The sequence below is a fragment of the Aminobacter ciceronei genome, assembly GCF_014138625.1.
GTDB classification, from domain to species: Bacteria; Pseudomonadota; Alphaproteobacteria; order Rhizobiales; family Rhizobiaceae; genus Aminobacter; species Aminobacter ciceronei.
In genome coordinates this window covers 1-115,343 of sequence record NZ_JACJHY010000001.1, presented here as the reverse complement: position 1 = coordinate 115,343, position 115,343 = coordinate 1, and the positions used below count along the sequence as shown (strand labels likewise).

Here is a 115,343-nt window from a genome sequence, read left to right as displayed (position 1 = left end):
TCAGCGCGGCTAGGCAGCGCTCGATCGATGCCCGTTCGATGCCGGCATAATGCTCGAACTCGTTGAGGACGGCGGCCCCCAGGGCTTTTTCGAACAGGCGCTGGTTGGGGCTGGCGGTGAACTCCTGCACAGCGTCGTCACCCAGGTTGGACTGGAAGATGCCGGCGGCCGAGACCGGCAGGAAGTCCTCGTAGACAATTGCGTCGAAACGCACCGCACCGGCGGCGATCAGGCTTTCGATGTCGCTGCCGCGCGCACCGGCGACTGCGTCGTCGACGGTGTAGAGGAAATAGCCGAGGCCGGCCCTGCGGATGGCGTTCCAGTCGTCAGGGAATTCGGCAAAGCTCCGAGTGAGTGCTACGCGATAGGCGTCTGCATTCGAACCGTCCGGGGCAGGGCGTACCGCGGCGCGAGCCTGGTTCAAAAGTTTGTCGTAAAGGGTTCGACCCTTGGGCGTGAGCGCTATGCCGCGCTGCTCGATCTCGCCGAAGCGCGCGGTGTGCGAGCCTGTCTGGAGCTTGCCGTTTTCGTCGGGAAACGACACGCGCTCCTCGACGGCCTTGAACGACGTCTGGCGCAGCAGGATGGGGCAAGCGCGGCTGGGCGGCCCCTCGACGACGGCCTTGGGAACGATGCCGCGCGATGGCATCTGGTCCTGCACGGCGTCGATATCAAGCGTGCGCGGCGTCAGATGGTTGATGTGCGGACCCTTGAACGAGACCACGTCGGCGATCAGCCGGTGTGCATCGTGCAGCCTGGCATAGAGCGCCCGGTCGACGCTTGCCTCGCTGTGCCAGCGGAACGTGTCGAGCACTTCAGTGACGAACAGTCCGGCGTCCTCCTGCGACAGGCCACCGTCACGTTCAGCCTTGTCGACGAGTGCCACGGCCGCGTCGGAAAAGATCTGCCGGCGGGCCAAGGTCTGTTCGGCGGTGGCGCGCAGGCCTTCGTCGGCGATCAGGTCGAGCCGCAGCAGCGAGGTGAACACCCGGAACGGGTTGAAGTTGAGCGCGGTCTCGCCGACCGGCCGGAAGGCGGTGGAGTGCACCGGCACGCCGGCTTCGCTGAGATCGTAATAGCCGACCGGGAGCATGCCCATGACGGCGAAGACACGCCGCATCATGGCGAGCTCGGCTTCGGTTCCGAGGCGGATGGCGCCGTGGCGCTCCTCGCTGATGCGGGCGAGCGTCTCTGTCGCTTCCAGGCTGGCGCGTAGCGCCGGCTGGCTGGCGAGGGTGGCTTCGTTGACGTCGGCGACCAGGGCCATCAGCGTGCCATAGGCGGGCACTTCATCGCGGTACATCGCCGACATGGCGGCCGAGAAGGCGGCGCGGATGGCATCGGGCGACAAGAAGGGAGACGGAGACATTCGAACCCTCTGTTTCACGTTCGGCATGGGCGACTTCATGCTTGAACAATGCTATATACGGTTCTGTCGGCGCAGAATTGCGCTGAATCCATCTAGGTTGATGCGGAAACCGAATGACTGCTGCGCGCACGCTCCTTCCCGACCTGGGCAAGCTGCAGGCCTTCGAGGCCGCTGCCCGCCATGGCAACGTCACGCTGGCAGGGCGCGAGCTCAACCTCTCGCAAAGCGCTGTCAGCCGGCAAATCCGCGATCTCGAGGCCCAGCTCGGCCTGCTGCTGTTCGAGCGGGTGCGCCAGCGCGTGGTGCTGTCGGCGGCCGGTCAGAAATTCCTGCCCGACGCGCGCAAGCTGCTTGAGCAGGGCGAGGCGGCGATGCTGAGGGCGATGGCCAGTTCGGGCGTATCGCTGCTCAGCCTCGCCACCTTGCCGACCTTCGGCAGCCGCTGGCTGGTGCCGCGGCTGCCGGGCTTCCTGAAAACCCATCCCGGCATCGCGCTCAACGTGGTGTCGCGCGCCGAGCAGTTCGACTTGGAGGAACAGGGGTTTGACGCAGCGATCCATTACGGCCAGCCGGTCTGGGCCAATGCCGTGTGCCGCTATATCTGCCGCGAAGTGATCGTGCCGGCAGCCAGTCCGGAGTTTCTCGCAGGCCGCGACATCGGCTCGCCCGAAGCGCTGGCGCATGCGCCGCTGCTCAACATGGCGACGCGACCAAAGGCCTGGGCCAACTGGTTCCAGGCCGCCGGCGTCGAGGCGCAAGGCGCCTATCAGGGCCATCGCTTCGACCAGTTCACCATGTTGATCGAGGCGGCGGTTGCCGGCCTGGGGGTGGCGCTGCTGCCGCGCTATCTCGTCGAAAGCGAGCTGCGCGACGGCAAGCTGCAGGTCGTTCTCGATATGCCGCTGCAGACCGAAAAGAGCTACTACTTCGTGGTTCCCGAACGAAAGGCGGCGGGCCAGCTGACCAATCAGCTGTTCGACTGGATCCTGGGGCAGGTGACGCCAGAGGATTGAAGCAACAAGGCTTGGGCACTTCGGCTAGTCGCCGACATAGCCGGTGATCTTGCCGTGCAGTTCCGAGACCTTGTTCATGCGACCTTCGATCGCGACGCCGAGTTCGTTGAAGATGCCGTTGATCAAGAGGTTGCCGAGGCTGGCCATCTGCGCTGTCGATTCCCAGAACATGCCGAATTCGGTGGGCACGACGAACATTTCGTCGGCAAGGTCGCGGCCCCAGTCGCAGAAGGCGTCGGTGACCAGCGTGATCGGGATCTTCGCCTTTTTGGCTTCCTGCGCCAGCAGGAGGTTCAGGCGCGAATAGCGGCGGGCCTCGAAAATCACCAGGCATGTCGATTTGGATGGGCTCAGCAAGATCTCCGAAAAGTTGCCGCCGGCAATGTCGGCGAGCTGGACGCCTGGGCGGAGATACTGCAGCTGGTTGGCGAAGTACTGGGCGATGCCGCGCTCCGTCTGGAAGCCGGCGACGAAAAGCTGCGGCGAGGTGGCCAGGCGCTTGACGGCGCGGGCCCATTCCTTGGTGTTGGCGAGCTCGTAGATCCTCAGCAACGCCGCGATCTCCAGCTCCAGACTGCGGGCGAGGGCATCGCCGTTCTGGCTGCGGTCGCGGAACTCCTTCAGGCGGTCGCCGGCCAGCCAGGGCTGAGCGCCAATGTTGTCGCGGAGATCCTCCTTGAGGTCCTTGAAGCGGGCGTAACCCAGCGTCCGGCAGAAGCGCCCGACAGTCGGCTCGCTGACGCCGACTTTGGCGGCCAAGGTTGCCGAGGTCTCGAACGGCACGCCGTTGAGGTTTGCCAACATGTAGTTGGCAAGCGCCTTCTCGGCATTGGTGGCGGTAGCCAGGCTTTCGACCAGCCTGCGGCGAACCGATTCCGTCATTTTGCTCTCCCTGTGCGGGGCGGGATTTCTTGTAAGAATTCTATCACAGAATCGATTGACGTTTGTTTTTTTTCAAAATAGCTTGAACGCACCCTCGTTGAGGAGCGGGGAAGAAAAATGTTGCTGAGCCGCTGGATATTGCCAGTAACGCTCAGCAACCGGGAGGAAACGACGCGCATCTGGCTCAGGTCATATGACCATGCCACATCGCGAATTCTTGTCTGTTGTCGAGAAAATGCTGCTTCCGCGGCATGGCTGGCTTTTGCCGATTTTCCAAGGGGAGGTTGAACATGAATCGACGTGGGTTTCTTGCTTCGGTATCGGTGGTCACGCTGGCCGCGGGCCTCGGCCTGGCTGGGGGATATTCGGCGCGAGCATCAGAACCGGAGGCCGTGTTTGCTCTCGGCAGTGCCGAAATCGGCGCCCCTCATCACGATCCAATTCGCGCCACCTTGCTCAGCACCGTCGCGACCCTGATCTACGACCGGCTGATCGAGCAGGATGTCGACCAGAGCTATCATCCCCACCTCGCCGAATCCTGGGAGAACAGTCCCGACGGTATGAACTGGACCTTCAAGTTGCGGCAAGGCGTTCGCTTTCATGATGGTGAACCGTTCAATGCCGCGACCATAGCGTGGTGGATCCCCAAGTTCAAAGGCAGCCCGAACGAGTACCTTGTCGACGCCGTCGACCGTGTCGAGGTCGTCGACGACTATACTGTTCGCTTCGTCATGAAGCGGGCGGAGCCAAATCTGATCTACAATCTGGCATCGTCCTTCATGGGCATCCCGTCTCCTAAGGCCTACGACGCGGCCGGCGACAATTTTGGCGTGACCGAGGCCGTCGGAACCGGACCCTTCATGTTCGAGAGCTTTGCCGTCGGACAGGAAACCGTGCTGGTCGCCAACGAGGACTACAGCTGGGGCAGCGACCTCTCGAACAACAAGGGAGCCCCGCACGTCAAGCGGCTGACCCTGCGCGAAATTCCCGACGCCTCGACGGCCTTCCTCGAACTGAAGACAGGCGGCGTCGGCTTGCTGCTCGGCGTGCCGGACCAGTTCCTGCCGCAACTTCAGGCAGAAGAGATGTTGGACTTCCGGAGCCTGCCTGGCTTCGGGATCACGTATCTCGCGTTCAACACCCGAGCCGAGCCGTTCGGCGACGCCGCCGTGCGCCAGGCAACCGCATTGGCGGTCGATCAGGGCGCGATCCTCAAGAGCGTCTTCAACGGCATAGGCCTCGAAGCGCATCAGTTCCTCATCAGCACGCTGGTGGAATCGAAGATCGATCCCAAGCTGGAAATCCACCACGACCTGGCCAAGGCCAACGAGCTTCTGGACAAGGCCGGCTGGCAGCGAGGTGATGACGGCATCCGGGTCAAGGACGGCAAGCCGCTGAAGATCAAGCTGACGGCGCAGTCGGAGACGGCGATCAAACGTACTGCCGAGATCGTCCAGGCGCAGCTCAAGGCAATCGGCATGGTTGTCGAGATCGACATCTTCGACAGCACGACGGTCGTCGACCAGCTCAAGAAGGGCCAGCATCAGCTCGCGGTGCGTCAGTATGGCTGGAACAACGCCGACATTCTCGATTGGTTCTTCAGCACCACCAACATTCCCTATCCGAACTCCTCCGGGTGGCAGGACGAGAAATCGCAGGAGCTTCGCAACGTCGCCATGCAGCAGTCGAAGACGCAGGACGAGCGGGTGGCCAATTTCAGGAAGTATCAGGAGAACCTGATCGGCAACTTCCTGTTTGTACCGATCCACGAGCCGGTTCAGAACTACGCGTTCAACAAGACCATGCTCGATGTGCCGGCAAAGCTGCGTGGCACGCAGCTGGTGCAGGCAACGGCCGTCGACATCAAGGTCATTGGCTGAGCGGGTCGGCAGAACGTCATGATCGGCTTCACCTTGAGGCGGCTCGTCCTGCTGCTGCCTGTCTTCTTTGTCGTCTCACTGGTGGTGTTCTTCATCATCCATCTGGTGCCGGGTGACCCCATCGACAATCTCATGCGCGCCGGTTCGACGCCGGAGCAGCGCCTGCAGATTGCGGCGAAGTACGGTCTCGACCGCAGCCTGGTCGAGCAATATGTCACCTGGATGGGGCGGCTGCTGACCGGCGACCTGGGCACCTCGATCATCCAGGGGCGCCCGGTCAGCGCCCTGATCGCCCGGAACCTGCCCTACAGCCTCGAGCTGGGCATCGCAGCACTACTGTTTTCTACGCTGACCGGCATCGCCGCCGGCGTGATCGCGGCGAGCTATCAGGGCACCCGCGTCGACGACTCGATCACCGGCTTTATTCTGCTCGGCTCGACGGTGCCAAGCTTCTGGCTCGGCCTGCTGCTGATCCTTGTCTTCGCGGTCTGGCTCGGCTGGGTCCCGGTGTCGGGCGCGCGCGGCTGGAGTTCGCTCATCCTGCCGACCATCGCCGCCGGCCTCGGCGGTATCGCACTCGTGGCCCGCGTTACGCGGATCGCCATGATCGAGACCTCCAGGCAGGATTTCGTGACACTGCTGCACGCCAAGGGGCTGCCGCCCTTCATCATCCAGCTGCGGCATGTGCTGCGCCACGCCATGGTTCCGGTCGTCACCATCCTCAGCCTGCGCATCGGCTGGGTTTTGGGAGGCGCCGTGACGATCGAATATGTCTTCGCCCGTCCCGGCCTCGGCTCGCTGCTGATCCGGGCGCTCAATCAGCGAGACTACCCGCTGGTTCAGGGCTGTCTTCTCATGCTGGCCATGGCCGTCATCATCGGCGCCCTGATCGGCGACATCGTCCAGGCGGCGATGGATCCACGCCAGCGCGAGGCACGGGCATGATCAGACATCGTGCATTGGCAATGCTCAAGGCCGTCTCGACCTTCAAGGGCGGCATATCGGGAGCGTTTCTGCTGCTTCTGGTCATCGGCGCGCTGTTTGCGCCGTGGCTGTCGCCATATCCCTACGACCAGCAGGACCTGGGCATCATGAACCAGGCGCCGTCGCTGACGCATCTGTTCGGCACCGACGAGTTCGGACGCGATGTGCTGTCGCGGATGATCACCGGGGCCCGCACCTCGCTCTCGGTCAGCATCACAGCGATCGGCATCTCCGTGGCGCTCGGCCTCGTCCTCGGCGCCACCTGCGGCTATTTCGGCGGCACCTTCGACCGCATCGTCATGACGGTGATCGACCTGACATGGTCGTTCCCAGAAATCCTGATCGCGCTGATGCTGGTGGCGATCATCGGGCCCGGGCTGGAAGGCGTGGTGATCGCCATCGCCATCGCCTACCTCGCGCAGTTCACCCGACTGACGCGAACCCAGATCATGTCGCTGAAGAGCGAAACCTACGTCGAGGCGACAATCAGTCTGGGCGCCGGCCACGCCCACGTCCTGTTCTCGCATCTCCTGCCCAACGCGCTGGCGCCGGTGCTGGTGGCGGCGATGCTGGCAACCGGCGATGCGATCATTCTCGAGGCAACTCTCGGCTTCTTCGGTCTGGGCGCCCAGCCGCCGACACCGAGCTGGGGCGCAATGATGAGTTCCGGCACGGCCCAGCTGTTCATTGCGCCCTGGGTGATTCTGCTTCCCGGTCTCGCCGTGGCGCTGACGGTCGTCTTCATCAACCTGTTCGGCGACGCGGTGATCGCTGCGCTCGATGTCCGCGCCAAGTTCAGGGAAGCGTAACGATGCTGCTGGATCTGGAAATGCTGCGCATCAGCTTTGGTGCCTTCGCGCCGGTCGACCAAGTCACGCTCAGCGTCGACCGTGGCGAAATCCTCGGCATCGTCGGTGAATCCGGTTCGGGCAAGTCGCTGACGGCAACCGCGATCATGGGATTGTTGCCGCGCATCGGCGGCCAGGTCGCTGCCGGCACCATCCGCTTTGACGGCACCAATCTCGTCGGGCTGCCGGAGCGGCAGATGCGGAGGCTGCGCGGCGGGCGCATCGCGCTGATTACGCAGAACCCGATGACTTCGCTCGATTCGATGATGCGGATCGGGCCGCAGATCGATCAGGCCGCACGCCTGCATCTCGGCCTTGGCCGGAGTGCGGCGCGGGCAAAAAGCCTGGAATTGATGGCCGACCTGCGCATTCCCGATCCCGCCTCGGTCTACGACCTGTTTCCGCACCAGCTCTCCGGCGGCATGAAACAGCGTATCGTCATTGCCATGGCGCTTGCCGGCGACCCGGAGCTTCTGATCGCCGACGAGCCGACCACCGCCCTCGACGTCACGGTGCAGGCGCAGATCGTTCAGATCCTCGTCGACCTGGTGCGGCAGCGCGGCCTCGGCCTGATCCTGATCACCCACGACATGGGCGTCGTCGCCCAGGCTTGCGACCGGGTGGCCGTGATGTATTGCGGCCGCGTGGTCGAGCTGGCCGAGGTCGACGCACTCTTCGCGCAACCGCGTCATCCCTACACACAGGCGCTGATCCGCTGCATCCCCAGGCACGATATGGCGCGCGGCACGATGAGCGCCATCCCAGGCGTGGTCCCGAGTGCCGCAGCACAGCCGCCGGGCTGCAGGTTCAATCCGCGCTGCGCCCGTGTCGCCGACCGCTGCCGCATCGAGATCCCCGAGCTGCGCATAGGCGTCAGCGGCAATGGCGTGGCCTGCCACGTGGCGGAGGCAGCATGAGCGATCTTCTCACCGTCAACGGGCTCAGCCGCCGTTTCAGTGATGGCGGGCTGTTGCGCAAGCGCAAGACGTTCCATGCCGTCAGCAACGTTTCTTTCGCGTTGAAGAAAGGTCAGATCCTCGGAGTCGTCGGCGAGTCCGGCTGCGGCAAGTCAACGCTGGCGCGGCTGGTGCTGCGCCTGATCACGCCAAGCGAGGGGCAGGTCACGTTCGACGGTGTCGACATGGCATCGCTGTCGCGGCAAGACATGCGTCGCCTGCGCCAGCGCATGCAACTGGTGTTCCAGGATCCCTATTCGGCGATCGATCCGCGCTACTCGATCCGGGACGCGCTGCTCGAACCGTTCCGCGTCCAGGGCGCAATGCCAAGATCCGCCGATGAGACCGTCGCATCGCTGCTCGACATGGTCGGTCTGAACAGCGCGCTGGCGGCAAGCTATCCACATCAGTTGTCGGGCGGCCAGAAGCAGCGTATCGGCATCGCACGTGCCCTGGCGCTCAACCCGTCGCTGGTGGTGCTCGACGAGCCGACGGCTTCACTTGACGTTTCGGTGCAGGCGCAGATCGTGTCGCTCTTGGAGCGGCTGCGCCAGGATCTCGGGCTGACCTATCTGTTCATCTCCCACGATCTCGGACTGGTGCGCTATTTCTGCGACCAGATCCTGGTCATGTATCTCGGCCGCATCGTCGAAGTGCTGCCGAGCACCGCGGCGCCCAAGCATCCCTACACAAGAGCGCTGCTCGACAGCACCTTCGAACCCGATCCGAAGCGGCGCCGTACGGTGACGCGGCTCGCCGGTGAGATCCCCAGCGGCTACGACCTGCCGACCGGCTGCGCCTTCGCCAACCGTTGCCCGCGCGTCACCGATCTCTGCCGCCGCGAGCTGTCGACGCTTTGGTCACAAGGCGGTGCGCATCAGGTCGCCTGTCACCATCCGCTCACCGCCGCGCCCGACGCGATTATCGACGAGAGGTCGGTCGCATGAACGCCAATCACCGAGACGCTTCAGGCGCTTCGCATCGTTTGCAGATGACTTTGAAGACCAGGAAATCAGCATGAGCTACACCGGAGAACTCGACCGCTACCTGCAGTCGGAAATCGACAACAGCCAGGTTCCCGGACTCGGCGTCGCCATCGTCCATGATGGCGAGATCGTGCATCTCGGAGGTTATGGCCTTGCCAATGTCGAGAACCAGGTGCCGGTGACGCCCGATACCGTTTTCCATTCCGGCTCGACCGGCAAGATGTTCACCGCGGCGGCGGTGATGTTTTTGCTTCAGGACGACCACATCAAGCTCGACGACCCGTTGATCCGCTATATTCCGGAAGGGCCCGAAAGCTGGTCCGGCATTACCATCCGCAACCTGCTGTCGATGATGGCCGGCTTCGGCAATTTCGACATCGCCTTCTCGGCGGGCGAAGGCGGGGAGGGTGGCGCCGTGCCGCTCAACCTGTGGCAGGACCATAGCGACGAGCAACTGATCGACCTCGCCCGACGTTCGCCGTTCATGTACCGACCGGGCGAGGGCTATCAGTACAGCAATACCGGCTACATCCTGGCCGGGCTGGTTGTCGCCCGTGTTTCGAACAAGCCATATTACGAGCTCCTGCGCGAACGGCTGTTCGAGCCGATCGGCATGGCGACGGCGCGCGAGGCCTCGTGGTTCGACATCGTGCCGAACCGCGCCGCCGGCCACTGTATCCGCGACGGCAAGTTGGAAAACCGCTACTGGGCGGCGCCGACACTGCAGCGCACCGGCGATGGCGGGCTCTATTTTTCGCCGCGCGACATCGCCCATTGGCTGCTTGAGCTCGACAATCCCACGGTGCTGAGCCCTGAAAGCATCGCACTGGTGTCCGAGCCGGTGCTGATGAAGAACGGCCAGCCGTCGTTCAACAATTATGCGCTGGGCTGGCAGAATTCCACGATACGCGGTCATCGCAAGATCCGGCATGGCGGCACCTGGGACGGGTTCCGCGCCGAGATCGCTCGCTTCCCGGCGCGCAAGTTGTCGGTCTGCGTGCTCGGCAACACTGACGAGGCCCAGGTCGCCCGGATAGGCCAGAAGATCGCCGGCATCGTCGATCCGGCGCTCGCACCCTACGAACCGATCGCCGACGGCAACGAAGCTCTGACTAGGCGCGACCACGAGCTGCTGCAGGCCATCGTCGAGCGCCGTGCGCCGCGCGAGAGCTTTGGCGAAGAGGCCTGGCGCCTGTGGAGCAACGGCTGGTTCGAGCAGATCGCGGCAAGCGGCGTTGCGGTGGCTGGAGTGCCGCTCGAGCTCACCCATCAGGAAGGCGACGGCGGCCGACGCTACCGGCTGGAGATGGGCGGCTATCACCTGCACTGGACGATCAGCCGCGACAGCGAGGACCGGGTGAGCGAAATGCGCTTCCACATGGAGTAGCCGCAACGGTGGCCGCGGCCCAGCCGGCGAGGCCACCGTTGCTGACACGTCAAACCAACTGCTGAGCCTGATCAGGCGCTGCGTATCCCTCGGCGAGGGACGCAACGGACAAGTGCGCCTGTTCGATTCGAAATGCCTGAACGACCAGATGGAGACCGATAATGAGCTTTCGTGTTCTGACCGCAGAATTCGCCCATGAGACCAACACGTTCAGCGTCCGCAAGACCGGCTATGACGCGTTTACCGTCGAAGGCGTGTTGTTCGGCGACGACGCCGTTCGTGCCAGGGGCGACGCGAACACCGAGATTGCCGGCTTCCTCGATATCGGCCGCAAATATGGCTGGGCCGTCGAGCATGTTCTGAGCACCGCGGCCGAACCGGCAGGACCGGTGACGCGCGATGCCTTCGACCGGATCGGCGGCGCCATCGTCAAGGCGGCTGCCGACAACAAGGGCAAGATCGACGGCATCCTGCTTGGCCTGCACGGAGCAATGGTCACCGACTTCTCGCCTGATGGCGAAGGTGAACTGCTGGAGCGGCTGCGCGCCGTCGTCGGGCCGGACCTGCCGATCGCTGTCACGCTCGACCCGCATGCCAATGTCACGGCCAAAATGTGCGAGCTCGCCGACATACTGATCTCGTTCAAGACCTATCCGCACATCGACATGCGGGCGATCGCTCACCACGCTGGCGAGCTGCTGCAGCGCACGATGGCCGGCGAGATCCGTCCGAAGACGCTGTTGGTCCGCCGGCCAATGCTGGAGGAGGCCAATGCCGGTCGTACAGATATCGGGCCGATGGTCGAGTGGATCGCCAGAGCCCGCGCCTATGAAGAGACGCCTGGTGCGCTGGCCGTCAGCATCAATGGCGCATTTCCCAACGCCGACATTCCCGAGGTTGGGCCGACCGTGCTTGTCACCTATGACGGCGACCCGGCGCGGCACCGCACCTTCGCCGAAGGCATCGCCGACGAGATCTGGGACAACCGCTTCAATGTGCTGAACACCTTCTACACGGTGATGCAGGCTGCAGAGATCGCGCATGACTATCGCGGCGACCGTCCGCTGATCATTGCCGACTATGCCGACAATCCCGGCGCCGGCGGCTATGGCGATGCCACCGCCTTGCTTGGAGCGCTGCTCCATGTCGGCGTAGATGATGCGTGCTTCGGCCCGATCGTCGATCCGGAGACGGCCAACCAACTGCACCGCGCCACGGTCGGCGACACCGTCAAGCTCAGGCTCGGCGGCAAGACCGATCCGCGCTTCGGCGGCGATCCGCTCGAAGTGACCGGCAAGCTGCTCGTCATCAGCGACGGCAAGCTGATCGGCGACGGAGAACAGCTGGGCGGGCTGGAGTTCTCGTTTGGCCCGACGGCCGTGGTGCAGATCGACGGCATCGCCGTGCTGGTCGTTACCGAGCCGTCGCAGATGCGCGACCTCCAGCAGTTCCGGGCCTTCGGAATCGATCCGGCGCGGCATCGCGTGGTCGGGCTCAAGTCGATGCAGCATTTCCGCGCTGCCTTCGAACCTATCGCCGGCAAAGTCATCGTCTGCGACAGCGGCGCACTCTGCACCATGGACTATTCCAGGATGCCCTATCGCAATGTCGCACGACCGATCTTCCCGCTCGACCGCGACATGACCCTTTGAGTGTATGGCAATGACAGCAAGGAAACCGATGGCGCAGTCACATATCCAGCAGGCCGACGTCATCGTGCTCGGTGCCGGGATCATCGGCGTTTCGGTCGCACTGCAGCTGCAGCGGCGCGGCCGTTCCGTCATCCTCGTCGACCGCCGCGACGCCGGCGAGGAAACGAGCTACGGCAATGCCGGGCTGATCGAACGCTCCAGCGTCGTGCCTTATGGTGCGCCGCGCGAGCTTTCGAAGCTGATGCGCTATGCGTTCAATCTGTCGACTGAGGTGCGTTTCGACTGGCGGCAGATGCCGCGCATCGCACCGTGGCTGTGGCAGTTCTGGCGCGAGTCGGCGCCCAAACCGTTGGCTCGCGCCGCAGCCGACATGCAGCCGCTGATCGAGCGTTCGGTGAGCGAGCACGAGGCGCTGATGTCGGAGGCCGGCGCATTGCCACAACTGCGCCGGGCCGGCTGGCTCGAGGTCTATCGAAATGAAAAGACCTTCGAGCAGGCGCGGGGAGCCGCCACCGCCCTTCACCCATTCGGGTTGAACTACGAAGTCCTCGACCGTAAGGCGCTGCAACAGCGCGAACCGCATCTCACCAATGCCGTGGTTGGCGCCGTGCACTGGCTCGATCCGGCCACCGTTGCCGATCCGGGCGCACTGGTGAAGGCCTATGCCCGTCATTTTGTCGAACGGGGTGGGGTGTTCCTGCGCGGCGATGCGCTTCATCTGCAACGGGAGGAAACAGGGTGGAGCATCGCTGCCGGCAGCGCTCGGCTCGAGGCGCCGGAAGCGGTCGTGGCACTTGGGCCCTGGACGGACAAGATCTCGCGTTCGCTTGGCTACAAGGTCCCGCTGGTGATGAAGCGCGGTTACCACGTGCATTTCGAAGCCGAGGGCGACGCCTTGCTCAATCATCCCGTCGTCGATGCCGATGGCGGATTCGTGCTGGCGCCGATGGCCCAGGGCGTCAGGCTGACCACCGGCGTCGAATTCGCCTCGCGCGGCAGCAGGCCCAGCCCGGTCCAACTCGACAGGACAGAACCTCTGGCGCGCCAGATCTTCCCGCTCAGGCAGCGTATCGAGCCAAATCCCTGGATGGGATCGCGCCCGTGCTTGCCCGACATGAGGCCGGTGATCGGCCGGGGCTTCAGGCACAAGGGGCTGTGGTTCGCCTTCGGCCACAACCACCACGGCCTGACGCTCGGCCCGATCACCGGACGCCTGCTCGCCGAAATGATGACGGGCGAAAAGGCATTCACCGATCCTGCGCCTTACGCAATGGAGCGCTTTGGCTGACACGTATCTCTGCCGTGTCGCCTACTCGAAGGCCCAGCGAAACAAACAATTAACAAAGCCAGTCAGGCTGGTCTTTACCAATTGCTGCTAATCCCAAGCCGCAACAGGGAGGGCGGCCAGGGAATGGTTGGGGCAAGTCGCATCGCTGAACGGTTCAACGGCCTGTCGGTGCTGGGGCAGTCCTGCGTGATCGTGGCCACCGCGACGCTCGGTGCCGACCTTTTGACGCTGATCTTCTACTCGATCTTCTTCTCGGACCGGCTGCTGCTCGACCTCGTGCTGACAAGCCTGATCGTTGTCGCCGTGGCGGGGCCGTTGTCCTATTTCTTCATGGGCCGCAGCGCCAGGCTGGTCGAGCTTGCGGCCGAGCTCGACCGGGCCAATCGCCTCGATGACCTGACCGGCCTGCTGAACAGGCGAACCTTCCTGCTTCAATCCAGGCAGATCGTCAGTGACCACGCAGATGGCAAGGGCGCCGGAATGCTGCTCTTTATCGATGCCGATCATTTCAAGGCGATCAACGACCGCGAGGGTCACGCCATGGGCGATGCCGTGCTGCAGGAAATCGGCGCGGCGCTGGCTTCGAGCATTGGCGCTGGGGATATTGCCGGGCGGCTGGGCGGTGAAGAATTCGTCGTGCTGCTGGTGGGTGCCGGCGAGGACACGGCAACGCTGGTGTGCGAACGCCTGCGGCGCAAGGTCAAGGCGATATCAGCCATCGTCGGCATGAGCGGCCGCGAGGTCACTGTCAGCATCGGCGTATCGAAACACCAGCGGGGCCAAAGCCTCGATGCGCTTCTCCTGGCCGCCGACAGGAACCTCTATCTCGCCAAAGCCAATGGTCGCGACCGTATCGTCAAAGCCGATGGCAAGCTGGCTGCCGCCTGAACAGCCTTGTCGCTCCGATTGCTCTGCAACTCGATCCTAGCTGCCGGCATGCGCCATATGCTGGAAGCGGCGAACCATGCGCCAGCCAGAAGCCACCAGCCGGTCGGCCGGCGGCGCCACCGGCAGCACCGGCTGGGTTAGCATACGGCGCAATTCGGCTGGCCCGATCTCGCTGGTCATGACGATGCGCGACAAGGTGTACGGGTCTTCCGTCGTCGTCGTCATCGCATGCCTGACCCGGCACGCCGAGGTGAAGCCGGCGCCGCGCACCAGCGCGCGCGTGGTGCGACTCGAATAACCATGCGGGTAGGCGAAGCTGTGCACCGGCCGCTTCAGGCCGTGTTCGAGGGCGAGCTTGCTGTCATGTATCTCGCGTGCGGCATCGCTGGCCGACAGGATGTCCAACTGCGGATGGCTGACTGTATGGGCGCCGATTTCGATGCCTTCGCAGGCCAGCGCGCGCAGATCACCCCACCCGAGCATCGGCCGGTCGCCTTCGCCAGATGAAGCAAGCCACTGGCTGGTCTTGCCGACCAAGCCAGAGACGACATAGAGCGTCGCGGCAAAACCGTGGCGTTCCAGAATGGGCATGGCGCCGATGAGAAAATCCTGCAGCCCGTCGTCGAAGGTGATGCAGACGGTGCGCGGCGGCAAAGGCCGCTTTTCCCTGAAGATCGTCGCCAGCGCCGAGATCGTCACCGGGCGGAAGCCGCCTTCGGCCAGCACCTGCATGTGGCGCTCGAACTCGTCGGGCAGCATCATCCAGCGCCGGTAGGGCGCAGCACAGCTGGTGTCGATGCTGTGATAAACAAGGATAGGCACGGATGGGCGCATAGCTGTCGATCCTCCCTTGAAGGCGACCTCGTGCCCGTTTGCCGAAGGAGCGATGCCGGATGACGGGCTGCGTGTTGCGGCATAGCGGCTGCGCAGATAGCCCGGCACGCCAGCAGCGATGCCGAGCCTCTCGCGCCAGACCAGATTGCTCGGATAATCGCCCGGCAGGCGCTGGTTCTTGGGCGATGTCGGGCCGGCCATGTGGGCGATGCCGGCAGGCATGGCGCGCGCCAGCCGCAAGGCTGCCGCCGGTTCGTCGATGACGACCTTGGTGAGATAGGCGCCGAGGCCCATTCCATAGCCGAAGGCTTGGCGGCGCATGCCGTCCTCGCCGCGGCGATGATGGTGCCAAAGCAGCGCACGCGGGTCGTAAACAAGCTGGAAGCCGGCCTGGACCACGGCGTAGAAGGAGGCGAGATCGTCGCCGCCGCGCGCCAGCGTGCCGGCGCCCAGCGCTGAATCGAAGCCGCCAATCTGGCGCAGCGCCTCGGTCCTGAACGCCATGTTGGCGCCCGAGCCGAACTGTCCGGCGGTGAAGGGAAAAAGCGACCCCGCCGGCCTGTTGCCGGCGAGATCGAAGACCTTACGCGCAAAGCCCTTGCCGAAGCCGCCATGGCGCTCGGTCCAGAATTGCGCGCGTGTGTCGAGCTCTGCCGGCAGGATCAGGCCGGTGACGCAGCCGACCCGGCCGTCGCGGTCGAAATTTGCGGCCATCGCCGCCACCCAGTTGGGGTCGACGACGACATCGTCGTCGGTGAACAGCGCCAGCTCGGACGACAGGTTGGCAAGCCCGGCATTGTGGGCGCGGCCAAGGCCCGGCACGTCTTCCCTGACATAACGCACCGCGCGCGCACCGCCGTAACGCCGGGCGATCAGATCAGCAGTCTGCGAGGAGGACGGCGCATTGTCGACGACGACGATCTCGAAGGGCTGATAGGTCTGGAGCAGCAGTGAATCGAGGCATCGCGCCAGGCTTTCGGCGCGATCGCGCGTGGCGATGACGACGCTGGCGAACGGCCCGTCCTTCCTGGGCAGCGGCGCGTCGTGCTGGAACGTGCTGTCCTGCACCGCCTGGTTCTCGCTGATGCGGCGGCGCAGCTCGAACGTCGTCAGCACGTCCTCGTCGAAATCGAACTCCATGATCGTCACCGGACGGCCTTGACGGCGAATGAGACAGAAGACGCCGCCGTAGCGCTGGTCGGTTGCCGCGTCGAACATCGGCACATCGTTCATCGGCCGGCAGACGTCGACGTCGAGGATCTTGATCGGGTGAAACTCGGGCACGCTCATGCTTGCCTCCGTGGGCGGCTCAAGCGGGCGCCGACATAACCCATCGTCGTGTAGCCAAGGCCGAAGAAGATGCCGGCCGCGCGGGCAAGCCCCCACATGTCGAACTTCAGCATCGCATCGCCAAGCCCACGCAGAACGCCTGCCGGCAGGACGCGCATGACATAGCGCTGTTCGCTGGACAATCCGTCCAGCGCGCCCACGGCGTTGACGACCTGCGTCTTGGAACGACCTTCGGCGAGGCAGCGCTTGCGGAAGTAGCCCCAGGCGGCACGCTCGGCGGTGACCTGGTGGTGCACGCTCATCGCGGGATCGTAGAGGATGAGCGAGCCGGGAATGGCCTGCAGCGCGCGGATGCAGAGCTCCGTCTCCTCGCAGCCGGCAGCATCGGCCGCCGTGCGACCGATGCCTTCGCGGAACCCCCCGGTCAACTCGACGATGCTGCGGCGGAAAGACATGTTGCAGCCTATGGGATTGCGCACCGGCTCGACCTTTTCGGGTTGGCCACGATAGCTGCAGCCGACAACCCATTGGAATTCTTCGGGAAACCAGCGTGGGCGATCGACTTGCCACATCGGCAGCACCTGGCCGCCGAGGCCAATGACCGACGGGTTGCGATAATGCGGCAGCATTTTTTCCAGCCAGTCGGGGGCGGCGACCGCGTCGTCGTCGAGGAATGCCAGGATCTCGCTGCTCGCCCGCCTGACGCCGGTGTTGCGGGCACCCGAAAGGCCGCGCGCGCCTTCGTTGACGATGACGGTAATGGCCGGATAGGTGGCGAAGAAATAGGCCCACAGCGGCATGTTGTGGTCGATGACCACGATGATCTCGGTCGCCTTGGTGCGTTGGGCGAGCACCGAGGCGATGGCGCGCTGAAGCTGTTCGCGACGGTTGTCGGCGTAGGCGCAAATGATGACTGATACCGAAGTCGCCGACGCCGTCATGATCGCTCGCCTAGACGCTGGGTTGGTGTTGTCCGGTCGTGCTGCGGGGAGGGACGGCCGGTCGCGCCGGGCGGGAGACGCCCAGGCGGACGATCGTCTTCAGCACCCGCCAGCCATCGGGGATGGTGCGCAGGTTGCTGACCCCGTGGATGCGCGGGAACTCCTTGCTCGCCACCTCGAACACGTTGAGGTTGGCGCGCAGCGCCTGGACGTTCATCTCGGTTTCTATCTCGAAACCGGTGGCGTCCTCGATGTTGAGATAGGGAAGCACATCGCGCCAGAACGCGTTGTAGCCGTAGCAGAGGTCGGTGAACTTGCCGCCGAAGCGGATGCGCACCAACGTCAAAAGTCCCCAGTTGCCGAGCCGGCGATACCACTCCATGTCGGTGGTGTTGCCGCCTTGCATGAAACGTGAGCCCTTGACGAAATCGGCGCCGGCGAGCAGCGCGCCGACAAAGGCCGGGATTTCGCCGGGATCGGCCGAGCCATCGGCATCGAGCGTGACGATGATGTCGCCCTTGGCGGCGTTGAAGCCGGTGCGCAGGGCGGCACCCTTGCCGCGCCGGTCCTGCTGCAGCACGACGATGTCGGGCAGAAGCGACCTTGCGACCTCTATCGTGTCGTCGGTCGAGTTGCCGTCGACGAGGATGATTTCATCCACCCATGCCGGGATGTGGGGCAGGACGTGAGGAAGGTTCTTGGCCTCGTTCTTGGCCGGGACGACCACGCTGATGCGAGGTGTGCCACTGGTCGCCAAGCCTGCCAGCTTGAAGACCTCCATTGCAGGCCGATGCGGAAATGCTGCCGCCGTCATACTGGTTACTCCAACCCAAAATAGGTGCGGCATATCCAATGACGACGCGAACCAAATGTTACAGACGCAGCACAGCACAGCCTGACGAGCACAACTTCGCAGGGAGGTCGTTACCGATCAAAAATCTGGACGCAAGTGTCTTGTTAGCCCCACTCGCCGATATGAAATTTACCATATATTAAGTTTTTGTAAACCACATGTAGTATTCGTGTGAAGTTTCGGCGCTATTGGTTCTACTGGTAGATGTGGATTTGTATGAACTTTCCACATCGATGTTTATTACTAGAAAAACAGATGTTCATCTGAATTAAACTGGTGCGAACGCGTTGCCGGGCGCTCTGCGACAGGCATACATCAATTCATGCGCGGCGTATTAGGTGGTGCTTTAATATTGAACCCTTTCACTCGAAGTCTCGGCAAAGTCGGGTATTTCCGGGTGAGATGCACTCCACAGTCCCGTGATGGTTGCACGCTGCCATGCCGTGCACGAACCGTTCGCAATATTGTGATCAGCTTGCAGGCGCGATCTCGCCGGCGCCTGGCGCGGATGCGGCGAAAGTGCAACATTCATACATATGTCTGTTAGCAACCGCTGAGATAATGCCTCTGGTTGAATGACGGGCCGGGGCGTTCATGTTAGGTTGGGAGGAAATCAGGAGGCGGGGGCCACCAGCACGATCAGCGGCGTTCGGACACAGCGCCTGTGACATGTTCCGTGCGCCCGATTGTTCGAGGACCAAACTTGCCTAGCCCACAGCGACCCGAAACTCCTCCTGCCCCCGATGCCTTCGACGACTGGGTTCTCCTGACCCGCAAGTGGGACGAGGCCTACAAGGACTACCTGACCGTACGCGAGGCGCGGGCCACAGCTGAGGCGGCCTCGGGCACGCCTGATCCGGAATTGAAGCGCTGGGAGGACGAGGCGCTGGCTACGTTGGCCGAAATCAAGTCCGAGATGGACAAGGTCGTGGCCGAGACGCGGCAACGGCGCCGGCCCCTCGGCGGCTCGATCGTCATTGGCACGATCGGTCGCGATGAATCCGAAACGCCTTCCGGATCCGAGGACAGTTCCGACAAGAAGTAGGCGCGACCGGCGCCGTTTTGGCAGATCCGCTCGCGGTGGCTGCGGCCAGGCCTGCCGGCCTCCGCCGACTTGGACTTGGTGGGCTATTTCCAGCGCGCGCCGTTGCGGTGTATTTAGAGCGGGTGAGAACGCGAGACGCCCAGCGAAGCGCCTGTTTCTTGCCGGCCATTGTGGCGACACTGGCTTGGGCGGCGATGCTGTCGCTTTTTGCCGGTCCGGCTGTTGCTGCGGACTTTCCCGCCATCGAACTCCAGACAACGTCCAATGACGCGCTGGACGGTGTGTTGCGCGCGGCGCTGAACGCTCCCGAGCTTGAACGCGCAGCCGACGGTGCGGCAACTCGGGGCTGGCAGCCTGCGGTCGAAGCCGAACGCCACCGGCTGGAAGAATTGATGCGCGGCCAGGGCTATCTCCATGCGCGGATCGAGATGCCTGATGCCGCTGATGACGCGGGCTCTCCCGACAAGATCGCGCTCAGGCCGATCGCCGGTCCGCTTTTCCGTGTCGGCATGGTTGAGGTCGACGGTCTCGAGGGTGTTGCCACCGATGCGGTGCGCGACGACGTTTCGCTGCAAATGATGGAGGCGGTCGGCAAGCCCGCGCGCGGCGATCTGCTCGCAACCCTCGAAGATGAAGTCCTGTGGCGGCTCCGCACAGCATCCTATCCCTTTGTCCGCGTCACCGGGCGTGCGTTGCAGCCTATCCCGGGGCAGGCGCTGGCTACGGCTCGCATCGTCGTCGAGCCGGGGGCATTGGCGCGCTTTGGCGCTGTTGCCTACAGCGGCCTTGTCGGTCTGAAGCAAGATGAGCTGAGCCGCCTGCAGCCCTTCAAGCAGGGTGATCCCTACGATCCCGATATGCTCGAGCGTTTCCGCGAGGCGCTGCTTGGTCATCCGTCGGTCAAAAATGTCAGGGTTCGGCTGCCGCAGGCCGTGGATGCCGATGGGCTGCTGCAACTGCGCGCCGAAGTCGAGGAACAAAATCTCCGCGCCGACGATGCGACCGGCGGCTACAGGACGGGGCTCGTTGCGGCCGTTTCGGCGCTCGCCGCGTTGGCGATCCGCCAGGTTTCGGTCGCCAGCCTGCGTCCCGGCCGATCGCGCTGGCCGCTTTGGCTCGAAGTGGTGCCGGTGCTGCTGCTCGCTGCCGCATTCTACCTGATCGCCCAACGGATGCTGCTTCTGGCCTTCCCCAGCTGAGCGGCAGGACAGCAGCAATTCCAGGTCCGGAATTGCCCAGCCCTCTAGGTATCCTTGAAGCCGATCGTCCATTTCGCCGCGTGCCGCACGCGGGCGTCGACGGCGGTGATCGGCAGCTTCTCCAGGAAGTATTCGGCGTGCGCGTGCGGTGTCGCGCCAAACCGCTGTTTGTAGTGCGCGAGCGAGGCCGAGGCGCCGGTCTCGCCGAAATGGTAGTAGCGGCAGCCGCTGTGGCAGGCCTCTTCTATGGCAAGTTTCTGGATCAGGTCGTTGGCGCCCGAGCTGCCCAGCGCATGGCGGTCGATCGCGCCGCGGGCGTCGTTGACATTGCCATATTGCAGCACGAACGCCGCCGCCGCCGGCTTGCCATCGACCCAGGCGACCCAGATGCGGCAGGCCTCGCCGAAATGCCGGGCGATCGAGCTGAATTTTGCCATCGGATCGCGCCTGCGCCCCCTTAGATGCGCCAGCATGCGTGGCTCTTGCTGCTTGTCGGCCCAGCGGTCGAAAGACGTGCGTAACAGCTGGTGGAAGACCGGCACCAGCTTTCCGGAGGTGTCACGCTCGACGACGATGCCGCCGCGTTCGGCCTTGCGCACCCGCGTCCGCGTCGTTTTCTTGAAGCGCGTCGACCAGACGGCGTCGAATCCGCCATCGAGGTCAAGGATGTGGGCGAGGCCCGGCACCGAGGTGACATGGGCAGGAGCTGCTGCGGCCCACAGATGGGCATGGCGCGGATTGGGTCTTACCGAAATCCTGAGATAGGGCAGCTTGCCTAGGTCTTCGAAAATCGTGCGGAGATGTTCGACCTTTGGCATCATCGACGAGAGCACGCCGCCACGACCCCAGGCATATGGCATCGACTCGGCAACCGCCAGCCGCGCCGGCAGGTGCCTGTTGCGCACCATCGGCAGCACGTAGTGATGTCCGCCGGCAAAGCGGTAGGCGCGGCTGGCGTCCTGGTATTTGCCGAGGGCGCACAGGCTGTCGAGCCAGGCCGGCGACTGGTAGGGCAGGGCTTCGGGATCGGCGAGCATCAGGCGATGCCAGAGGTCGCGCGGCGCCGGGCTCTGCACGTCGAAAGCCGCCGACGTGCTCGCCATGGCGTGCACGTCCTGTTCGCTCCCGAAATTTGTCGGGTCAGTATCCGTCCGAAGCCTCCCACTTTCCACCCAATGTCGCAGATTTCGTGAGATATCACTACCTTTGCACCTGAGGCGTTGCTTTTCGGATTCGCGTTTGTTCAGAAACGGTTACCGCAGTGCCATAAAGATATTTTGTATCACAATTTTGTTATTTCTTCGTGATAGAGAATTATCTCGAACATGCCAATCAAAGTCAAAACCAATCAAATAAAGCATTCCGGACAGATAGGCGCTATTTCGACAGACAAGTCGATGCGTCGAAAATCCAAAAACATGATCTTGGTTTTGGCCCTGAATGGGTCATGTCATTTACCGAGCGCGGCAAAACAGCTTGACGCAGCGTCGGGTAACCGTCCTAGTTAACAGATCGTAAGCGACAGATTTCCGGGTAACCGGCAAATGCGCGCGAACCGCCTTTTGGCGGGACCACGCAGGCAACGGCCGGCAACCCTCTCTCGCGACGATTGAGTGTGTTCAGGCTTATCGGGTTGGTGCATGGGTAAGGGGTTGTGGGGCGTGGCGCTGGCGGGCGCCTGGTGGTTTGGGCATGCGGGTGCCATGGCCCAAGGCGTCGAGCCGCCACTGATCAAGGGGCAATGGGAGCGGATCTTCACCGAAGAATTCGACCAGCCCAAGCTCGATCGCGACAAGTGGACCCGCTGCTACTGGTGGGACAAGGACGGCTGTACCAATCTCGCCAACAAGGAACTGCAGTGGTACATGCCCGACAATGTCAGCGTTGCCGACGGCGTGCTGCGGCTGACGGCGCGGCCGGAGACGGTGACCGGCCATGAAGGGCGCACCTTCGACTACACGTCGGGCATGGTGACCACGGGGCGTGATTATCTCGAGCGCGCCAAGCCAGACCGTTTCGCCACCACATACGGCTATTTCGAGATCCGCGCCAAGATTCCCAGGGGCAAAGGGCTGTGGCCGGCGATCTGGCTTCTGCCATCGACGCAGGAGCCGCGTCCGGAAATCGACATCCTCGAAGTCCTGGGTCATGCGCCCGACGTCTACGAGATGCACCTGCATTATCTCGACAAGAAGAAGGACTGGAAGAGCGAGGGCAAGAACGCCAAGGTGGTCGACCTTTCGGCCGACTGGCATGCCTATGGCCTGGAATGGCGCAAGGATGCCGTCGTCTGGTATCTCGATGGCAAGGAGATGTGGCGCTACACCAAGCCAGACGGCATCTCGCAGGAACCGATGTACCTGCTCATCAACCTGGCCGTCGGCGGCAACTGGCCGGGGTCGCCTGACGCCAGGACCAAATTCCCGGCCGATTTCCTGATCGACTATGTTCGTGTCTGGCGGCGTGCCGGGTCATGACCGCGCACCCGCCCACCCTGCGGCACCGAGAGCCCACGGCACAGGCGGGCGGCAGTGGTTGGCGATCACTCATCCCGCAGGCGCTGATGGGCTCGTCGCTGATGCGCAACGGCTACGCGCTGATCGCCAACAGCGGCCTGAGTGCGGTGCTGGGGCTGGCGTTCTGGTTCCTGGCGGCGCGTTACTGTTCGCAGGAGGCGATCGGTCTCGGCGGCGCCATCACCGCCACCATCGTCAACCTGTCCAACGCTGCCCAGCTCAATTTTGGCAACCTGCTGGTTCGTTTCGTGCCGACTGTCGGCGGCCGCGCCGGCCGGTTGATCCTGTTCGCCTACGCCACGTCCTTCATCGCCTCGGTCGTCGTCGCTATCGTCTTCCTGCTGGTCGTCGGCGCCTTCATGCCCAAGCTCGACGTGCTGACCGAGAGCGCGGGCGTCATCCTGTGGTTCGTGGCGACCGTCGCCGTCTGGTCGGTGTTCGCGCTGCAGGACAGTGCGCTGTCGGGCCTGCGCCAGTCGATCTGGGTGCCGGTCTCGAAGACAATCTACCAGGTCGTCAAGATCGCCATGCTCATCCCGCTGGCGCTCGCCGGGCTCGGATGGGAGGCCATCGCACTGTCGTGGACCGCACCGGTTCTGGTCTTCGTTCTCGCCGTCAACATGCTGATTTTCAAGCGCCTCGTGCCCAAGGCGCAAGCCGGAACCGGCCATGCCAATCTGATTGACCGCCGCGCCATGGCGCGCTTCTTCGGCTGGGACTACATCGGTTCGGTGTCGATGATGGTGGCCTGGACGGCGACACCGCTGGTCGTGCTCAATTTTGTCGGCGCGGCCGAAAGCGCCAGCTTCTTCGTCGCCTGGACGATCTTCACCTCGCTTTATTATGTCGGCAGCTCGATGGGGCTGTCGCTGCTCGCCGAGGGCGCCAGCGACACCGGCCGGCTGCGCGCGCTGGCGGCGGATGCGGCTGTGATGTCGGTGCTGCCGCTGCTCGGCCTCGTCGCGCTGATGCTGGTGTTCGCCCATCCCATCATGTCGGTGTTCGGTGCGGCCTACGCCACCGAAGGTGCTGCGATCCTCAGGGTGTTCACACTGGCCAGTGTCGTATCGGCCGTGCTCTCGATCTATCTGTCGATCGCCCGCACCAAGGGCTGGATGCGTTCGGTGGCGGCGGCCGAAGTCGCGACGCTGGTCATAGCCCTCGGCGCCGGCGCGCTTCTGGTGCGCAGTGAAGGGCCGATCGGCATGGCGCATGCCTGGCTGCTGGCGATGCTGGTGGTCACATTTGGCGTCGGCGCGCTCGCCCTCGTCACCAGCCGCCGCCACAGCATGCACGACTGGGGTCTGGCGGTTGCCGCTTCGCTGAAGTCCCTCTCGGCCCAGTTCCTGCCTTTCGGCCGCAACAAGGGCATTGCCGTTCCTGGTGACGCCGAGCTCCGGCCGCTCCTGGCAAAGACCGGAAGCTCCGCTGCCTCGGGCTGGCATGCGCTGAAATCCGAGCATGGACCCGAAGGAACTGACATCGTCTACCTCGGGGACCCGGTGCTGGAGGAGGCGGTGCGGCACGCGCCCGTTCGGTCGCAAGGCACTTATGCCGTTCTCCGCAGCGCGCGCAACCCGATCGCCGCCGCCTATCTCGAGCGCCTGGTCGACAATCTCGACCTGCTGCACGCGGATACGCGTCTTCAGCCGCTGTGGCCGATGTTGCCGACGAGGCTGTCAGTCACCCGTATCGGCGGAGCCGTCGATTGCATCGAGGCGATGGCACCTGGGACGGATGGGCGGGTGCTGCTGCGCGACGCGTCCGAGCGGCAGACGGGCCTCGAAGCCGCGGCGAAGGCCGTGGCCATCTTGCACGGCCAGACAGCCGCCATGCGGACCATCGACGACGTCTGGTTCCACGAATGGGTCGAACGTCCGGCGGCAAAGCTTGCGCAGCTCGGCGGATCGACGATGTTGGCAGCAGCACGGCGTCGGGCGATAGAACGTTTCGTTGGCCAGCAGCGGCGCTACTGGCTCGGTCGCCAGGTGCGTCTCGGCTGGTGCCATGGCGATCTTTGGCCGCAAAACCTGAACTTCGCCTCGGGGCAGGGCAGTGCCGCCCGACTTGCCAGCCTGCTGGAATGGGGCAATGCGCGATCCAACGCGCCACGTGGCTTCGACGGCTGCGTTCTGGCTGTCGCCATGCGCATGATGACCAGCAGCGAGCCGCTCGGCGCGGCCGTTGCCGATCTCTTGTGGACGCCGGAGTGGCGCAACGACGAGCGGCAGTGGCTGGGCATCGGCTCGGACGGGGACGATGACTGGAGCGGCGATGGCGCGGCGATCCGTGCCATGGTCGGCCTCGTCTGGCTGCATCAGGTTAGCGAGCGGGCGCGGCGCCCGGCGCATTCGGGCGTCGGCCGGCTTTGGATTGCGTCAAATGTCGATCGTGTTCTTAGGATCGTCTCCACCGATGGAGGCGCAATATGAATGTGATGACGCGGGAATTCAGTCTTGCCATGTCGCCGGCGCTGAAGGCGCCGCCCCTGGCGGATGCTGGCCGTGTCTCGACAGCGCCGTTCAACCTCGCGTCGATCTGTCTTTGCCTGGCCTTTGCTTTATGGCTGGCCGTCCTGTTCGTCACCGATCCTGCCGGTGTCGACGACTATGGCCTGATCTCTGTCCTGCCAGGCATCATCTGGGTGGCCTATGCCGCCGTCGGCCTCGGCTTTGCCTTGAGCCTGAGGCGCGGCGTCTGCGAGACGCCGATGCCGCTGTTGATGATCGTCATGCTGGTGCTGCTGCTTCATGGCACCCCGGCCATCGTCTATGACGAGTTGCGTTACGCCTGGGCCTGGAAACATGTCGGTGTCGTCGACTATGCCCAGCGGCACGGCCAGATCGATCCGAAGGCGCCATTCCTTGCCACCTACGCCAATTGGCCCGGCCTGTTCGTCTTCTGCGCCGCGATCGCCAACCTGTTCGACATCAAACCGATCCAACTGGCTGACATCGCCCGCTTTTCGCCGCCGGCGCTTAACCTGCTCTATGTGTTGGTGCTGCCGCAGATCTATCGCCGCTTCACCGCCGACCCACGGCTGGTGTGGGGCGGGGTCTGGCTGTTCGTCATCGGCAACTGGATCGGCCAGGACTATTTCTCGCCGCAGGGCGTCGCCTTTCTGTTCTATCTCTTGCTGGTCGCGCTTTGTGTCGGCCCGCTGCGGATCGTGCCCGGCTGGGCCGACCCGAACGGGCGTGGCTTTTCCAAGTTTTGCGGCCGTTATTTCGCCTTCGTCTCGCGTGGCCAGCCGCCGGTGACGCTGGCCGTCCCGCCAAAACTGCGTGCCGTAGCCTCACTGGCGGCCATGGCGCTGATCGTGATGATCACGGCGACCCACCCGCTCACGCCGATAGTCGTGCTCATGGCCCTTGGCGGCCTCTGGGTCATCGGACAATTGAGCCTTGGCTACCTCGTCTTTGCCGGCCTCGTCGAAGTCACATGGCTGCTGTTCTACGCCGACGGCTACATGTCCTCGGTCCTGCCCGAGCTGGTCCAGCGTTTCGGCGACACCTCGAACGAGATCAGCGAGCGCCTGGTGGATACCTCGATCGTCAGTGAAGGACAGGTGGTGGTGTCCTTGGCGTCGCGAGCGCTGACCGGTGCGATCGCGTTGGCGGCGGTCCTCGGCGGTCTGCGCCGGCTCGTGGCGGGGTTCCGCGACGGTCCGGCCATCGTGCTGACGCTGGCTCCAGCCTTCATGATCGTTGCCACCTCCTATGGCGGCGAGATCGTGTTCCGCGTCTATCTCTTTGCACTGCCTTTCCTGACCTTCTTTGCCGCGGCACTGTTTTTCCCATGGTCCGGCTCCCAGCGCGACGCCATCGCGCGCTACGCCATCGGCACGTTCGGCGCCGTGCTCACGGTCGCTTTCGTCCTCGCCAACAACGGCAAGGACCGCCAGTACACCTTCTCACGGGCCGAAGTGGAGGCGTCGGAATGGCTCTACAACAACGCGCCGGCCGGTTCGGTGCTTGTCGAGGGCGCGCCCAACTATCCCGAGCAGTTCATGAACTACGAGAACTTCACCTATGTGCCGATCTCCAACGAGAGCAAGCAATCCATTTCAGCGGTTCTCGCCGATCCGGCTACCGAGCTCGGGGACTGGTTGCGTGCGGTGCCGGCAGGCTCCGCCTTCATCATCATCACGCGCAGCCAGAAGGCCTACATCGACGATCTCGGCGTGATGCCGAAAGGCTCGCTCGACGCGATCGAAGAAGCCTTGCGCGGCTCGGCGCGCTTCCGCCTGGTGCGCGCTACGGCCGACGCGAGCGTCTTTGCGCCAAACGAACAGGGAATCGGGATGGGCGAGTGGATCAAGTAATGAAGGTGGCGAAGCATGAACATGAAGAAGCGGCCGGTCACATCGGAGGATACGGCTTCGTGAACGGTGCTGCTCAAGAATGCTCTTGCCGGAAAAATGCAATGACTGTTTCATATTAGCTGCGGCGCATCCTGGATGCGCCAGCGCTGTTGGGAGCGTGGGCCCATGCGTATCGGCTGGTTGTTGGTTGCCAGCGTTGTTGTGCCGGGAAGTGCTGAAGCCAGTCCCGCCGGACAGGCTCCAACATTGCCGGCGCTGGGCTTCGCGTCCCCTGATGTACCCCGGGCAATCCAGGCCGCCAAGCCCAGCGAAGAAAGCCGGGATGGCTTTGTGCTGGCGCTTGCGGCGTCCTACATCGCCTTGGGCGACCTCTACCGCGACGGCAAGACCACGGCCGCGGCGGCGGAGGCCGCGCTTGCCTATTATCGCGGCCTCGACAACCCAGGCCGTCCTGCCGCGATCTACGCAGTCATCTCACCGTCCGACCTGATCGGCGTCGTCAAGGACGCGCCGGCCGATCCGTTCGCGGCATCGAAGCTTTACCTGCAGGCGGCGAATATGGGCAGCTCGGAAGCCCTGATGCGGCTCGGCGACCTTTATCGCGAGGGCAGGGTGGTCGCGGCCGACGCCAGGCGCGCCTATCTGTTCTACGACCAGGCCGCCAAGGCCGGCAACGCTGACGGCAAGCTGCGTGTCGGCGAGATGCTCGCGCGCGGGCAAGGTGTTGCGCGCGACACTGGCAAGGGGCTGGCGATGATCGCAGCACTCGCTGATGCCGGCAATCCCGAGGCGTTGGTGCTGCTTGGCGACCTCTATCGCCCCGGCGCCCAGGGCATGGTCGCGATGGAGCCGGACAAGGCGCTGGACTATTACCGCAAGGCCGCCAGCCTTGGCTACGACGTCGGCAAGCTGCGCGTCGGCGAGATGACAGCTACCGGCCAGGGCACGACGCAGGACGTCCAGGCCGGGCTCGCGATGATCGAAGAGGTGGTGGCGCGCACGCGCAACCCGGCAGGGCTCGTCCTGCTCGGCTCACTCTACAGTCGCACCGATGGCGGTGTCATTGCCATCGATCTCGGCAAGGCCTTCGGCTATTTCCGCCGCGCCGCCGACAGCGGCGACGAGACCGGCATCCTGCGCACCGGCGAGATGCTGGCGCGGGGACGCGGCACTGCTCAGTCCTATCAGGCTGGGCGGGCGATGCTGACCGGTCTTGCCGATCATGGCGATACCTTTGCGCTGATCGCGCTCGGCGATTTGCTCAGCGATGCGGCGGTCGCCCCCGTCGACCTTGCCGCTGCCGTCACATCCTATGAAAAGGCGGCGTCGCTCGGCCACAGCGACGCACTTGTCAGGCTCGGTGATCTCTACAGCCGCAACGGCGCGATCGCCTCCGACCCACCCAAGGCATTCGCCTATTATGTCAGGGCGTCGCGGGCCGGCAATCTGGCCGGTAAGCTGCGCGTCGGCGAAATGACGGTTCTCGGACAGGGCACCGACCGCAATGTCGCCGCCGGCCTGGCGCAGATGAACTCGCTCGCCGACGAAGGCGATGCCAATGCGATGAACCTGCTCGGCGGGCTTTACCAGCGCGGCATAGGCGGACTGCTGCCGGCCAATCCGGTGACGGCGTTCGACTATTTCAGCAAGTCTGCCGAGGCCGGCAGCGTGATGGGCGCCGTCCGTGCCGGCGAAATGAAGGTGCGCGGACAAGGGACGTCAAAGGACGTCGTGGGCGGCCTGCAGATGGTCAAGACGGTGGCGGATGCCGGCAATGGCGAGGCGCTGATGTCGCTGGCCGCCCTTCTGGCCGACGGCTCGACCGGCAAGGTCGACGCGACGGAAGCCGTGCTGGCCTATGAGAAGGCAGCGGCGCTGGGGCGTCCTGATGCGCTGGTGCGCATCGGCGACATCTATCGGTTAGGCGGGACGATACCAGCCGATCCGGCCAAGGCGTTCGACTATTACCGCCGCGCCGGCATGGCCGGCGACGAGACCGGCAGGCTGCGTCAGGGCGAGATGACCGCACGCGGCGAAGGCACGCGCCAGGACATTCCGGCCGGTCTCGAGCTGGTCAGGCAGGTCGGCATCGCAGGCGATCCCTACGCCTATGTCGTGCTTGGCGACCTGCATCTGTCTGGCGCGGTCGGGCCGGTCGATGGTGCTGCCGCTGTCGCGGCCTATGAGAATGCGGCCCGGAAGGGACGCGCCGATGCCTTGCTCAGGCTCGGTGACCTCTACCGTGACGGCAAAGGCGTTCCGGCCGACGGTGGCAAGGCGGCCGAATATTATCTGAAGGCAGTCGACGCGGAGAATCCGGCGGCTTCAGCGGGAGATGTGCAGAACTGAGTTTTGCTGGCGCCGCTTGCCAGGCGCCAGTCAGGGAGTTGGCATTGTCGCGTATCTGCCATGTGGCTCTGATGACGGTGTTCGCCGCACTTTCGGCGAGTACCGCCTTGTCGGCGGAAACCGCGCCCGACCCGGGCGCGCCGGCCACGCCAGGCGCTGTTACCCGGGAGCGTGCGGTCAACGCCGACGCCTTGTTGCGGCTCGGCGATCTCTACAGCAATGCCGACAACGCCAACCGCGATCCGGCCAAGGCGTTCGACTATTACCGCCAGGCGGCGGATGCCGGCAGTGCTGCGGCGCGGCTCCGCGTCGGTGAAATGCGCGTGCTGGGCGAAGGCACCGAACGCGACATCAGCGCTGGGCTTTTGGCCATCGAGGAGGTGGCATCGGCCGGCGACGGCGCAGCACTCGCCTCGCTTGGCGGCCTCTACAGCCATGCCGACAACAGGGCGATCCCGCTCGACCTGCCGCGCGCCTATGACTACTACCGCCGTGCCGCCGCGGCCGGCAACGAAACCGGCATCCTGCGCAGCGGCGAGATGCTGGCGCGCGGCCAAGGTATCGCCAGGGACAGCGCAACTGGGCTGGCGCTGGTGCGGTCGCTTGCCGATCGCGGCAACATCTATGCGCTGGTCTCCCAGGGCGACCTGATGAGCGATGCCGATGCCGGCGTGCCCGACATGCCAGGGGCGGAGGCAGCCTATGCCAAGGCAGCCGCACTCGGGCATCCCGACGCATTGCTGCGCCTCGGCGATCTCTTCGGCAGTGGCCGCGCCGGCAAGCCCGACTATGCCAAGGCGTTCGGGTATTACGAAAAGGCTGCCGAGGCCGGTCAGCAGGTCGGCAGGCTGCGCGTCGCCGAACTGACATTCCGTGGTCAGGGCACGCGGCAGGACGTCGAGGGCGGACTGGCGTCGATCAAGGAACTGGCCGATGGCGGCGACGCCGAAGCACTGAGCTTCCTTGGCGATGTCTACAGCGGAGCCACGCCAGCGCCGGTCGCAAAGGATCCTCTTGCGGCTTTCGCCTACTACCAGCGTGCTGCCGACGCCGGCAACACGCGGGCGGCCCTGAGGGTCGGCGAGATGACGGCGCATGGCTTGGGTACGTTGCGCGACGTCTCGGGTGGGCGCGACATGGTTCGCCGGCTCGCCGATGCGGGCAATCCGCTGGCACTGATCAGCCTTGGTGACCTGCTGCGTGAGCCGCAGTCGGGTGCCGTCGATGCAGACGGCGCCGTTGCAGCCTATGAACGTGCGGCGGGTCTGAGCGAACCTGAGGCGCTGGTGCGCCTGGGCGACTTCTACAGCGACGGCATGACCGTTGCCGTGGATCTGCCCAAGGCGCTCGACTATTACAGCAAGGCCGCCGGGCTCGGCGATGTCATTGGGGCCGTCCGCGCCGGCGCCATGTTGGCGCGCGGACAAGGCATAGCCCAGGATGTCGCTGCCGGCCGGGCTATGGTGAAGGCTGCGACCGAGAGCGGCGAAGCCGAGGCGCATATCGTGATGGGCGACCTTTTGAGCCGGGGCGATGGCGGCCCGCCCGATGTCCAGGCAGCAATGCGCTGGTATGCCGAGGCGGCGGCGCTCGGGCGGACGCAAGGGCTGATCAGGCTCGGAGATCTCTATCGCGAAGGCAAGCTGCTGCAGAGCAACGGCAAGAAGGCCGCCGGCTATTATCGCCAGGCGGCCGAGGCAGGCGATGCTTACGGGCTGCTCATCCTCGGCTCGGCGCTGTCGGAAAGCCTGTTGCGCAATGCGGGCAAGCCGGCCGACGGAGTTGCCGCCTTGCGTGAGGCCGAAGCAACGGGTCTGGACGATGCTGCGACCGCGCTCGCCGACGCCATGTTTTACGGCATGGGTACCAAGCGTGACGCCAAGGCAGCCGTAGCCCTGCTTGAACAGGCAGCCGGCACCGGCAACGTCGCGGCGGCGCGTCATCTGATCAGCTACTATCGTGACGGCCGCCGTTATGGCCGCACCACCTTCATCAAGGCCGATGCCAAACGCGCCGAGCAGCTGATGACAGGCGTGTCGCCATGGCTGTCGCGCGGCGATCGCCTCGTCGAGGAGATGCTGTTTGCCGCCGCCGCAAATGACACCAAGGGCTACCAGTCGATCGTGGCGCGCATGCACGAACTTTCTGCCGAGCAGCGCCAGTCGCTGGTCCGCATGATGCGGACGACCCATCCGAACGGCTACATCTATCTGGCGCAGCAGCAACTCAAGCAGGCCGGCTATTACAACGGGCCTGTCAACGGCGTGCTCAGCGGCTCCACGACGCGCGCGGTCAGCCGCTTTTGCGCGGCCAGGTCGCTGCCCAATGCCTGCCGCTTTGGCCCGATGAGCAGCCAGGCCGGGGACGTCCTGTCCTACGCGTTCTAGATTACGTCAGTCGAAACGATCGCCGAAGATGCGGCTCCAATGCTCGCCCACCAGCCCGTTGAAAAAGCCGTTACCAGTCTGGAACTGCCGGACGAGCTCGGGATCACGCGAATGCACCACCGTCGAGTTGACGTTGATGAAGATGATGCGCCGGCCGAGCATCGCTTCCAGCAGGGCTGGCTGGGTCCTGCCTCTGAGACCGGCGAGGCCGACGCCGGCGGCATGGTTGATCAGGCAGTCGATCACGGCACCAGCCTGGCCGGGCAAGGCCAGAACCTGGAGCACATGGCCGATGCCACCGGGCCGGCCGAAATAGACAAAGGCACCGATCACGGCACCTGTGCGCGCCGCAACCGTACAGCGGCAGATGTCGCCGAAATCCGTCTTGGCCGAGGCATCCGACATGATGCGCGACAGTGCGTTTTCGTTCCAATCCGGATGAATGGCGAAGCGCGAGGTGAATTTGCCGAGCAGTACGGCGAAGCCGTCGGCATCGATGCTTGCCACTGTGTAGCGGCCTTGCGAGGCCGCCGCGTCGCCGGCGCCGAACCAGCGCGAAAACTCGCCGCTGCGGCGAAGGCCGAGACAGGCATCGACGGCGCGGGCCAGCGGCGCGCCGAGGCGTGCGATGGGCAGGCGCTGTCTGGCACCGGCAACGGCGAAGGCTGCCGGTCTGAATACCTTGATCCAGTCGAGGCTGTAGTCAGGCAGGATCGAGCCGCGCAGCGTCGTCCACATATTGGCGGTAACGTCGCTTGCCGTCTCGCTGAACGACAGGTCCTGCGGACCGGCGAGAAATGCCTTGAGCAGCCTTGCGCCGGACAGGTCGTTGCGCTGGTCCTCGTCGACCATCAGCGAACCGCAGATCGAAGCGTTCAGCTTCCTGTCACCAAACCGCATGGGCAGTGACGTCACGCCGATGAAGCCCGAAATGCTGCCGTCGTCGGCGACATTGACCAGGGATGGCGACCCCGCCGTAGCGTCGGTGGAACTGAGATAGAGGCGCTGGAGATAGGCGGGCAGCGAGGCGGGCGTGGGCGTGCGCCGCTTGCGCAGCACGCGCTGGAACATGTCTGCGACGACCGCCATATCAGCGGCCTGCAATGGACGAATTTCAGGCATCGGGCGAAGCCTCGGTCATGTCACGGCAGCAATGGCTTAGGCGGGAAACATCTAGGAAGGGTGAAGGTCGGGCTCCCGGTCACGCGGGATCGAGCTTGCGGACGATCGCCGCGCGCGGTGTCTTGGCGACGTCGGACACGAATTCCACCGGTGCATAGACGCGCGCCCGGGCAAGCAGGGCTGCCACCTGGCGGTCCTGGCCGACGCCGAATTCGAAGGCGAGCCAGCCGCCGGGCTTGAGGAAGGTCACCGCATCGCGGATCAACCGCTGGTGGAACGACAGACCGTAGGGGCCGCCGTCGAAGGCTTCCCTCGGTTCGGAGGCCAGCAATTCGCTGCGATCGCCTTCGAGGCGTGCAGACGAGATGTAGGGCGGATTGCAGACGACAAGGTCGATGGACCCGGCTAGGTCCATCCCGTCGAAGGCGCCGAACAGGTCGCCCTGGGCAATGGTCACCCGGTCGGCCAGACCGAGACGGTCGGCATTTCGACGGGCGGTGGCGACGGTGCTGTCGGTCAGGTCGGCGCTCCAGACGCGCGCGCCCGGCATCTTGGCGGCGATCGCCAGGCCGAGATTGCCGGAGCCGCAGCACATGTCGATTACCCTGGCGTCGGCGCCGCGGCCGTAGAGCAGGCCGAGCGCTGCACGGCCGAGGATTTCGGTTTCCTCGCGCGGCACGAGCACGTCGCTCCCGAGCTCGAGCTCGATGTCCATGAATTTGTGCAGCCTGATGCCAGACTTGTCGCCGTTGTTCTCAACGATATGCATGGTTGCCCTCGCCAAGTCCTTTGCCCGCTCCATGACAACCCCAGCGCCCCGGATCGTCAACCGATCAATGCTTCTCCCGGGTGCGATTGTCATCAACATGACTTGTTCATACAATTCGTTACACAAAGAACCTTCTATCAATATCTACTATCGTATCGACGGTTGCGAAACCGAGACTATCGGCTTTGTGATGTGTTTTGATATCGGAAGTGTGCTTTCCTGCCATTGGTTAACTTGCGCTAAACACGTGCGCTTGTCGCACTAGCGAAACAGAGTCCGGCGTATGTGTGGATTTGTCGGGTATCTCGGGAATGTCGAGCCAGCAACGGCTGACGGGCTGCTGCGGCGCATGACCGGCAGCATCGCCCATCGGGGTCCCGACGAGCAGGGCGTGTTCGTCTGTCCTTCGGCCGGCCTTGGCCATGCCCGCCTGTCGGTCGTCGGCCTTGGCGACGGCCAGCAGCCGATGGCCAGCGCTTCGGGCGACCTCCACATCGCCTTCAACGGCGAGATCTTCAACTATGTCGAACTGCGCGACGAGCTGAAGGCGCGCGGCCGCCGGTTTCGCACAGGCAGTGACACCGAAGTGATCCTGCATCTCTATGAGGAGATGGGCCCCGACTGCGTCGACCTGATGAATGGCGACTTTGCTTTCGCCGTCTGGGACGCGCCGCGGCAGCGCATGTTCTTCGCCCGGGACCGGATGGGGGTGCGACCGCTGTTCTACACCGAAGTCGGCGGCACTTTGTATTTCGCTTCAGAGGTCAAGGCCTTTGCCAGGGTGCCCGATTTCACCGCCGAACTCGACGAAATCGCGCTCGACCAGATCTTCACCTTGTGGGCGCCGATCGCGCCGCGCACCGCTTTCAAGAATGTCTACGAGCTCGAACCCGGGCACATCATGATCGCCGACAAGGGCGGGCTGGTGACGCGTCCCTATTGGCAGCTTGATTTCCCCGATGCCGAAGCATCCCGGGCGCCGCGCGACGAGAGGCAGGCGGCGGAGGAACTCCGGGAGCTTCTGACCGACGCGACCCGCATCCGCATGCGCGCCGACGTCACCGTCGGCTCCTACCTCTCGGGCGGTCTCGATTCCTCCATCGTCTCGGCGTTGGCAGCACCGATGGCGACCGGGGGCTTGCGCACCTTCTCGGTGACCTTCGACAGTGCCGAGCATGACGAAAGCGAGTTCCAGGAAGAGATGGCGCTGGCCATCGGATCGCACCACAGCGCGGTCAATGTCGGGCCCGGCGACATCGCCTCGATCTTCCCGGAGGTGATCAATGCCACGGAGCGGCCGGTCATCCGCACGGCACCGGCGCCGCTCTATCAGCTCTCCGGGCTGGTGCGCGCCAAGGGCATCAAGGTGGTGCTGACGGGCGAGGGCGCCGACGAGGTCTTCGCCGGCTACGACATCTTCAAGGAGACGCTGGTGCGGCGCTTCTGCGACCGCCAGCCCGGTTCGGCCAGCCGGCCGCATCTGTTCCGCAAGCTCTACCCCTATCTGCCGGGGTTGCAGAAGCAGTCGGCGTCCTATCTCGCCGCCTTCTTCGGCGCCGGCAAGGACAGCCTCGACGATCCGCTCTATTCGCACCGTCCGCGCATGCGCAACACGGCTGCTGCCAAGCTGTTCTTCTCCGGCGACCTGCGCGCCAAACTCGCATCCTATGACGCGGCAGCCGAGCTCGCCTCGCAACTGCCGGAGCGTTTCGCCCGCTGGCATCCGCTGCACCAGGCGCAATATCTCGAAAGCCGCTACCTGTTGCCGGGCTACATCCTGTCGAGCCAGGGTGACCGCATGTCGATGGCGCATGGCATCGAGGGCCGCTTCCCGTTCCTAGATCATCGCCTTGTCGAGTTCGCCAGCTGGCTGCCGCCCGGCATGAAGCTCAAGGGGCTGGTCGAAAAGCACATCTTGCGCGAGGCGACCAAGGACCTGTTGCCGCCGTCGATCGGCCAACGCACGAAGCAGCCCTACCGCGCTCCGGATTCGCAATCTTTCGTCGGCGCTGGCGAGCAGCCGTGGCTGCGTGATGCGATGAGTTCCGAGGCGATCGCCGATTCAGGATTCTTCGACGTTTCGACGGTAAGGAAGCTGACCGAAAAGTGCCGGCAGCAGGCGGTGACGGGCTTCCGGGACAACGCTGCCTTTGTCGGCATCCTGTCGACGCAGCTGTGGCACCGGTCGTTCGCCGGATCCAGATCCGATGTCACCGAGGCCGCCTGACGATGAAACAAAAGGAGAGAGCATGACGCAGCAGATCAAGGACACGGTCAAAGCCTTCATCATCGACAACTTCCTGTTCGGGGACACGTCCTACGCGCTCGCCGATGACGTTTCGCTGATCGAAAGCGGCGTGATCGACTCCACCGGCGTGCTGGAACTGGTGACCTATATCGAGGACCAGTTCGGGCTCGAAATGGCGGATTCCGACATCGTTCCGGCCAATCTCGACTCGCTGGTGCGGATCGCGGCTTTCATCGAGGCGAAGCAGGCAGCAGCGCAACCCGTAAAACAGGCAGCTGGCGCCGCCTGAGGCGCTTGGGAGGGGCAATGCGACTGGAGCAGTTCTTACGCGACAGTGCGCGGTTGCGGGGCGACAAGACCGCGCTGATTGCCCGCGACATGCGCCTGACCTACGCCGAACTCGACAGCATGTCGGACCGGCTGGCAGCAAGGCTCGGCGATCTTGGCGTCGGCCGTGGCGATCGCGTGTTGGTCTTCATGGACAATTGCTGGGAAGCCGCGGTGTCGGTGTTCGCCATTGCCAAGGCCGGTGCCGTCTTCAGTCCGATCAACCCGTCGACCAAAGCCGACAAGCTCGATTTCATCATCGGCAACTGCCGCGCGCGCGCCGTGCTGACCCAGGCCCGGCTGCTGCCGGTCGTCACCGAGGCGAATGACGGCGGCGAACTGATCGTCGTGTCAACGGCTGCCGGCGGCAAGGCACCGGAAGGTGCGGTCTCATTCGAAGAATGCCTGCAAGGCAGTGCCGCAATGCCCCTTCATGGCGGCATCGACGTCGACCTTGCCATGCTGATCTACACCTCGGGCTCGACCGGCCGGCCCAAAGGCGTGATGATGACCCATCGCAACATCGAGGCGGCGGCCGGTTCGATCACCACCTATCTCGAGAACACACCAGACGACATCATCCTCAACGTCCTGCCGCTGGCCTTCGATTACGGGCTCTACCAGCTGATCATGTCGATCAAGATGGGCGCGACGCTGGTGCTGGAGAAGTCGTTCTCCTTCCCGCAGGCGATCTTCGACGTCATCCGCGCCGAGAACGTCACCGGCTTCCCGCTGGTGCCGACAATGGCGGCGCTGATCCTGCAGATGCGCGACATCAAACCGGGCTTCCTGCCCAGCCTGCGCTACGTCACCAACACCGCCGCCGCCCTGCCGCCGGCCCATATCGCACGGCTGCGCGAGCTGTTCCCCGGCGCCCGGCTCTATTCCATGTATGGCCTGACCGAGTGCAAGCGTTGCACCTACCTGCCGCCGGCGGAGCTCGACCGGCGCCCCGGATCGGTCGGCATCGCCATTCCCAACACCGAAGCCTTCGTCGTCGACGATCTCGGCCAGCCGGTGCCGCCTGATACACCGGGCGAGTTGGTCATCCGCGGGCCGCATGTCATGCAGGGCTACTGGGAGAATTCGGAAGCGACCAACCGCATGCTGCGCCCGGGCTTCAACCCGTGGGAAAAGCTGCTCTACACCGGCGACCTGTTCCGCCGCGACGCCGAAGGTTTCCTCTATTTCGTCGGGCGCAAGGACGACATCATCAAGACGCGTGGTGAAAAGGTGGCGCCCAAGGAGGTCGAGGCCGTTCTTCACGCCTGTCCCGGTGTCGCCGAGGCGGTGGTGATCGGCATACCCGACCCTATCCTCGGACACGCCATCGGCGCGCTGATCGTGCTCTCCGATCCCAACCTGACCCAGCGTGAAATCCTGCGCCACTGCCAAGCCAATCTCGAGGATTTCATGGTGCCCAAAATCATCGAGTTCCGATCCGAATTGCCCCGGACCGACACCGGCAAGGTCAGCCGGCGTCTCGCCGCCGAATCCATGGAGCCGACGCAATGAACATGCCATTGGCGCAAACCGGCAGTTTCGGCGCGGCGACGCTGACCATCGATCCCGAAGCCGAAGCGACGAGAATATCAGCCGCCTTGCGCAGCCAACTGACCGGCACGCTCCGCCGGCGCGGGCTTGTGCTCGGCCTGTCGGGCGGCGTCGATTCGAGCGTCAGTGCTGCCCTCGCGGTGCGCGCCGTCGGCGCCAAGAACGTCTTTGCTCTGTTCATGCCGGAGGACGATTCCGATCCCGAAAGCCTGCGTCTCGGACGCCTCGTCGCCGAAACCTTCGGGATATCCGCGGTCGTCGAGAACATCGGCCCGACGCTCAAGGCGATGGGCTGCTACGAGCGCCGCGACGCCTTCATCCGTGAACTGGTGCCCGAATACGGCGCCGGCTGGGCGTGCAAGATCGTCATCGCCAATGCGCTGACCAACGAAGGCTACAACATTTCGTCGCTGGTGGTGCAGGATCCCGAGGGCAAGCAGACCAAGCTGCGCATGCCGCCGCATGTCTATCTCGGCATCGTCGCCTCGACCAACATGAAGCAGCGGACGCGCAAGCAGGTCGAATATTTCCACGCCGACCGACTCAACTACGCCGTCATCGGCACACCGAACCGGCTGGAATACGACCAAGGCTTCTTCGTCAAGAACGGCGACGGTGCCGCTGACGTCAAGCCGATCGCCCATCTCTACAAGTCGCAGGTCTACCAGTTGGCCGCCCATCTCGGCGTGCCGGAGGAAATCCGCCGGCGGCCGCCGACCACCGACACCTATTCGCTGCAGCAGACGCAGGAGGAGTTCTATTTCTCCTTGCCATATGATCGCATGGACCTGTGCCTCTACGGGCTCAACAACGGCATTGCGGCGGAAGAAGTCGGCCGTGCTGCCGGGCTGACCGCCGAGCAGGTTGGCCGCGTCTGGACCGACATCGCCTCCAAGCGCAAGACGACGCGTTACCTGCACAGCGGCCCGCTTCTCGTCGATCCCGTGCCGGAGATCTGAGGCGCCTGATGGAGGCCACCGTTTCGCCGGTGGCCCTTTCCGCGACTGATCTTATTCCGGGCGCAGGAAGCGGCCGTTAACCCAGCCTTCCTGGCCGCGATAGCGCACCTTGCACCAGCTCTGGCGATCCTGGCAGCCGAGATTGCGCAGGCCGCTGGCATCAAACGGGATTTCGGCGATCAAGAAACCGCGCGGCGAAGGCGTCGAGCGCATGTTGAGCACGTCGTTGGGCGTCACGCCGACGACACGCCAGGAGCGCGGATCGGGCCCGGGGCCAGGACCCGGGTTCGGGCCCGGGCCGGGCTCGCCACCGCGGCCGAAGATCGAGACGCTGAGCGAGAAGGGGGCGGGCCGATTGCGCCGCGCTTCGGCACGCACCAAATAGATCTGGATGGTGTAGAGGCCGGAGGCGGGCAGGCGTCCGTCCCACCGCGTCTGCTCACGCGCTATGGCGCGGCCGCGCGGGTCGAGCACGTTGAAATAGAGGAAGGTGTTGCGCGAATTGAGGTCGAGGCTCATGCGCTGGCCGGCTCGCGCCTCGAGCCGGTAGGAGGCGCTGATCGGGCCGAAGACAATGCCGCGCACCGTCGTCTGCGTAGCACCAGGGCGCATGCGCAGCGTTTCCATGCGCTCCTGGGCTGCCACGACCTGCGGCACGGCAGGCGCAAAGGTCAGCATCACTGCAAAGAGAAGACCGAGTTTCCGCATCTGGTATCCCCGCTGGATCAATAGCTTGGGGATGTTAGCCGATGTGCCGGCACAGAGTAATCCAATTTCGACGGAAGCCCTAATCGCCGCTGATCGCCGTCAATACGAAGACTTCGACACCGGGCTTGAGCCTGGTTGTCAGCGTGGCGCGTTCGCCTTCGACAAAGACGTTCATATGCTTGCGGATCGCCGGGCGGCTGTCGCAGATGCGGTCGCGCATACCGGGCCAACGGCTGTCGAGCTCGTCGACCATATCGCGGACGGTTTCAGCCGGAACTTCGACGCGCCTCGAAGCACCCGGAAACAGATCGACCAGCACTCCGGGCAGGCGCACCACGACGGTGGCGAGCGCTGCTTTTCGGCTTTCCGGGGCAGGGCTGTTGTCCACGGCCGCCGCTCAGTCTACGACCAGCGTTTCGACCGACAGGATTGCCGGCAGGTGCTGGGTGACGTTGACCCAACTCTCACCTTCGTCGGCACTGGCAAACAGCGCGCCCGAACTGGTGCCGAAATAGACGCCGGCGGGGTCGAGCCTGTCGGTTGCCATCGCCTGGCGCAACACGCCGATATAGGCGTTTTCCTGCGGCAGGCCGTTGCGCATCGCCTGCCACTCTCGGCCGCCGTTGCGCGTCCGCCAGACGGCGGCCTTGGCGTCGGGCACGTAGCGGCCGGCGCTGTCGCCGTTGAGCGGCACGAGATAGAGCGTTTCGGGATCGCGCGGGTGCGCCGCGGCCGGAAAGCCGAAGGTCGAGGGCAGGCCTTTTTCGATGCTCACCCAGCGCTTGCCGCCATCGTCTGACCGGTACATGCCGCAATGGTTCTGCTGGTAGAGCCGGTCGGGCATGCCCGGCGCCATCACCAGATTGTGCACGCACTGGCCGAATTCTGGGTAGTTTTCGCCCTCGGGCATGAAATCGGCGCGGGTGCCGAGATTGCGCGGCTCCCAGGTCGCGCCGCCATCGCCAGTGTAGAACACGCCGGCCGCCGAAATGCCGATCCAGATGCGGTCCTGGTCGTCGGGATCGAGTACCAGCGAATGCAGGATGAGGCCGGCGCCGCCGGGGTTCCAATGTGGCCGGGACGGGTGTTGCTGCAAGCCGTCTATGTGCTGCCAGCTCTGGCCGGAATCGTCGCTGCGGAACAGGCCGGCCGGCTGCACGCCGGCATAAAGGCTGCCATTACCCTTGGCGAGGCTCCACACCGCCTTGATCGGCTCTTCGCCCTCGGCATATGCGAGCCCCTCCGACGAATGCGTCCAGGTCTCGCCGAGATCGGTCGACTTCCACACCGCCGGCCCAAACCACTCATTGCCGCCGGCGCCCCAGATGGTGCCGGTCGACTGGTCGGCGACGACATGGTTCATCGGCCAGGTCTCGCAGAACGGTCCGCGCAGTTTCCAGCTCTGCCGTGCCGCATTGCTTTCGGCGATGAAGGCACCTTTCTTGGTGCCGAGCAGGACAAGCACTTTCTCTGCCATGTTCTCCTCCCGCAGTGCCGATCTTCAGGGATCGATTCCGGATCGGCTGCTATCGCATTTCAAACACTGGCTTTTCCCGGCAATGCCGGCTCGGGATCCCGGCTCCTCCCGGGGATGATCCAGATGCTGACAAAGACAGCCGACCATAGCGGCAAAGCGGCAGGCAGGCCAGATTGAGCTGCCATGCTCCTGACAAACGGCAGCCCAGACTGTGCCGGCGACATTCGAGTTGACAGGGCGCCATAATTCAATACCCGTCGCGCTTTAGGTTGGACATATCAGCGTGCTCGGGAGGAACCATCGGATGACCATCAACGTAGCCCCTGTCGGCTTGGCGCGGGATCTTGCCGAGCGTGGCAAGTCCGGCAAGCCGATCCGCATTGGCCTGATCGGCTCGGGCGAGATGGGCACCGACATCGTCGCCCGGGTGGCGCACATGCCCGGCATCGAGGTCGGCGCGATCTCCGAGCTCAACCTGCCCAACGCGCATCGCGCCGTCGACATCGCCTATCAGGAGAAGGGTCACGCCCGCGAAGTTGCCTCCGGTTCGGCGCTGAACGAAGCCATCGAGGCCGGCAAGGTCGCGGTCACCAACGATGCCGACCTGATCCTCAACAGCGGCCTGATCGACGTCGTCATCGATGCGACGGGCGTTCCTGCCGTCGGCGCCGAGATCGGCCTGCGCGCCATGGAGCATGGCAAGCATCTGGTGATGATGAATGTCGAGGCCGACGTCACCATCGGTGCCTATCTAAAGTCAGAGGCCGACAGGCTTGGCGTCACCTATTCGCTCGGCGCCGGCGACGAGCCGTCGTCCTGCATGGAGCTGATCGAGTTCGTCTCGGCGATGGGCCACACCATCGTCGCTGCCGGCAAGGGCAAGAACAACCCGCTCAACATCGACGCGGTGCCGCACGACTATGCCGAGGAAGCGGCCCGCCGCAACATGAACGTGCGTATGCTTGTCGAGTTCGTCGACGGCTCCAAGACCATGGTCGAGATGGCGGCGATCGCCAATGCCACCGGTCTGGTGCCGGACAAGGCCGGCATGCACGGCCCGGCCGCGACCTTGCCGGAGCTCAACAAGGTGCTGGTCCCGGAGAAGGACGGCGGTGTTCTCTCCAAGGTCGGCGTCGTCGACTATTCGATCGGCAAGGGGGTTGCCCCCGGCGTGTTCGTCATCGCCGACATGTCGCATCCGCGGATCCGCGAGCGCATGGAAGATTTGAAGATGGGCCATGGCCCGTATTTCACCTTCCACCGGCCCTATCACCTGACCTCGCTCGAGGTGCCGCTGACCTGTGCCCGCGTGGTGCTTTACGGCAAGGCCGACATGGTGCCGCTGGCCAAGCCGGTGGCCGACGTCTGTGCGGTGGCCAAGAAGGATCTTGCGCCCGGCGACGCGCTCGATGCCATCGGCGAATACACCTACCGCGCCTGGATCATGACGGCGGGCGAGGCCCGTGCGGCCAAAGCCATCCCCTGCGGCCTGCTGCAGGGCGGCACGGTGACGGCCCCGATCAAGAAGGGCGAGCTGATCACCACTGCCAATGCATCAGTCGCGCCAGGCTCCAAGATCGCCGAGCTGCGCGCGAGGCAGGACAGGCTGGTTTACGGGGCATAAGGCAACGAGCTGGCCGGCAGGCGAGCGAAGCTCGCGATCTGGGCGTTGGCGGACGCCCAGATCGCGGACGACGATCATGGAAATGAGGAGATGACCATGGACAGCAACTCGGGCGCGACGCCCTCGCAACTGATCGATGCACGGATCAAGGACCTGGGCGACTGGCGCGGCGAGGCGCTTGCCCACGTCCGCGCCTTGATCAAACAGGCCGCCCCCGAAGTGGTCGAGGAGTGGAAGTGGCGGGGCGTTCCCGTCTGGGAGCACGCCGGTATCATCTGCACCGGCGAGACCTACAAGAGCGTGGTCAAGCTGACCTTTGCCAAGGGCGCGTCGCTCGAGGACCCGTCAGGCCTGTTCAACTCCAGCCTCGATGGCAACACCCGCCGCGCCATCGACATCCATGAGGGCGACACGCTCGATGAAACGGCACTGAAGGCGCTGGTTCAGGCAGCGGTGGCGCTGAACATGTCGGTCAAGGCCGCCCGTGCGCCGAAGAAGGCAAAGAGCGGCTGAGGCGCCCGCTTCGGCGGGCTGGGCTCCTTGGTCCGCTGCCTGCTTGCATTTCGGCTCGCCAGCTTAGGTTACGCCTCCAGCGCGCCTGTTCGCGCATCGCTGCTGGGGGCCACTCCGACCAGTTTGACGAGGTCGTCGCCGGCGCGCGTGGCGCGGTGCGAGCGGCGGGTGAGGATGAATCCGTCCTGCGGTGCCAGCACCTCGACCCTGCCGCCGTCCTCACCGGCCGCGCGCACGATCGTCGCGATATGGGCTCCCGCCTTGACGGTGTCGCCCGGATTGACGTGGTAGAGGATGGCACCGGCGCAAGGAGCGGGCACCATCTCGATATGGTCGATCGGCGCGACCACCCCGGCGAACGTCTTTTGGGTCTCGATCCAGGTGTCCTCGATCACGCCGCGCGCCACAAGCAGGCGATAAAGGCCTTGTGCGTCGGCTTCGGCAACGGTGGCATAGACATCGGAGACGCCGCGATACTCGACTGTCGTGACGACGCGGCTTTCGAGCCGTGCTTCCTTGCGCGGCATCTTGAGATAGGGGTGCAGCGAGGCCTCGTCGAACGACGAGCCCGATTGGCCGCTCCACAGGATGACAGCGTCGACGCCCATATTCGCGGCGCAATCGGCCATCGCCGGCCACAGTTCGTCGGGCACGTAGAGATAGGCGACACCCTCGTCATCGCAATGCAGGTCGAGCACGATGTCGTGGCCAAGCGACAGCTTGAGCAGGCGCGCCTTCAGCCGCCGGTCCGACGACATTGGTACCTCGTCACCCGGCAACAGCGCGGTGTCGGGCCTGTCGAGCAACGGGAAATCGCGATTGTAGTTGACGCGTGTGCCGAGGTCGAAGCGGCCTTGCGACGCCCCGAACAGCAACTGATTGGCGCCGATCGGGTTGGCGCGCGGCACGATTGTGACGTTGCCACGCACGCGGCCTTCGTTTTCCGCCTTGCGCAGTTTTGGCATCAGCGCGTCGATGGCGACGACGCCGGGGAGTTCGTCGCCATGCAGGGCCGCCTGGATGTAGGCTGAGGGCGCTTCGGACGAGGTGCCCGAAATGCGGTAGAGCGCAAATTCGTAGGCGATGCCCTCGCTGTCGCCCCTGATCGTCTCGACCGATTTTTCCATGCCATGTCCCTCGATGCTTCGACTGCTGCCTAACCGCTCGGCTGGTGATTCACCAGAGCCGTGGTGGTGAGTCATGGTCCAGCGCGCCGCAGCCGCAGCTCCAGACGTGTCGCCACTCCTCAGGCCGCCGAGCCCCATTGCTTCATCAGCGCCGCCGAGCGGGCCAACTGCGGGGCAGGATGGAACTCGTGGCCGAGCCTGGCTGCGGCACGCCACGGCCAGCGCGGATCGGCGAGCAATGCGCGGCCCAGCGCCACCATGTCGGCCTGGCCCTCGCGGATTATGGCATCGGCCTGCTCAGGCTGGTCGATCATGCCGACGGCGCGGACCGGGATGCCCGTCGCCTTCTTCACCGCCTCGGCGAGGTGGACCTGGTAGCCGGGGCCGGTACGCAGGCTCTGGTGTGGGGAATTACCGCCGCTCGAACAGCATAGGTAAGCGACGCCCGCCTCACGACAGGCCTTGGCGACTTCGATCGCCTCCTCGAGGGTGAAGCCGCCATCGACCCAGTCGGTCAAAGACATGCGGGCGCCGAGCATCAGGCTTGGCACCGCTTCCTTGACGCGGCGGGCGATCGTCATGGCAAAGCGCATGCGGTTTTCGAGCGAACCGCCCCAGCGGTCGCTGCGGTGGTTGGACAGCGGCGACAGGAACTGGTGCAGCAGATAGCCATGCGCCGAATGCAGCTCGATGAAGTCGAAGCCGGCGCGTTCGGCCCGCTGCGCCGCCTGGACGAAATGGCCGATGGTCTGCTCGATCTCGTCTTCATCAAGCGCATGCGGCACCTGCCAGCCATCGGCATAGGCAAGCGCCGAGCATGACACCACAGGCCATGCATCCTCTTCCGGCTTGAGCGGGCCCGAGCCGTCCCATGGCCTGTGATTGGAGGCCTTGCGGCCGGCGTGCGCAAGCTGCACGCCGAACTTCGCACCTGGCGTCGCCACCCGCCGCGCTGCGTCGAGGGCGCGTTTCGCAGCCGCTTCGTTGGCATCGGAATAGAGCCCCATGCAGCCATGGCTGATGCGGCCGCGCCGTTCGACATCAGTCATCTCGACGGTGACCATGCCTGCGCCGGACATGGCGAGGTTCATCCAGTGCTGCAGGTGCCAGTCGGTCGCGGAGCCGTCGTCGGCGGAATACTGGCACATCGGCGCAACCGCGATGCGGTTGGGGAAATCGAGCGTGCCGAGCTTGATCGGCGAAAACAGATGGGCGGTCATGACGGCTCCTGGGCTTGGTAAGGCGACTGTAAGATGTTTGACGGGGCGGGCAACCGTGTTGCATGGGGCCAGACCGTGCTAACAGTCGCGACCCTGCCGCGGCCCAACGGCGGCAATGGCGAATCGGAGGGGTGGATGACCACGACCAGGGACCGGCTGGAGGCGATCCTTTCGCGGCTTGCTGCGCGCGCTGGTGAAGAACGCGTCTTCATGAAGCTCTATGCCGATGTGTCGCGCGCCGCCGCCGATGCCGCTGATGCGCGCCGCCGGGCAGGGCTGATGCTCGGGCCACTGGATGGCACAATCGTCTCGATCAAGGACCTGTTCGACGTCACTGGTGAGCCGACGCTGGCCGGTTCGGTGCTGCGGCGCGATGCCGAATCGGCACGGGACGACGCGCTGGTGGTCAAGCGCTTGCGCCGCGCCGGTGCTGTCATCATCGGCAAGACCCATATGACCGAGTTCGCCTTCACCGCGCTCGGCATCAATCCGCATTACGGCACGCCGGGCAACGCCGCCGATTCCAGGCTGATCCCGGGCGGCTCGTCCTCGGGCGCCGCAGTCTCGGTCGCCGAAGGCAGCTCCGACATTTCGATCGGCTCGGACACCGGCGGCTCGGTCAGGGTGCCCGCCGCCCTCAACGGTGTCGTCGGCTTCAAGCCGACGGCACGGCGCATTCCGCTTGATGGCGCGTTCCCGCTGTCGCCGTCGCTCGATTCCATCGGCCCGCTCGCCAACACAGTGGCGCAATGCATCGCCACCGATGCGGTCATGTCAGGCAAGGAGCATTTTTCGCTGCCACCGCTGTCGCTCGCCGGCCTGCGCCTCGCCATCCCGCGTGGCCGCCTGCTCGACGAGATGGCGCCCGGCCTGGCGGCCAGCTTCGAGCGCGCGCTGCACCTGCTTTCGGCTGCCGGTGCGGTGATCGGCGACTGCCAGATCGACGACCTGTTGGCCGATTTCCGCGCCGCGACGCGGACAGGCACCATCGCTGCGATCGAGGGGGCCTCGATCCACGCCGACTGGCTGGCCAATGGTGCGTCTGTGCCCATCGACCCCAATGTCAGCGGCGCGCTTGGCCGCGCCATGCAGGTTCCGGCGGTCAGCTACATCAGGACGATGAACCGCCGCGTCGAGCTTGCCGCCGCCATGGACGCGCGGCTGTCTGCGCATGATCTCGTCGTGCTGCCGACGACGCCCGTGCCGGCACAGCCGATGTCAGACATGCTGGCCGACCTTGCGCACGCCAACCGCATCGAGGGGCTGTTGTTGCGCAATACCCAGGTCGCCAACCAGTTCGACCTCTGCGCCCTGTCGCTGCCGATGGCCGGTACGGCGCTGCCGTCCGGCCTGATGCTGATGGCGCGCCATGGCCACGACCGCCGACTGCTTTCCGCTGGCCTTGCCGTCGAGGCACTGCTTAGGGATAGGCCATGACCGGTTTGATCACCGACGACGGCGTCGTCACGCGCTGGCCGGCCAAGGCCGCCGACCGGCTGGTGGTGCTCGATTTCCTCGTCGCAAAATTCGAGACCGGACGCGACTACAGCGAGCGCGAGGTCAACGACGTCCTCAAGCGCTACCACAGCTTCGGCGACGGGGCCCTTTTGAGGCGCGAATTGTTCGAGAGCGGGCGCTTTTCGCGCAACCCTGTCACCGCCATCTATCGCCGTGCCGATGCCCGTTAAGTCGGGGGTTTGCTGGCCTCTTGCGGAGCTGGCCTGAATAATGGTCATCTGGCCGCTACAACGTTGCAGGCCGGAATCGGACGAGGAGTTTGCCATGCCATCGACAATGAAGGGTCCCGCGATCTTCCTCGCCCAGTTCGCCGGCGACGCTGCGCCGTTCAATTCATTGAAATCGATTACATCGTGGGCAGGTGGTCTCGGCTACAAGGGGGTGCAGATCCCGACGCCCGACGCGCGCCTGTTCGATCTTCAGAAGGCTGCGACGTCGAAAACCTATTGCGACGAGATCAAGGGCATCTGCGCCGATGCGGGTGTCGAGATCACCGAATTGTCGACCCATCTGCAGGGGCAACTGGTGGCGGTGCACCCGGCCTATGACGCGCAGTTCGACGGCTTTGCGCCCGATGCGGTCCGCGGCAATGCCAAGGCGCGCCAGCAATGGGCGGGCGAGCAGATGAAGCTCGCAGCCAAAGCATCGCAGAATCTCGGGCTCACGGCCTGCGTCTCCTTCACCGGCGCGCTGGCGTTTCCCTATCTCTACCCTTGGCCGCAGCGGCCCGCCGGCCTGATCGAAGAGGCCTTCGCCGAGCTCGGCAAGCGCTGGACGCCCATTCTCGACGCCTATGACGAGGCTGGCGTCGACCTCTGCTTCGAGCTGCATCCGGGCGAGGACGCCTTCGATGGCGCCACCTTCGAGATGTTCCTCGACGCCGTCGGCGGCCACAAGCGTTGCAACATCAACTACGACCCGTCGCATTTCCTGTTGCAGCAGCTGGACTATCTCGCCTTCATCGACATCTACCACGAGCGCATCAAGGCGTTTCACGTCAAGGACGCCGAGTTCAATCCCGACGGCCGCCAGGGCGTTTACTCCGGCTACCAGGGCTGGCTCGGCCGCGCCGGGCGCTTCCGCTCGCTGGGCGACGGCCAGGTCGATTTCACCGGCATTTTCTCCAGGCTCGCGCAGTATGGCTACGACAGCTGGGCGGTGCTCGAATGGGAATGCTGCCTCAAGCATCCGGAAGACGGCGCTGCCGAAGGGGCGCCATTCATCGAAAGCCACATCATCCGCGTCACCGACAAGGCGTTCGACGATTTCGCCGGCGGGACGAGCGACCCGGCGACGCTGCGGAAGATGATGGGGATCGAGTAAGCGGACACCGGAGGTGCCGAGGGACAGCACCTCCTCTGTCCGGCCGGACAGAGAGGGCGTGGAGCGCAGTCGGGGAACAACCAGGAGGAAAGCATGACAATCGAAGGACGCGGTGACAAGTCGGCCGGCCCGATCCGCTACGGCATGGTCGGTGGCGGGCAGGGCGCCTTCATCGGTGCAGTCCACCGCATCGCCGCCCGCATGGACGGCGATTTCCAGCTTGTCGCAGGCGCGCTGTCGTCCAATCCGGAGCGCGCCAAGGCCTCCGCCGCCGAGATCGGCCTCGATCCCGAGCGCAGCTACACCTCCTATGCCGAGATGGCCAAGGCCGAGGCGAAACGGCCCGACGGCATCGAGGCGGTGGCCATCGTCACGCCGAACAACGTACACTATCCCGCCGCCAAAGCCTTCCTCGAAGCCGGCATCCACGTCATCTGCGACAAGCCGCTGACGGCGACGCTTGCCGAGGCGAAGAAGCTCGCGGCACTCGTCGAGAAGACCGGCAAGGTCTTCGTTCTTACCCACAACTACACCGGCTATCCGATGATCCGGCAGGCGCGCGAGATGGTCGCCAAGGGCCAGCTCGGCGACATCAGGGTCGTCCAGGCCGAATACCCACAGGACTGGCTGACCGAAGATCTCGCCGCGACCGGCCAGAAGCAGGCCTCCTGGCGCGCCGATCCGAAACAGTCGGGCGTCGGCGGCGCCACCGGCGACATCGGCACCCATGCCTACAATCTCGCCCGCTTCGTCTCCGGCCTGGAGCTCGACAGCCTGTCGGCCGATCTCGACGCCTTCGTGTCGGGCCGGCTGCTTGACGACAACGTCAACGTCATGCTGCGCTTCAAGGGCGGCGCCAAGGGCATGATCTGGGCAAGCCAGGTGGCGCCGGGCCACGAGAACGGGCTCAAGCTGCGTGTCTATGGCTCCAAGGGCGGCATCGAATGGGTGCAGGCCGATCCGAACTACCTCTGGTACACGCCCTTCGGTCAGCCCAAGCAGCTGATCACCCGCGGCGGCGTTGGCGCTGGCCTCGCCGCAGCCCGCGTCACCCGCGTGCCGTCCGGCCACCCGGAAGGCTATCTCGAAGGTTTCGCCAACATCTACCAGGAAGCCGCCCGTGCCATCCGCGCCGCGCGCAAGAAACGCGGCAAGCCGGCCAAGGACGTCATCTACCCGACGGTGCAGGATGGGGTTGAGGGCGTGGCATTCGTCGAAGCCTGCGTGCGCTCGTCGAAGAAGAACGCCGCGTGGACGAAGCTTTAGGGACAGGCTCTGGTCAATCTGGGGACATTGCCGACCCAACCGGCTGGCAATGCTCCCGAACCAACTTTGGTACCATCTTTCCAACCGGCTAGCCGCGCTCTGCGGCGCGTGGCAACCAGCAGTTCCTTGCATCTGCTGGACAGCCATTCATGCATTCGAGATGGGCCCTTTCCGCGTCCCTGTTGGCGATCTGCGCCGTTTCATCAGCTCACGCGGAAGACCTCCTGGCCAAGCGCTGGGGCCCGTGGGTCGAAACCGGCGGGCAGTTCGGCAAGGGCCGTTCACTCGGTGAGATGAACCTGTTCGTTCCGCTGCTCCAGAACAGCGACACGCTTGTCTTCACCGATCTGCGCGGCAAGTTCGACAACAACGATTCCGTCGAGGGCAACTTCGGCCTCGGCATCAGGCACATGCTGCCGTCCGGCTGGAACCTGGGAGCCTATGGCTATTACGACATCCGCCGCTCGCCCTATGGCAACAATTTCCATCAGCTGACGCTCGGCGCTGAGGCCCTGGGCGAGGTCTTCGATCTGCGCGCCAACGCCTACCTGCCGGTCGGCGAGACCGAGCGGCGAATGGACCTCGGCGCGACCGCGACAGTTGGTCCCTGGAGCAGCCAGGCCGTGCTGACCGGCACGTCGCTGGCGATCCAACACCAGGCGGTGCAGACGACAACCACCAGCTACAGGGTCGAGAAGGCGCTGGCCGGCGCCGACGCCGAGATCGGCATCAGGCTGCCGGTGTTCGAGCCGGATTCGGGCTTCGACATGCGCGCCTTCGTCGGCGGCTATTATTTCGGCGGCTCCGACGTGGAGGCGATTGCCGGCCCACGCGCGCGGCTCGAATTCACCGCCGCAGACTTCATCGATCTTCCCGGCGTGAAGCTGACCGCCGGGCTGACCTTCCAGCATGACGATGTCCGCGGCGAGCAGTGGATCACCCAGGCGCGGCTGCGCATTCCCCTGCAGGCAGCCTCATCCGCCGGGCGCGAGCCGCTTTCCTACATGGAACGGCGCATGACCGACACGGTGGTGCGCGACGTCGATATCGTCTCGACCACCCGCAACGGAACCAGGTCGAAGTACGATACGCTCACCTCGTCCGAAGATGCGGTCAACGCGTGGAACGGCAAGACCATAACCTCGGTCGTGCGGATCGACGGCACGACCCAGGATCAGACCGCCCTCCAGGCCGCGCTCGACAGCGTCGGGGCCCAAGGCATCGTGCTCTTGAACGGCAACCTCGCTGCGACGGGCGCCATTTCCCTCAACGACAAGCAGTTGCTCGTCGGCGGCGGCACCGTCCTCAAGCTCAAGGGCGCGACCAGCGGCGTTGCCGTCGACTATGCAGCAGCGGGCAGTGCGGGCCGCATTTCCGGTGCGGCCACCGACACCCTGGTCAGGATGGCCACGGACAGCGCCATGCGCGGGATCTCCGTCGAGAACACCTCGTCGAATGCCAACTCCTGGGCCATATCAGGTGCCAGCGGCGCCAGCCTGCGCGACGTTGCCGTCGTTTCGGCAGCCAACGGGGTGAGGGTCGACGGCACAGCGAACTTCACCCTTCAGGGCGGCAGCATCACTGCCGCGACAGGCAGCGCCATCGCCATCACCGACAGCACCGGGGTCAGCATCGGCGGCGCCACCATCATCCAGAGTGGCACCAGCGGCATCGGCATCGTCGTCGACAATGTCGCAGGCCGTATCGAGGGCAACACCATCACCACCAATGGCAATGGCAGCGGCTACAACGACGCCCATTCGTTGGCGCGCCCGGCCCATGGCCTGTCGGTCAGCAACAGCGGCGGCCTGACGATCGCCAACAACACCATCACCATCAATGGCGAACTGGCCAACGGCATCAACGTCACTGGTAGCGCCGGTATCGCAATTTCCGGCAACAGGGTGACCACCAACAATTACATGAGCCGCGGGATACGCCTTGTCGACAGCGACGGCGCCACCATTGCCGGCAACACCGTGGCCACCAACACAACGAACGATACCTACCTGTCGCTCAACACGGCGGCCTTCGGCATCATGACCGAAGGAAGCGACAACCTGACGGTGAGCGGCAATTCTGTGACGACGCGCGCGCGCGGCGCTACCGGCATCCTTCTGCGCTACGGCGCCAACAGCACCATATCAGGAAACACAGTGACGACCAACGGCGAGAACGCAACGACCGTCGCCGTGGTGGGGTCAGCCTCCAACACTGTCATCGGCAACACCCTGACGACCACGAACCCGAACAATTCGCATGGCGTATCCATAGGCTTCAACAGCCACAACGGGGTGGTGGAAAACAACACCGTGACTTCAGCTGGTCCGCATGGCGTTTATGTCTGGTCCTCCGGCGTGGCCGTACGCGACAATCGCCTCGTCGGGCGAGGCAACAGCGGTGTTCTGACAACGGCAGGCGACACCATCGTCAGTGGAAACACGCCGTAAGGAGGCCTTCGTCGAAGGCTACACGCGCTCGCCTCGGAAAGAGCGCGGCCCGGAGCAGACTTTGGTCATGCGACCTGCACCGCTATTTGACCTATGTCAAAACCGAAACGGCTGTGAGTGCTACACCTTGTCTCGAAGGCATCGAGAAAGGGGAATTGCATGTACAGCCACATTCTTGTTGCGACTGATGGATCGATCATCTCACAAAAGGGTGTCGAGCACGGCCTCAAGCTGGCCAAGAGCATCGGAAGCAAGGCCACTGTCGTCATCGTGACAAAGCCATTTCCGCTGCAGGGCACGACGGTGACGGGCTGGGTTGCAGGGGACAATGACATTCGACGCTACGACGCCAGCCAGAAGGAATTTGCCGAGACAATCCTGGGATCGGCCAGACAAGTCGCCGACGAAATCGGCATCGCCCCCGACCTTGTTCAGGTTACTGCCGATTCTGCCGCGGAAGCGATCGTGGAGAAAGCTCAGAAGCTTGGATGCGACCTGATCGTCATGGCCTCTCATGGTCGTCGCGGGGTGGGCCGCCTGCTGCTGGGCAGCCAGACGGCCAAAGTTGTCCAATACGCCCATACGCCGGTGCTTGTCGTTCGCTAGGCGACATTCGTTGCCGCGCTCCGCTGGTCTGGCGGAGCGCAATCCACATACATGAATAATTGTATACATATTGGCCAACATTAGCCTTCCAAATCGTACACAATCTATGCATACATAGCCCCGCGACCGACCGGGGCGGCGCCCATGCCGGGGGAGACGTGGCATGGCGGCCTGCGGTCACATCAAGGGAGGGAAAGCATGAAACGTAAATTCCTGGCGCTCTGCGCTGCAACGGCTGCACTCATGGTGGGCGCGACCGCGGCGCAGTCCGCCACCACGCTCGAAACCGTCAAGGCGCGCGGCAAGTTGATCTGCGGCGTCTCGCTCAGCACGCCGGGCTTTGCAGCTGCCGACGACAAGGGCCGCATGCAGGGTTTTGACGCCGACATCTGCCGCGCGATCGCGGCTGCCGTGTTCGGCGACGCCGACAAGGTCGACTTCGTCCTGACCAACATCAACACGCGCTTCCAGGCGCTGCAGTCGGGCGAGATCGACGTGCTGTCGCGCCAGACGACGGCGACCTTCTCGCGCGAAGCCTCGCTCGGCATCGATTTCGGCCCGACCGTGTTTTATGACGGCCAGGGCCTCCTGGTGCCCAAGTCGCTCGGCGTCGCCTCTGCCAAGGAGCTGACCGACGCTGCGATCTGCACGCTGCCCGGCACCACCACCTCGCAGAACCTGACCGACTTCTTCCGCACTGTAGGCGGCAAGTTCGAGCTGGTGGTGTTAGAGAGCCCCGACGAGAATCGCGCCGCGTTCTATTCCGGCCGCTGCGAGGCAATCTCGTCTGACCGCTCCGACCTCGCCTCGATCCGCGCCGTCGCCAACAATCCCGACGACTACGTGCTGCTGCCCGAAACCATCTCCAAGGAGCCGCTGGCGCCCGCCGTGCGCCAGAACGATTCCAACTGGCGCGACATCGTTTCGTGGTCGGTCTACATGCTGATGGCCGCCGAGGAGAAGGGCATCACCCAGGCCAATGTCGACGAGATGGCGAAACGCGAGGATCCCGAGATCCAGCGCATGCTGGGCGGCGCCGACGAACTCGGCAAGATGCTCGGCCTCGACAGCAAGTGGGGCTACAACATCATCAAGGGCGTCGGCAACTATGCCGAGGTGTTTGACCGCAATCTCGGTGAAAAGACCAAGCTCGGCATGACGCGTGGTCCCAACACGCAGTGGAATGCCGGGGGCCTGCTCTACGCACCGCCGGTCCGCTAAGAAGTGCAAGGTCCGCGCCTTCAGCCGGCGCGGACCTTGTTCTTGTTCCCCTGGCTCCAGCAATCTGACATCGGCTTTCGGACATCGGCGCGCCCATGCTGTTTTTGAACGACGCGCGGTTTCGTGCGGTCTTCTACCAATTTCTGGCCATTTCGCTGGTGCTGCTCGCCGCCTCGGCGATGTACGCGACCGCGAGCGCGAACCTGGCCAAGCAGGACATCGCCACCGGCTTCGACTTCCTCTCCAGACAGGCCGGCATCGCCATCAGCGAAAGTTCGATCGCCTACGGGCCGACCGATACAGTGGCCCGCGCCATCCTCGTCGGGCTGATCAACACCATCAAGGTATCGCTCCTCGCGGCATTGTTCGGCACCTTCATCGGCGTGCTCGTCGGCATCGGACGCATGTCGACGAACCCGCTGCTCAGCCGGCTGATGCTTGCCTATGTCGAACTGCTGCGCAACGTGCCGCTGCTGCTCTATCTGTTCCTGTGGTATTTCCTGATCATCCTGGTGTTCCCGCCGGTACGCCAGGCGATCCAGCTGTTTCCCGGCTTCTTCCTCTCCAACAGCGGCCTCGCCATGCCTGCGGTCGAATGGCAGAGCGGTTTCGGGCTGACCTTCGCGGCGCTGGCGTTCGGCGTCGTTGCGGCACTCGTCGTGCGCGCTGTCAGCCAGCGCCGGCGCATCCAAAGCGGCAAGGCCAATGCCGGCTGGATTTTTGCGCTCGTCCTGCTCGTGCTGCCGGTGCTCGCCGTCTGGGCCAGCGGTGCGATCTCGCTGAGCTGGAGCGCACCCGAAGCCGGGCGCTTCCGCCTCACCGGTGGGCTGCAGATCCGTCCGGAGTTCGTGGCACTGCTCATTGGCCTGATGCTCAACCTTTCTGCCAGCGTCGCCGAGATCGTGCGTGCGGGCATCCAGGCGGTCAGCAAGGGCCAGTGGGAAGCCGCCCAGGCGCTCGGCCTGCCGCGCTCGCGCACGCTCCGCCTCGTCGTGCTGCCGCAGGCGCTCAGGGTCATCATCCCGCCTTTGACCAACACCTATCTCACCGTTTTCAAGAACAGCTCGCTGGCGATCGCCATCGGCTATCCCGACCTCGTCATGGTCTCCAACACCATCATGAACCAGACCGGCCAGGCGATGGAGACCATCGCCATTTTCATGGGCATCTATCTCGGCCTGTCGGTGGCGATCTCGCTGTTCATGAACTGGTACAATGCGCGTGTCGCGCTGAAGGCGCGCTGACATGAGCGACACCCAGGTCATTCCCGCAGCCATGGAAGCCGTCGCCCGCCCTGCGCGGCGCTCCGAGTGGCGCAGCGCCTATTTAGGTACGCCGGGCAATGCGCTCGTCACGCTCGTCTGCGGCGCGCTCATCCTGCTGCTTGCCAAGGCGGCATTTGGCTGGCTGTTTTTGAACGCCGTCTTCGACGGTGGCTCGGACGCCTGCAAGCAAAGCTCCGGCGCATGCTGGCCGTTCCTCACCGACAAGCTGCGCTACATGCTGTTCGGCTTCTACCCGTTCGAGGAGCAATGGCGCCCGCTGGTGGCACTTGTCCTGTTCCTCGGCGCCTGCGGGGTATCGATGGTGCCGCGCGTCTGGGGCAGGGGCCTGCTGATCGCCTGGGCGGTCGTCATCCTGCCCGGTCTCTATGTGCTGATGGCCGGCGGCATCTTAGGCCTTACAGCGGTGCCAACCTCGAAATGGGGCGGCCTGCCGCTGTCCTTCATGCTGTCTTTCGTCGGTCTTGCCTTCGCGCTTCCGCTCGGCATCGGCCTCGCGCTGGCGCGCGCCTCACATCTGCCGGCCATCCGCGTGCTTGGCATAGGTTTCATCGAGCTTGTGCGCGGCGTGCCGCTGATCAGCATCCTGTTCATGGCCGCCGTCATGCTGCCGCTGTTCATGCCCGACGGCGTCACCATCGACAAGCTGTTGCGCGCGCAGGTGGCGATCATCCTGTTTGCCGCCGCCTACATCGCCGAGATCGTGCGCGGCGGCCTGCAGGACGTGCCATCGGGCCAGTTCGAAGCCGGCCGCGCGCTTGGGCTGCATTACTGGCAGGTGATGTTCAAGATCATATTGCCGCAGGCGCTGAAGAAGGTCATCCCGGCGCTGGTCAGCCTGTTCATCGCCTTCTTCCAGGACACCACGCTGGTCACCATCATCGGCCTGCTCGACTTCCTCGACACAGTTCGCACCGCGCTCCGCGACCCCGACTGGCAAGGCATCGCCGTGCTTGAGGGGTATGTCTTTGCCGCAGCGGTCTATTTTCTGTTCAGCGCGCTGATGGGAGTTTACAGCCGGTTCCTCGAGCGGCATTTCAACACGTCGTATCGGTAAAAGCCTGCGAATACACCGGGACAGCGTGAAGTCGTCCCGGCAGGAATATTGTGGCTTCGACAAGCTTTGCCCAAAGTGGTCGGCAACCAACTGCTGACTGCCGGTGGGATCATGGACAACGAACAATGGCGCGGGCGCATCAACAACGTCATCGAGACGCTGCACGGATTGGACACAGAGCTTCTATGACGAGCGGGACTACAGCTATCACCCGATCTACGGCGAGATCGAGCAACTCGCGACAGCCTTCGAGATCAATCGTGATGCGCTTTCAGAGGTGCTGACGACGACACGGTTGCCATGCCCTGCATCACGGCGCCGATCTTTCAGACCTGATACCAGCTTTTCGAATGTCCAATCACGCCCGACGCCCGCCAACTCATCCAAGCTGCGGCGGCGTCGCCGCACAAATCACGGAACCGTTTCGCTCCCCACCGGTTGTTAATCCATCAACCGAGGAGGATAGTGGTATGACTTTCCGAAGCACACTTGCTGTAACCATGCTGCTCGCCAGCACCGCGTTCGCCGCTGCCCAGACTGTTGTCATTACTCCCGAAGAACAAGTGATCGTCCGCGAGTATGTGAAGACCAATCCAGTGATCGTTGAACGTCCGTCCAACTTCGAACTGGTCGTTGGTGCGATCATTCCGGACATTCTGAAGCCAGGCGCACTTGCCGACAACAAGTATCAGTATGTCGTGATGGACGGCCGTACTGTTCTCATCGATCCGCAGACGCGCAAGGTCGTCTACATCATGGACTGACGGCCTTGATGCACAAGTTGGTCGGGCGATTTCAGTTCTCCCTATCTTGTGATCACCGAGGTGTCGCCGCCGGGCGGTGACACCTCGTATTTCATTACCCTGCGGGTGAGACCTATGAAGGCAGGGCCAGGGACAGCAGCCCGTTGCTCAACCCTCGACGGCCTTGGGAAACACCTTCCAGCGCTTCGGCCTGAACGCCACGCGGCTCTTCTGTGCCGCAGGGTGCCCGACCGGCAGCTCGATCTCGATGCGCTCGCGGCTGCCGCCGATTTCGAGTTCGACTCGTCGGGTGCCGGCGACGCGCCGGCTGGCTGCCACCGTGCCGGCGATGCAGCCATTGCACTCCTCCAGCAGCTCGATGTCGTGCGGGCGGAAATAGAGGATGGCCTCGCCATCGGCGAGCTCGGGCGTCGCCAGCCCGATCGGGCGGTCCGAAATCCACACCTGGCCGTCCTCGACCTTGACCGGCAGCGAACTCGACTCGCCGATGAAGCCGTAGACGAAGGGCGAGTTCGGCGTGTCGTAGACCTCGTCGGCGGTGCCGATCTGCTCGATGCGGCCCTGGCTCATCACCACAACGCGGTCGGCGAGTTCGAGCGCCTCTTCCTGGTCGTGCGTGACGAAGATGGTGGTGTGGCCGGTGGCGTCGTGGATCTCGCGCAGCCAGCGCCGAAGTTCGCGCCGGACCTGGGCGTCGAGCGCGCCGAACGGCTCGTCGAGCAACAGCACCTTGGGCTCGATCGCCATGGCGCGGGCAAGGGCGACGCGCTGGCGCTGGCCGCCCGAAAGCTGGGCCGGGTAGCGCTTTTCCAACCCGCCGAGCTGCACCAGATCGAGCAGTTCCGAGGCGCGGCGGCGGATCTCCGCTCTGGTCGGGCGTTTGGCCGAGGGTCTGACCTTAAGGCCGAAGCCGATATTGTCGGCCACCGTCATGTGGCGGAACAGGGCGTAGTGCTGGAACACGAAGCCGACATTGCGCTCCTGGATCGTTCGGTTCGAGGCATCCTCGTCGCCGAAGAAGATTGTGCCGCGCGTCGGCCGCTCGAGGCCGGCGATGAGGCGCAGAAGCGTGGTCTTGCCCGAACCGGAGGGGCCAAGCAGCGCAATCAGCTCACCCGACCTGATGTCGAGCGAGACGTCGCGCAGCGCCGGAAACCGGTCGAATTCCTTGCGCACATTTGAAACGCGAACTTCCATCGATCGACCTCTGTCAGTGTCCGCGCGTGGCGGCAATCTCGGCACCGTAGCGGAGCTCGAGAAGGGTTTTGAGCACAAGCGTCACAAGCGCGAGGCCGGCGAGCACGGACGCCACGGCAAAGGCGCCGACGGCATTGTATTCGTTGTAAAGGATCTCGACATGCAGCGGCATGGTGTTGGTCAGGCCCCTGATGTGGCCCGAGACCACCGACACCGCACCGAACTCGCCCATGGCACGGGCGTTGCACAGCAAGACACCATAGAGCAGGCCCCATTTGATGTTGGGCAGCGTCACATGCCAGAAGGTCTGCCAGCCATTGGCGCCGAGCGACAGGGCTGCCTCCTCGTCGCCGGTGCCTTGTTCCTGCATCAGCGGGATCAATTCGCGGGCAACGAAGGGGAAGGTGACAAAGACAGTCGCCAGCACGATGCCCGGCACGGCAAACAGGATGACGATGCCGTGCAGCTTGAGCCAGGGCCCGAGCAGGCTCGATGCGCCGAACAACAGCACATAGACCAGGCCCGAAATGACAGGCGAGACCGAGAAGGGCAGGTCGATCAGGGTGATCAGGAAAGCCTTGCCCTTGAACTCGAACTTGGCGATCGCCCAGGCGGCGGCGACGCCGAACACCAGGTTGAGCGGCACCGAAATGACGGCAACCAGAAGTGTCAGCTTGATCGCGGCAATCGTGTCATGCTCGTTGATGGCGCCGAGGAAGGCGCCGATGCCGCGTGAAAACGCCTGCTCGAACACCACCACCAGCGGCAGAAGCAGGAAGATGGCGAGGAAGCCGAAGGCGAGCAGCATCAAGGCCGCGCGCGCCAGCGGGCGTTCGGTGACGGCAAGCGAGGCGTGCTCGTGATGGATGTCGGCGGGGTAAAGCTCTGGATCAGCCATAACGCTTGCGGGTCCACGACTGGATGAGGTTGATGACGAGCAGCATCGCAAACGACAGCGCCAGCATGATCGTGGCGATCGCTGTGGCCGCCGCGTAGTCGTATTCCTCGAGCCGGATGACGATCAGAAGCGGCGCGATTTCCGAGATATAGGGCAGGTTGCCGGCGATGAAGATGACCGAGCCGTATTCGCCGACGCCGCGTGCGAAGGCGAGCGCGAAGCCTGTTACAACGGCGGGCGCCAGCCCCGGAAACAGCACCAGGAAGATGGTCTGGAAGCGGTTGGCACCCAGGGTGGCGGCGGCTTCCTCAACCTCCTTGTCGATCTCCTCGATGATCGGCTGCACCGTGCGCACGACGAAGGGCAAGCCAATGAAGACGAGTGCGATGACGATGCCGAGTGGGGTGTAGGCGACCTTGATGCCGAGCGGCGCCAACAGCGCGCCCATCCAGCCCTTGGGTGAATACAGCGTCGTCAGCGCGATACCCGCCACTGCGGTCGGCAGCGCAAAGGGAAGGTCGACCATCGCGTCGATGACGCGGCGGCCGGGAAAGCGATAGCGCACCAGCACCCACGCGACGATGGTGCCGAACACCACGTTGATGCTTGCTGCAATGAAGGCCGTGCCGAAGCTGATCTCCAGCGCCTTGACGGTGCGGCGGTCAGTGGCGATGGCCCAGAAATCGCTCCAGCCCAGCGATGCCGAACGCCAGACGAGTCCCGAGAGCGGGATGAGGATGATGAGCGTGAGGTAGGCAAGCGAGAAGCCGAGCGTCAATCCGAAACCCGGAATGACGCTCGGCTGTCTGAACCGCCACCCCGCCTTGGCGGGTGCTGTGGTCATATCGTCCTGGTCTTACCTTGGCTTACTGGGCCGGCTTGTAGATCTGGTCGAATATACCACCATCTCCGAAGTGATAGGGCTGTGCTTTCTGCCATCCGCCGAAAATCGGGTCATCGATAGAAACCAGTTTCAGCTCGTGCTGCTTCTGCAGATCGGCCGCAGGCACCAGCTCGGGCTTGGACGGACGGTAGTGATGCTTGGCGGCGATGATCTGGCCTTCTGCCGAATAGAGGTAATTGAGATAAGCCTCAGTGACCTTTCGGGTCCCCTTGGCGTCGACATTGGCGTCGACCACGGCGACCGGCGGCTCGGCCAGGATCGACTGCGGCGGGAAGACGATGTCGAACTTGTCGGCGCCGAATTCGTCTAGGGCGAGATAGGCCTCGTTTTCCCAGGCGAGCAGCACGTCGCCCTGCTCACGCTCGGCAAAAGTCACCGTCGAGCCACGGGCACCGGTGTCGAGGATCGGCACATGGGCGTAGAGGTTGCCGACGAATTCCTTGATCTTGGCTTCGTCGCCATCAAACTGGCCGTTGGCCCAGGCCCAGGCTGCGAGATAGTTCCAGCGTGCGCCACCCGATGTCTTCGGGTTCGGGGTGATCACCTGGACGCCGTCCTTGATCAGGTCGCCCCAGTCGTTGATGCCCTTGGGATTGCCCTTGCGCACCAGGAAGATGATGGTCGAGGTGTAAGGCGAGGCATTGTTGGGCAGCTTCGAGCGCCAGTCGGGGTTGATCTTCTTTGACTTCTCGACGATGGCGTTGATGTCGCTTTCGAGCGCCAGCGTCACCACATCGGCGTCGAGGCCGTCGATCACAGCGCGGGCCTGTTTGCCTGAGCCGCCATGCGACTGCTGGATCGTCACCGTCTCGCCGCTCTCCGCCTTCCAATGCTTGGCGAAGGCCTCGTTGTACTCCTTGTAGAGCTCGCGGGTCGGGTCGTAGGAGACGTTGAGGAGCGTTGTGTCGGCATGGGCAAGGCCCAGGCCGCCGAGCTGGACTGCGCCGGCCAGCATGGCCGAGAGCAGAATGGTTCTGCGTGAAGTCGTCATTTCCGCCTCCGTTCGAATATGGTTCTATTCTATCGAACTGGTAGAAATTAGCTGCGGCGAATGTTCCGAATTTCACGCCGCATGGGCAAATTTCGTGCGACCTGCCGACGTGTCGGATATTTTTTTGCTCGCTTAAGAAGTCCTGCGTCGCCGGGGCGATCGGAACGTTCGACACGAACGATCAGAGGTAGGGGAGTTCAGGAGGGAGGCAAGGGCGGTCAGGCCCTGGTGATTTGCCGCGACCAATACCGTTCAACCTCGATCCATTGCGTCGCGGCGAGCGGGCCCAGCCACTGCTTCAGGTGATCCGGAGATGTGGTCTTGTGAAGGGAGGGGTTTTGCAGGTCTTCCAGAAGCCCGATCGTCGTGGCTTCCCATACCAGCTCGTCGCCATCGGCGAGCCAACGCTCGACGACTGCGAACATTTGCTGAAGTTCGATGACCTTGCCGTCCTCCAGCTTGCCGATCACATGTCGGGCAAGGTCTCCCAAGGCCAGGTAAAGCGGCAGTTCGATCTGGTCGCGCCATTTGTCTGTAAACGCGTCCCAGACCGGCTGGAATGTCGGATCGACTTCCAGAAGCACGTCGAACATGTCCTGCCGCGAGATCATTTCATCTGCTCCACGAAGACCCTGACGCTCGCCGCCCGGCCTGCGGCGCTCCGATGACAGCCATGGAAGCCGGTGCGGCAGGGCTCCGGCCTTCCTACTCCGCGATCTTCGCATAAGCGAGGCTGAAGCCTGCGAGCGAGGCCGGAATCTCTCGCCTCTTGCCGTCCGAGAAAGTTGCTGTGACGAAAAGCTTTGAGCCCCGCTTCATCGTGGCGATCAGGTCGCTGCCGAGTGGCTGCGTCGTGTAGACGCCGTCGGCGTCGCTGACCTGGAACGGCACGCGGAAGCTCTGGCCGCCATCGACGCGAATTTCAGCACCCGGTTGGAGCAGGGTTCCATGCGGCAGGCTGAGCTTGATCAGCGCGTTGTCGTTGCCGATCGTCTTCGGCGGCACGATCTCGACCCGCAGCAGGCGGCGGCTGGTGTCGGCGAGGGTCAGCGCCTGCGACATGACGCAAGCCATCCTGACGCCCGCGGCGTCCGGCTTGCACGAAACGTCCCATGCTGCCTTGGGCTCGGTCACGATCTCGGCCTTCGGCTTGACGTCCTCGGCCTTGCCGGCCGGAGCCGACGGCGCAGGTGCCGCTGTCGCTGGCGTCTCCGCAACCGGCCCCGCCTTTTCCTGTGCTGCCGCCGGCAGCATGGCGCACAGGCCGAGCGAAGCCAAGGTGAGTGTGCGCCAGTGCATGCGAGACAAAGCTACCAGCCGACGCGCACGCCGAGACGTCCGCCGACGGACTGGTTGCCGAAGCCGTAGCCGATGCCGCCGTTCAGCGACCAGCGGTCGTCGAGGCGGGCGCTGCCGAACATGGCGGCGGCGCTGGCGCCGTCGAAATTGCCGTAGTTGAAGTTCAGCGCGTAGTTCTCGTCGGAAGCCAGCCCACCGCCGCCCATGGCAAGTGCCATGGCAACGCCTTCCTTGTTGGTCTGGTTTTCTTCCTGCAGGTTGCCGACGGTCTGTTCCAGCGAGCCGATGCGGGCCGTGTTTGAGGCGATGTTGGCGGTATTGGTGGCGATGTCGGCGGTGTTGATCGCGGTCTGCGGGTCCAGGCCCGCACCGGGCAGGATCGGCGTGCAATCGGTGTCGGCCACCGCGCAGAGGCGAAGCAGGGTCTGGCCCGCGGTTCGGTCAACGATCGAAAAATGCGACCTGCCGCCCGACGCCGAATCGTTGATCTCGATCGCCCAGTCATTCGCCGGAAAGCCGGCCGAGGTGCTGGTGTCGTTGAAGAAGATACGGGTGTTGTTTTCCTTCAGGATGATGGTGTCGAAACCGAAGTTCTCGTTGTTGACGCAATCGAACCCGACGCAGGTGCTGCCCTGGACGATGAGATCGTCCGCAATCACCTGATCCGCATTTGCGTGGATCTGCGACGCCATAAACGCCGCGGCCGCGCCGAATGCGACCTTCAGTACTTTTGCCCTACCCATGGTTCCCCAACCCTGAAACTTAACAGGTGGTTTATGCTGGCAGGCTAATGGACGAGTCAACAACCGAACGGGTGATCAACTTGCTCGGTTGTGGGTTGTGACAATTTGCACACAAACAAAAAAGTCGGCGCCTACTCCACGAACACCCTGACACTCGCCGCGCGGCCTGCCGCGTCGATGACGGTCAGCGTCGAATAGCCGGTGCCGTCGGGCTGCCAGGTCGCCTCGCGGCGGCGGGCGAGGGCGGCAAGCGGCTTGCCGTTGGCGAGCCAGCGGAATGGCGCGCGGCCGCCTTGCAACTTGAGCACCAGCGGCGAGGCGGCTGACGTCGCGGCACCCAGTTCGACGCGGGCGCCGTCGGGCGGAAAGACGATCTGCGGAGCCGGTTCGGTAATGACGGCTGCGACGACCGGCAGTTCGGTGGCGGTCGAGAAACGCTCCAGCGTCACCGGCAGGTCGGCGCGTGCGGTGCGCAGGGTGCCGGCCGGCGGACGTGGCAAAGGCATCGATGGCAGGCTGGAACGGGCAAAGCCCTCGAACAGGATGGGGGCGGCCGAGACGTAGCCCGACAGTCCGGGCACCGCACCAGCGTCGGGACGGCCGGCCCAAACGCCGAGAACGTAGCGACCGTCGTAGCCGATCGACCAGGCGTCGCGGTAGCCGTAGGAGGTGCCGGTCTTGTAGGCGATTGTGCGTTTTGCGGCGCCCTCGGGCGGCTTGACGCCTGCAAGGATGTCGGCGATCTGCCAGGTGGCCTGCTCCTCCAGGATGGTGCCATTGGCAAGCGGGGCAGGGACGGCCGCCTCCGCTCCGTCGCGCAACATCTTGGCGCGGCCGCCATTGGCGAGCCCGGTGTAGAGCTGGACGAGGTCGCGGAGCGTCACACCGACGCCGCCGAGGCCGATGGCGAGGCCGGGCACCTCATTCGGCGGCATTTGCGGGGTGACACCGGCCTGGCGGAAGCGCGCCGTCAGCCGCTGTGGCCCGACCGCGTCGAGCAGCCGTATCGCCGGCACATTGAGCGACAGTTGCAGTGCCTGGCGCACCGACACGTCACCCTGGTAGCTCATGTCGAAATTCTTGGGCCGGTAGCCGCCGAAATCGGCCGGCCGGTCCTCGATCATCGTCTCCTGAGCCACCAGCCCCTGTTCGAAAGCAAGGCCGTAGATGAAGGGCTTCAGCGTCGAGCCGGGCGAGCGCACGGTGCGCGTCATGTCGATCCAGCCAGAGCGCGAGGCGTCGAAGAAGTTGGCCGAGCCGACCTCGCCGAGGATTTCGCCCGTCATCGCGTCGGCCAGAACCATGGCGACCGAGATTTTCGGGCCGAGCCGGGTCGCGGCCTCGCGCGCCACGACCTCCAGCCCTTGCTGCACGTCTCTGCGCAAGGTCAGGCGATGACTGATGAGGCCTGGCTGGCTGCGAAGTGCCGTGTCCGAGGCGTGCGGCGCAAGCTGCGGCAAGGCAAGCCGGGTGGCGGCGACTGCCTCCAAGGATGCCCGCGCCGCCTCGGTCTCGCCGAGCAGGCCTGCCGACACCATGCGGTCGAGCACGCGATCGCGCGCGGCTCGGGCATTTGCGGGGTTGCGGTCGGGCCGGCGGCGCTCGGGCAATTGTGGCAGGGCGACAAGAAGGGCTGCTTCGGAAACTGTCAGCCGCTTCGGCACCTTGCCGAAATAGGCGAGCGCCGCCGCACGCACGCCTTCGAGATTGCCGCCATAAGGCGCCAGCGTCAGGTAGCGCTCGAGGATTTCTTCCTTGGGCAGCCGCCGCTCGATCTGGACGGCGCGGGCCAATTGCTTGAGCTTGGAACTGAGGCTGCGGCTTTCGCGCGGCTCGATCAGGCGTGCCAGTTGCATCGACAGCGTCGAACCACCGGAGACAATGCGGCCGTTGCTCAGGAACTGCCACGCGGCGCGCCCGAGCGCTAGCACGTCTATGCCCTCATGGTCCCAGAAGCGCTTGTCCTCATAGGCGACAAGCATCTTCAGCAACTGCGGGTCGACCTGGTCGAGGTCCGTGCCAAGCCTCCAGTGACCCGACGGTGTCGCATAGGCGCGTAGCAGTTGCCCGTCGCGGTCGAGCACTTCGGCCGAGACAGTCAGTTTTTCGGGCAAGGGCGGCGGAAAGGTGCGGTCGAGCGCGAACAGGCCGCCAAAGGCGAGGGCGGCCAGGCTGGCAGCGCCTATTGCCGAGAGAGCGATCCTGCGCGTGGTCCTTGCGGAGAGCATGGCTCTGCCCCTCACCCTTACCCTCTCGCCGTGAACAACGGGGAGAGGGGGGCGTCGACGTCGCGACCGTCTTCCTTCTCCCCGTCATGACGGGGAGCCGGTGTCGGCAGGCGGATGTGGGGCGGTCCCTCCGCAGAAGTCGCTGCTGGGCTGAAAGCAGGCATGCTATTCTGCCTTCACCTCCATCATGCCGGTCGCCGTTCGTGCCGAATATTGCGGCCGGTACATGTCCTCGACATTGGCCGCCGGATGGGCATAGGTGCCGGGCGTCACGGCGCGCACGACATAGGCCAGCGTGAATTCCTGGTCCGAGCCTTCGCCGCTGTTCATGGCGGCGACGAAGCGATCGTTGCGGAATTCGAGATGGGCGGCTTCCGTCTGTTCCAGCCAGGAGAAGTTCGACAGGTTGGCGCTGTTGACCAGCCCCGGATTGTCGATCTCGAAGCCTGCCGGCAGCATGTCGGCCACCACCACGCGCGAGGGCCAGTCGTTGAGCTCGTTGATCTTGAGCACGACGACGAAGCGCTCGTTCTGCTTGACCTCGGTGACGTTGGCCTCGCTGCCGTCGAGCCGGTAGTAGGTGCGCTCGATGGTGAAGCCGTCGCCGCCGGCGGGCAGCGGCTGGGCTGGTGCGGCGACCGTCGTCACCACGGCCTGCAATGCGTCCTTGCCGGTGTTGGCGATGACGATCGGGTTGGTCAGAAGCTCGGCCCCGTCGACGCGCTCGGAATAGGCGCCGTTATGGGCCGTGCCGTTGACGTCGATCGAGATCGCCTCGTTGCCGGCTTTCAGCGCGCGTGCCGCAAGCAGCATCCAGGCATCATCCTGGGTGCTGGTCCAGCGTGCCGCGGCACGATCCGCCGCCACCATCTGGACCAGTGCCGGCACCACCGAAGGCAACGGCTTGCTTTCGGCGGCCAACGCCAGCATGGCGGCGCCGTCGCGCAGGCGTGAGCCATAGTCGGAGCGGTACCAGTCGTGTTCGGTGGTCGTCCTGGCGATCTGCAGCGCAGCGCCAAACAGGCTTTCCGAACGCTGGGCATCGCCGTAGAGCGCGAGGCTCGCGCCGAGCTGGGCCACTGCCATCGCGCTGGAGAAGGCCTCCAGCTTGGTGTCGGCGAAGTAGCGCAAATCGCCGACCGAGGCTTTCTTGTTTCGCGCCAGCACATAGAGCGCATAGGCGATCTCGGAGCCGCGGTCCTCGACGTCGACGTCATAGCCGATCGCGTTCTGCAGGTTGTTGAGCGCCTGCATCATCGCCTGCTGCGGCACGTCGAAATTCTTCTCGCGTGCCCGGGTCAGGAAGTCGGTGACATAGGCGTCGAGCCACAGATCGCCCGAACCCGGCCCCCACAGGCCGAAGCTGCCCGACGAGGACTGGTAGTTGAGCACGCGGTAGACCGCGCCCTGGATGCGCTCGCGCAGCTCGGGGTCTTCGGCCATGCCGTTTTCGGCGCTGAGCTCGCTGACATAGAGCAGGGGCAGCGCCCGGCTCGTCGTCTGCTCGGCGCAACCATAGGGGTAGCGGTCGAGCGTCATCAAAAGCGACGGTACGTCGAAGGCAGAGGCCAGAGACACACCGACGCTGACATGGGCGTCGTCGAGCAGGCTCGCCGCCAGCAGTTCCTTGTCGACGCGCAGTGAGGTGGCGGGCTTGAGGTCGACGACCATACGAGTGGTCACCGGCAGCTGGCCCGGGCGCACCGGCAGCGACAGCTCCTGCTCGACCTCGAGGCCGTCGCCATTGGCAAGCTTGACGGTCAGCCCGGCGGTGCCGGCGGTGACAGGCATCAGCGGGATCCTGATCGTCTGGCGCTTGCCTGGTTCGAGCGTCAGCTTCTCGGGCAGGGCGGCGTCGCCGGTCGCAAGATCACCAGTCGTTGCGACCGACAGGCTGTAATCGCCCGCCGGCGCGTCGGTGTTGGCGATGTCGAGCGTCATTTCGGCGAAGTCGCCCGGTGCCATGAAGCGTGGCATGCCCGCCGTCAGCACGATCGGATCGCGCACGATGACGTCGCCGGTGGCGTGGCCGACAGCAGTTCTGGTCCAGGCCACGCTCATCACGCGCACCGTGCCGTTGAACTGCGGAATGTCGAAATCGACCGTCGTCTTGCCGTCGGCGTCGAGCTCGACGATACCTGAGAAGAAGGCGACGAGCTTTTCCTTGGGGGGGCTACCTTGCGAGGTCAGTGCCGCACCGTCGCCGCCGGTGCGCAGCTTGCCCATGGCACCTAGCGAGCCGTCGATCAGGCGGCCATAGAGGTCACGCAGTTCAAGCCCCAGCATGCGCTGGCCGAAGTACCAGCCTTCCGGGTCCGGCGCCTTGTAGTTGGTCAGGTTGAGGATGCCGACATCGACGGCCGCGACCGTGACATAGGCCTTTTCGCCTGCTGCGGCGCCGGTCACCGAAACCGGGATCGACAGCGCCTTGCGCGGTTCGGTCTTCTCGGGCAGCGCAAGTGTAACGTTGAGTTTCTTGTCGGCAGGATCAACCGCCAGCCACTTCAGGCCGATGGCACGGGCCGGCATGCGCGATTCCTGCGCGTCGCCGGGCCGGTAGAGCGTTGCGGTCACATAGGCGCCTGCGCCCCAGTCCTCGCCGACAGGGATGTCGACGGTACCGCCTTCCGCCGGGATCGAGGCGGTCACGGTCTTGAGCAGCTTTTCGGCGCCGATGGTCACCAGGAGCTCGCCGGCAAAGCGCGGCGAAACCTGCAGCTTGGCGACTTCACCAGCCACGTACTTTTCTTTGTCGAGTGCGACCTCGAGGCCGTCGGGCGTCTCGGTCGAGGTCGCCGAGACATACCAGCCGGCGTCGAACTCATAGCTTGTCGCCGGGCCGGCCGGATCGGCCGTCTCGACTTCGAGGCGGTAGCGGCCCCAGTCTACGGGCAGCGAAACGGTTGCTTCGGCGCCAGCGGTGAGATCGACCTGGCCTGATGCCACCGACTTGGTGAAGGTCACCGGCTCGTAATTCCACGAATTGCCGGAGCGGTACCACTGGTAGTTCCGCTCGACCTTGACCAGCGACCACTGCGCGCCCTTGAGCTCGGTGCGCTTGCCGCCGGGTTCGGCGGCGATCAGGCTGAACTTGGCGGTGCCACCCTGCGGCACTTCCTCGCCTGAGAAGTCGGGCCGGATGCCGATCATCGTTGCCTGCGGACGGATGCCGATGTCGAGCTTTTCCTCGAAAGCGCGTCCGCCCGTCTCGCGCATGCGCACGCTGAGTGCTGCATTGATCAGGCGCGTCGTCGACGGCAGTTGGTCGACGGAGATGGGGAAGGTCGCTTTGCCGTCATCGCCGACGACAGGCAGGTCGGCCAGCGGAATACGTGTAGCTTCGCCTTCCTGCTCGTCGGCGAGGCCGAAATAGTAGCCCTTGAAGCTGTCCCACTGGCGCTTGGTCGACAGTGTCAGCTCGCCTTCGAGTGCCAGGCCCGCAGCGGGTGCGCCATAGAGGAAGCGGCCGTCGACGGTGGCTTCGGCGGTTTCGCCAGCGGCGATCTCGTTACGGTCGGAAGTTAGAGTGAACTCGATGCGGTCGGGTACGAAATCCTCGACCAGGAACATCTGGCTCGACACCGCCGGCTGCTTCGGGTCGGTGTAGATGGCAAACGTCCAGGTGCCGCGCATGGCGGCTGACGACAGCGGCAGGTCGACGCTGTGGCCGCCTGAATTGCCGCCCTGGCTGACGACGCGCCGGTCCTCGACGCCGTCGGGGCGGGTGAAGATGAAGGTCAGCGGCAGGTTGTCGACGCCATTGGCAGCATCATCGCGGGCAAGGGCTGCCGCATGGACGGTTTCGCCGACGCGGTAGATGCCGCGCTCGGTCCAGGCATAAATGTCGAGCGCAGCCGGTGCGGCGCGTCCGGTGACGCCACGGTCGGACAGGTCGAAGCCTGCGCGGGTCATGTCGAGGAAGACGAAATCGGCGTCGCCTTGCCTCGCCATCAGCACAGCCGGCGCCAGGCCGCCACTGCCGCGGGTCAGGCCCGGATTGAAGGTGGCGCGGCCCTCGGCGTCGGTCTTGCCGGTGCCGAGGATTTCGTTATTGCGGGCAAGCAGCGTCAGTTCCGCGTCGGCGATAGGCTTGGCCGAGGCGAGCGAGCGGGCGAAGACGTTGAGCCCGTCCTGGCCGGTATGGGTCGAAAGCCCGATGTCGGAGACAACGAACCACTGCGTCGCCTTGGTCGCCCAGGTGTCGCTCTTGTCGTCGACAGGCTGGGCGGTCAGCACATAGACGCCGGGTTTGCGGTTGGGCAGTGCCTCGTCGACTGGGAAGGAGGTCGTCACTTCCTTGTTGAGCTCGTTTGTGATCGCCAGCTGGCCTTCCCACACCGGCTCACCCATCTGGTCGGCGATCGAGGACAGGTCATAGCCGTCGAGCTGGCGCAGGAACTGATAGCCGGAAAGCAACTGCGCCAGCGCGCGGTCGCCGATGCGGTAGAGCTTCATGTCGGCAGCTTCCATGTTGACCGTCACGACGGGGATGCCCCGGCGGGCGGTCGACGGCAAAACGAAGCTGTCGCCGGTGAAGCGGGCCGACTGGCCGCGATCCTGGACATAGACAGAGAGCACGACGGGTGCTTCCAGCACCTCGCCGAGCGCTGCCGGCAGGCCGGAGCGGAAGGTCACGCGGTAGTGCTGGCCGTGCTGCAGACCCTCGACGCAGATCTGCTGGTCCTTGGCCTCGACGCTCTTCGGCGCCTGGTCGTCGATCGTGACGAAGGGGGCATAGTCGACGCCCGTCTTGACCAGCGCCTCGGAAAACTGAGCGCAGACGCGCGGCGAGGTCGTGTCGGCGTCGATGGTGTGCTCGACGACGCGGAAGCCTTTTCGTGCCTTGAGGTCTTCGTATTCGGCGCGGATGGAGGCCGAATTGTCGAGTGCGAGACTCGCTTCATAAGCCTGTAGCGAGGGTCGGAACATGTCGCGCTTGTCGAGGCCGCGCGCCAAAAGCGCCAGTGTCTCGGCGCGGTTGGTCGCCGAGCGCGACAAAAGATAGGCGTTGTAGGCGGTCGAGGTCGTGTCGCGCAGCAGCGACGCGGTCTCTTCGCCGTTGATCGGCGACACCATCGGCGTGGCGCGGGCGAGGCGCGTCCAGATCGCGGCGTCGTCGGGCAGGATGATCGCTGCAGCGCGGAACTTCTGCATCGCCGTGCGGCCGTCGCCGCCCAGGAGCGCCTGCTCGCCGGCATCGATCAGCGCGGCGAGGCCGAGCGCCGGATCGACGGTCGCATTGGTGGTCAGCGCACTGCGATACTGGCGCGCCTCGTCCACCATCGACGCCGGGAAGAACGTAAGTTCGGCCGGCGCGCCGATGTCAGGCTCGCCACTGACCGGCACGACCTTGCCGGCAACCGCGCCGGTGAACGACTTGATCGTGGCGAAGTCGGATTTCAGGAAGCACCATTTCGCCTTGGTGTTGTAGGTGAAAGCGCGGCAGGACTGGTCGCCCATGCACGAGGTCTGGCACTGGTCGAGGCTGACATTTTGCTCCGAGCGCAGGTCGAAACCGAAATAGTCGGAGTTGTCGGTCGTCACGACGCGCCGGGCTTCGACCGCCGCAGCCTCGAATGTGTTGGCCAGCCCGAATGCCATGGCCAAAACGAGAAGAACGAATACCGGAAAAGCCCGCAGCGCACGCATCGCCAATTCCCTCCACCACCCTGATCGTCGCTCTAGACGACATGTTAAGCTTGCCACAGTCCAGTCAATACTGCAGCCACGCAGGCACCGCCTGCTACGTTGATACTTGTCTTGGACGCCGTGCATGGTATTGCCCGCCCATGCGGTTCGCTCCGATGACAACACCCGAATCCCTGGCCCGGCTGTCGTTCATTTGCCCAATGAATTCTGACATATCGAATGTGGCTGCTTTACGAAATGCCAGAAACTTCATTCCAATTTTAGGATTGGAGGTTACGGTGCCTTGATGTTTGTGCGGCGTTTGCGTGGATTCGACAGACCAACGATCGCCCGTGCGCTTCCGCGCGCGGCAGTTGCAATGCTGTTGTCTTCAGGCATCCTGGCCGTGGAGACCCAGGGCGCCTCAGCCTTCGAAATCTTCGGGATCAAGCTGTGGGGCTCGTCGAAGGAAGACGACGCCGACGTTGTCGACCCGCTCGACTATGCCGTTACCTTCGAAGTCGACACCACTGACGATGACCTGAAGGAAGCGATCGAGAACGCCTCGCTGCTGAAGGGCGAGGAGGATCGGCCGGTCTCCGGCTCGCTCGGCCTGCTCGCCAAGGCGCGCAACGACCGCGAGCGCCTCGTCGCCGCACTGTTCTCCAAGGCGCACTATGATGGCGTCGTCACCATTTCCATTGCCGGCAAGAATCTCGACGACCTCGCTCCTGACGCCGTCTTCGACGGGCCACAGCCCGTCCCGGTCAGCATTACGGTCCAGCCCGGCTCGATGTTCACGCTCGGCGATATTGTGCTCAAGGGCGATGCCGCCAACATCAGGGGCGCAGATTTCGGCCTGATCGCGGGCGGCAATGCCGCCTCCGACGCCATCCTGAAGGCCGAGGCCGGCATCGTGCGCGCGCTGAAGGAAGAGGGCAGGCCGCTCGCCAAGGTGACCAGCCGGACCATCGTCGCGGATCACGCTACCACCACGCTCGACGTCACCCTCGACGTTGCCGCAGGCCCGATCGCCGGTTACGGCGCAACGACGGTCGAAGGCACCGAGGCGGTCGATCGCGACTTCACCGTTTACATGACGGGGCTGGAACCCGGCCGGAAATACTCGCCCAAGGAAATCGAGGAGGCACGCAACCGCCTCCTGGCGCTCGAAGTGTTCAGCTCGGTGTCGATCAATGAGGCGCTGGCGCTCGATCCGACCGGCAACATCCCGATGGACGTCCGCGTCAGCGAGCGCAAGATGCGCTATTTCGGAGCCGGCGCCACCTATTCCAACACCGAAGGTGCGGGGCTCGAAGGCTACTGGGGCCACCGCAACCTGTTCGGCCGTGCCGAAAAGCTGCGCATCAGCGGTTCGATCGGCCGCATCAGCGACACCACCGAACTCGGCAAGCTCAACTACAATGCCGGCATCATGTTCGAGAAGCCTGGCGTCATCGGGCCTGCCTCGAAGTTCTTCGCCAACCTCAAGGCGTCCTATGAGCACCCCGATGCCTATGACATCTTCTCGGTCAAGGGCAATGCTGGCGTCTCCTACGAGCTGACCAGGCAGCAGACCGTCTCGGCCTCGCTCGCTGTCGACTATTCCGACATCGAGGACGCACTCAATCCGGATGGCAAGCGCTACCTGCTGGTCTCGACACCGCTGCAATATGCCTTCGACAATCGCGACGACAAGCTCAACCCGACACGCGGTTTCCGCGCGCTCGCCTATGTCGAGCCGACCTATGACGCGCTGAACGGCAACGCCTTCGTCAAGCTGAAGGGCGAGGGCTCGGCCTATTACGGCCTTGGCGACCAGAACCGGTTCGTTCTCGCCGGCCGCGTCGCCATGGGTTCGATCCTCGGCGCTGGCCTCGACGACGTGCCGGCCGACCGGCGCTTCTATTCCGGCGGCGGCGGCTCGGTGCGCGGCTACGCCTACCAGGGCATCGGCCCGGAGATCAACGGCAAGCCGACGGGCGGCCTGTCCTATGCCGAGACCTCGGTCGAGATCCGCTACAATTACAACGACAAGATCGGCATCGTGCCGTTCATCGACGCCGGCACGGTTTCCGCCAGGCAGTTCCCCGATTTCGGAACCGTCAAGGTCGGCGCCGGCATCGGCGTCCGCTATCTCACGCCATTCGGCCCGCTGCGTGTCGACGTCGCCGTGCCGCTCAATCCGGGGCCGGGCGACCCCAGCTATGGCTTCTACGCCGGCGTCGGCCAGGCGTTCTGACCGCGATGGTTATGCTGAAGAAAATCCTGCGCATCCTCCGCATCGCGGTTCTTGTCGTGCTGGCCTTCGTCATTGGCGCCACCGCCGTCTTCACGCTGACCTCGAAGGGCCGCGAAAACCTCGCTGGGTTGATCTCCAGCGTCGCCTCGACGCCCGACCAAAAGATCAGGCTGAGCGGACTAAACGGCATCTGGTCGGGCAATCTCCGGCTCGACAACGTGGTCATCGAAGACGCCCAGGGCGCATGGCTCGCTCTGCGCGGCGTCTCTGTGGACTGGTCGCCGCTGGCGCTTCTGTCGCGCACCTTCCGCGCCGGCAGGATCGCCGCCGACCGCATCGAGCTTGCCCGCCTGCCGCAGGGCGGCACGAAGAAGGATAGCAGCGGTGGCGGCCTGTCGTTGCCGGTTTCCGTCGACATCAAGGCGATCGAGTTGCCCGAGATCGCGCTCGGCGAAGCGCTGGCTGGAACCGGCATCGCCGAGCTTGCCGCCAAGGGCATGCTGCGCGCCGACCGTTCGCCGCTGGGCATCGAGACCAAGCTCAACGTTTCGCGCAGCGACGGGAAGCAGGGCGTCGTCGACGCCGACATCGCCTTTGCGCCCGCCGACAACCGCATCGCGCTCAACATCCGCGCCTCTGAGCCTGCTGGCGGCATCATCGCCAATATCCTAAAGCTGCCCAACCAGCCGGCGGTCGAACTCGTCGTTGCGGGTGAGGGGCCTGCTGCCAACTGGAGCGGCAACGGCACCTTCGCCGTCGATGGCAAGGTCGTCACCCGGATTTCCGGCACCCATCAGCTGACCGACAACGGCAACGTCATCTCGGCCAAGGGCGACGGCGCCTTCGAGGATTTCCTGCCCGCAGCGCTCAAGCCGCTGCTCGCCGGCAACACCACTTTCGACGTCGCCGGCACGCGCACGACGACGGGCGGCCTCGACATCGAACGCGCCACCGTCGCCAGCAGCGCGCTGACGGCCACAGCAGCCGGTTCGCTCGATCCGGAAGGTGCCACTGACCTGTCGCTCGACGTCAAGGCCAATGAGGGGCCGATCGTGCTCAGCCTCGGCAGCGATGCCCAGCCGGTCACCGTTGCCATCAACGCCGCCAGCCTGCGCGCCTTCGGCGACGGCAAGGAGCCGGGGGTCGATTTCAGCGCCTCGTTGCTGTCGGTCATCGCCGGCAATACCGAGCTGCGCGACATCGCCGCCGCCGCCCATTCCGAAGGCTTCGACATTGCCAACCGCAGCGGCCCGCTGTCGATCAAGCTCGGCGTCGCCGAACTCAAGACCGATGTCGCCACGCTTGCACCATTGGTCGCCGGCCGTGTCGCGGTCGACATGGCGGGCTCCATCAGCAAGGATCAGGTCGCCGTCGACGAAGGCACGATCCGCAGCGACACGCTCAACGGCGCGCTGAACGCCAAGCTCAACCTGGCTGACCTGTCGCTCGAACTCGGCGTCAGGGCCGACGTAGCTTCCAGCGCGCTGCCGGCAGGCGTCCGTATTGCGCTCGCCGAGCGCACGCAGTTTTCGGCCACCGCGAGCCGCGATGCCGAAGGCAGCTTCGCCGCCAACGCCATCGAATTCACCTCGGGCGCGCTCACCGCCAGCGGCACGGCCCGCATGAAAGGCACCGATGTCGATGCCGACCTCGAGGGTTCCTTCGCCGACATCTCGCTTCTGTCCAAGGATGCCAAGGGTGCGGTGGATTTCGCCCTGACCGCCAAGGGCGCGCGCACCGCCCCCGACATCTCACTGACCGTCACCAGCGACCGCATCGAAGCGGCGGCGCGCGAAATCACCGGGCTCAGCCTGAAGGCAACAGGCAAGGTCGACCCGGCCAACCCGGCCGCCAATGTGGCACTTTCGGGCAACGTCGCCGGTCAACCGCTCCAGGGCAGTGCCGTGCTCGCCACATCAGACGGCAAGCGCGAGATCAAGGGCCTGTCGCTGTCGCTGGGCGAGAACAAGCTGTCGGGCGACCTGGTCCTCGACCAGGATTTCGCGCCGCTCGGCACGGTCACCATCAACATGCCCGATATCGGCCCACTTGCAGCACTTGCGCTCGAAAAGGCCGAAGGCGATCTGCGCGGCAAGATCGACTTCACGCGTTCAGGCGATGTCCCGCAGGCGCGCCTTGAACTGGGCACCGCTTCGCTCAAGCGTGGCGATCTCGCCGCCAATGGCGTTTCCATCAACGCCGACATCCTCAACTACCTCAAGGCGCCGGCGATCTCTGGTACGATCAAGGCCAAGTCGGTGACCTCGGGCAAGACGGTCATTTCCGGCATCGATGTCGACCTCAAGCGTGATGGCGAATGGACCGGCTTCTCCGGTGGCGCCACCGTTGCCGACATTCCGGCCAAGGCCGCCGGTCGCGTCAAGCTCGCTGGCGGCACCACCACCATCGAGCTCGCCTCGGGCGAAGCCGTCATGCGTGGCATCAAGGCCGCCATCGCGCGGCCGACGACGGTTTCGATATCAGGCGGTACGACGAGCCTCGACAAGCTTGCGCTCAATCTCGGCGGCGGCACGGCGACTGTCTCCGGCACGGCGGGCTCGGCGCTCAACCTCAACGCCACGCTGGCCAATGTGCCGGCTTCGCTTGCCAATTCCTTCGCGCCTGGTCTTGGTGCCGCCGGTTCGATCTCGGGTACGGTCAAGGTCTCGGGCGCTGCCGCCAATCCGACAGTCGGCTACGACCTCAAGGTCGCGGGTGCCGCGACCGCACAGACAACGGGGGCCGGCTTCGGCGCCATGAACATCGGCTCGACCGGCACTTTCGCCGGTGGCAAGCTCACCTTCCAGTCGACGATCAGCGAAGGGTCGGGCCTCGCGATCAAGGGGGGCGGCAGTGTCGTCACCACTGCCAAGCCGGTGGCGCTCGACCTCAATTTCCAGGGGCCCGTGCCATTCCAGTTCCTTGGCCGCACGCTGGCCGCCCAGGGCATGGCGCTGAACGGTTCCGCCGACGTCAACGTCCAGGTGCGCGGCCCCGCCACGTCACCTGTCATCGGCGGCAGCATCCGCGCTTCCGGTGCGCGGCTTCTGATTGCTCAGTCGGGCATCGCCATCAACGACATCAATCTCGACATCGGCATTGCCGCCGGCGTTGCCCGTATCAACCGCCTGACCGGCGCGCTGTCGACGGGCGGCCAGCTCACCGCGAGCGGTACTGTCGGCACCAATGCGGCGCAGGGGTTCCCGGCCGACATCTCCATCAAGCTGACCGACGGTCGCTACACCGACGGCCGCGTCGTCACCGCCAATCTTGGCGGCGACATCGCGATCAAAGGACCGCTGGTTTCGGCGCCGGTGCTGTCGGGCACAATCAATCTGGCACGCACCGTCATCAGCATTCCGGAAAAGTTCCCCGGCGCGCTGACCGCCGTCGACGTCAAGCACAAGAACGCGCCCAAGGCGGTCGTCGCCCAGCAGGACGCGATGCGTCCGCCGGCGAAGGCCAGCGGAGGCAGCGGCGCGCTGATGCTCGACGTCACCGTCAACGCGCCCAACCAGATCTTCGTCCAGGGCCGTGGTCTTGACGCCGAGCTCGGTGGCTCGCTGCGCCTGTCGGGCTCGTCGGCATCGCCGCAGGCGGTGGGTGAGTTCACGCTGCGCCGTGGCCGCCTGTCCATTCTGGGCAAGCGACTCAACTTCACCCAGGGTTCGGTCGGTTTTTCGGGCTCGCTCGTGCCGACGATCAACTTCGCCGCCGAGACGACAGCCGGCGACGCCACCGTCACCATCGGCATCTCGGGCGAGGCCAACAATCCGAAATTCGCCTTCTCCTCGGTTCCGGCTTTGCCGGAGGACGAAGTGCTGGCGCGGCTGATCTTCGGCCGTTCGATGTCCAATCTGTCGCCGCTGCAGATCGCCCAGCTTGCCGACGCCGCTGCCCAAATGGCCGGCATCGGTGGTTCGACGTCGCTGCTGTCGAGCCTGCGTGCGACGCTCGGCGTCGACGACCTCGACATCAAGACTAACGAGCAAGGTGATACTTCGGTTGCCGTCGGCAAGTATCTGAACGACCGTACCTATCTGTCGATCGAGGCCGGCGACCAGCCTGGCTCGGGCAAGGCGACGATCGACCTGAATGTCGGCCGCGGCGTCAAGCTGCGCGGCCAGGCGACGGACTCCGGCGAGGCCAAGGGCGGCATCTTCTACGAGAAGGAATACTGAGCGGGCTGCCGCTCGGGTAACCCCTGCGCTGACATATCAGGCGATGTGTCGTGGCAATGCCGGCGATTGTCGGAACCCGGGCATATTAGCTTGGGGCGAAGATTCCGACGAATCCGCAACGCATTACCATTTTTGCGCCAACTCTGTCGCTATCACGCGAACTGCTCTCCGTTCAAAATTGCAGACTTACCTATGGGAACGATGACGTCCGACCGTTTTGACAACGGCAATCGGATGCGAAATGGTAACGTTACAGCTGCAATGGGAGACGGAAATGACATTCTACAAGAGCAACTCTGATCTTGTTCCCGGCCACATCCGTGAGCTGGCAAGTGCTGTCGTAGACGGCAAGATGGACCGTCGCGAGTTCCTCGCGATGGCAACGACCTTTGGCGCATCCGCAGCCATGGCCTATGGCATGATCGGTCTTGCCATGCCTGTCGAAGCCCAGGCGCAGGAAGCCAAGAAAGGCGGCGTCCTGAAGGTTGCACAGTGGATCAAGGACCCCAAGGATCCGCGCAAGGCGGACTGGTCCGAGATCGCCAATGCCGAGCGCCAGGCGATCGAGCCGCTGGTCAAATACACCGACAAATACACCTTCGAGCCTTATCTGCTGGCCAGCTGGGAAGTGAATGACGACGCCACCGAATATGTCCTGCATGTCCGTCCGGGCGTGACCTGGTCGAACGGCGATGTGTTCAACGCCGACGACGTGATTTTCAACTTCACGCGTTGGGCCGACAAGAGCGCAGAAGGCAATTCGATGCCAGGCCGCCTCGGCACGCTGGTCGACGAGAAGACCGGCAAGCTGCGCGAGGGCTCGGTTGAGAAGGTCGACGACATGACGGTCAAGCTCAAGCTGACCACCTCCGACATCTCGATCATCCCGAACCTCTGCGATTATCCCGGCCTCATCGTCCACAAGACCTTCGATGAGAAGGGCGGCGACTTCAAAGCCTGCCCGATCGGCACCGGCCCGTTCGAGCTCGTCTCCTATGACGTCGGCTCGAAGGTGGTCTACAAGCGCCGCGAGGACAACAAGTGGTGGAACGGCGAGGTCTATCTCGACGGCGTCGAGCTGATCGACTACGGCACCGATCCGGCCGCCATGGTCAGCGCCTTCGAGGCCAACGAAGTCCACACCAACTTCGAAACCTCGGCCGACTACGTGTCGATCCTTGACGGCCTCGGCCTGGTCAAGTCGGAAGTCGTGACCGCGGCGACCATCGTCGCCCGCACCAACGTCGCCAACAAGCCCTATGACGACCAGAAGGTGCGCCAGGCGCTGCACAAGGCCGTCGACAACGCGGTCGTGCTGCAGCTCGGCTATGGCAATGCGGGTGCCGTCGCCGAAAATCACCACGTCGCGCCGATCCATCCGGAATATTTCGAGCTGCCCAAGCAGGCCCGCGATCCGGCGGCGGCCAAGGCGATGATGGCGGAAGCCGGCCAGGCCGACTTCGAGCATGAGCTGATCACCGTCGACGAGGACTGGCACAAGAACACCGGCGACGCCATCGCCGCCCAGCTGCGCGAGGCTGGCATCAAGGTCAAGCGCACCGTTCTGCCCGGCTCGACCTTCTGGAACGACTGGACGAAGTACCCGTTCTCGATGACCAACTGGAACATGCGCCCGCTCGGCGTGCAGGTCCTGGCGCTGGCCTACCGCACCGGTGAAGCCTGGAACGAAAGCGCCTGGTCGAACCCTGAGTGGGACAAGAAGCTGAACGCCGCACTTGCCGTCGCCGACGTCGCCAAGCGCAAGGAAATGATGAAGGACATCGAACAGACCCTGCAGGATTCCGGCATCATCATCCAGCCGTTCTGGCGCAAGCTCTACAACCACTCGGTCGCTGCGGTGAAGGGTGGCGGCATGCATCCGACCTTCGAGCACGATTACGGCAAGGTGTGGCTCGACGAGGCCTGAGCCGGGCCGCAATTCAGGGAGGGGTGTCCTGCACCCCTCCCGCCTTCCGCAACCGGGTTGATCGCCACGGACCCCAAACCCACAAAGGCAGGGGACGCCAATGCTATCCTTCATCTCGCGCCGCCTCGGCACCATGGCACTGACCATGCTGTGCCTGACCCTCGTGGTGTTCTTTCTCATCAATCTCGAGCCCAACCTGAAGAAGCTGGCGATCAGCCAGACCAAAATGCGCACGACGGCCGAACAGCTCGAAAGCTGGCTGCAGCGCAACGGCTACCGCCAGAACTTCTTCGTCCGCTACGGCCAGTGGCTCGGCGTCGTCCAGAAACAGCCCAATATCGACCCGGCCACCGGCCAGGCGGTGCCGCGTTTCCGCTTCTGCAACGAGGCGGCGGAGCCGACCTATTCCGGCATCCTGCAGGGCGATTTCGGCTGCTCGACCAAATTCAAGACGCCGGTTGCGACCAAGCTGTTCCCCGCACTCGGCGCCACCGGCATCCTGATGTTCTGGGTGCTCGTCACCATGGTGCCGATATCGCTGTTGATCGGCATCCTCGCCGGCATGCGCGAGGGCTCGCGCACCGACAGGACGCTGTCGGTCGCCTCGATCGCCACGACCGCGACGCCTGAATATGTCTCGGGCGTCATCTTCACCGTCATCTTCGCCTCGTGGCTGGGCTGGCTCAACGGCTCGGCGGCCTCCGCCAGCCAGGGTATCACCTTCTACAACTTCACCTTGCCCGTCATGACGCTCGCCATCTACGGCATCGGCTACATCGCCCGCATGACGCGCGCCTCGATGGTCGAGGTGATGACCCAGCAATATATCCGCACCGCCCGGCTCAAGGGTCTGTCCTTCGGCAATGTCGTGGTCAAGCACGCGCTGCGCAACGCGCTGATCGCGCCGTTCACCGTGATCATGCTGCAGTTCCCCTGGCTGCTCACTGGCGTCGTCATCGTCGAGGTGATGTTCCGCTACCAGGGGTTCGGCTACACGCTGGTCGAAGCCGCCGGCAACAACGACATCGACCTGTTGCTCGGCTGCTCGCTGGTCTCGGTCTTCATCGTGCTGATCACCCAGCTGATCTCGGATGTCGGCTACGCCTACCTCAATCCACGCATCCGCGTTCAGTAGGGAGACAGCCGCATGCAGCTCGAATATATCGGCGCCTTCCAGGTTGTCCTCGGCGTGCTCGCCCGCTTCTGGCCGGTGTGGTTGGCGATGGCCATCGTGCTGGTCGCTAGCTTCAACTTCCGCAAGCATCTCGGCCTCTACGGTCAGCTCTTCGATTCGGGCGTCGGTATCGCCGGCGTCGGCATCTGCTTCTTCTGGCTGTTCACGGCGATCTTCGCCGCCAAGGTTGCGCCCTTCGATCCGCTCAGCCAGATCCCTGTCATGAAGGACGCGCTGCCCGGTGCCATCGAACCCGCGTCGAAGCAGGTCTATCTGTTCGGCGGCGACAAGCTCGCCCGCGACGTGTTCTCGCGCATGGTATTTGGCAGCCAGATCGTGCTGATCATCGCACCTGCCGCGACCGCCTTCGCGCTGATGGTCGGCATCACGCTCGGCCTGCCGGCCGGTTATTATGGTGGACGGATCGACTCGTTCCTGTCCTTCCTCGCCAACCTCGTGCTCGCCTTCCCGGTGATCCTTCTGTTCTACCTGCTGGTCACCCCCGGCATCATGGACACGCCGATTCCCTATGCCATGGCCGGCGTGTTCTTCCTGTTCCCGATCATCTTCTTTTCTGTGCTGTTCTACACCCGCTTCAAGAGCCGGCCCGAACGTATCTACCTGCTGCTCGGGCTCACCCTGCTGCTCGGCGGCTGGGTCTATGTCGGACTGGTCTTCAACGCAGACCCGCTCGGCATCATCTCGATCGATCCCAACCAGCTCAACATCTTCGTGGCCGTCGTCTTCGCTTCCAGCCCGGGCGTGTTTCGCATCGTCCGCGGCCTGACCATGGACATCAAGACGCGCGACTACGTCGCCGCCGCACAGACCCGCGGCGAGACGCCCTGGTACATCATGCTGTGGGAGATCCTGCCCAACGCGCGTGGGCCGCTGATCGTCGATGCCTGCCTGCGCATCGGCTACACCACCATCCTGCTCGGCACGCTCGGCTATTTCGGCCTCGGCTTGGCACCCGAAAGCCCGGACTGGGGTACCGCGATCAAGGACGCCAGCCGCCTGCTGCGCTCCTTCATCCACCCGGCATTGCCGCCGACAATCGCGCTGATGTCCTTCGTGCTCGGCCTCAACCTTCTTGCCGATGCGCTGCGCGAACAATCGATGAAGGACTGAAGGAGAGCGTCATGAACGAGACCGTCAGAAACGCCACCGCCCAGGAACCGATCATCGAGATCGAAAACCTGTCGATCTCGTTCTTCACCCGTCGCGGCGAGATCCCCGCCGTTATGGACTTCTCCTGCACCGTCATGCCGGGCGAGGCGATGGGCATCGTCGGTGAAAGCGGCTGCGGCAAGTCGACAGTGTCGCTCGGCATCATGCGCGACCTCTCCAACATCGGAAAGATCGTCGGCGGCCGCATCAAGTTCCAAGGCAAGGACATGGGCGACATGTCCGAGGACGAGCTGCGCTCCATCCGTGGCAACAAGATCGCCATGATCTACCAGGAGCCGATGGCCAGCCTGAACCCGGCGATGAAGGTCGGCCAGCAGCTGATGGAAGTGCCGATGATCCACGACAAGGTGTCGAAGGAGGAGGCCTACAAACGCGCACTCGAAATGGTCCGCTCCGTCAAGCTGCCCGACCCCGAGCGCATGATGCGCTCTTTCCCGCACCAGCTCTCCGGCGGCCAGCAGCAGCGCATCGTCATTGCCATGGCGCTGCTGTCCAATCCGGCGTTGCTTTTGCTCGATGAGCCGACGACAGCGCTCGACGTCACCGTTGAGGCCGGCATCGTCCAACTGGTCAAGGGGTTGGGCAAGCAGTTCGGCACCTCGATGATCTTCGTGTCGCACAATCTCGGCCTGATCCTCGAGACCTGCGACCGCATAACGGTGATGTATTCGGGCGAGGCGGTGGAAACCGGCTCGATCAAGGACGTCTTCGACCGGATGCGCCACCCCTATACGCAAGGGCTGTTCCGCTCGATCCCGCTGCCCGGCGCCGACAAGAACTCGCGCCCGCTGGTTGCCATTCCCGGCCAGCTGCCCTTGCCGCACCAGCGTCCCAAGGGCTGCAATTTCGGCCCGCGCTGCCACCATTTCGTCGAAGGCGTCTGCAACGCCGCCGAGATCCCGATGATCCCTGTGGCCGGCCATGACGGCCATTTCAGCCGCTGTGTGCGCTTCAACGAGATCGACTGGGCTGCGATGCCGCCGGGCGCCGAAAAGAAGCACGAGCCGGTCAAGCCGGGCGCGCCGGTGCTCAAGATCGATGACCTCAAAAAATATTACCGCGTCGGCGGCAACGAGGTCTTCGGCGGAGCCGAGGGCAGGGTTGTCAAGGCCAACGAGACCATCAGTTTCGAGGCGCGCGAATCCGAAACCGTCGCCATCGTCGGCGAAAGCGGCTGCGGAAAGTCGACGCTCGCCAAGGTGCTGCTCGGCCTTGAGACCGCGAGTTCCGGCAAGGTGCTGCTCGGCAACAAGGAGATCCAGTCTACCGGCATCGAGGACCGCGACGTCGCCACCGTCGCGTCGATCCAGATGGTGTTCCAGAACCCGTTCGACACGCTCAACCCCAGCCATTCGGTGGGCTCGCAGATCGTGCGCACGCTGGAGAAGTTCAAGGTCGGCAAGACAGCTGGCGACCGCAAGCAGCGCATGCTGGAGCTGCTCGACCTCGTCAAGCTTCCACGCGCTTTCGCCGAACGCATGCCGCGCCAGCTGTCGGGCGGGCAGAAGCAGCGTATCGGCGTCGCCCGCGCCTTCGCGGGCCAAGCCAGGGTCGTCGTCGCCGACGAGCCGGTTTCTGCACTCGACGTCTCCGTTCAGGCGGCCGTGACCGAACTTCTGATGGACATCCAGCGCAAGTCGAAGACAACGATGCTGTTCATCAGCCACGATCTCAGCGTCGTGCGCTATATCGCCGACCGCGTCGTGGTCATGTATCTCGGCCACATCGTCGAGCAGGGCACCACCGACCAGATATTTTCCCCGCCCTATCACCCCTACACCGAGGCACTGCTTTCGGCGATCCCGATCGCCGACACGTCGGTGGTAAAGAAGCACATCGTGCTCGAAGGCGACATCCCCTCGGCGATGAACCCGCCGTCCGGCTGCCCGTTCCAGACCCGCTGCCGCTACAAGAGCCAGGTGCCGGGCAATCTCTGCGAAACCCAGGTGCCGCCGGTGCGCGAGTTCGGCGATGGCCACCAGATCAAGTGCCACCTCCCGCCCAGCGCCTTCGACGCCATGGAACCGGTCATCAGCCTCGGCAAGGGCGCGACTTCAGGCGCGCACGACATTACGCCGGAGGCGTGAGGGGCGGGCGGTTGGAGGAACTTGACGGGCAGGTGACACCGTCGGTTTGACCAGGTGAGAGCGTGGCGAGGTTCTCCTCGCTCGCTTTTTTAACACCAATCGCCAAGCGGAACTCCCGCAGAACGCCTAGCCGCGATCCTTCACACCCCCCTCTGCCCTGCCGGGCATCTCCCCCACAAGGGTGGAGATCAGGGCGTCATCTGCCCTGCAACCAATCACCAACATAGCCGACAGCACGGGCAGTCCTTGCAACTTCTCAGGACGAGCGCCGCCGGCGACGTGACTGATCTCCCTCCTTGTGGGGGAGATAGCCGGCAGGTCAGCGGGGGGTGTGACGGATCGCAGCGCCAAAGGTTGGCTTCGTGGGGCACGCTCGACGCTCACCTGTCAGCAACTCTGACGCGCGCAACCTGCCTTCTCCCGCATCGGGTGAAAGTCTCACCAACGCCCCACCTATCCCCACGGAAGCGAACGCCCCAGAATCGTCAAATCATGACCAAAATAATCATCTTATTTTTGTGTAAAAGCAGATACTTACGCAAAAAATTGACCAATTGATAAAAAAACAGAACGTGCTACGCTTCCTCAAAATGAGAATAAATTGGGGAACTGGAATGGCAGAAGGTCACTTCAAGGAAGGCATCGTCGGCGGCCGCCTTGCGCCTGCACAATACGCCGACAATTTCTCCGACCTGCACCCGCCGCTCGACCATCACGAGGCGCTGGTGGAGTCCGACCGGTGCTATTTCTGCTACGATGCGCCCTGCATGCAGGCTTGCCCGACATCGATCGATATCCCGATGTTCATCCGCCAGATTTCGACCGGCAATCCGATCGGATCGGCCAAGACGATCTTCGACCAGAACATCCTCGGCGGCATGTGCGCGCGCGTCTGCCCGACCGAAACGTTGTGCGAGGAGGTCTGCGTCCGCGAGGTCGCTGAAGGCAAGCCGGTGCAGATCGGCCGCCTGCAGCGTTATGCCACCGATGTGGCCATGGCGCAGGGCAAGCAGTTTTACAGCCGCGCCGAGCCGAGCGGCAAGACGGTCGCCATCGTCGGCGCCGGCCCGGCGGGCCTTGCCGCCGCACACCGCTTGGCGCGCCACGGCCACGACGTGACCATCCTCGAGGCGCGGCCGAAGTCGGGTGGTCTCAACGAATACGGCATTGCCGCCTACAAGAGCACCGACGATTTCGCCCAGGCCGAAGTCGACTACGTCACCGCGATCGGCGGCATCAAGACCGAGAACGGCAAGGCGCTCGGCCGCGACTACCATCTCGCCGATCTCACCGCTTCTTATGATGCGGTATTCCTCGGCCTCGGCCTTGCCGGCGTCAACGCGCTGCGCGCCGAAGGCGAGGACGCCTCGGGTGTCTCCAACGCCGTCGACTTCATTTCGACGCTGCGCCAGTCGAGCGATCTCGCGGGCCTGCCGGTCGGGCGCCGCGTAGTCGTCATCGGCGGCGGCATGACAGCGGTTGACGCTGCCGTGCAGTCCAAGCTGCTCGGAGCCGAAGAGGTGACGATCTGCTACCGCCGCGGCCAGGAGCATATGAATGCCTCGGAATTCGAGCAGGATCTGGCGGCAGCCAATGGCGTCGTCATCCGTCACTGGCTGCAGCCGAAGAAGGTCATCTCCGAAGGCGGCAAAGTCGTCGCCATCGAACTCGAATACACTGCGATGAAGGGCGACAAGCTCTCCGGCACCGGCGAGACCGTGCGCCTTGCTGCCGACCAGGTGTTCAAGGCGATCGGCCAGAGTTTCGAGCCTTCGGCGCTCAACGGCAGTGGTCCATCGGTTGCCATGGACGGCGGCCGCATCAAGGTCGACGGCGAAGGCCGCACGTCGCTCGCCAAGGTCTGGGCCGGCGGCGACTGTATTGCGGGAGGCGACGACCTGACCGTCTCGGCTGTGGCGCAAGGGCGCGACGCGGCTGAATCCATCCACCGCGCCCTGGTCGGCTGAGGGAGGACAAGATGGCAGACATCCGCAACAATTTCGTCGGCATCAAGTCGCCCAATCCGTTCTGGCTGGCGTCCGCCCCGCCGACCGACAAGGCCTACAATGTCGTCCGCGCCTTCAAGGCGGGCTGGGGCGGCGTGGTCTGGAAGACCTTGGGCGAAGAAGGCCCGCCCGTCGTCAACGTCAACGGTCCGCGCTATGGCGCGATCTGGGGCGCCGACCGGCGCCTGCTCGGCCTCAACAACATCGAGCTGATCACCGATCGCGACCTGCAGACCAATCTGCGCGAGATCAAGCAGACCAAGATGGAGTGGCCTGACCGGGCGATCGTCGTGTCGCTGATGGTGCCCTGCGTCGAGGAAGCCTGGAAAGCGATCCTGCCTGTCGTCGAGGAGACCGGCGCCGACGGCATCGAGCTTAATTTCGGCTGTCCGCACGGCATGTCGGAGCGTGGCATGGGTGCCGCCGTCGGCCAGGTGCCCGAATACATCGAAATGGTCGTGCGCTGGTGTAAGGCGAACACCCGCATGCCGGTCATCACCAAGCTGACCCCCAACATCACCGATGTGCGCAAGCCGGCACGGGCGGCACTCGCGGGCGGCACCGACGCCGTGTCGCTGATCAACACCATCAATTCGATCACCGGCGTCGACCTGGACAACTTCGCGCCGATGCCGACCATCGACGGCAAGGGCTCGCATGGCGGCTATTGCGGTCCTGCGGTCAAGCCTATCGCCATGAACATGGTGGCCGAGATCGCGCGCGACCCAGAGACCGCGGGCCTGCCGATCTCCGGCATCGGCGGCATCACCACCTGGCGAGATGCTGCCGAATTCATGGCGCTGGGCGCCGGCAACGTGCAGGTCTGCACCGCCGCCATGACCTATGGCTTCAAGATCGTGCAGGAGATGATCGCCGGCCTCGAAAACTGGATGGACGAGAAGGGCCACAAGTCGCTCGACGACATCGTCGGCCGCGCCACGCCCAATGTCACCGACTGGCAGTATCTCAACCTCAATTACGTCGCCAAGGCGCATATCGACCAGGACGCCTGCATCAAGTGCGGCCGCTGCCACATCGCCTGCGAGGACACCTCGCACCAGGCAATTACCAGCATGCTCGACGGCGCGCGCCATTTCGAGGTGATTGAGGAAGAGTGCGTTGGCTGCAATCTCTGCGTCAATGTCTGCCCGGTCGACGGCTGCATCACCATGGAACCGCTGGCCGTGGGCGCCATGGACAAGCGCACCGGAAAGCCGGTGTCGCCGCACTATGCCAACTGGACGACGCACCCCAACAATCCGATGGCCAAGGTGGCGGCGGAGTAGGGGCGGCAAACCATGGACGACAGGAGCGAGATCGTTGAACTCGCTCTTGCCTGGGCGGAGGCGATCGTTGCCAACGATGCTGCCGCCATCGGCCCCTTCATGGCCGACGACTGGGTGATCATCGGCCCCGACGGCGCGACCGCCAGGGCGGATTTTCTTGGCCTTGTCGCCTCGGGCGATCTCACCCACGACATGATGCATACGGTCGGCGATGCCAGGGTCGCGTTTTACGGTGCGACTGCGGTCTACACCGCCCGGGTGATCAACAACGGTCATATTCGCGGACAGCGTTTTGCTGCCGACGAATGGACAAGCGATGTCTTCGTTCGCGACGGAAACAGCTGGAAATGTGTGCTCAGCCGCGTGAAGCCGACAGCACAAAGTGCGGCCGATGACGACTGACAGTCGCTCCTGCCAACTGAGCTGAATGCCCGCTCGACAGTCTCGACAGAGGCGCGCCTGTGCCGATATCGTCGCGGCGAGCGAAGGGGGGCAGGCAATGCGTTTGATCGGGGCTGGGGTGATGATCGCGGCGAGCCTGCTTTCGCGTGGGGCGTGGGCCGACGATCTTCAGTCGCTCGACCTCGATGCGCTCGACAAGGCCGAGGTTGACGGCTTTCTCGGCAGATGGCGGATCCGCAACGAGGCCGGCGACAGGAGCTGCGATGTCGTGCTCGAGCGCGAGATGACCATCGGCGGCTTGCAGATCGATGTCGACCCGGCCTGCGCCAAAGCCTTTCCTGTTATGGACGAGATTGCCGCCTGGCGTCTCAAGGAAGGCTGGGCCATCGACCTCGTCGACGCCGTCAGGCAGATGCGCCTGCGTTTCTACACACCCGACGTGACCTACATCGCGGCACAGGAGATCGATGGCATCTTCACCATCGAGCAGCTGCCGAAGAAGTGAGCCGTGGACGGTTTTTCCCAGATTGTTCGCATGCGCCTATTGCGGATATTATTTATCCGCGATATTACATATCCACGATAAGGAGACTACGATGAAGCTCGGTGATGGCGTGGAGGCGGCGATCCATTGTGCGGCGATGCTGGCCGGCGTCGATGGCGACGGCACGCTGCCCGCCAATGCCATGGCCGAAGCCTTCGGCCTGTCACCGAGCTACCTGCTCAAGCACTTGAAGGCGCTGACGGCGGCGAAGGTGCTGGAATCGCTGCCGGGTCCGAGTGGGGGCTACAGGCTGGCGAAGCCGGCCGAGCAGATCACGCTGCTCGACATCGTGCTGGCGGTCGAGGGCAGGGAGCCGGCGTTCCGCTGCGGCGAGATCAGGCAGAAGGGTAAATATGCCCTCGACCCCTCGGCCTATGTGAAGCCCTGCGGCATAAATGTCGCCATGCTCAAGGCCGAGCGTGCCTATCGCGCCGCACTTGCAGGCACAAAGCTGTCCGACATCGTCTCCGACTTCAGCGAGAACACCGACCAGCGCATCGTTGCCGCCAGTTGCGCATTCGTCGCGCTGAACCAGCGGCCGCAAAAGAGAACCATCAACGAAAGGAAGATACCGTGAAACCAAGGATGAATTTCTACACCGCTGCACCTGACCTGACGAAGCTCTTGGTCTCGCTCAACACCGCAATCAATGAATGCGGCCTCGAGCACAGCCTGCTGCACCTGATCAAATTGCGCGCATCGCAGATCAACGGCTGCTCCTATTGCGTCGACATGCACAGCCGCGAGGCCAAGCAGGATGGCGAGACCGAGCAGCGCCTCTGGCTCGTTGCGGCATGGAAGGAATCACCGCTTTTCAGCGAGCGTGAGCGCATGGCCTTTGCCTGGACAGAAGCGGTCACCAACATTGCGGATGCCGGTGTTCCGGCCGAGCTTTATGCCGAGGGGCAAAAGCACTTCTCCGGTGAGGAACTGGTCAAGCTCACCATGGCGGTCGGTATGATCAATACCTGGAACCGGCTTTGCGTGACGTTCCATGCCGTCCATCCGGTCGCCGACGCCAAGGCCGCCTGAGTTTTCCAGCCTTCCCAAAAAATCAGACGTATTTTCAGCGGTCGCCGATGGCGGCCGCGCAAGGAGCTGTGCATGTTCGAAACTGATATTTCCGTGCTTACCGCAGTCGGCCGTCTTTTGCTCGGCGGCGCCTTCGTCTTTGCCGGACTGCGCAACACTGCCAACACCAAGCTTTTGTCTGGCATGATGACTGCGCGCGGCGTACCGCAGGCCCATCTCGTCCTATGGGCCGGGATCATTCTGCAAATCGTCGCCGGCCTGATGCTGGTCGTCGGCTTTCACGCCGCCTATGCGGCCGCGGCCCTGATCGTGTTCCTGATTGCCGGGACGCTGATGTTCAACAATTTCTGGGATCATCAGGGCCCGGATCGCGCCTCGCGAATCAATGGCGTGGTCAGCAACGTGGCGCTGGCCGGCAGTTTTCTGATGGTGATCGCAACAGGCGGTTAAGCCGCTTTGCAGCGAAGGAACAGATTCAATCTGTGCTGCCAAGTCATGCCAGAAAAAGTGCTTTCCTGATTTGAGAAAGGCCTGTGGTCAGCGGCGTTGCGCTCTTCAAACAAGGTGAAATCACCTTGTCCGGACACGAAAACGCCTGCATCGGGACGCCTCTGATGTTTCAATGAACGCTGCAGCCTGTCCTCATTGGCGGGCCGCCAAGCCGACGGCGAAGACGAGACACGCCATGACCAGAACGCCCAAGAAAAGCGAAACGCTGGAAATCCGGATTCCGCACGAAACCAAGCAGGCCCTGATGGCCCGCAGTCGGGCAGAGGGGAGGCCGGCCAGCGAGGTCGTGCGCGGTTTCATCGACGCCTATCTGTCCGAAGCGGCATGTTCAACCCCCTCAGCATGGGACAGAAACATGACCAGACTTCGCCTCTACGCCCGGCCATCCATGGCCCTTTTTGCCACCCTCGTCGCCGTAGGCGGCGTCGGGCTCGCCGTCTCGCCAGCCACCGCACTGCCGGACCTCCAGGTCGCTTTCAAGGAAGCCGACGCCGATGGCAATGGCGCGCTCAGCGCCGACGAGTTTGGCGGAACATTGTCAAGAACCTTCCGGATCGGGCCAGCGGCCAATACGGCCGAACCGCCGGCACCGCCCAAGGCTGACAAGGCCCAGCCGGGACTGATGTTCGTCATGCGTGCGGCACCCGAGACGGGGGACAAGCCGGTGGTATTGTCAGTGCGCGTGCCCGACAGCGGCGGCGCCAAGGATCGCGCCGGCCAGTTCAGGACAATGGATCTCAACGGCGACGGCAAGCTGAACTTCGAGGAGTTCGAGGCGCATCACCGGGCGCTGGTCGACCGGGCCTTCGCTGCCGTCGACGCTGACAAGGACGGCTTCCTGTCGCCGGGAGAGGTCGGTGGTGACGGCGATCGCGCTGATCTCGTTGCCGCCTTCGACCGCGACGCCGACGGCAGATTGTCGCCCCAGGAGTTCATGGCGCCGAAGGAGTAGTGGGTGACGGCGCTCCGGCCGCCGTGGCTGGAGTGCCAAACCGTCCCAAGGACGCGCAATCGCGCCTCCGAGAGAAGACCCACGGCCTTGTGTTCGAGCAGGATCGCTGGAAACGACACGGAAGTGGCGTGATAGCGCGGTCAGCCAGCCTTCGGCTTGAGCCCTTCGAGGAACAGCTGTTCGAGAAACCGGGCGGCATCCTCGAAGCGGCCGTCGCCGCCACGGTCCGGGCCGAGCACGGCGCGGACCTGGACGTCGAAATCGGCATAATGCTGGGTCGTCGCCCAGATCGAGAAGATCAGGTGCCAGGGGTCTGTCCTGGCGATCTTGCCGGCCCGCATCCAGCCTTTGATGACCTCGGCCTTCTCGTCGACGAGTTCCTTCAGCTCGCCCTCCAGCATCGGCATGATGCGCGGCGCGCCTTGCAGGATTTCATTGGCGAAGAGCCGGCTCTCGCGCGGATAGTCGCGCGCCATTTCGAGCTTGCGCCTGATGTAGCTGCGCAACTCGGTCATCGGGTCGCCGATGTTGTCGAGCTCCTTCAGCGGCGCGAGCCAAGTGTCGAGCAGCCGGTGCATCAGTGTCTCGTGGATGTCTTCCTTGCGCCTGAAGTAATAGAGCAAATTGGGCTTCGACATGCCCGCCGCCTCGGCGATCTGGTCGATGGTCGAGCCACGGAAGCCGTTGGTCGAAAACACCTCCAGGGCGGCTTCGAGGATGACCTCACGCTTCTCTTTCTGGATGCGGGTGCGGCCGCGCGGTGTCGAGCCTTCCATGGTCATGACATCCCGCATTGGAGGGTGGACGGAGATCGCATCTGGACCAATCCGCTGGACCAGTTCTTGCCGACCTGTGGAGCGCGCCTCAGAAGCCGCATTTCCGGTAGTAATCCCTTGACCGCCAATGCGGCGGTGCTAACGTTTGTCCATTCGGTCAAAAAATTGCGTAGCATGAAAACGCACCGAAGACCAAGCGTTGGCCGTACCTAAACAGGGGAAGAAAGGAAAGCTTGGTCATGTCGGACAGGCTCAAAGTTACGCCCAACGATCTCAGCGCATTCTGGATGCCGTTCACCTCGAACCGGCAGTTCAAGCAGTCGCCGCGCATGATGGTTGCGGCCAAGGACATGCATTACACCTCGAGCGACGGCCGCAAGGTTCTCGACGGCACCGCCGGTCTCTGGTGCGTCAATGCCGGCCACTGCCGGCCCAAGATCACCGAGGCGATCCAGAAGCAGGCGGCAGAGCTCGACTATGCGCCGGCCTTCCAGATGGGTCACCCGATCGTCTTCGAGCTGGCCAACCGCCTCGTCGACATCGCGCCCAAGGGCATGGACCACGTCTTCTTCACCAATTCCGGTTCGGAATCGGTCGAAACCGCGCTCAAGATGGCGCTGGCCTATCACCGGGTGAAGGGCGACGGCGCGCGCACCCGCCTGATCGGCCGCGAACGCGGCTATCATGGCGTCAATTTCGGCGGCATCTCGGTCGGCGGCATCGTCACCAACCGCAAGATGTTCGGCACGCTGCTTGGCGGCGTCGACCACATGCCGCACACCCACCTGCCGGCCAAGAACGCCTTTACCAAGGGCGAGCCGGAATATGGCGCAGAATTGGCCGACGAACTCGAGCGCATCGTCACGCTGCATGACGCCTCGACAATCGCCGCCGTCATCGTCGAGCCGGTCGCCGGCTCCACCGGCGTGCTGATCCCGCCGAAGGGTTATCTGCAGAAGCTGCGCGACATCTGCACCAAACACGGCATCCTGTTGATCTTCGACGAGGTCATCACCGGGTTCGGCCGTCTCGGCACGCCGTTCGCGGCCGACTATTTCGGCGTCATCCCCGACATCATCACCACCGCCAAGGGCGTCTCCAACGGCGTCATCCCGATGGGTGCCGTGTTCGTGAAGAAGGAGATCCACGACGCCTTCATGACCGGCCCCGAGCATATGATCGAGTTCTTCCACGGCTACACCTATTCGGGCAATCCGATTGCCTCGGCCGCGGCACTCGCCACGCTCGACACCTACAAGGAAGAGGGCCTTTTGACCCGCGGCGCGGAGCTTGCATCCTACTGGGAGGAGGCGCTGCATTCGCTCAAGGGCGAGCCGCATGTCATCGACATCCGCAACATCGGCCTGATCGGCGCGATCGAGCTGCAGCCGATGGCTGGCGCGCCGACCAAACGTGCCTTCTCGGCCTTCGTCAAGGCGTTCGAGCGTGGCGCGCTGATCCGCACGACCGGCGACATCATCGCCCTGTCGCCGCCGCTGATCATCACCAAGGGCCAGATCAACGAGCTGATCGACCACGTCCGGGAAGTGCTGAGGATGGTGGATTGACCTACCAGGCGCGGCAGCAGGCGACGAGCGAAGTGCTCGTCGACGACGACAGGGTCCGCGTCACGCGCTGGGATTTCGATCCCGGCGCGGAAACGCGTTGGCACCGCCATGGCATGGACTATGTCGTAACGACGATCACGCCTTGCGCTTTCCTGCTGGAAGAGCCCGGCGGCGGCACGCGACGCGTCGACATGGCTGCCGGCGTCGCCTATAGGCGCGACGAGGGCGTCGAGCACAATGTGGTCAATGCCGGCGACAAGCCAATGTCGTTCGTTGAAGTCGAGTTGAAAGCATAAGGGTCCGAACCATGTCCGCACCAGGCGAAAATCTACGAATCAATTCAGAGCGTTTGTGGGATTCGCTGATGGAAATGGCGAAGATTGGCCCCGGCATTGCCGGCGGCAACAATCGCCAGACCCTGACCGACGAGGACGGCGAGGGCCGCCATCTGTTCAAGAAATGGTGCGACGCGGCCGGGCTTGAAATGGGCGTCGACGAGATGGGCACAATGTTTGCCCGTCGCGAAGGCACCGATCCCGATGCGCTGCCGGTGTATGTCGGCAGCCATCTCGACACCCAGCCGACGGGCGGCAAGTTCGATGGCGTGCTCGGCGTGCTTGGCGGCCTCGAAGTGATGCGCACGCTCAACGACCTCGGCATCAAGACCAGGCATCCGATCGTCGTCGCCAACTGGACCAACGAGGAAGGCACGCGTTTTGCCCCCGCCATGCTGGCATCTGGCGTATTCGCCGGCGTGCTCGACCAGGATTATGCCTACGCACGCACCGACGCCCATGGCGCGCGCTTCGGCGACGAGCTCGAGCGCATCGGCTGGAAGGGCACCGAGAAGGTCGGCGCCCGCAAGATGAAGGCCTTCTTCGAGCTGCATATCGAGCAGGGGCCGATCCTCGAGGACGAGGACATCGACATCGGCGTCGTCACCCACGGCCAGGGCCTGAAGTGGCTGCAGGTGACGCTGACGGGGCGTGAGGCCCATACCGGCTCGACGCCGATGTACAAGCGCCGCAATGCCGGGCTCGGTATGGCGCGGGTGACCGAGCTGGTGCACGAGATCGCCATGGACTACCAGCCCGACGCCGTCGGCGCCGTCGGCCACATGGAGGTCTATCCGAACTCGCGTAACATCATCGCCGGGCGAACCGTCTTCACCATCGACATCCGCTCGCCGGAGAAGGAAGTGCTCGACGCCATGGACGGGCGCATCCGCGAGGGCATCGCCACGATCTGCGAGGCGCTTGATATCTCCTACGAGATCGAGCAGGTCGGCCATTTCGACCCGGTCGCCTTCGATGAGAGCTGCGTCAAGGCCGTGCGCGACGCCGCCGAGCGGCTCGGCTACAGCCACCGCGACATCGTTTCGGGTGCCGGCCACGACGCCTGCTGGATAAACCGCGTCGCGCCGACGGCGATGGTGTTCTGCCCATGTGTCGACGGGCTGAGCCACAACGAAGACGAAGAGATCTATCCGGAATGGGCCGCCGCTGGTTGCGACGTGCTGTTCCACGCCGTGGTCGAGACCGCGGAGATCGTTGAGTGATTCTTTGGGCCGACATCTCCACGCTCGCAGCCCTTTCCCATCACGGGGAAGGGCGGCTTGCGCTTGGCCTGCGTGGAGTGTCTGCCGTTACATGATGTGAAACTTTGCTGAAGCGCTCGCAAAGAAGCGCGGCAACAATAGGGGAACTGAACAATGACCAAAGTCATCCGAAACGGCACCATCGTCACGGCCGACCGGACGTGGAAGGCCGACGTGTTGATCCAGCATGGCAAGATCGTCGCCATCGGCGAGAACCTGCATGCCGACCACGAGTTCGACGCCACTGGCTGCTACGTCATGCCCGGGGGCATCGACCCACACACCCATCTCGAAATGCCGTTCATGGGTACTTATTCGGCCGACGACTTCGAGAGCGGCACACGCGCGGCGCTGTCCGGCGGCACGACCATGGTTGTCGATTTCTGCTTGCCGTCGCCTGGCCAGTCGCTGCTCGAAGCGCTGCAGATGTGGGACAACAAGACCTCCAAGGCCTGCTCCGACTACTCGTTCCACATGGCGATCACCTGGTGGGGCGAGCAGGTGTTCAACGAGATGGCTCAGGTGGTCGACAAGGGCATTACCTCGTTCAAGCACTTCATGGCCTACAAGGGCGCGCTGATGGTCGACGACGACGAGATGTATTCGTCGTTCAAGCGTTGCGCCGAGCTCGGCGCGCTGCCGCTGGTCCATGCCGAAAACGGCGACGTCGTCGCCCAGCTGTCGGCCAAGTTGCTGGCCGAAGGCAATAACGGCCCCGAGGCGCATGCCTATTCGCGGCCGCCCGAGGTCGAGGGCGAGGCGACCAACCGCGCCATCATGATCGCCGATATGGTGGGCTCGCCGCTCTATGTCGTGCACACCTCCTGCGAGCAGGCGCATGAGGCGATCCGCCGGGCCCGCCAGAAGGGCATGCGCGTCTATGGCGAGCCGCTGATCCAGCATCTGGTGCTCGACGAGACCGAATATTTCAACAAGGACTGGGATCACGCCGCACGCCGGGTGATGAGCCCGCCCTTCCGCAACAAGCTGCACCAGGATTCGCTGTGGGCCGGCCTCCAGGCGGGTTCTCTCCAGGTGGTGGCTACCGACCATTGCTCGTTCACGACGGCGCAGAAGCGCACCGGCGTCGGCAATTTCACCAAGATTCCCAATGGCACCGGTGGTCTTGAGGACCGCATGCCGGTTCTGTGGACCAAGGGCGTCAACACCGGCCGGCTGACGATGAACGAGTTCGTGGCAGTGACCTCGACCAACATCGCCAAGATCCTCAACATGTACCCGAAGAAGGGCGCCATCGTCGAAGGCGCTGACGCCGACATCATCGTCTGGGATCCGAGGCGCAAGAAGACCATCGCCGCCAAGACCCAGCAGTCGGTGATCGACTACAACGTCTTCGAGGGCATCGAGCTGACCGGCCTGCCGCGCTTCGTCTTCACCCGCGGTGAACTGGCGATCCAGGAGCACGAGGTCAAGGTTCATCCCGGCCATGGCGAATTCGTCGCCCGCGAACCGCATGCAGCCGTCAACCGGGCGCTGTCGCAGTGGAAGGAGATCACCGCGCCGCGCAAGGTCGAACGCACGGGCATCCCGGCGACCGGAGTGTAGGCCCCTGCGGTTCGCAGGCTATTTCCATGTACCGAACAGGGATGGCGACCGCATGGCGGTCGCAAGGATGGCACCGGGACGACAACCGGGTTCTGCAAGCCAGCAAAAACATCCCGATCAAGTGGACGCCTACCTCAACTTCGGAGAGGATGGCATGATGTGGGGTAAAGTCGGGCAATGCTCATGACAGTCAATCAAGCCACGGCGACGCGTGTCGATCAGAACGCCGTCGTAGAAGCCAGACAACTGGGGCTGACCTTCCAGACCAATGACGGCCCGGTGCGGGCGCTGTCGGACGTCAATCTGACCATCAACAAGGGCGAGTTCGTCTCCTTCATCGGCCCTTCGGGCTGCGGCAAGACGACCTTCCTGCGTGTCATCGCCGATCTCGAGCAGCCGACGGAAGGGAAGATTTCGATCAACGGCATGTCGCCCGAGCAGGCGCGCGAGGCGCGCGCCTATGGCTACGTGTTCCAGGCGGCGGCACTGTTCCCGTGGCGGACGATCGAGAGCAATGTCGGCTTGCCGCTCGAGATTATCGGCCTGCCCAAGGCCGAGCAGCAGGAGCGCATCAAGCGCACGCTCGACCTGGTCAATCTCTCCGGTTTCGAAAAGAAGTACCCTTGGCAGCTTTCCGGCGGCATGCAGCAGCGCGCCTCGATCGCACGCGCGCTGGCCTTCGACGCCGATCTATTGCTGATGGACGAGCCGTTCGGCGCACTCGACGAGATCGTGCGTGACCATCTCAACGAACAGCTGCTCCGGTTGTGGCGGCAGACCAACAAGACGATCTGCTTCGTCACCCACTCGATTCCCGAGGCTGTCTACCTCTCGACCCGCATCGTCGTCATGTCGCCACGCCCGGGCCGGGTCACCGACGTGATCGAGTCGACGCTGCCCAAGGAAAGGCCGCTCGACATCCGCGAGAGCCCGGAATTCCTGGCGATCGCCGCGCGCGTCCGCGACGGGCTGCGCGCCGGCCATTCCTACGAGGATTGAGCCACAATGGATCGTGTTCGAGACCGGGTCGTGCCCGTCATCACCATCCTCGCTGTCATCGTCGTCGCCTGGTATGCCTTCGCCGTCTTCATGAACGCACCGTTCCAGCGCGATCTCGACCGACGGGCGGGCGAGACGCCGACGACAATGGAATTCATCGGCAAGACGCTGTCGCAGCCCAAGCCGACGATGCCCGCACCGCACCAGGTGGCGCAGAACTTCTTTGAAAACACCTTCCTCAGGAAGGTCACCAGTGCGCGCAGTCTCGTCTACCACTCGTGGGTGACGCTGTCATCGACGCTGCTCGGCTTCACCTTCGGCACGGCACTGGGCATCCTGATCGCCGTCGGCATCGTGCATGTGATCGCGCTCGACCGCAGCCTGATGCCGTGGATCATCGCTTCGCAGACGATCCCGATCCTTGCGGTGGCGCCGATGATCATCGTCGTTCTGGCGGCAATCGGCATTACCGGGCTGATCCCCAAGGCGCTGATTTCGACCTATCTGTCGTTCTTCCCTGTCGCCGTGGGCATGGTGAAGGGGCTGCGTTCGCCCGATCTCATGCACCTCGACCTGATGCATACCTACAATGCGAGTGCGTCGCAGACCTTCTGGAAGCTGCGCGTCCCGGCTTCGGTGCCGTTCCTGTTTGCCTCGATGAAAGTGGCGGTGGCGGCAAGCCTGGTCGGCGCCATCGTCGGTGAACTGCCAACGGGAGCGGTTGCGGGCATCGGCGCAAAACTGCTCGCGGGCTCCTACTACAGCCAGACCATCGACATGTGGGCAGCGCTCGTCGCCGGATCGGTGGTGGCGGCAATGCTGGTGGTGCTGGTGGGGATCGTCGGCAAGATTGTCGAACGCTCGATGGGTGGGAGGCCGGCATGATGAACTCCAAGCCGTCCTGGCAGGTCGGGCTGGCGGTGCTGCTTTGCGCCGTAGCCATGGCGACAATGCCGATGCTCGCCACGGAGGCTACGGCACCGATGTCGAGAGGCACGACGTCACTTGTCATCGGGCTGATCGCATTGAGCGGCGTTGCCTCCTTCGCCATGTTTGCCGGCATCGCCAGTGCCGCCCTGCTGTTCGTCGGCGCGCATGGCGCTGCCTGGTTGCTGATCGCGGGTGTTGCTGGCAATGAAGGCATGGCGCGCCTGCCATACTTCCTGCTGCTTGCCGCCGCCTGGCTGCTGGCCTGGCGTTGCGTCGCCGTGCTGTCGGCAGTCCGCCCGGTGTCGAAACAGGCAAGGACGTTGCTCAGGCTGCTTATCCCGGCGATATTCGGGGCGTGGATCCTGATCATATGGGAGGCGGTGACCCGCGGAGCGGGCATCCCCTTCATCCTGTTGCCGCCGCCGAGCGCAATTGCCGCGCGCATCGGCGCATCGCTACCGACCCTTGCCGCCGACGTGCGCCAGACGATCTTCAAGGCGGTTCTGTTCGGCTACGTCGTCGGCTGCGCCTCGGGCTTCGTCGTCGCGATCCTGGCCGATCGCGTGCCGTTCCTGCGCCGCGGGCTCCTGCCGATTGGCAACATGGTATCGGCGCTGCCGATCATCGGCGTGGCGCCCATCATGGTGATCTGGTTCGGCTTCGAGTGGCAGTCGAAGGCCGCCGTGGTCATCATCATGACCTTCTTCCCGATGCTGGTGAACACCGTTGCCGGCCTCGCCGCATCGGGCCACATGGAGCGCGACCTGATGCGCACCTATGCGTCCAACTACTGGCAGACGCTGTTCAAGCTGCGCCTGCCGGCCGCCGCCCCCTTCATCTTCAATGCGTTGAAGATCAACTCCACGCTGGCGCTTATCGGCGCCATCGTCGCCGAATTCTTCGGCACGCCGATCGTCGGCATGGGCTTCCGCATCTCGACCGAGATCGGGCGCATGAATGTCGACATGGTCTGGGCGGAGATCGCTGTTGCGGCTCTGGCCGGTTCCGTCTTCTATGGCGTGGTCGCCCTGATCGAGAGGGCCACCACTTTCTGGCATCCGTCTGTCCGTGGTGGGCGGGCGTGACCTGAGCTCCTTGGGCGGGGCCGCGGTCCAACTTCAGAGGGAAAGAAGAAGATGAAAAGACTGATGGTATCGTTGATGGCGGGAGCGATGTCGCTGGCCGCAGCACAAGCGGCACTCGCCGCCGACAAGGTGACGCTGCAGCTCAAATGGGTGACCCAGTCGCAATTCGCCGGCTACTACGTCGCCAAGGAGAAGGGCTTCTATGGCGAGGAAAACCTCGACGTCGACATCAAGCCGGGCGGTCCCGACATTGCGCCCGAGCAGGTGATCGCCGGCGGCGGTGCCGACGTCATCGTCGACTGGATGGGCGGCGCGCTCGCCGCCCGCGAGAAGGGTGTCGGCCTGGTCAACATCGCCCAGCCCTACAAGAAGGCCGGCATGGAGCTGGTCTGCCCGAAGGACGGCCCGGTCAAGACCGAAGCCGACTTCAAGGGCAAGACGCTGGGAGTCTGGTTCTTCGGCAATGAATATCCGTTCTTCGCCTGGATGAACAAGCTTGGCCTCAAGACCGAGGGCGGCGCCGATGGCGTGACGGTGCTGAAGCAGAGCTTCGACGTGCAGCCGTTGATTCAGAAGCAGGCCGACTGCATCTCGGTCATGACCTACAACGAGTACTGGCAGCTGATCGACGCCGGCTTCAAGCCGGAAGAGCTGACTGTCTTCAACTACACCGCCATGGGCAACGATCTGCTCGAGGATGGCCTCTATGCCATGGAAGACAAGCTCAAGGATCCGGCCTTCGAAGACAAGATGGTTCGCTTCGTGCGCGCCTCGATGAAGGGCTGGAAATATGCCGTCGACAATCCAGACGAGGCTGCCGGTATCGTCGTCGACAATGGCGGCCAGGACGAAAACCACCAGAAGCGCATGATGGGCGAGGTGGCCAAGCTGATCGACAATGCCGACGGCAAGCTGATCGAGGCGGCCTACAAGCGCACCGCCGACGCGCTGCTGGCACAGAAAATCATCACCAAGGAGCCTTCGGGCGCCTGGACTTCGGCAATCACCGACAAGGCGATCAAGTAAGCTTTTGGATGATTTCGGAAATCGGAAAGGGGCGGGCGACCGCCCCTTTTTTGTTTGAGGTTGGCGCTCGAGGTGCCTCCTCTTCTAGGCTCGCCTTTCAGGCGAACACCTCAGGACGAGGGCCGTTGTGGCAGAGGCGCTTCCCGGAAGGGCGTAGCGCCGTCAGGAGAGCGGGGCCAACTCCTGCGTCCTGAGTGCCTTTGAAGCGGGCCTCGAAGGACCCGCGCACGACCAAGGTGCGCCCGTCGGGCAGCCGGACGCTACTTCGCCAGCGTGTAGAAGGTCAGCGTGCGCGGCTCGCCCTTGGAATAGTTCATGCCTTCAATGATACCGCGCTGCCGGAGCGCGTCGGCACCACCGGGAATGGCGGCGAGGAAGGCTTTGCTTTCGGCTTCTGCGACGACGGCGATGGCGCAGGCGGGATCGGCGATGAGTGCCGCAGCCGCACCCTTGCCGTCGGTCAGCTGGGTGTTCGTGCCGGCGAGGAAAACGAGGCTTGGCTCGCCATAGCCGGCCGAGGCCAGCACGGAGGTCGGGCAGGGCTTCAGCTTCTCGAAGCGCTCGGCGATCTCAGGGCTGAGCCAGAGCGGCTTGAGCGGCGGCAGGATCTTCAGCGTCAGCACGCCAAAGACCGCAGCAGCCGCCGCCGCGGCGAAGGCGATGCGCTTGACCGGGTCCATGCCATCAGGCGCGCCGATGCCGTAGCGGGCGGCGATCAGGACGAGCACGGCGGCCAGCAGCCCCCACCAGGAGACATAGCCGAGGAAGTAGGGCGTGATGCCGAAAGCGATTGCCGAAAGGCCGATGCTGATACCGAACATGCCGAAGGCGCAAGCGCGGCGCAGCCAGAGCTGCCAGCGCGACAGCTCGATGCTGGCGGCCGATTTGGAGGTCAGCAGCCAGGCCATCAGCAGGATCATCGCCGGGTAGGCCGGCAGGGCGTAATGCGGCAACTTGGTCGGAATCAGCTCGATCGCCACCCAGTAGGGCAGGTACCAGGCAAGGCAGAACAGCAGGCGCGGGTCCTGCCGGAAGTTGTTGAGCGCCTTGAGCCCGCCTTCGAGTGCCACCAGCGCGAAGGGCCACATGAACAGCGAATAGGTCAGGAAATAATAGCCGGGCGGGAAACCGTGGGATTCCTGGCCGGAGCCGACCTTGCTCAGCAGGTCTTTGCCGACTGACTCCTGCCAGAATTCGGCGCCGGTCTTGAGCGTAATCAGGATCAGCCAAGGGGCCGCAACCAGAAGGGTCAACAGCAGGCCGGTGAATGGTCGAAGCTTGCGCAACCATGCGCGGTCCTTGTCGAAGACGACGAGGGCGGAGATGGTGAGCAGGCTGAGGAAGGGGATCACCGGTCCCTTGATCAGCAGCGCCAGGCCCTGTGCGGCCCAGAACAGCCAGTTGGCGTTGCCCTGCGGCCTGCCGGCCTTGTGGCCGAGATAGATGGTGGCTAGCGCGCCCTGGGCGAGCAGGGCGGTGGCGAGAAGGGTGGCATCGGTCTTGGCGATGCGCGCCTCGACGCCCAACATCAGGATGCCCATCATGCCGAGGCCGGCAATGACCCCGGCGCTGCGTCCGAACATGCGGTCGGCGATGAAGGCCAGCGCCAGCACCGAGAAGGTACCGGCGAGCACCGAGATCAGGCGGTAGACCCAGATCGGGGCGTCGCTGCCCTGGCCGCTCAGAAGCACCGCTGTGGATTGCAGCCAATAGATGCCGGCGGGCTTCTTGTAGCGCGGCACGTCCTGGAAGCGGATGTCGACATAGTCGCCGCTCTCGACCATCTGCTTGGTCGCCTGGACGAAGCGCGACTCGTCGCGGTCGGTCGGCGGCAACGTCGAGGTGCCCGGCGCAAAGGCGAACAACGCGAGCAGGCCCAAGAGGAGATAAGTCAGCGGCGTCAACGTTTTGCGGGACGTTGCGGAGGTTTTGAGTCCGATGGTCGACATGCCCGTGGTCAGTCCGTCTTGGACATAGCCAGGCGCCGCTCATTGGCGATCAGCCAGAGATTGCGGATGTAGATGAACAGGCCAAGCCCCTGGCCGGCAATGAAGACCGGGTCCTGGCGCTTGATGGCGTAGATCAGAAGCAGCGCGCCGCCGCCGAGCGAGAAGAACCAGAAGGCGATCGGTACGACCGAGCGCTTGGCGCGTTCGGAAGCGAGCCACTGCACCACAAAGCGCATGGTGAAGAAGCCCTGGGCAACGAAGCCGAGCAGGATCCAGCCGTCGAACTGGGCGATGAAAACGTCGTGCAGCCAGGTGCCGAGTTCCGAGATCAGGTTCATTGGCCAAGCTCCGTGACTGATGGCACGACCTTGCGGCGGCGGCGCAGCCACCACACGCCGAAGAGGTCGAGAACGCCGCGCAGGCCGCGATCGAGGATGCCGTAGTTGGACTTGCCGTGGATTCGCGAGCGGTCGACGACGTCGACATGGACCACGCCACGGCCTTCGCGCAGCGCAAGTGCCGGCAAATAGCGATGCCAGCCGTCGAAGAACGGCAACTGGCGGAACAGGTCAGTGTGCAGGGCTTTGAGGCCGCAGCCCGAGTCGCGGGTGCCGTCGTGCAGAATCCGCTCGCGCAGGCCGTTGGCAAAGCGCGAAGACAGCTGCTTGAGCTTGGTGTCGGTGCGTTTGAGACGCTGCCCTGCGGCGATGCCGACGGTGGGGCCGGCGGCAACAAGCGCGTCGGCGAGCTTGGGCAGGTAGGCCGGGTCGTTCTGGCCGTCGCCATCCATGGTGACGACGACGTCGCCTTTCGCGGCAAAAACCCCGGAACGGACGGCCGCACTCTGGCCGGCGGAACGGTCGTGCCTGACATGGCGCAGGCGGCCGGCGCTGCGCGCTAGCTCGGCGAGAACGTCTGGCGTGCGGTCGGTGGAGCCGTCGTCGACGACGATGATCTCGTAGTCGCGGCCGGCCATCGCGGCGTGAACCTCGCCGATCAGGATCGGCAGGTTCTCAGCCTCGTTCTTGCACGGAATGACGATTGAAATCATCAGTTTGCCTGGGGAAGGTTACAACAGGATGGCGAAATTCGCGGCCTCAATAGCATAAAGCCGCGTCTTTGCCACGATGGTTGCGCCTTTCCCTGAGCCAAGTTCCCAGTTGACTGCTGGGGCAGGTCTCACTTTTTCGAGATGTCCATTGGGGCAAGGTCTCCCTTGCCCCAATGCAATGCTCAGCGCTTGTCCCTGATGTCACTCAGCGTGCGCGTCGGCGTGATCGCTTCGGGATCGAGCTTGATCTCGAGGATCGACGGCTTGCCGCTGGCGCGTGCGCGTTCGAAGGCTGCGGCGAACTCGTCGGTCTCACGCACCGTCTCGCCATGGCCGCCATAGGCGCGGGCAAGGGCTGCGAAGTCAGGGTTCTTGAGGTCGGTTGCCTCGACACGGCCGGGATATTCGCGCTCCTGGTGCATGCGGATGGTGCCGTAGATGCCGTTGTTGACGACGATCACGATGATCGGCAGGCCGTATTGCACGGCGGTGGCGAATTCCTGGCCGTTCATCATGAAGCAGCCGTCGCCGGCAAAGGCGATGACCTCGCGCTCCGGGAACAGACCTTTGGCGGCAACCGCTGCCGGTGTGCCATAGCCCATCGAGCCGGAGGTCGGCGCTGCCTGCGTGCCGTAGCGGCGGAAGCGGTGGAAACGGTGCACCCAGGTGGCGTAGTTGCCGGCGCCATTGGTGAGGATGGCGTCCTCGGGCAGCACCTTTTCCAGCCAGTTCATGATCGGGCCCATCTGCACGGGGCCGGGGCCGGTGAGCGGCGGGGTCGACCAAGCGAGATAGTCGGCATGCGCCTTTTTCGTCTCCTCGGCCCAGCCTGGTACTGCCGGACCCTTGCGCCTGGCGAAAGCTCGCACGAAAGCGGCCGGCGAGGCGTTGATGGCGATCGTTGGCCGGTAGACGCGGCCGAGCTCGTCCGGATCGGCATGGACGTGGACGAGCTGCTGGTCCGGATAGGGGCTCTTGAGCAACGTGTAGTCGGACGACGGCATTTCGCCGAAGCGGCCGCCGATCAGCAGCACGAGGTCGGCTTCCTTGATGCGCGTGGCGAGTTTTGGATTGATGCCGATGCCGACATCGCCGGCATAGTTGGCGTGCAGGTGGTCGAACAGCATCTGGCGCCGGAACGAGACGCCGACCGGCAGCGACCATTTCTCTGATATCGCCTGAATGTCATCGAAAGCCAGGCGCTGGTCCCAGCGCGTGCCGCCGAGGATGACAAACGGGCGCTTGGCTGCGTTGAGCAGCGCCTCGACCCGGTCCAGCTCGGCCTCGCCAGGATGGGTTTCCACTTGTACGGCGGGAAGGGCGACAGGTGCCTCGACTTCGCTGGTCAGCATGTCCTCGGGCAACGAGATGACGACCGGGCCGGGACGGCCCGACGTCGCCACCGAAAAGGCGCGGGTGAGCAGCTCGGGAATGCGCGCGGCGTCGTCGATCTCGACAACCCATTTGGCGATGTCGCCGAAGAAGCGGCGGTAATTGACCTCCTGGAAGGCCTCGCGCTCCTTGGCGTGGCTCGCCACCTGGCCGATGAACAGGATCATTGGGATCGAATCCTGCATGGCGATATGAACACCGGCCGACGCATTGGTGGCGCCGGGACCGCGGGTGACGAAGCAGATTCCTGGCTTGCCGGTGAGGCGGCCGTGGCAGTCGGCCATCATCGCGGCACCGCCTTCCTGGCGGCAGACGATGCTCTGGACCCTGGAATCATGCAGGGCATCGAGCACGGCCAGATAGGATTCGCCCGGCACGCAATAGATGCGGTCGACGCCATTGGCCTCGAGCGCCTCGACGATCAGTTTTCCGCCGGTCTTCATTTCGCAGTCTTCTCCAGTTCGGCAAGGATCTCAGCGGTGTGTTGCCCGAGGCGCGGCGACGGGCGGTCATAGGCAAGCGGCGTCTCCGACATCACCATCGGCGCGCGCACCGACGGCAGCCTGTTGCCGAGGCCGTCGTCGAGGTCCAAGCGCATGCCGCGCGCGATCGCCTGCGGATCGGCGAAAGCCTGGCCGATGGTGTTGATCGGGCTTGCCGGCACCCCCGCAGCCTCGAGCTTTGCCAGCAACTCTTCGCGGCCGAAGCCGGCCAGGGCTGCGACGATCTTTTCGCGCAACGCGACGCGGTTGGCTACGCGGGCCGAGTTGGTGGCGAAGAGCGGGTCGGTGGCGATGGCTTCGAGCCCGACGATGGCGCAGAATTTCTGGAACTGGCCGTCATTGCCGACAGCAAGGATGAAGTGCCCGTCGCGCACCGGCAACACCTCGTAGGGCGAGATGTTGGGGTGGGCATTGCCCATCTGCACCGGCGAGTTGCCCGAGACGAGGTAGTTCAGGTTCTGGTTGGCGAGCACCGACATCTGGGCGTCGAACAGCGCCATGTCGACATGCTGGCCCTGGCCGGTGGCCTCGGCGTGACGCAGTGCCGCCTGGATGGCGATGACGGAGTAGAGCCCGGTGAATATGTCGGTGACGGCGACGCCGACCTTCTGCGGCTCGCCACCGGCGGGGCCGGTGATCGACATCAGTCCGGACATGCCCTGGACGATGAAGTCGTAGCCGGCGCGGGGGGCGTAGGGTCCGTCCTGGCCGAAGCCTGTGATCGAGCAATAGACCAGCTTCGGATTGATCTTCTTCAGGCTGTCATAGTCGAGGCCGTATTTCTTCAGGCCGCCGAGCTTGAAGTTCTCAATCAGCACGTCGGCGCCTGCGACCAGCTTGCGCACGATCTCGGCCCCTTCCGGCGTCGAGAAGTCGAGCGCGATCGAGCGCTTGCCGCGGTTGCAGGAATGATAATAGGCCGCCGAAAGGTTTTCGCCGTCATGCGAGGTGACGAAAGGCGGGCCCCATTTGCGGGTGTCGTCGCCGCCGTCAGGATTTTCGACCTTGATGACATCAGCCCCGAGGTCCGCCAGCAATTGCCCGGCCCAGGGACCGGCAAGGATGCGGGCAAGTTCGATGACGCGGATTCCGTGAAGAGGCGGATTGCTCATGAGGCACCAGATGTCATTTCAACAGATTGTACACAATTGGCTCTAACAGGAGTCCCGATTGGCCGCCACAGCGTTGGACTGGGCCAGCCCTGCCATTCACCGGGGAAGCGTCCGGTCGAGCCAACCGGCGAAATCGGCCATGATGGGTTCGCGGTTGATCTCGTTCAGGCTTTCGTGGCGGGTCTCGGGATAAACCTTTGAAACGAGATTCGAAAAGCCCATCCGGCGCAGCCGCCCGGCGAGCGCCTCGACAGCCTTGCCGCCATCGGTTGCGGGATCGCGTTGACCGCCGACCAGATTGAACGGCAAATCCCTGCGCACGCCGGCAAAGTTGCCGTCGTCGGCACCGGCGAAGACGAGGTCGAAGACATCGATCCACATCGACACCGACGCATCCCAACCGCAGAGCGGATCGGCGACATAGGCGTCGACCTCTGAGACATCGCGCGACAGCCAGTCGAATTCGGTGCGTCGGTTGGGAATCTTCCTGGCCCAGTCGCCGAAGGTCAGTTTGGGCAGCATGCGGGAGGGCACGTCCGAGCCCAGCCGGAAGCGCTCGAAGGCGAGGATCGCCTGCGCCAGGCGGCCAAGTATGCCGGCGGAGAAATTGGCGTTCCATATCGCGGCAGCAGCAACGCGTTCGGAGTGGCGCAGGACGAAATTGAGCGCGATCAGCCCGCCCATCGAATGACCGAAGACGACCACCGGCAGACCGGGATGCTTTCCGGCGATATGGTCGTGGATCGCCGCGATGTCGGCGACCACGATGTCAAAGCCGTTCTTGCCGGCGAAACGGCCCTTGGGCGCATCGGGGGCAGTTGTCGCGCCATGGCCGCGATGGTCGTGCGCATAGACATGGCAGCAGCGCGCGGCAAGGAAATCGGCGAAACGGGCGTAGCGCGCGCCATGCTCGGCGAGGCCGTGGTTGATCTGGACGACGGCACGGGCAGGTGTGTCGGCGTGCCTGACATAAAGATTGAGTTTTGCCCCGGTCGGGGAGGCAAGCGTGGTGGTGGTGTCGAACGGCATTGCTGTCTCCCCCGGTGCGGACTGTCGGGGATGTCAGGTGCGCCCGTCAAGGCCGGCGAACCGTGGTGCACAGGGACAATGTCAGGAGTTGTCACGACGTCCCTTGTTCGGCGGAAGCCAGCCCATATATTGCGCTAACCTCAGAACCGGCCGCCCCCGCCGGCATTTTTCGCGATTTTCCGTACCATTCCCAGCTGAAGTGATGATCGTCATGCAGCCGATTATTTCCGTTTCCAATCTTTCCAAGACCTATGCGTCGGGCTTTTCGGCGCTGAAGAACATCAATCTGGACATTCGCCGCGGCGAGATTTTTGCGCTGCTCGGGCCCAATGGTGCCGGCAAGACGACGCTGATCAGCGTCATCTGCGGCATCGTCAATCCGACTTCGGGCACCGTACTGGCCGATGGCCACGACATCGTTCGTGACTATCGTGCGGCGCGCACGCTGATCGGCCTGGTGCCGCAGGAGCTGACGACCGACGCCTTCGAGACGGTGTGGGCGACGGTGAGCTTCAGCCGCGGCCTGTTCGGCAAGCCGGCCAATCCGGCCCACATCGAAAAGATCCTCAAGGACCTCTCCCTGTGGGACAAGAAGGACAACAAGATCATCACCTTGTCGGGCGGCATGAAGCGCCGCGTGATGATTGCCAAGGCGCTGTCGCATGAACCGCAGATTCTGTTCCTCGACGAACCCACGGCAGGTGTCGATGTCGAGCTCCGGCGGGACATGTGGGAGGTGGTGCGCCTGCTGCGCGAAACCGGCGTTACGATCATCCTGACCACGCACTATATCGAAGAAGCCGAGCAGATGGCCGACCGCGTCGGCGTGATCAGCCATGGCGAGATCATCCTGGTCGAGGAAAAGGCCGAGCTGATGCGCAAGCTTGGCCGCAAGCAACTGACGCTGCAGCTGCAGCAGCCGCTGGAGCAGGTACCGCCGGCGCTTTCGAGCCACGGGCTCGAACTGTCCGAGGACGGCAACGAGCTCATCTACACCTACGACACCCAAGGCGAGCGGACGGGCATTACGGCCCTGCTCAAGGACCTCAACGACGCCGGAATCCGCTTCCGCGACCTGCAGACCAAGCAGAGCTCGCTGGAAGAGATCTTCGTCAATCTGGTGAGTGAACGGCGATGAATTTTTACGCGATCCGCGCAATCTATCTGTTCGAAATGGCGCGTACGTGGCGCACGCTGCTGCAGAGCATCGTCTCGCCGGTCATCTCGACCTCGCTCTATTTCGTCGTTTTTGGTGCGGCCATCGGCTCGCGCATCAGCGAGATCAACGGCATCAGCTATGGCGCCTTCATCGTGCCCGGCCTGGTCATGCTGTCGCTGTTGACCCAGAGCATTTCCAACGCATCGTTCGGCATCTACTTCCCGAAATTCGTCGGCACTATCTACGAGCTTTTGTCGGCGCCGGTGTCCTATCTGGAGATCGTCATCGCCTATGTCGGGGCGGCGGCGTCCAAGTCGATCATTTTAGGCGTGATCATCCTTGCCACCGCGGCCCTGTTCGTTCCGCTGCAGGTCCAGCATCCGGTCTGGATGCTGCTGTTTTTGGTGCTGACGGCGGTAACCTTCAGCCTGTTCGGCTTCATCATCGGCATCTGGGCGCGCAGCTTCGAGCAATTGCAGCTGGTGCCGCTGCTGATCGTTACCCCGCTGACCTTCCTGGGCGGCAGCTTCTACTCTATCGACATGCTGCCGCCGTTCTGGCGCACGGTGTCGCTGTTCAATCCGGTGGTCTATCTGGTGAGCGGCTTCCGCTGGAGCTTCTTCGGCGTCTCCGACGTCAATGTCGGCATCAGCCTCGGCATGACGCTGGTGTTCCTGGCGGCCTGCCTTGCCGCCGTCTGGTGGATCTTCAGGACTGGCTGGCGCATCAAGGTGTAACAGAAGGGCGGAGGCTTACTCCGCCCATTCGCTGTCGGCGGTGAAGGCGATCGTCAGCCAGCGGTCGGGGCCTTCGTCGCCGAGTTCGTCGCCAATCTCGTTGCGCAGGGCGTCCCATTCCTCGATGGTCCTGGCGGGCAGGCCGGGCGGGACGATGAAATAGAGCTCGACCTGCATCAGGCGGCCGACCTTGGCGACATAGGCGCGGTATGAGACGAAGCCGTGCTTCTTCACCGTTGCCCGTGCGACCTCGTCGACATGTGCCTTGAGCGCCTCGGGCGTGATCAGCAGAATGTCGGAGAAGGCCTGGCGAATTGTGCCGATGGGCATCGGGATGATGACCAGGCAGACAAGCGCGAGCACAGCCGGATCGACATAAGGCGCTGTCCAGGCAAGCTTTGAGCCTTCGACTAGCCAGCCGCCGATGAAGGCGATCAACAGTGCCGCGGTGATGCCGCCCGACATCATCCAGGCGGTGACGTCGAGCGCCACGAAGTCGGACTGGATCGTCCGGTTGGCGCGGCTGCCGATGGTCGCCATCGTCAGGCATGCGGCAAGGGTGACGGCCGCATAGATGATGGCGAAATCGAATTCGAGATGATGTCCGCCGGCCAAAAGGTTGGCGACAGCATTGATCAGCGCGTAGCAGGAGACGCTGATCAGCACGATGCCGTTCAGGCCGAGCACGATGGGCTCGAGATGCCAGAAGCCAAACGAGAAGCGCTTGTGCAGGCGTCGGTTGTGGGTGGCATTGCTGGTGATGAGGCGGGCGACGATCAGCGCCAGGATGGTCATCGTCGCATCGGCGAGCGAATAGGCGCCGTCGAAGGCGATGGAGAAGGAGCCGCTGAGGACGCCGAAGACGATGCCGAACAGCGCGACGACGAACGTCACGGCGATTGACATCCGAAGCAGATTTGTTTCGGTTTTCATGGGTCAGCTATGAAATAGCCGCCTGCGGATGTCCATCGCTGACGGCTTGAGGGCGGTCTTGCCTCAGATCGCCTTGCCGTTCGAGGCCAGGCGGAAGCTCTCGCGGCCGCCGCTCGGCACCACGATCATCTGCTTGACCTTGCCCTGCTTGAAGGCGGTGAGGAAGCGCTTGTAGTCGGCGAAGGCGACGCAGCCATGCGACTCCTCGCGCCCACCGCGCAGCAAATAGCTATGCGTCAGGAAGCCGTCGCGGCCATATTTGTTCTTGCCGTCGACCGGCAGCATGCGGATCGCCTCGACGCCGTGGAAGCGGCTCTCGCGCATCTTGAGATTGTAGGTGTGGGGCGGGGTCGGGCCGTTCATCTTGACGTGGACGTAGCGCGGGTTGTCGGCCATGTTGCCGATGCCCGAATGTGCCTCGAGCACGCTGCCGTCGGGCATGTAGACCTTGGCGGCGCTGATGTCATAGACCGCTACGCCGTTGCCGGCGCGGGTCTTACCGCCGAACAGGCTGCGCAGCGACTGGCCGAGCGTGCTGCCCGGCTTGTCCTCGGGAATTTCCGGGCGCGCATAGGCGAGTTTTTGCGGCTTTCGGGTTTCTGGCTTTTCGACCACCTTCGGTGCACTGACCTCGGGATCGGGGACGTTCGCCTTGCCGACATCTGCAGGCTCGGCGGCAGCGACTTCGGGGCGGAGTTCCGGACGGGGGCCGGCCGACGGGGTTTCGGCATAGTCGGGCAGGGCGGCCGCTTCTGCTTCAGCTTGTGCCGCGGCGAGTTCCTCTTCGGAAGACCCGGTCAGAAGGGTCGACAGTGCAGTGTCGGCAGCGCCGCCAGGCGACGGATCAGCATAAGCGAGGATGGTCGGGCGCTCTGCGACCGAAGCTGGCAAGGATACCGGCTGATCGGCGCTCTCTGCGGCGTCGGCAAGCTGTCTCAGTTCGACGGAACTGGCCGCGAACAGGCTGGCGAGCTTCTTGGAGCTCAGATCAGCCTTGCTGGCTATGGTGTCGAAGCGGGCGGCATTGCTGTTTGCGGGCGCGGCAGCCGCTACGGTTGCATGGCGGGCTGATTTGCCCAGACTGCCGGCTAGGCTGGCCATGGCGGCGGGCTTGGCGCCGTTGGCGGATATCAAGGGCTTGGTCGAGGCGGCGAGCCGCGATGCCTTGTCGGTACTGACATAGGCCGTGAGCCGCGCCTGCTTGACGATCACCGGCTGCGCGTGCGGCTTGGGCGCCAGGTGGGCCGGATCGAAGGCGCTGACATTGCTTAATGCGGCCATGCCGGCCATCGACCACGCTGCCATGCCGGCGAAAGCCGTGCCGACACAAGCGATGACAAACGGGCGCACCAGACGGCGCAAGGATTGTGGACGAACGATTTTACTCAAAACGCGTAGCAGACCAGTTGTCCCGCAACATCGTGCGGCCGGCGAAGCGACCGCAGTGCGTGATTTCCGGAATGTCCCCAACTCGACAGAACGATGGAGAAAGGATGGACAAATGTGGTTAATTTTTGCTTTGCGTCCGAGCGATGTGTCGCGCTCGCGCTCGGCTGCTCCAGCCGTACGCGTATAGCCAAATTGCCAATACCAAAAATCAGCTGTTGTCGGCGCTCGCTGCGGCAGGCGAATTCTGGCTGCGGCGTGCAACGTCGATGCACTCGGTCAGGTGCTCGCGCACCCTTTCAGCAGTTTCCAGGTCGAAGTTGATGTAATTGGTAGGGGAGCCCTGCGCGCCGGCATAGCCGTCAGGTATCATGGCGAGCGATATGTAGAATTTGGCGCCATCTATAGATTTCTTCACGCGCCACTCAAAGAACGAGCTCAGGTTGGTGCCACGTTCTCGCGGCGTTGCAAAAATGACGTCGCCAAGGAGAGCGTTCAGAGATTTTGACCGGGAGAACAGCTTTCTGAATACGGGCCACACCTGCCTGCTGCCTCCCAGCTAACCTTTGTTCAAGCGCAATGCTTACCATCTGTCGCACGGGCCTGATTGGGCTGCAATTGGCACGTTGGTGGGACATTCAGCCAAGTGTGTTCTTGTGGATCGTGCCGTCCTTCATGATCACGACCATGTTCTTTCCTGGCTCGCTGATCAGGTCGATATTTTCGAGCGGATTTCCGTCCAGAAGGAGCATGTCGGCGAGGGCGCCTGGTTCGATCACGCCGAGCTTGCCGGGATAGGGATTGCGCAGATTGGACAGCGCCAGCAGCTGCGCATTCCCCGAAGTTGCCATGCGGAGTGCCTCGGCATTGGAGTAGAAATTGCTGAGATGGGTGAACATGACGCTTTGGCGCGCGGTCATTGCCGGCGAAAACAGCACGTCGGAACCCCACGCGGTCCTGATGCCGTGCTTGCGAACAAACTCGTAGACCTTGGGAGTGCCGGCGAACAGCTGCTGTATGCGTTCCGCGCTTGGACCGGTCTGAGGCTCAGCATCCTCGACGGTGAGGAATGGCTGCATGCTGAGCCATACGTCTTTTTCGGCAAAGAGCTTTGCCGTCGCCTCATCCATCAGGTGCGCATGCTCGACGCAGGCCGCTCCGGCGTTGATCGCCCGCTGAACGGTGTTGGGGGCATAGGCGTGGACGGTGATGTATGTATTCCAGTCTTTTGCCACAGAGACGGCAGCGCGTATCTCGTCTTCGGCAAAGGTCGACATGTCGAGCGGGCTGCGCGGCGACGAAACCCCGCCACCGCCGACAAGCTTGATCTGCGATGCCCCCTGGATCAGCTGCTCGCGGATGCGCATCTTCAAGTCGGGAATGCCATCGACGACCGCGTTGGCTCCCATCAGTTCGCCGACGCTGAGCTGGTTGCCATCTCGCGGGATCTCTGTCGGCATGCGCAAATCGCCGTGGCCTCCTGTCGTCGTGATCATCGCTCCGCAGGGAAAGATGCGTGGGCCCGGAACTATGCCGCTGTCGACAGCCTGTTTGAACGAGAAAACCGGACCACCCAAATCCCGGATCGTGGTGAAGCCGCGCAGCAAGGTACGCTCTGCCTCGGCGGTGGTGGCAGCGAAGATGATGCCCGGATCGCCCGCCAGCAGTACGTTCAACGGCACCGCCGCAAACACCGTATGCCAGTGGGCGTCGATCAGGCCCGGCATGAGCACACGATCGCCGCAGTCGATGACAGTTGCGTCGGAGGGTGCTGCGCTGTTTTTCGTGTCTACCGCTGCGACACGGTTGCCTTCGACCAGGACCTGAACGCCAGTCTTGAGTGTGTCGGAGGTGCCGTCGAACAGCCTGACCTGCCTGAACAGGGTTTTTTGTGACGGGCCGGGTGCCTGGGCCAGGGAAGGCGAGGCAAGAGCGGCAAAGCTTGCTCCCATGCCCGCCATGAAGCCGCGTCGCGTAAGGGCCTCGAGGCGTCGCGATGCCTGCTGAATCTCGGGGCTGAAGCAGCTGCAGCCGGTTCCGTGAACGAGGTGCTGGTACTTCTGACCTAACCGGAGCATTGCATCCCCCATCAGCCTTCGAGCGAAATTAATGTAGTCCCATGGGAGGCATTGGCAACCTTAGATATTGCCTTGGCAAGAATACCACCAAGGTGATCTGGATGGTCCTCTTGCCTGTTGGCGCGGGCACGACCGAGGCGTGGTGTCCGGACAGTGCTCGGACGCGCGTGTCATCGCGATGTTCGCCCCGAAAGCATTTGCCGTTTGGGGTGGGATGGCCTACATAGCGCGCAAATCTCCGTTCACCTGAAGCAGGATACGCGCGCGTGGCACGCCAGTTCATCTATCACATGTCGGGACTGACCAAGTCCTACGGCACCAAGAAGGTGCTGGAAAACCTCAACCTGTCGTTCTACCCGGATGCCAAGATCGGCATCCTCGGCCCCAACGGCGCGGGCAAGTCGACCGTGCTCAAGATCATGGCCGGCCTCGACAAGGAGTGGTCGGGCGAAGCCTGGCTGGCTGACGGCGCCACCGTCGGCTACCTGGCGCAGGAGCCGCATCTCGACCCGGCCAAGACCGTGTTCGAGAACGTCATGGACGGTGTCTCCAAGAAGACCGCCATCATCGAGCGCTACAACGAGCTGATGATGAACTACTCCGACGAGACCGCCGACGAGGGCGCCAAGCTGCAGGACGAGATGGATCGCCTCAACCTGTGGGACCTGGAACAGCAGGTCGAGATGGCGATGGACGCCCTGCAGTGCCCGCCCGGCGATTCTGAAGTGACCCAGCTGTCGGGTGGCGAACGCCGCCGCATCGCGCTGTGCCGCTTGCTGCTCGAACAGCCCGACCTTCTGCTGCTCGACGAACCGACCAACCATCTCGACGCCGAGACCACGGCTTGGCTGGAAAAGCACCTGCGCGACTATCCAGGCTCGGTGCTGATCATCACCCACGATCGCTACTTCCTCGACAACGTCACCGGCTGGATCCTCGAACTCGATCGTGGCCGCGGCATCCCTTATGAGGGCAACTACACCAAATATCTCGACGCCAAGGCCAAGCGCCTGATCCAGGAAGGTCGCGAAGACGATTCGCGCCAGAAGGCGATCTGGCGCGAGCGCGAGTGGATCGCATCCTCGCCCAAGGCACGCCAGACCAAGTCGAAGGCGCGTATCAAGGCCTATGAGGAGTTGGTCGAGCAGTCGCAGAACCGCAAGCCGACCGACACGCAGATCGTCATCCCGGCCGGCGAACGCCTCGGCAATGTGGTGATCGAGGTCGATAGCGTGAACAAGGGTTATGGCGACGAGCTTTTGATCGAAAACCTGAACTTCAAGCTGCCGCCCGGCGGCATCGTCGGCGTCATCGGCCCCAACGGCGCGGGCAAGACCACGCTGTTCAGGATGATCACCGGCCAGGAAACGCCCGATAGCGGCACGATCCGCGTCGGCGAGACCGTCAAGCTCGGTTATGTCGACCAGAGCCGCGATGCGCTCGACCCGACCAAGACGGTCTGGGAAGAGATTTCTGGCGGCGCCGAAGTCATCAAGCTCGGCAAGCATGAAGTGAACAGCCGCGCCTATTGCTCGTCGTTCAACTTCCGCGGTGGCGACCAGCAGCAGCGCGTCGGCAACCTGTCGGGTGGTCAGCGCAACCGCGTCCACCTCGCCAAGATGCTGAAGAACGGCGGCAACGTCCTGCTGCTCGACGAACCGACCAACGATCTCGACACCGAGACGCTGGGCGCGCTCGAAGACGCACTGGAAGCATATGCCGGCTGCGCCGTCATCATCTCCCACGATCGTATGTTCCTCGACCGCATGGCCACCCACATGCTGGCCTATGAAGGCGATGCGCATGTCGAGTGGTTCGAAGGCAACTTCGAAGAGTACGAGAAGGACAAGATCCGTCGTCTCGGCGCCGATGCGGCCACCCCGCACCGGATGAGCCACAAGCGCCTGACGCGCTGACAGACCAAGAAAACGCCCCGCCCAAAATGAACTGACCCCCGAAAGTTGGACACAACCTTCGGGGGTTTTGCATGTCCAAACACAGTGCGCGTTTCAAGCGCTCGGTTGTCGATAGCTATTTG

91 protein-coding genes (1 of these 91 running past the window's edge) are annotated in these 115,343 nt (G+C 64.1%); 58 read left to right on the top strand and 33 right to left on the bottom strand.

The window, feature by feature from the left end; all coding sequences use genetic code 11:
* On the bottom strand, positions 1-1,369 hold the 5' portion of the coding sequence (gene hglS / locus HNQ95_RS00455; protein ID WP_182573233.1) for a 2-oxoadipate dioxygenase/decarboxylase HglS. The gene continues 23 nt to the left of window position 1, outside the view; the window shows 1,369 of its 1,392 coding nt (coding positions 1-1,369); the start codon lies at positions 1,367-1,369; its stop codon lies beyond the left edge, outside the window.
* Positions 1,370-1,482: 113 nt separating this feature from the next.
* Here hglS and HNQ95_RS00450 point away from each other — a divergent pair, with 113 nt between their 5' ends.
* Positions 1,483-2,382 carry a LysR family transcriptional regulator gene (locus HNQ95_RS00450; RefSeq protein ID WP_067960082.1) on the top strand — a complete coding sequence of 300 codons (900 nt, stop codon included), beginning with the start codon at positions 1,483-1,485 and terminating at the stop codon, positions 2,380-2,382.
* Between the two features lie 24 nt (positions 2,383-2,406).
* Here the strand turns inward: HNQ95_RS00450 and HNQ95_RS00445 are convergent, their stop codons facing one another.
* Positions 2,407-3,264 carry a MurR/RpiR family transcriptional regulator gene (locus HNQ95_RS00445; protein ID WP_067960085.1) on the bottom strand — a complete coding sequence of 286 codons (858 nt, stop codon included), beginning with the start codon at positions 3,262-3,264 and terminating at the stop codon, positions 2,407-2,409.
* Positions 3,265-3,554: 290 nt separating this feature from the next.
* Between HNQ95_RS00445 and HNQ95_RS00440 the strand changes: the two genes are divergently transcribed.
* The 9 genes from HNQ95_RS00440 to HNQ95_RS00400 all read left to right on the top strand — a co-directional run bounded on the left by HNQ95_RS00440 (position 3,555) and on the right by HNQ95_RS00400 (position 14,133).
* The gene (locus HNQ95_RS00440; RefSeq protein WP_210283691.1) at positions 3,555-5,144 is read left to right on the top strand and encodes an ABC transporter substrate-binding protein; all 1,590 of its coding nucleotides are present in this window, start codon (positions 3,555-3,557) and stop codon (positions 5,142-5,144) included.
* An 18-nt stretch (positions 5,145-5,162) separates the two neighbouring features.
* Positions 5,163-6,089, top strand: coding sequence for an ABC transporter permease (locus tag HNQ95_RS00435; RefSeq protein ID WP_154386365.1), 927 nt, complete (start codon positions 5,163-5,165; stop codon positions 6,087-6,089).
* Entirely contained in the window at positions 6,086-6,937 is an 852-nt protein-coding gene (locus HNQ95_RS00430; RefSeq protein ID WP_067960095.1) for an ABC transporter permease, read from the top strand. Before HNQ95_RS00435 ends, HNQ95_RS00430 begins: the two co-directional genes overlap by 4 nt.
* Before the next feature lie 2 nt (positions 6,938-6,939).
* On the top strand, positions 6,940-7,893 hold the full coding sequence (locus HNQ95_RS00425) for an ABC transporter ATP-binding protein (RefSeq protein WP_067960098.1): 954 nt from the start codon (positions 6,940-6,942) through the stop codon (positions 7,891-7,893).
* Positions 7,890-8,879 carry an ABC transporter ATP-binding protein gene (locus HNQ95_RS00420; RefSeq protein WP_182573232.1) on the top strand — a complete coding sequence of 330 codons (990 nt, stop codon included), beginning with the start codon at positions 7,890-7,892 and terminating at the stop codon, positions 8,877-8,879. The genes HNQ95_RS00425 and HNQ95_RS00420 overlap by 4 nt, the downstream gene beginning before the upstream one ends.
* Before the next feature lie 70 nt (positions 8,880-8,949).
* Entirely contained in the window at positions 8,950-10,305 is a 1,356-nt protein-coding gene (locus HNQ95_RS00415) for a serine hydrolase domain-containing protein (RefSeq protein WP_154386363.1), read from the top strand.
* A gap of 161 nt (positions 10,306-10,466) precedes the next feature.
* Positions 10,467-11,957 (top strand): M81 family metallopeptidase, encoded by a 1,491-nt coding sequence (locus HNQ95_RS00410; RefSeq protein WP_182573231.1) that lies wholly within the window; start codon positions 10,467-10,469, stop codon positions 11,955-11,957.
* 28 nt (positions 11,958-11,985) lie between these two features.
* Positions 11,986-13,245, top strand: a complete 1,260-nt coding sequence (locus HNQ95_RS00405) for an NAD(P)/FAD-dependent oxidoreductase (protein WP_182573230.1) — start codon at positions 11,986-11,988, stop codon at positions 13,243-13,245.
* A 123-nt stretch (positions 13,246-13,368) separates the two neighbouring features.
* Entirely contained in the window at positions 13,369-14,133 is a 765-nt protein-coding gene (locus HNQ95_RS00400) for a GGDEF domain-containing protein (RefSeq protein ID WP_067960113.1), read from the top strand.
* A 36-nt stretch (positions 14,134-14,169) separates the two neighbouring features.
* Here HNQ95_RS00400 and HNQ95_RS00395 read toward each other — a convergent pair whose 3' ends face one another.
* From HNQ95_RS00395 to HNQ95_RS00385, 3 genes are read right to left on the bottom strand one after another with little or no spacing between them, the layout of a single operon-like run.
* Positions 14,170-16,257, bottom strand: coding sequence for a polysaccharide deacetylase family protein (locus HNQ95_RS00395; protein WP_182573229.1), 2,088 nt, complete (start codon positions 16,255-16,257; stop codon positions 14,170-14,172).
* Entirely contained in the window at positions 16,254-17,198 is a 945-nt protein-coding gene (locus HNQ95_RS00390) for a glycosyltransferase family 2 protein (protein WP_182573228.1), read from the bottom strand. The genes HNQ95_RS00395 and HNQ95_RS00390 overlap by 4 nt, the downstream gene beginning before the upstream one ends.
* Positions 17,199-17,208: 10 nt before the next feature.
* A complete protein-coding gene (locus HNQ95_RS00385; protein WP_246340506.1) occupies positions 17,209-18,012 on the bottom strand; it encodes a glycosyltransferase family 2 protein in 804 nt (267 codons plus the stop codon).
* A gap of 742 nt (positions 18,013-18,754) precedes the next feature.
* On the opposite strand from HNQ95_RS00385, the gene HNQ95_RS00380 reads away from it, so the two are divergent.
* Positions 18,755-19,096, top strand: a complete 342-nt coding sequence (locus tag HNQ95_RS00380) for a hypothetical protein (RefSeq protein WP_182573227.1) — start codon at positions 18,755-18,757, stop codon at positions 19,094-19,096.
* A 170-nt stretch (positions 19,097-19,266) separates the two neighbouring features.
* A complete protein-coding gene (locus tag HNQ95_RS00375; protein WP_210289137.1) occupies positions 19,267-20,295 on the top strand; it encodes a BamA/TamA family outer membrane protein in 1,029 nt (342 codons plus the stop codon).
* Positions 20,296-20,339: 44 nt separating this feature from the next.
* Here HNQ95_RS00375 and HNQ95_RS00370 read toward each other — a convergent pair whose 3' ends face one another.
* Positions 20,340-21,398, bottom strand: coding sequence for a GNAT family N-acetyltransferase (locus HNQ95_RS00370; protein ID WP_182573225.1), 1,059 nt, complete (start codon positions 21,396-21,398; stop codon positions 20,340-20,342).
* A 537-nt stretch (positions 21,399-21,935) separates the two neighbouring features.
* Here HNQ95_RS00370 and HNQ95_RS00365 point away from each other — a divergent pair.
* From HNQ95_RS00365 to HNQ95_RS00345, 5 genes are all read left to right on the top strand, one after another.
* A complete protein-coding gene (locus HNQ95_RS00365; protein ID WP_182573224.1) occupies positions 21,936-22,772 on the top strand; it encodes a glycoside hydrolase family 16 protein in 837 nt (278 codons plus the stop codon).
* A complete protein-coding gene (locus HNQ95_RS00360) occupies positions 22,769-25,243 on the top strand; it encodes a phosphotransferase (protein WP_083948544.1) in 2,475 nt (824 codons plus the stop codon). The genes HNQ95_RS00365 and HNQ95_RS00360 overlap by 4 nt, the downstream gene beginning before the upstream one ends.
* On the top strand, positions 25,240-27,135 hold the full coding sequence (locus tag HNQ95_RS00355) for a hypothetical protein (RefSeq protein WP_182573223.1): 1,896 nt from the start codon (positions 25,240-25,242) through the stop codon (positions 27,133-27,135). Before HNQ95_RS00360 ends, HNQ95_RS00355 begins: the two co-directional genes overlap by 4 nt.
* Positions 27,136-27,300: 165 nt before the next feature.
* Positions 27,301-29,484 (top strand): tetratricopeptide repeat protein, encoded by a 2,184-nt coding sequence (locus HNQ95_RS00350; RefSeq protein ID WP_182573222.1) that lies wholly within the window; start codon positions 27,301-27,303, stop codon positions 29,482-29,484.
* Between the two features lie 44 nt (positions 29,485-29,528).
* Positions 29,529-31,871, top strand: coding sequence for an SEL1-like repeat protein (locus HNQ95_RS00345; protein ID WP_182573221.1), 2,343 nt, complete (start codon positions 29,529-29,531; stop codon positions 31,869-31,871).
* 6 nt (positions 31,872-31,877) lie between these two features.
* Here HNQ95_RS00345 and HNQ95_RS00340 read toward each other — a convergent pair whose 3' ends face one another.
* A complete protein-coding gene (locus HNQ95_RS00340; RefSeq protein ID WP_067960149.1) occupies positions 31,878-32,993 on the bottom strand; it encodes a hypothetical protein in 1,116 nt (371 codons plus the stop codon).
* A gap of 79 nt (positions 32,994-33,072) precedes the next feature.
* Positions 33,073-33,762: a N5-glutamine methyltransferase family protein gene (locus HNQ95_RS00335; RefSeq protein ID WP_246340505.1), complete on the bottom strand. Its 690-nt coding sequence runs from the start codon at positions 33,760-33,762 to the stop codon at positions 33,073-33,075.
* Between the two features lie 283 nt (positions 33,763-34,045).
* Here HNQ95_RS00335 and asnB point away from each other — a divergent pair, with 283 nt between their 5' ends.
* Genes asnB through nadE form a run of 4 tightly spaced genes read left to right on the top strand, consistent with a single transcriptional unit; the run spans position 34,046 to position 38,850 of the window.
* The gene (gene asnB, locus HNQ95_RS00330; protein ID WP_067960155.1) at positions 34,046-35,989 is read left to right on the top strand and encodes an asparagine synthase (glutamine-hydrolyzing); all 1,944 of its coding nucleotides are present in this window, start codon (positions 34,046-34,048) and stop codon (positions 35,987-35,989) included.
* Positions 35,990-36,011: 22 nt separating this feature from the next.
* Entirely contained in the window at positions 36,012-36,299 is a 288-nt protein-coding gene (locus HNQ95_RS00325) for an acyl carrier protein (RefSeq protein WP_067960158.1), read from the top strand.
* Positions 36,300-36,316: 17 nt separating this feature from the next.
* Entirely contained in the window at positions 36,317-37,852 is a 1,536-nt protein-coding gene (locus HNQ95_RS00320) for a class I adenylate-forming enzyme family protein (protein ID WP_067960160.1), read from the top strand.
* Positions 37,849-38,850, top strand: a complete 1,002-nt coding sequence (gene nadE / locus HNQ95_RS00315; RefSeq protein WP_067960163.1) for an NAD(+) synthase — start codon at positions 37,849-37,851, stop codon at positions 38,848-38,850. Before HNQ95_RS00320 ends, nadE begins: the two co-directional genes overlap by 4 nt.
* A gap of 51 nt (positions 38,851-38,901) precedes the next feature.
* On the opposite strand, the gene HNQ95_RS00310 is transcribed toward nadE, so the two are convergent.
* From HNQ95_RS00310 to HNQ95_RS00300, 3 genes are all read right to left on the bottom strand, one after another.
* Complete coding sequence (locus HNQ95_RS00310; protein WP_067960166.1) at positions 38,902-39,558, bottom strand: SH3 domain-containing protein; 657 nt, start codon at positions 39,556-39,558, stop codon at positions 38,902-38,904.
* Between the two features lie 79 nt (positions 39,559-39,637).
* Positions 39,638-39,946: a MoaD/ThiS family protein gene (locus HNQ95_RS00305; protein WP_182573219.1), complete on the bottom strand. Its 309-nt coding sequence runs from the start codon at positions 39,944-39,946 to the stop codon at positions 39,638-39,640.
* Positions 39,947-39,955: 9 nt separating this feature from the next.
* On the bottom strand, positions 39,956-41,035 hold the full coding sequence (locus HNQ95_RS00300) for a WD40/YVTN/BNR-like repeat-containing protein (protein WP_067960172.1): 1,080 nt from the start codon (positions 41,033-41,035) through the stop codon (positions 39,956-39,958).
* Positions 41,036-41,339: 304 nt separating this feature from the next.
* Between HNQ95_RS00300 and HNQ95_RS00295 the strand changes: the two genes are divergently transcribed.
* Both HNQ95_RS00295 and HNQ95_RS00290 read left to right on the top strand, forming a co-directional pair.
* The gene (locus HNQ95_RS00295) at positions 41,340-42,659 is read left to right on the top strand and encodes an NAD(P)H-dependent oxidoreductase (protein ID WP_067960175.1); all 1,320 of its coding nucleotides are present in this window, start codon (positions 41,340-41,342) and stop codon (positions 42,657-42,659) included.
* Positions 42,660-42,755: 96 nt separating this feature from the next.
* Positions 42,756-43,172: a DUF1801 domain-containing protein gene (locus HNQ95_RS00290; RefSeq protein ID WP_246340504.1), complete on the top strand. Its 417-nt coding sequence runs from the start codon at positions 42,756-42,758 to the stop codon at positions 43,170-43,172.
* 68 nt (positions 43,173-43,240) lie between these two features.
* Here HNQ95_RS00290 and HNQ95_RS00285 read toward each other — a convergent pair whose 3' ends face one another.
* Both HNQ95_RS00285 and HNQ95_RS00280 read right to left on the bottom strand, forming a co-directional pair.
* Positions 43,241-44,299 (bottom strand): M14 family metallopeptidase, encoded by a 1,059-nt coding sequence (locus HNQ95_RS00285; RefSeq protein WP_067960177.1) that lies wholly within the window; start codon positions 44,297-44,299, stop codon positions 43,241-43,243.
* Between the two features lie 119 nt (positions 44,300-44,418).
* Positions 44,419-45,519 (bottom strand): NADH:flavin oxidoreductase/NADH oxidase, encoded by a 1,101-nt coding sequence (locus HNQ95_RS00280; RefSeq protein WP_067960180.1) that lies wholly within the window; start codon positions 45,517-45,519, stop codon positions 44,419-44,421.
* A 135-nt stretch (positions 45,520-45,654) separates the two neighbouring features.
* On the opposite strand from HNQ95_RS00280, the gene HNQ95_RS00275 reads away from it, so the two are divergent.
* From HNQ95_RS00275 to HNQ95_RS00230, 10 genes are all read left to right on the top strand, one after another.
* Positions 45,655-46,956, top strand: a complete 1,302-nt coding sequence (locus HNQ95_RS00275) for an amidase (RefSeq protein ID WP_067966311.1) — start codon at positions 45,655-45,657, stop codon at positions 46,954-46,956.
* Positions 46,953-47,207: a DUF2087 domain-containing protein gene (locus HNQ95_RS00270; RefSeq protein ID WP_067960183.1), complete on the top strand. Its 255-nt coding sequence runs from the start codon at positions 46,953-46,955 to the stop codon at positions 47,205-47,207. Before HNQ95_RS00275 ends, HNQ95_RS00270 begins: the two co-directional genes overlap by 4 nt.
* 94 nt (positions 47,208-47,301) lie before the next feature.
* Positions 47,302-48,360: a sugar phosphate isomerase/epimerase family protein gene (locus HNQ95_RS00265; RefSeq protein WP_067966312.1), complete on the top strand. Its 1,059-nt coding sequence runs from the start codon at positions 47,302-47,304 to the stop codon at positions 48,358-48,360.
* Between the two features lie 93 nt (positions 48,361-48,453).
* Positions 48,454-49,626, top strand: a complete 1,173-nt coding sequence (locus HNQ95_RS00260; protein WP_067960186.1) for a Gfo/Idh/MocA family protein — start codon at positions 48,454-48,456, stop codon at positions 49,624-49,626.
* A 149-nt stretch (positions 49,627-49,775) separates the two neighbouring features.
* Positions 49,776-52,076 (top strand): right-handed parallel beta-helix repeat-containing protein, encoded by a 2,301-nt coding sequence (locus HNQ95_RS00255; RefSeq protein WP_083948546.1) that lies wholly within the window; start codon positions 49,776-49,778, stop codon positions 52,074-52,076.
* Between the two features lie 159 nt (positions 52,077-52,235).
* Positions 52,236-52,682: a universal stress protein gene (locus tag HNQ95_RS00250; RefSeq protein WP_067960192.1), complete on the top strand. Its 447-nt coding sequence runs from the start codon at positions 52,236-52,238 to the stop codon at positions 52,680-52,682.
* Positions 52,683-52,880: 198 nt separating this feature from the next.
* On the top strand, positions 52,881-53,903 hold the full coding sequence (locus HNQ95_RS00245) for an amino acid ABC transporter substrate-binding protein (RefSeq protein WP_182573218.1): 1,023 nt from the start codon (positions 52,881-52,883) through the stop codon (positions 53,901-53,903).
* Positions 53,904-53,998: 95 nt separating this feature from the next.
* Positions 53,999-55,147: an amino acid ABC transporter permease gene (locus HNQ95_RS00240; RefSeq protein WP_154386338.1), complete on the top strand. Its 1,149-nt coding sequence runs from the start codon at positions 53,999-54,001 to the stop codon at positions 55,145-55,147.
* A gap of 1 nt (position 55,148) precedes the next feature.
* A complete protein-coding gene (locus HNQ95_RS00235; protein ID WP_182573217.1) occupies positions 55,149-56,243 on the top strand; it encodes an amino acid ABC transporter permease in 1,095 nt (364 codons plus the stop codon).
* Positions 56,244-56,593: 350 nt separating this feature from the next.
* A complete protein-coding gene (locus HNQ95_RS00230; RefSeq protein ID WP_246719214.1) occupies positions 56,594-57,007 on the top strand; it encodes a DUF1236 domain-containing protein in 414 nt (137 codons plus the stop codon).
* Positions 57,008-57,154: 147 nt separating this feature from the next.
* Here the strand turns inward: HNQ95_RS00230 and HNQ95_RS00225 are convergent, their stop codons facing one another.
* The 9 genes from HNQ95_RS00225 to HNQ95_RS00185 all read right to left on the bottom strand — a co-directional run bounded on the left by HNQ95_RS00225 (position 57,155) and on the right by HNQ95_RS00185 (position 70,868).
* Positions 57,155-58,204, bottom strand: a complete 1,050-nt coding sequence (locus HNQ95_RS00225) for a sulfate/molybdate ABC transporter ATP-binding protein (RefSeq protein WP_182573215.1) — start codon at positions 58,202-58,204, stop codon at positions 57,155-57,157.
* 13 nt (positions 58,205-58,217) lie between these two features.
* Positions 58,218-59,102: a sulfate ABC transporter permease subunit CysW gene (gene cysW, locus HNQ95_RS00220; RefSeq protein ID WP_067960211.1), complete on the bottom strand. Its 885-nt coding sequence runs from the start codon at positions 59,100-59,102 to the stop codon at positions 58,218-58,220.
* Entirely contained in the window at positions 59,095-59,946 is an 852-nt protein-coding gene (gene cysT / locus HNQ95_RS00215; RefSeq protein ID WP_067960215.1) for a sulfate ABC transporter permease subunit CysT, read from the bottom strand. The genes cysW and cysT overlap by 8 nt, the downstream gene beginning before the upstream one ends.
* 22 nt (positions 59,947-59,968) lie before the next feature.
* Positions 59,969-60,997 (bottom strand): sulfate ABC transporter substrate-binding protein, encoded by a 1,029-nt coding sequence (locus tag HNQ95_RS00210; RefSeq protein WP_067960220.1) that lies wholly within the window; start codon positions 60,995-60,997, stop codon positions 59,969-59,971.
* 218 nt (positions 60,998-61,215) lie between these two features.
* Positions 61,216-61,608, bottom strand: a complete 393-nt coding sequence (locus HNQ95_RS00205) for a DUF7674 family protein (protein WP_067960224.1) — start codon at positions 61,606-61,608, stop codon at positions 61,216-61,218.
* A 94-nt stretch (positions 61,609-61,702) separates the two neighbouring features.
* Positions 61,703-62,296: an invasion associated locus B family protein gene (locus HNQ95_RS00200; protein WP_182573214.1), complete on the bottom strand. Its 594-nt coding sequence runs from the start codon at positions 62,294-62,296 to the stop codon at positions 61,703-61,705.
* Positions 62,297-62,307: 11 nt separating this feature from the next.
* Positions 62,308-63,039, bottom strand: a complete 732-nt coding sequence (locus HNQ95_RS00195; RefSeq protein ID WP_083948547.1) for a YadA C-terminal domain-containing protein — start codon at positions 63,037-63,039, stop codon at positions 62,308-62,310.
* A gap of 131 nt (positions 63,040-63,170) precedes the next feature.
* Positions 63,171-65,267, bottom strand: a complete 2,097-nt coding sequence (pbpC, locus tag HNQ95_RS00190) for a penicillin-binding protein 1C (RefSeq protein ID WP_182573213.1) — start codon at positions 65,265-65,267, stop codon at positions 63,171-63,173.
* A gap of 165 nt (positions 65,268-65,432) precedes the next feature.
* Positions 65,433-70,868 (bottom strand): alpha-2-macroglobulin family protein, encoded by a 5,436-nt coding sequence (locus HNQ95_RS00185; protein ID WP_376769240.1) that lies wholly within the window; start codon positions 70,866-70,868, stop codon positions 65,433-65,435.
* Between the two features lie 406 nt (positions 70,869-71,274).
* Here HNQ95_RS00185 and HNQ95_RS00180 point away from each other — a divergent pair, with 406 nt between their 5' ends.
* From HNQ95_RS00180 to HNQ95_RS00115, 14 genes are all read left to right on the top strand, one after another.
* The gene (locus HNQ95_RS00180; RefSeq protein ID WP_246340502.1) at positions 71,275-73,137 is read left to right on the top strand and encodes an autotransporter assembly complex protein TamA; all 1,863 of its coding nucleotides are present in this window, start codon (positions 71,275-71,277) and stop codon (positions 73,135-73,137) included.
* Between the two features lie 11 nt (positions 73,138-73,148).
* Positions 73,149-77,318: a translocation/assembly module TamB domain-containing protein gene (locus HNQ95_RS00175; RefSeq protein ID WP_312870900.1), complete on the top strand. Its 4,170-nt coding sequence runs from the start codon at positions 73,149-73,151 to the stop codon at positions 77,316-77,318.
* 274 nt (positions 77,319-77,592) lie between these two features.
* Positions 77,593-79,245 carry an ABC transporter substrate-binding protein gene (locus HNQ95_RS00170; protein ID WP_067960245.1) on the top strand — a complete coding sequence of 551 codons (1,653 nt, stop codon included), beginning with the start codon at positions 77,593-77,595 and terminating at the stop codon, positions 79,243-79,245.
* A 100-nt stretch (positions 79,246-79,345) separates the two neighbouring features.
* A complete protein-coding gene (locus HNQ95_RS00165; protein ID WP_182573210.1) occupies positions 79,346-80,380 on the top strand; it encodes an ABC transporter permease in 1,035 nt (344 codons plus the stop codon).
* A gap of 12 nt (positions 80,381-80,392) precedes the next feature.
* A complete protein-coding gene (locus tag HNQ95_RS00160; protein WP_067960251.1) occupies positions 80,393-81,550 on the top strand; it encodes an ABC transporter permease in 1,158 nt (385 codons plus the stop codon).
* Positions 81,551-81,561: 11 nt separating this feature from the next.
* Positions 81,562-83,697: a dipeptide ABC transporter ATP-binding protein gene (locus tag HNQ95_RS00155; protein ID WP_154386328.1), complete on the top strand. Its 2,136-nt coding sequence runs from the start codon at positions 81,562-81,564 to the stop codon at positions 83,695-83,697.
* Positions 83,698-84,311: 614 nt separating this feature from the next.
* Positions 84,312-85,664, top strand: coding sequence for an NAD(P)-dependent oxidoreductase (locus tag HNQ95_RS00150; protein ID WP_067960259.1), 1,353 nt, complete (start codon positions 84,312-84,314; stop codon positions 85,662-85,664).
* Positions 85,665-85,675: 11 nt separating this feature from the next.
* Entirely contained in the window at positions 85,676-86,989 is a 1,314-nt protein-coding gene (preA, locus tag HNQ95_RS00145) for an NAD-dependent dihydropyrimidine dehydrogenase subunit PreA (protein WP_067960262.1), read from the top strand.
* A 12-nt stretch (positions 86,990-87,001) separates the two neighbouring features.
* Positions 87,002-87,391, top strand: a complete 390-nt coding sequence (locus HNQ95_RS00140) for a nuclear transport factor 2 family protein (RefSeq protein ID WP_182573209.1) — start codon at positions 87,002-87,004, stop codon at positions 87,389-87,391.
* A 97-nt stretch (positions 87,392-87,488) separates the two neighbouring features.
* Positions 87,489-87,896 (top strand): AprI/Inh family metalloprotease inhibitor, encoded by a 408-nt coding sequence (locus HNQ95_RS00135; protein WP_182573208.1) that lies wholly within the window; start codon positions 87,489-87,491, stop codon positions 87,894-87,896.
* A gap of 91 nt (positions 87,897-87,987) precedes the next feature.
* The gene (locus HNQ95_RS00130) at positions 87,988-88,512 is read left to right on the top strand and encodes an RrF2 family transcriptional regulator (RefSeq protein WP_182573207.1); all 525 of its coding nucleotides are present in this window, start codon (positions 87,988-87,990) and stop codon (positions 88,510-88,512) included.
* Positions 88,513-88,520: 8 nt separating this feature from the next.
* The gene (locus HNQ95_RS00125; RefSeq protein ID WP_210283696.1) at positions 88,521-88,967 is read left to right on the top strand and encodes a carboxymuconolactone decarboxylase family protein; all 447 of its coding nucleotides are present in this window, start codon (positions 88,521-88,523) and stop codon (positions 88,965-88,967) included.
* 72 nt (positions 88,968-89,039) lie between these two features.
* Positions 89,040-89,417, top strand: coding sequence for a DoxX family protein (locus HNQ95_RS00120; RefSeq protein WP_182573205.1), 378 nt, complete (start codon positions 89,040-89,042; stop codon positions 89,415-89,417).
* A 415-nt stretch (positions 89,418-89,832) separates the two neighbouring features.
* Positions 89,833-90,429 (top strand): EF-hand domain-containing protein, encoded by a 597-nt coding sequence (locus HNQ95_RS00115; RefSeq protein ID WP_210283690.1) that lies wholly within the window; start codon positions 89,833-89,835, stop codon positions 90,427-90,429.
* Positions 90,430-90,569: 140 nt separating this feature from the next.
* Here HNQ95_RS00115 and HNQ95_RS00110 read toward each other — a convergent pair whose 3' ends face one another.
* Complete coding sequence (locus tag HNQ95_RS00110; RefSeq protein WP_154386372.1) at positions 90,570-91,205, bottom strand: TetR family transcriptional regulator C-terminal domain-containing protein; 636 nt, start codon at positions 91,203-91,205, stop codon at positions 90,570-90,572.
* Between the two features lie 239 nt (positions 91,206-91,444).
* On the opposite strand from HNQ95_RS00110, the gene aptA reads away from it, so the two are divergent.
* The 8 genes from aptA to HNQ95_RS00070 all read left to right on the top strand — a co-directional run bounded on the left by aptA (position 91,445) and on the right by HNQ95_RS00070 (position 99,976).
* Positions 91,445-92,773 (top strand): omega-aminotransferase AptA, encoded by a 1,329-nt coding sequence (gene aptA / locus HNQ95_RS00105; protein ID WP_067960270.1) that lies wholly within the window; start codon positions 91,445-91,447, stop codon positions 92,771-92,773.
* Positions 92,770-93,069 carry a cupin domain-containing protein gene (locus HNQ95_RS00100; RefSeq protein WP_067960273.1) on the top strand — a complete coding sequence of 100 codons (300 nt, stop codon included), beginning with the start codon at positions 92,770-92,772 and terminating at the stop codon, positions 93,067-93,069. Before aptA ends, HNQ95_RS00100 begins: the two co-directional genes overlap by 4 nt.
* Before the next feature lie 11 nt (positions 93,070-93,080).
* A complete protein-coding gene (locus tag HNQ95_RS00095) occupies positions 93,081-94,331 on the top strand; it encodes a Zn-dependent hydrolase (protein ID WP_067960275.1) in 1,251 nt (416 codons plus the stop codon).
* A 153-nt stretch (positions 94,332-94,484) separates the two neighbouring features.
* Entirely contained in the window at positions 94,485-95,936 is a 1,452-nt protein-coding gene (gene hydA / locus HNQ95_RS00090; protein ID WP_154386323.1) for a dihydropyrimidinase, read from the top strand.
* A 177-nt stretch (positions 95,937-96,113) separates the two neighbouring features.
* A complete protein-coding gene (locus HNQ95_RS00085) occupies positions 96,114-96,935 on the top strand; it encodes an ABC transporter ATP-binding protein (protein ID WP_182573203.1) in 822 nt (273 codons plus the stop codon).
* Between the two features lie 6 nt (positions 96,936-96,941).
* Complete coding sequence (locus tag HNQ95_RS00080) at positions 96,942-97,820, top strand: ABC transporter permease (protein ID WP_154386322.1); 879 nt, start codon at positions 96,942-96,944, stop codon at positions 97,818-97,820.
* Positions 97,817-98,950 (top strand): ABC transporter permease, encoded by a 1,134-nt coding sequence (locus tag HNQ95_RS00075; RefSeq protein WP_371818560.1) that lies wholly within the window; start codon positions 97,817-97,819, stop codon positions 98,948-98,950. The genes HNQ95_RS00080 and HNQ95_RS00075 overlap by 4 nt, the downstream gene beginning before the upstream one ends.
* Positions 98,951-99,001: 51 nt before the next feature.
* The gene (locus HNQ95_RS00070; RefSeq protein ID WP_067960286.1) at positions 99,002-99,976 is read left to right on the top strand and encodes an ABC transporter substrate-binding protein; all 975 of its coding nucleotides are present in this window, start codon (positions 99,002-99,004) and stop codon (positions 99,974-99,976) included.
* Between the two features lie 260 nt (positions 99,977-100,236).
* On the opposite strand, the gene HNQ95_RS00065 is transcribed toward HNQ95_RS00070, so the two are convergent.
* The 6 genes from HNQ95_RS00065 to HNQ95_RS00040 form a co-directional block, all read right to left on the bottom strand.
* A complete protein-coding gene (locus HNQ95_RS00065) occupies positions 100,237-101,880 on the bottom strand; it encodes an ArnT family glycosyltransferase (RefSeq protein WP_312874153.1) in 1,644 nt (547 codons plus the stop codon).
* A 53-nt stretch (positions 101,881-101,933) separates the two neighbouring features.
* Positions 101,934-102,263, bottom strand: a complete 330-nt coding sequence (locus HNQ95_RS00060; RefSeq protein WP_067960293.1) for a lipid-A-disaccharide synthase N-terminal domain-containing protein — start codon at positions 102,261-102,263, stop codon at positions 101,934-101,936.
* The gene (locus HNQ95_RS00055; RefSeq protein WP_067960294.1) at positions 102,260-102,976 is read right to left on the bottom strand and encodes a glycosyltransferase family 2 protein; all 717 of its coding nucleotides are present in this window, start codon (positions 102,974-102,976) and stop codon (positions 102,260-102,262) included. Before HNQ95_RS00055 ends, HNQ95_RS00060 begins: the two co-directional genes overlap by 4 nt.
* A gap of 182 nt (positions 102,977-103,158) precedes the next feature.
* Positions 103,159-104,811 carry a thiamine pyrophosphate-binding protein gene (locus tag HNQ95_RS00050; RefSeq protein WP_154386320.1) on the bottom strand — a complete coding sequence of 551 codons (1,653 nt, stop codon included), beginning with the start codon at positions 104,809-104,811 and terminating at the stop codon, positions 103,159-103,161.
* Entirely contained in the window at positions 104,808-105,983 is a 1,176-nt protein-coding gene (locus HNQ95_RS00045; protein WP_067960299.1) for a CaiB/BaiF CoA transferase family protein, read from the bottom strand. Before HNQ95_RS00045 ends, HNQ95_RS00050 begins: the two co-directional genes overlap by 4 nt.
* A 96-nt stretch (positions 105,984-106,079) precedes the next feature.
* Positions 106,080-107,012, bottom strand: coding sequence for an alpha/beta fold hydrolase (locus HNQ95_RS00040; protein ID WP_154386319.1), 933 nt, complete (start codon positions 107,010-107,012; stop codon positions 106,080-106,082).
* Positions 107,013-107,223: 211 nt separating this feature from the next.
* Here HNQ95_RS00040 and HNQ95_RS00035 point away from each other — a divergent pair, with 211 nt between their 5' ends.
* Both HNQ95_RS00035 and HNQ95_RS00030 read left to right on the top strand, forming a co-directional pair.
* Positions 107,224-108,150, top strand: coding sequence for an ABC transporter ATP-binding protein (locus HNQ95_RS00035; protein WP_067966320.1), 927 nt, complete (start codon positions 107,224-107,226; stop codon positions 108,148-108,150).
* Entirely contained in the window at positions 108,147-108,908 is a 762-nt protein-coding gene (locus HNQ95_RS00030) for an ABC transporter permease (RefSeq protein WP_154386318.1), read from the top strand. Before HNQ95_RS00035 ends, HNQ95_RS00030 begins: the two co-directional genes overlap by 4 nt.
* A gap of 15 nt (positions 108,909-108,923) precedes the next feature.
* Here the strand turns inward: HNQ95_RS00030 and HNQ95_RS00025 are convergent, their stop codons facing one another.
* The 4 genes from HNQ95_RS00025 to HNQ95_RS00010 form a co-directional block, all read right to left on the bottom strand.
* Positions 108,924-109,841 (bottom strand): cation diffusion facilitator family transporter, encoded by a 918-nt coding sequence (locus tag HNQ95_RS00025; RefSeq protein WP_182573202.1) that lies wholly within the window; start codon positions 109,839-109,841, stop codon positions 108,924-108,926.
* 63 nt (positions 109,842-109,904) lie between these two features.
* Positions 109,905-111,191: a DUF2778 domain-containing protein gene (locus tag HNQ95_RS00020; RefSeq protein ID WP_246786984.1), complete on the bottom strand. Its 1,287-nt coding sequence runs from the start codon at positions 111,189-111,191 to the stop codon at positions 109,905-109,907.
* A 247-nt stretch (positions 111,192-111,438) separates the two neighbouring features.
* Positions 111,439-111,768: a hypothetical protein gene (locus HNQ95_RS00015; protein ID WP_154386316.1), complete on the bottom strand. Its 330-nt coding sequence runs from the start codon at positions 111,766-111,768 to the stop codon at positions 111,439-111,441.
* Positions 111,769-111,865: 97 nt separating this feature from the next.
* Positions 111,866-113,305, bottom strand: a complete 1,440-nt coding sequence (locus HNQ95_RS00010; protein WP_182573201.1) for a metal-dependent hydrolase family protein — start codon at positions 113,303-113,305, stop codon at positions 111,866-111,868.
* Positions 113,306-113,571: 266 nt separating this feature from the next.
* On the opposite strand from HNQ95_RS00010, the gene ettA reads away from it, so the two are divergent.
* The gene (gene ettA / locus HNQ95_RS00005) at positions 113,572-115,221 is read left to right on the top strand and encodes an energy-dependent translational throttle protein EttA (protein ID WP_067960305.1); all 1,650 of its coding nucleotides are present in this window, start codon (positions 113,572-113,574) and stop codon (positions 115,219-115,221) included.
* Positions 115,222-115,343 lie beyond the last annotated feature (122 nt).

Coding starts and splice junctions, on each gene's coding strand:
- HNQ95_RS00210 (WP_067960220.1), bottom strand. CDS start 60,997: ATGACGACTTCACGCAGAACCATTCTGCTCTCGGCCATGCTGGCCGGC.
- HNQ95_RS00390 (WP_182573228.1), bottom strand. CDS start 17,198: ATGACGGCGTCGGCGACTTCGGTATCAGTCATCATTTGCGCCTACGCC.
- HNQ95_RS00045 (WP_067960299.1), bottom strand. CDS start 105,983: ATGAGCAATCCGCCTCTTCACGGAATCCGCGTCATCGAACTTGCCCGC.
- HNQ95_RS00400 (WP_067960113.1), top strand. CDS start 13,369: ATGGTTGGGGCAAGTCGCATCGCTGAACGGTTCAACGGCCTGTCGGTG.
- HNQ95_RS00055 (WP_067960294.1), bottom strand. CDS start 102,976: ATGATTTCAATCGTCATTCCGTGCAAGAACGAGGCTGAGAACCTGCCG.
- preA (WP_067960262.1), top strand. CDS start 85,676: ATGGCAGACATCCGCAACAATTTCGTCGGCATCAAGTCGCCCAATCCG.
- HNQ95_RS00435 (WP_154386365.1), top strand. CDS start 5,163: ATGATCGGCTTCACCTTGAGGCGGCTCGTCCTGCTGCTGCCTGTCTTC.
- HNQ95_RS00255 (WP_083948546.1), top strand. CDS start 49,776: ATGCATTCGAGATGGGCCCTTTCCGCGTCCCTGTTGGCGATCTGCGCC.
- HNQ95_RS00365 (WP_182573224.1), top strand. CDS start 21,936: ATGGGTAAGGGGTTGTGGGGCGTGGCGCTGGCGGGCGCCTGGTGGTTT.
- HNQ95_RS00235 (WP_182573217.1), top strand. CDS start 55,149: ATGAGCGACACCCAGGTCATTCCCGCAGCCATGGAAGCCGTCGCCCGC.
- HNQ95_RS00180 (WP_246340502.1), top strand. CDS start 71,275: ATGCTGTTGTCTTCAGGCATCCTGGCCGTGGAGACCCAGGGCGCCTCA.
- HNQ95_RS00425 (WP_067960098.1), top strand. CDS start 6,940: ATGCTGCTGGATCTGGAAATGCTGCGCATCAGCTTTGGTGCCTTCGCG.
- HNQ95_RS00285 (WP_067960177.1), bottom strand. CDS start 44,299: ATGGAAAAATCGGTCGAGACGATCAGGGGCGACAGCGAGGGCATCGCC.
- HNQ95_RS00085 (WP_182573203.1), top strand. CDS start 96,114: ATGCTCATGACAGTCAATCAAGCCACGGCGACGCGTGTCGATCAGAAC.
- HNQ95_RS00385 (WP_246340506.1), bottom strand. CDS start 18,012: ATGACGGCGGCAGCATTTCCGCATCGGCCTGCAATGGAGGTCTTCAAG.
- HNQ95_RS00355 (WP_182573223.1), top strand. CDS start 25,240: ATGAATGTGATGACGCGGGAATTCAGTCTTGCCATGTCGCCGGCGCTG.
- HNQ95_RS00030 (WP_154386318.1), top strand. CDS start 108,147: ATGAATTTTTACGCGATCCGCGCAATCTATCTGTTCGAAATGGCGCGT.
- HNQ95_RS00115 (WP_210283690.1), top strand. CDS start 89,833: ATGACCAGACTTCGCCTCTACGCCCGGCCATCCATGGCCCTTTTTGCC.
- HNQ95_RS00280 (WP_067960180.1), bottom strand. CDS start 45,519: ATGACCGCCCATCTGTTTTCGCCGATCAAGCTCGGCACGCTCGATTTC.
- HNQ95_RS00445 (WP_067960085.1), bottom strand. CDS start 3,264: ATGACGGAATCGGTTCGCCGCAGGCTGGTCGAAAGCCTGGCTACCGCC.
- HNQ95_RS00300 (WP_067960172.1), bottom strand. CDS start 41,035: ATGGCAGAGAAAGTGCTTGTCCTGCTCGGCACCAAGAAAGGTGCCTTC.
- HNQ95_RS00420 (WP_182573232.1), top strand. CDS start 7,890: ATGAGCGATCTTCTCACCGTCAACGGGCTCAGCCGCCGTTTCAGTGAT.
- cysT (WP_067960215.1), bottom strand. CDS start 59,946: ATGACCACAGCACCCGCCAAGGCGGGGTGGCGGTTCAGACAGCCGAGC.
- HNQ95_RS00160 (WP_067960251.1), top strand. CDS start 80,393: ATGCAGCTCGAATATATCGGCGCCTTCCAGGTTGTCCTCGGCGTGCTC.
- HNQ95_RS00335 (WP_246340505.1), bottom strand. CDS start 33,762: ATGCATATCGTTGAGAACAACGGCGACAAGTCTGGCATCAGGCTGCAC.
- HNQ95_RS00025 (WP_182573202.1), bottom strand. CDS start 109,841: ATGAAAACCGAAACAAATCTGCTTCGGATGTCAATCGCCGTGACGTTC.
- HNQ95_RS00240 (WP_154386338.1), top strand. CDS start 53,999: ATGCTGTTTTTGAACGACGCGCGGTTTCGTGCGGTCTTCTACCAATTT.
- aptA (WP_067960270.1), top strand. CDS start 91,445: ATGTCGGACAGGCTCAAAGTTACGCCCAACGATCTCAGCGCATTCTGG.
- HNQ95_RS00035 (WP_067966320.1), top strand. CDS start 107,224: ATGCAGCCGATTATTTCCGTTTCCAATCTTTCCAAGACCTATGCGTCG.
- HNQ95_RS00405 (WP_182573230.1), top strand. CDS start 11,986: ATGGCGCAGTCACATATCCAGCAGGCCGACGTCATCGTGCTCGGTGCC.
- HNQ95_RS00270 (WP_067960183.1), top strand. CDS start 46,953: ATGACCGGTTTGATCACCGACGACGGCGTCGTCACGCGCTGGCCGGCC.
- cysW (WP_067960211.1), bottom strand. CDS start 59,102: ATGGCTGATCCAGAGCTTTACCCCGCCGACATCCATCACGAGCACGCC.
- HNQ95_RS00120 (WP_182573205.1), top strand. CDS start 89,040: ATGTTCGAAACTGATATTTCCGTGCTTACCGCAGTCGGCCGTCTTTTG.
- HNQ95_RS00360 (WP_083948544.1), top strand. CDS start 22,769: ATGACCGCGCACCCGCCCACCCTGCGGCACCGAGAGCCCACGGCACAG.
- HNQ95_RS00095 (WP_067960275.1), top strand. CDS start 93,081: ATGTCCGCACCAGGCGAAAATCTACGAATCAATTCAGAGCGTTTGTGG.
- HNQ95_RS00185 (WP_376769240.1), bottom strand. CDS start 70,868: ATGGCATTCGGGCTGGCCAACACATTCGAGGCTGCGGCGGTCGAAGCC.
- HNQ95_RS00040 (WP_154386319.1), bottom strand. CDS start 107,012: ATGCCGTTCGACACCACCACCACGCTTGCCTCCCCGACCGGGGCAAAA.
- HNQ95_RS00440 (WP_210283691.1), top strand. CDS start 3,555: ATGAATCGACGTGGGTTTCTTGCTTCGGTATCGGTGGTCACGCTGGCC.
- HNQ95_RS00230 (WP_246719214.1), top strand. CDS start 56,594: ATGTCCAATCACGCCCGACGCCCGCCAACTCATCCAAGCTGCGGCGGC.
- HNQ95_RS00155 (WP_154386328.1), top strand. CDS start 81,562: ATGAACGAGACCGTCAGAAACGCCACCGCCCAGGAACCGATCATCGAG.
- HNQ95_RS00250 (WP_067960192.1), top strand. CDS start 52,236: ATGTACAGCCACATTCTTGTTGCGACTGATGGATCGATCATCTCACAA.
- HNQ95_RS00265 (WP_067966312.1), top strand. CDS start 47,302: ATGCCATCGACAATGAAGGGTCCCGCGATCTTCCTCGCCCAGTTCGCC.
- HNQ95_RS00010 (WP_182573201.1), bottom strand. CDS start 113,305: ATGCTCCGGTTAGGTCAGAAGTACCAGCACCTCGTTCACGGAACCGGC.
- HNQ95_RS00125 (WP_210283696.1), top strand. CDS start 88,521: ATGAATTTCTACACCGCTGCACCTGACCTGACGAAGCTCTTGGTCTCG.
- HNQ95_RS00225 (WP_182573215.1), bottom strand. CDS start 58,204: ATGGAAGTTCGCGTTTCAAATGTGCGCAAGGAATTCGACCGGTTTCCG.
- HNQ95_RS00140 (WP_182573209.1), top strand. CDS start 87,002: ATGGACGACAGGAGCGAGATCGTTGAACTCGCTCTTGCCTGGGCGGAG.
- nadE (WP_067960163.1), top strand. CDS start 37,849: ATGAACATGCCATTGGCGCAAACCGGCAGTTTCGGCGCGGCGACGCTG.
- HNQ95_RS00110 (WP_154386372.1), bottom strand. CDS start 91,205: ATGGAAGGCTCGACACCGCGCGGCCGCACCCGCATCCAGAAAGAGAAG.
- HNQ95_RS00050 (WP_154386320.1), bottom strand. CDS start 104,811: ATGAAGACCGGCGGAAAACTGATCGTCGAGGCGCTCGAGGCCAATGGC.
- HNQ95_RS00275 (WP_067966311.1), top strand. CDS start 45,655: ATGACCACGACCAGGGACCGGCTGGAGGCGATCCTTTCGCGGCTTGCT.
- HNQ95_RS00060 (WP_067960293.1), bottom strand. CDS start 102,263: ATGAACCTGATCTCGGAACTCGGCACCTGGCTGCACGACGTTTTCATC.
- HNQ95_RS00195 (WP_083948547.1), bottom strand. CDS start 63,039: ATGGGTAGGGCAAAAGTACTGAAGGTCGCATTCGGCGCGGCCGCGGCG.
- HNQ95_RS00075 (WP_371818560.1), top strand. CDS start 97,817: ATGATGAACTCCAAGCCGTCCTGGCAGGTCGGGCTGGCGGTGCTGCTT.
- HNQ95_RS00175 (WP_312870900.1), top strand. CDS start 73,149: ATGCTGAAGAAAATCCTGCGCATCCTCCGCATCGCGGTTCTTGTCGTG.
- HNQ95_RS00325 (WP_067960158.1), top strand. CDS start 36,012: ATGACGCAGCAGATCAAGGACACGGTCAAAGCCTTCATCATCGACAAC.
- HNQ95_RS00130 (WP_182573207.1), top strand. CDS start 87,988: ATGAAGCTCGGTGATGGCGTGGAGGCGGCGATCCATTGTGCGGCGATG.
- HNQ95_RS00205 (WP_067960224.1), bottom strand. CDS start 61,608: ATGATCTCGCGGCAGGACATGTTCGACGTGCTTCTGGAAGTCGATCCG.
- pbpC (WP_182573213.1), bottom strand. CDS start 65,267: ATGCTCTCCGCAAGGACCACGCGCAGGATCGCTCTCTCGGCAATAGGC.
- asnB (WP_067960155.1), top strand. CDS start 34,046: ATGTGTGGATTTGTCGGGTATCTCGGGAATGTCGAGCCAGCAACGGCT.
- HNQ95_RS00370 (WP_182573225.1), bottom strand. CDS start 21,398: ATGGCGAGCACGTCGGCGGCTTTCGACGTGCAGAGCCCGGCGCCGCGC.
- HNQ95_RS00310 (WP_067960166.1), bottom strand. CDS start 39,558: ATGCGGAAACTCGGTCTTCTCTTTGCAGTGATGCTGACCTTTGCGCCT.
- HNQ95_RS00295 (WP_067960175.1), top strand. CDS start 41,340: ATGACCATCAACGTAGCCCCTGTCGGCTTGGCGCGGGATCTTGCCGAG.
- HNQ95_RS00430 (WP_067960095.1), top strand. CDS start 6,086: ATGATCAGACATCGTGCATTGGCAATGCTCAAGGCCGTCTCGACCTTC.
- HNQ95_RS00150 (WP_067960259.1), top strand. CDS start 84,312: ATGGCAGAAGGTCACTTCAAGGAAGGCATCGTCGGCGGCCGCCTTGCG.
- HNQ95_RS00415 (WP_154386363.1), top strand. CDS start 8,950: ATGAGCTACACCGGAGAACTCGACCGCTACCTGCAGTCGGAAATCGAC.
- HNQ95_RS00450 (WP_067960082.1), top strand. CDS start 1,483: ATGACTGCTGCGCGCACGCTCCTTCCCGACCTGGGCAAGCTGCAGGCC.
- HNQ95_RS00080 (WP_154386322.1), top strand. CDS start 96,942: ATGGATCGTGTTCGAGACCGGGTCGTGCCCGTCATCACCATCCTCGCT.
- HNQ95_RS00350 (WP_182573222.1), top strand. CDS start 27,301: ATGCGTATCGGCTGGTTGTTGGTTGCCAGCGTTGTTGTGCCGGGAAGT.
- HNQ95_RS00200 (WP_182573214.1), bottom strand. CDS start 62,296: ATGCACTGGCGCACACTCACCTTGGCTTCGCTCGGCCTGTGCGCCATG.
- HNQ95_RS00290 (WP_246340504.1), top strand. CDS start 42,756: ATGGACAGCAACTCGGGCGCGACGCCCTCGCAACTGATCGATGCACGG.
- HNQ95_RS00410 (WP_182573231.1), top strand. CDS start 10,467: ATGAGCTTTCGTGTTCTGACCGCAGAATTCGCCCATGAGACCAACACG.
- hydA (WP_154386323.1), top strand. CDS start 94,485: ATGACCAAAGTCATCCGAAACGGCACCATCGTCACGGCCGACCGGACG.
- HNQ95_RS00260 (WP_067960186.1), top strand. CDS start 48,454: ATGACAATCGAAGGACGCGGTGACAAGTCGGCCGGCCCGATCCGCTAC.
- HNQ95_RS00070 (WP_067960286.1), top strand. CDS start 99,002: ATGAAAAGACTGATGGTATCGTTGATGGCGGGAGCGATGTCGCTGGCC.
- HNQ95_RS00170 (WP_067960245.1), top strand. CDS start 77,593: ATGACATTCTACAAGAGCAACTCTGATCTTGTTCCCGGCCACATCCGT.
- HNQ95_RS00320 (WP_067960160.1), top strand. CDS start 36,317: ATGCGACTGGAGCAGTTCTTACGCGACAGTGCGCGGTTGCGGGGCGAC.
- HNQ95_RS00245 (WP_182573218.1), top strand. CDS start 52,881: ATGAAACGTAAATTCCTGGCGCTCTGCGCTGCAACGGCTGCACTCATG.
- HNQ95_RS00135 (WP_182573208.1), top strand. CDS start 87,489: ATGCGTTTGATCGGGGCTGGGGTGATGATCGCGGCGAGCCTGCTTTCG.
- HNQ95_RS00340 (WP_067960149.1), bottom strand. CDS start 32,993: ATGCCTGAAATTCGTCCATTGCAGGCCGCTGATATGGCGGTCGTCGCA.
- HNQ95_RS00395 (WP_182573229.1), bottom strand. CDS start 16,257: ATGAGCGTGCCCGAGTTTCACCCGATCAAGATCCTCGACGTCGACGTC.
- HNQ95_RS00165 (WP_182573210.1), top strand. CDS start 79,346: ATGCTATCCTTCATCTCGCGCCGCCTCGGCACCATGGCACTGACCATG.